Source organism: Velocimicrobium porci (assembly GCF_009696045.1).
GTDB classification, from domain to species: domain Bacteria; phylum Bacillota; class Clostridia; order Lachnospirales; family Lachnospiraceae; genus Velocimicrobium; species Velocimicrobium porci.
In genome coordinates, this window is record NZ_VUMT01000001.1 from 288,357 (window position 1) to 369,932 (window position 81,576).

65 protein-coding genes and 1 riboswitch (1 of these 66 cut by a window edge) are annotated in these 81,576 nt (G+C 34.8%); of the genes, 12 read left to right on the forward strand and 53 right to left on the reverse strand.

Annotated features, from left to right (window positions below; translation table 11 throughout):
- From FYJ58_RS01270 to pckA, 6 genes are all read right to left on the reverse strand, one after another.
- Positions 1–1,306: the start of a DUF5704 domain-containing protein gene (locus FYJ58_RS01270; protein WP_154516062.1), read on the reverse strand. 1,871 nt of this gene lie to the left of the window's left edge; only the first 1,306 of its 3,177 coding nucleotides appear in the window; its start codon is at positions 1,304–1,306; its stop codon lies beyond the left edge, outside the window.
- Positions 1,307–1,322: 16 nt separating this feature from the next.
- Positions 1,323–2,531: a hypothetical protein gene (locus tag FYJ58_RS01275; RefSeq protein ID WP_154516065.1), complete on the reverse strand. Its 1,209-nt coding sequence runs from the start codon at positions 2,529–2,531 to the stop codon at positions 1,323–1,325.
- A gap of 567 nt (positions 2,532–3,098) precedes the next feature.
- Positions 3,099–4,079, reverse strand: a complete 981-nt coding sequence (locus tag FYJ58_RS01280; RefSeq protein WP_205839123.1) for an acyltransferase family protein — start codon at positions 4,077–4,079, stop codon at positions 3,099–3,101.
- Between the two features lie 258 nt (positions 4,080–4,337).
- Entirely contained in the window at positions 4,338–4,727 is a 390-nt protein-coding gene (locus tag FYJ58_RS01285) for a PPC domain-containing DNA-binding protein (RefSeq protein ID WP_154516071.1), read from the reverse strand.
- Positions 4,728–4,744: 17 nt separating this feature from the next.
- The gene (locus tag FYJ58_RS01290) at positions 4,745–5,563 is read right to left on the reverse strand and encodes an undecaprenyl-diphosphate phosphatase (RefSeq protein ID WP_154516074.1); all 819 of its coding nucleotides are present in this window, start codon (positions 5,561–5,563) and stop codon (positions 4,745–4,747) included.
- A 540-nt stretch (positions 5,564–6,103) separates the two neighbouring features.
- A complete protein-coding gene (gene pckA, locus FYJ58_RS01295; protein WP_154516077.1) occupies positions 6,104–7,690 on the reverse strand; it encodes a phosphoenolpyruvate carboxykinase (ATP) in 1,587 nt (528 codons plus the stop codon).
- Between the two features lie 185 nt (positions 7,691–7,875).
- Here pckA and FYJ58_RS01300 point away from each other — a divergent pair, with 185 nt between their 5' ends.
- Positions 7,876–8,757, forward strand: a complete 882-nt coding sequence (locus FYJ58_RS01300) for a LysR family transcriptional regulator (protein WP_154516080.1) — start codon at positions 7,876–7,878, stop codon at positions 8,755–8,757.
- Between the two features lie 98 nt (positions 8,758–8,855).
- Here the strand turns inward: FYJ58_RS01300 and FYJ58_RS01305 are convergent, their stop codons facing one another.
- Complete coding sequence (locus FYJ58_RS01305) at positions 8,856–10,208, reverse strand: sodium-dependent transporter (RefSeq protein WP_154516083.1); 1,353 nt, start codon at positions 10,206–10,208, stop codon at positions 8,856–8,858.
- Positions 10,209–10,565: 357 nt separating this feature from the next.
- Here FYJ58_RS01305 and FYJ58_RS01310 point away from each other — a divergent pair, with 357 nt between their 5' ends.
- On the forward strand, positions 10,566–11,357 hold the full coding sequence (locus FYJ58_RS01310; protein ID WP_154516086.1) for a 7beta-hydroxysteroid dehydrogenase: 792 nt from the start codon (positions 10,566–10,568) through the stop codon (positions 11,355–11,357).
- Between the two features lie 164 nt (positions 11,358–11,521).
- On the opposite strand, the gene ppdK is transcribed toward FYJ58_RS01310, so the two are convergent.
- The 7 genes from ppdK to FYJ58_RS01345 form a co-directional block, all read right to left on the reverse strand.
- Positions 11,522–14,146 (reverse strand): pyruvate, phosphate dikinase, encoded by a 2,625-nt coding sequence (gene ppdK / locus FYJ58_RS01315; RefSeq protein ID WP_154516089.1) that lies wholly within the window; start codon positions 14,144–14,146, stop codon positions 11,522–11,524.
- A 389-nt stretch (positions 14,147–14,535) separates the two neighbouring features.
- Positions 14,536–15,924, reverse strand: a complete 1,389-nt coding sequence (locus tag FYJ58_RS01320) for a glycine--tRNA ligase (RefSeq protein ID WP_154516092.1) — start codon at positions 15,922–15,924, stop codon at positions 14,536–14,538.
- A 49-nt stretch (positions 15,925–15,973) separates the two neighbouring features.
- Positions 15,974–16,567 carry a hypothetical protein gene (locus FYJ58_RS01325; RefSeq protein ID WP_154516095.1) on the reverse strand — a complete coding sequence of 198 codons (594 nt, stop codon included), beginning with the start codon at positions 16,565–16,567 and terminating at the stop codon, positions 15,974–15,976.
- A gap of 104 nt (positions 16,568–16,671) precedes the next feature.
- Positions 16,672–17,412: a DNA repair protein RecO gene (gene recO / locus FYJ58_RS01330; protein ID WP_154516098.1), complete on the reverse strand. Its 741-nt coding sequence runs from the start codon at positions 17,410–17,412 to the stop codon at positions 16,672–16,674.
- Positions 17,351–17,533 carry a hypothetical protein gene (locus FYJ58_RS01335; RefSeq protein WP_154516101.1) on the reverse strand — a complete coding sequence of 61 codons (183 nt, stop codon included), beginning with the start codon at positions 17,531–17,533 and terminating at the stop codon, positions 17,351–17,353. Before FYJ58_RS01335 ends, recO begins: the two co-directional genes overlap by 62 nt.
- Positions 17,534–17,617: 84 nt before the next feature.
- Positions 17,618–18,523 (reverse strand): GTPase Era, encoded by a 906-nt coding sequence (era, locus tag FYJ58_RS01340; protein ID WP_154516104.1) that lies wholly within the window; start codon positions 18,521–18,523, stop codon positions 17,618–17,620.
- 19 nt (positions 18,524–18,542) lie between these two features.
- Positions 18,543–21,467, reverse strand: coding sequence for an insulinase family protein (locus tag FYJ58_RS01345; RefSeq protein ID WP_154516107.1), 2,925 nt, complete (start codon positions 21,465–21,467; stop codon positions 18,543–18,545).
- Positions 21,468–21,720: 253 nt separating this feature from the next.
- Between FYJ58_RS01345 and FYJ58_RS01350 the strand changes: the two genes are divergently transcribed.
- Together FYJ58_RS01350 and FYJ58_RS01355 are read left to right on the forward strand one after the other, a co-directional pair.
- Positions 21,721–21,921, forward strand: a complete 201-nt coding sequence (locus FYJ58_RS01350; protein ID WP_154516110.1) for a cold shock domain-containing protein — start codon at positions 21,721–21,723, stop codon at positions 21,919–21,921.
- 306 nt (positions 21,922–22,227) lie between these two features.
- Positions 22,228–23,058, forward strand: a complete 831-nt coding sequence (locus FYJ58_RS01355) for a Cof-type HAD-IIB family hydrolase (protein WP_154516113.1) — start codon at positions 22,228–22,230, stop codon at positions 23,056–23,058.
- 29 nt (positions 23,059–23,087) lie between these two features.
- Here FYJ58_RS01355 and FYJ58_RS01360 read toward each other — a convergent pair whose 3' ends face one another.
- From FYJ58_RS01360 to FYJ58_RS01380, 5 genes are all read right to left on the reverse strand, one after another.
- A complete protein-coding gene (locus FYJ58_RS01360; RefSeq protein ID WP_235912521.1) occupies positions 23,088–23,903 on the reverse strand; it encodes a M15 family metallopeptidase in 816 nt (271 codons plus the stop codon).
- A 218-nt stretch (positions 23,904–24,121) separates the two neighbouring features.
- Complete coding sequence (gene purH, locus FYJ58_RS01365) at positions 24,122–25,675, reverse strand: bifunctional phosphoribosylaminoimidazolecarboxamide formyltransferase/IMP cyclohydrolase (RefSeq protein WP_154516116.1); 1,554 nt, start codon at positions 25,673–25,675, stop codon at positions 24,122–24,124.
- 85 nt (positions 25,676–25,760) lie between these two features.
- A riboswitch (ZMP/ZTP riboswitch) is annotated at positions 25,761–25,846 on the reverse strand.
- A 46-nt stretch (positions 25,847–25,892) separates the two neighbouring features.
- Complete coding sequence (locus FYJ58_RS01370) at positions 25,893–27,620, reverse strand: ATP-binding protein (protein WP_205839124.1); 1,728 nt, start codon at positions 27,618–27,620, stop codon at positions 25,893–25,895.
- A 42-nt stretch (positions 27,621–27,662) separates the two neighbouring features.
- On the reverse strand, positions 27,663–28,364 hold the full coding sequence (locus FYJ58_RS01375; protein WP_154516121.1) for a response regulator transcription factor: 702 nt from the start codon (positions 28,362–28,364) through the stop codon (positions 27,663–27,665).
- 29 nt (positions 28,365–28,393) lie between these two features.
- Positions 28,394–30,055, reverse strand: a complete 1,662-nt coding sequence (locus FYJ58_RS01380; protein ID WP_154516124.1) for a Na/Pi cotransporter family protein — start codon at positions 30,053–30,055, stop codon at positions 28,394–28,396.
- A 308-nt stretch (positions 30,056–30,363) separates the two neighbouring features.
- Between FYJ58_RS01380 and FYJ58_RS01385 the strand changes: the two genes are divergently transcribed.
- Positions 30,364–30,843, forward strand: a complete 480-nt coding sequence (locus FYJ58_RS01385) for a deoxycytidylate deaminase (protein ID WP_154516127.1) — start codon at positions 30,364–30,366, stop codon at positions 30,841–30,843.
- Between the two features lie 115 nt (positions 30,844–30,958).
- Here FYJ58_RS01385 and FYJ58_RS01390 read toward each other — a convergent pair whose 3' ends face one another.
- The 8 genes from FYJ58_RS01390 to FYJ58_RS01425 form a co-directional block, all read right to left on the reverse strand.
- Positions 30,959–31,639 (reverse strand): peptidoglycan recognition protein family protein, encoded by a 681-nt coding sequence (locus tag FYJ58_RS01390; RefSeq protein WP_154516129.1) that lies wholly within the window; start codon positions 31,637–31,639, stop codon positions 30,959–30,961.
- 119 nt (positions 31,640–31,758) lie between these two features.
- Positions 31,759–33,213, reverse strand: coding sequence for an IMP dehydrogenase (guaB, locus tag FYJ58_RS01395; RefSeq protein ID WP_154516132.1), 1,455 nt, complete (start codon positions 33,211–33,213; stop codon positions 31,759–31,761).
- Positions 33,214–33,320: 107 nt separating this feature from the next.
- Positions 33,321–33,815 carry a DUF6106 family protein gene (locus FYJ58_RS01400; protein ID WP_154516135.1) on the reverse strand — a complete coding sequence of 165 codons (495 nt, stop codon included), beginning with the start codon at positions 33,813–33,815 and terminating at the stop codon, positions 33,321–33,323.
- Positions 33,816–34,258: 443 nt separating this feature from the next.
- A complete protein-coding gene (gene groL / locus FYJ58_RS01405) occupies positions 34,259–35,881 on the reverse strand; it encodes a chaperonin GroEL (protein ID WP_154516138.1) in 1,623 nt (540 codons plus the stop codon).
- A gap of 69 nt (positions 35,882–35,950) precedes the next feature.
- Positions 35,951–36,238, reverse strand: a complete 288-nt coding sequence (locus tag FYJ58_RS01410) for a co-chaperone GroES (protein ID WP_154516141.1) — start codon at positions 36,236–36,238, stop codon at positions 35,951–35,953.
- Positions 36,239–36,545: 307 nt separating this feature from the next.
- A complete protein-coding gene (locus FYJ58_RS01415; protein ID WP_154516144.1) occupies positions 36,546–37,430 on the reverse strand; it encodes a DUF2225 domain-containing protein in 885 nt (294 codons plus the stop codon).
- A 12-nt stretch (positions 37,431–37,442) separates the two neighbouring features.
- The gene (locus FYJ58_RS01420; protein WP_154516147.1) at positions 37,443–39,125 is read right to left on the reverse strand and encodes a glutamine--tRNA ligase/YqeY domain fusion protein; all 1,683 of its coding nucleotides are present in this window, start codon (positions 39,123–39,125) and stop codon (positions 37,443–37,445) included.
- Between the two features lie 153 nt (positions 39,126–39,278).
- Positions 39,279–40,007, reverse strand: coding sequence for a cell wall hydrolase (locus FYJ58_RS01425; RefSeq protein ID WP_205839125.1), 729 nt, complete (start codon positions 40,005–40,007; stop codon positions 39,279–39,281).
- 492 nt (positions 40,008–40,499) lie between these two features.
- On the opposite strand from FYJ58_RS01425, the gene FYJ58_RS01430 reads away from it, so the two are divergent.
- Complete coding sequence (locus FYJ58_RS01430) at positions 40,500–41,228, forward strand: radical SAM protein (RefSeq protein WP_154516153.1); 729 nt, start codon at positions 40,500–40,502, stop codon at positions 41,226–41,228.
- Complete coding sequence (locus tag FYJ58_RS01435) at positions 41,221–41,946, forward strand: queuosine precursor transporter (protein WP_154516156.1); 726 nt, start codon at positions 41,221–41,223, stop codon at positions 41,944–41,946. Before FYJ58_RS01430 ends, FYJ58_RS01435 begins: the two co-directional genes overlap by 8 nt.
- 120 nt (positions 41,947–42,066) lie before the next feature.
- On the opposite strand, the gene yfcE is transcribed toward FYJ58_RS01435, so the two are convergent.
- Genes yfcE through truA form a run of 5 tightly spaced genes read right to left on the reverse strand, consistent with a single transcriptional unit; the run spans position 42,067 to position 45,651 of the window.
- On the reverse strand, positions 42,067–42,609 hold the full coding sequence (gene yfcE / locus FYJ58_RS01440; protein WP_328597769.1) for a phosphodiesterase: 543 nt from the start codon (positions 42,607–42,609) through the stop codon (positions 42,067–42,069).
- Positions 42,606–43,433 (reverse strand): pyrroline-5-carboxylate reductase, encoded by an 828-nt coding sequence (gene proC, locus FYJ58_RS01445; RefSeq protein WP_154516159.1) that lies wholly within the window; start codon positions 43,431–43,433, stop codon positions 42,606–42,608. The genes yfcE and proC overlap by 4 nt, the downstream gene beginning before the upstream one ends.
- Before the next feature lie 28 nt (positions 43,434–43,461).
- The gene (locus FYJ58_RS01450) at positions 43,462–44,709 is read right to left on the reverse strand and encodes a glutamate-5-semialdehyde dehydrogenase (protein ID WP_154516280.1); all 1,248 of its coding nucleotides are present in this window, start codon (positions 44,707–44,709) and stop codon (positions 43,462–43,464) included.
- A 58-nt stretch (positions 44,710–44,767) separates the two neighbouring features.
- Positions 44,768–44,899 carry a hypothetical protein gene (locus FYJ58_RS15005; RefSeq protein ID WP_268892653.1) on the reverse strand — a complete coding sequence of 44 codons (132 nt, stop codon included), beginning with the start codon at positions 44,897–44,899 and terminating at the stop codon, positions 44,768–44,770.
- Positions 44,896–45,651 carry a tRNA pseudouridine(38-40) synthase TruA gene (gene truA, locus FYJ58_RS01455; protein WP_154516162.1) on the reverse strand — a complete coding sequence of 252 codons (756 nt, stop codon included), beginning with the start codon at positions 45,649–45,651 and terminating at the stop codon, positions 44,896–44,898. Before truA ends, FYJ58_RS15005 begins: the two co-directional genes overlap by 4 nt.
- A 162-nt stretch (positions 45,652–45,813) precedes the next feature.
- Here truA and FYJ58_RS01460 point away from each other — a divergent pair, with 162 nt between their 5' ends.
- From FYJ58_RS01460 to FYJ58_RS01470, 3 genes are all read left to right on the forward strand, one after another.
- Positions 45,814–46,824, forward strand: coding sequence for a nucleoid-associated protein (locus FYJ58_RS01460; RefSeq protein WP_154516165.1), 1,011 nt, complete (start codon positions 45,814–45,816; stop codon positions 46,822–46,824).
- Positions 46,825–46,895: 71 nt separating this feature from the next.
- Entirely contained in the window at positions 46,896–49,301 is a 2,406-nt protein-coding gene (locus FYJ58_RS01465) for a bifunctional diguanylate cyclase/phosphodiesterase (RefSeq protein WP_154516168.1), read from the forward strand.
- 39 nt (positions 49,302–49,340) lie between these two features.
- On the forward strand, positions 49,341–49,898 hold the full coding sequence (locus FYJ58_RS01470) for a hypothetical protein (RefSeq protein ID WP_154516171.1): 558 nt from the start codon (positions 49,341–49,343) through the stop codon (positions 49,896–49,898).
- Between the two features lie 2 nt (positions 49,899–49,900).
- On the opposite strand, the gene FYJ58_RS01475 is transcribed toward FYJ58_RS01470, so the two are convergent.
- The 7 genes from FYJ58_RS01475 to FYJ58_RS01505 form a co-directional block, all read right to left on the reverse strand.
- Complete coding sequence (locus FYJ58_RS01475; protein WP_154516174.1) at positions 49,901–50,251, reverse strand: hypothetical protein; 351 nt, start codon at positions 50,249–50,251, stop codon at positions 49,901–49,903.
- Between the two features lie 14 nt (positions 50,252–50,265).
- Positions 50,266–51,654, reverse strand: a complete 1,389-nt coding sequence (gene radA, locus FYJ58_RS01480; protein WP_154516177.1) for a DNA repair protein RadA — start codon at positions 51,652–51,654, stop codon at positions 50,266–50,268.
- A 4-nt stretch (positions 51,655–51,658) separates the two neighbouring features.
- A complete protein-coding gene (locus tag FYJ58_RS01485; RefSeq protein WP_154516180.1) occupies positions 51,659–52,075 on the reverse strand; it encodes an endosialidase in 417 nt (138 codons plus the stop codon).
- Positions 52,076–52,146: 71 nt separating this feature from the next.
- On the reverse strand, positions 52,147–54,594 hold the full coding sequence (locus FYJ58_RS01490; RefSeq protein ID WP_154516183.1) for an ATP-dependent Clp protease ATP-binding subunit: 2,448 nt from the start codon (positions 54,592–54,594) through the stop codon (positions 52,147–52,149).
- A 19-nt stretch (positions 54,595–54,613) separates the two neighbouring features.
- Positions 54,614–55,645, reverse strand: coding sequence for a protein arginine kinase (locus FYJ58_RS01495; protein WP_154516186.1), 1,032 nt, complete (start codon positions 55,643–55,645; stop codon positions 54,614–54,616).
- 1 nt (position 55,646) lies between these two features.
- Positions 55,647–56,207 carry a UvrB/UvrC motif-containing protein gene (locus FYJ58_RS01500; RefSeq protein ID WP_154516189.1) on the reverse strand — a complete coding sequence of 187 codons (561 nt, stop codon included), beginning with the start codon at positions 56,205–56,207 and terminating at the stop codon, positions 55,647–55,649.
- Between the two features lie 2 nt (positions 56,208–56,209).
- Positions 56,210–56,587 carry a GntR family transcriptional regulator gene (locus FYJ58_RS01505; protein WP_154516192.1) on the reverse strand — a complete coding sequence of 126 codons (378 nt, stop codon included), beginning with the start codon at positions 56,585–56,587 and terminating at the stop codon, positions 56,210–56,212.
- Positions 56,588–56,786: 199 nt separating this feature from the next.
- On the opposite strand from FYJ58_RS01505, the gene FYJ58_RS01510 reads away from it, so the two are divergent.
- Positions 56,787–57,323: a histidine phosphatase family protein gene (locus FYJ58_RS01510; protein WP_154516195.1), complete on the forward strand. Its 537-nt coding sequence runs from the start codon at positions 56,787–56,789 to the stop codon at positions 57,321–57,323.
- Between the two features lie 68 nt (positions 57,324–57,391).
- Here FYJ58_RS01510 and FYJ58_RS01515 read toward each other — a convergent pair whose 3' ends face one another.
- From FYJ58_RS01515 to addB, 9 genes are all read right to left on the reverse strand, one after another.
- Positions 57,392–58,660, reverse strand: a complete 1,269-nt coding sequence (locus FYJ58_RS01515) for a cadherin-like beta sandwich domain-containing protein (protein WP_154516198.1) — start codon at positions 58,658–58,660, stop codon at positions 57,392–57,394.
- A gap of 63 nt (positions 58,661–58,723) precedes the next feature.
- Complete coding sequence (locus tag FYJ58_RS15125) at positions 58,724–61,270, reverse strand: cadherin-like beta sandwich domain-containing protein (protein ID WP_154516201.1); 2,547 nt, start codon at positions 61,268–61,270, stop codon at positions 58,724–58,726.
- A gap of 109 nt (positions 61,271–61,379) precedes the next feature.
- Positions 61,380–62,258: an Hsp33 family molecular chaperone HslO gene (gene hslO / locus FYJ58_RS01525; RefSeq protein WP_154516204.1), complete on the reverse strand. Its 879-nt coding sequence runs from the start codon at positions 62,256–62,258 to the stop codon at positions 61,380–61,382.
- Positions 62,259–62,355: 97 nt separating this feature from the next.
- The gene (locus FYJ58_RS01530) at positions 62,356–63,150 is read right to left on the reverse strand and encodes a class I SAM-dependent DNA methyltransferase (protein ID WP_154516207.1); all 795 of its coding nucleotides are present in this window, start codon (positions 63,148–63,150) and stop codon (positions 62,356–62,358) included.
- Between the two features lie 98 nt (positions 63,151–63,248).
- Positions 63,249–63,860, reverse strand: a complete 612-nt coding sequence (gene udk, locus FYJ58_RS01535) for a uridine kinase (protein WP_154516210.1) — start codon at positions 63,858–63,860, stop codon at positions 63,249–63,251.
- A gap of 81 nt (positions 63,861–63,941) precedes the next feature.
- Positions 63,942–64,850: a quinolinate synthase NadA gene (gene nadA / locus FYJ58_RS01540; protein WP_154516283.1), complete on the reverse strand. Its 909-nt coding sequence runs from the start codon at positions 64,848–64,850 to the stop codon at positions 63,942–63,944.
- 209 nt (positions 64,851–65,059) lie between these two features.
- Complete coding sequence (locus tag FYJ58_RS01545) at positions 65,060–66,772, reverse strand: methyl-accepting chemotaxis protein (protein WP_154516213.1); 1,713 nt, start codon at positions 66,770–66,772, stop codon at positions 65,060–65,062.
- A 121-nt stretch (positions 66,773–66,893) separates the two neighbouring features.
- Positions 66,894–70,481, reverse strand: a complete 3,588-nt coding sequence (gene addA, locus FYJ58_RS01550; RefSeq protein WP_154516216.1) for a helicase-exonuclease AddAB subunit AddA — start codon at positions 70,479–70,481, stop codon at positions 66,894–66,896.
- Positions 70,438–73,908 (reverse strand): helicase-exonuclease AddAB subunit AddB, encoded by a 3,471-nt coding sequence (gene addB / locus FYJ58_RS01555; RefSeq protein ID WP_154516219.1) that lies wholly within the window; start codon positions 73,906–73,908, stop codon positions 70,438–70,440. The genes addA and addB overlap by 44 nt, the downstream gene beginning before the upstream one ends.
- A 193-nt stretch (positions 73,909–74,101) precedes the next feature.
- Between addB and FYJ58_RS01560 the strand changes: the two genes are divergently transcribed.
- On the forward strand, positions 74,102–74,545 hold the full coding sequence (locus FYJ58_RS01560; RefSeq protein WP_154516222.1) for a hypothetical protein: 444 nt from the start codon (positions 74,102–74,104) through the stop codon (positions 74,543–74,545).
- Between the two features lie 12 nt (positions 74,546–74,557).
- Here FYJ58_RS01560 and FYJ58_RS01565 read toward each other — a convergent pair whose 3' ends face one another.
- From FYJ58_RS01565 to FYJ58_RS01585, 5 genes are all read right to left on the reverse strand, one after another.
- Entirely contained in the window at positions 74,558–76,513 is a 1,956-nt protein-coding gene (locus tag FYJ58_RS01565) for an NAD(+) synthase (RefSeq protein ID WP_154516225.1), read from the reverse strand.
- A 105-nt stretch (positions 76,514–76,618) separates the two neighbouring features.
- Entirely contained in the window at positions 76,619–78,544 is a 1,926-nt protein-coding gene (locus FYJ58_RS01570) for a methyl-accepting chemotaxis protein (protein WP_154516228.1), read from the reverse strand.
- Between the two features lie 293 nt (positions 78,545–78,837).
- The gene (locus FYJ58_RS01575; protein ID WP_154516231.1) at positions 78,838–80,532 is read right to left on the reverse strand and encodes an AAA family ATPase; all 1,695 of its coding nucleotides are present in this window, start codon (positions 80,530–80,532) and stop codon (positions 78,838–78,840) included.
- A 163-nt stretch (positions 80,533–80,695) separates the two neighbouring features.
- Entirely contained in the window at positions 80,696–80,872 is a 177-nt protein-coding gene (locus FYJ58_RS01580) for an Ig-like domain-containing protein (protein WP_154516234.1), read from the reverse strand.
- 154 nt (positions 80,873–81,026) lie between these two features.
- On the reverse strand, positions 81,027–81,576 hold a 550-nt coding region (locus FYJ58_RS01585), incomplete at its 5' end, for a group II intron maturase-specific domain-containing protein (RefSeq protein WP_328597770.1).

Here is an 81,576-nt window from a genome sequence, read left to right on the forward strand (position 1 = left end):
CCAATTTATATACATTTAACTCAATAATTTTCCAATAAGAGTATGACCGCAAAACCTCTACATAACGATCTGGATTAAGCGTTCCGTCTTTGTTTTTCTTCTTTTTGGTAGGAATTCTTTTGCGATATGTTTTTGTTCCATAATACCTTCGAAATTTATATTGTGTTAAATACTCACTTGTCGTTACATTAACATATTGCATTTCTGAACTTGGAATTCCTTCTTTCGAATCAAACTTCTCTCTTCCCCTCTCATCAGCTTGAATGATCCCATCAACAAATGGTTCTATTATATCCTCCTCTATTTCTTCCTGGCAGTATTTAGAACTAGCTTTTTTGTATTTTTTATATACACATACTATCTCAATTCCCTGGTCTGTAACGTCATAAAAACGATTTCTTAGTTGTCTTAATTCAACCTTATAATTTTCAAAATCCAATTTAGGATTATAGTTTGTTTTCAAGTCCCCATTTGCTCTTCGATAAGTTCCATTCTTATGCTCTTTCTCTTTTTCTCCCATATCTGCCCAATAAGTACGATATAAATAGTAATCTTCTCCCGATTTAAGGTCCAGTTTTGCAGGAATCTGATTGGTTTTCGTCTCAAAATTGGTATGCGGCTTAACACTTGTAATCTTTTTACGCTGTATTATTGTATATTTCTTCGTATCATATCGCATTGTAGTCAAATAAACCGGTACAGGTTTTGGATCATATGGAACTGGTACATCAAATCTATCTCTGAAATCCTGTGGTCTTGTCCAAAACACTCCATCTGGATACATAATTTCTCTTAATTTACAAATTCCCTCTTTCGTTTTTAAAATTTTTTCACTCTTTCCATTGCGATAATTGATTTTAAAAATTCCATTTAAGTAAATATTTCCACCTGATAATTTCAGAGTCATGCTGTTTATCTTTGCCTTTTTGACGGCTTTTGTTACTTCTTCTTGGGGGATGGTAAATGTTGTTTTCACTTGTGTTCCATTATGGATACTTTCACTTTTTTTCCATTCCTCTTTTATCATCAAAGTTGCATATTTCTTATCTTTTCTTGGGTTTCCGTCATTCCCGTTCGGTACTCCACTATTCGATGTTTTACATTTATCAGCTCTTAGCGTAAATCCAATCGTTTCCCAACTGGTTGCCTTGGGACTTGCTTTTTTATCTGTAGTTGTCCACGTAATATTTCCATCCTTTTCATAGTGTGGTTTTGCCTGTTCATCAAATTCACTAGCGGCTTGACTTTGTATTGGGAACAAAAGGAATAGCACAACAAAAAATAATATTTTTTTTATTTTTCTCAATTTTATGCCCCCTGTTTTATAAACTATCATCTAAAGAATCATCAGAAATTCCAAAGGCAGCACCATTATATTCCATGTTATTTCCTGTCAATTGCAAATCAAAATCTGCTTCATACCATTTATTTGGTCTTAAATATTGCAAGTAAATATCATTTCCATAAATCATATAATTTTGTTTACAAGATTTAGCAGAATAAAACTCCTTTACAGAACATAATTTAAATTTTACATGAGCTCGTACCCAAAAGCCAGAGTCTTCATACATCGTAGATGGTTCTACAACTACTTGTTGCACTTGCAATTTTACTTTGTTTTTCTTGGCAATACTGGCATATTTGCGAATATATTTTGGTTTATCTTTATCCATTTCTTTGTCATCATAAATGATATACGTTTTTCGCAATTCGTTAATCCATCGATTGCTCACTGTTTGGTAGTCAAAACTTAATCGAAGCCATAAATTATCTTCTACTTTTTTACACCAAATATCTTGGTACTTATCGAGTTCTTCACTCATTTTATATTTGATTCCCCAGTACGAAGTAAAGGTTCTTTTTCTTAAATTCTTTGGTCGAGTATAATCTTTAAATTCCTTTGGTTTCTTCCCCCATTTGCTTCGTTCGTAGGTAGTTTTTTTCTCATAAAAACTATTTGGAAAACTTGCCAAAATATAAGAAAAATTTTTATAATTTTTAGGCAAGTTTGTAGTTCTTATAACTTGTCCATCCGGACTTAATTTCACTCGCTTTTTTTTATCGACCAATCGTTCTAAAATCCCATTTACTTCTATTCTTTCCAACGATTTATTTGCATTAAAATTTCTACTCTGTGTATATGCCCCATTTGATTTTCCAGGCATAATTCCTTTTACAAAGCATTTGTATATTGCATCTTTTTTCTTCGCTCCTATTCCCTTTAATCCTGTGATTCTTTTCTTTTTTATCACTTGCTCATATACTTTCTTTTTATAATGGTTTCCATTTATACTCTCATCTGCACGATCTATTAGTAGTGCTGCCTCACCATTTGTAATATCTTTTTCTCGATTTTGAAATTCATTATCCCTATATAAACTATTTTCGTCTATCCCTGTCACTTTCTCCAATTTTTTTGTAAAATCAGCAATACTAATTGTTTTCGTCTTCTCTATTGCCATAACTTTCATTCCAGATATCCCTATTAAAATTATTGCAAAGAACATAATTACACTTACTTGTTTTCTCATTTTTTCCTCCCAATTTACTTAAAAATATTCATTTCTTTTTCAAAAAATGGTTCACTAATACTACGCAAATGTACTTATCTACAATTGCGTATAAGCAACAACACTAACTATCTAAAATCATATATTTTTTTAGAGCTTTCTCCTTTCCTTTTTACTTTCGCTTACAAGGATAAAATGATAGAATTATCAAAGAATTAACTTTTATAGTTTATAAATTTATATCTGTTTTTTTCATCTCCCATATGAATATAAAACAAATATTAAGAATATAATTTTTAGATTATTACTCCTATCACTTACGCTTTGTATATTCATCATAACACATTCTACTACCATTCGCAATCTATATTTTTCCTAATTTTTCCTGTCTCTTATATGCACTTTAACTATACCGAATGTTGAATAGGCGGTATAGTTATTACAAAAATGACCTCTTAAAAAGAGTAATTCATGAAGAATGATGGAAATAAAAACCACCAGTCCAGTGTAATATTATTAACTTAAGAAAAAATAGTTAAGTTTATAATATTACATCGAACCGGTGGTTCATAAAAAATACATGACTATTTAAACCGTACATCTTCTTTTTACAATCCGCTCAATTGGAATACAAGACAACTTACCAACCATCTGGTTTATTTTATTACTAGACAATACAAGGCATAATAATAAGGAGAAGCCAATTAGTAATACAACACCTGCCGAACTATCAAAAAAATCATAGATCGATGTGCAGTACTGTAATGTTTTTACAATTGCACCATGAGTCAAATAAATTCCCATTGTCCTTGAACCAATATAAGAAAACCAATATTGTTTCCTTGGTATAAGAACTGCAATCAAATAAATTACACCCGTTGCTATTACGTACAAAATACCTCTCTGAAGCCATCCATTTGATAACTCCATCTTTTCATAACTGTAACATGACTCAAAAAGATGAATGTCAATTGACTCACTAAATAAACAAAGCCACCCAAAAATACCTGCCAGTAAAATTCCTGCTGATATCTTTACAGATTTTTTATTTGCAAATTCCATAAACTTAGCCTTATCAAATTGATAGCCTAATAAAAAATATGGAAAGAATGTAATCATTCTTGATAACGATAAATACCTTCCAATACTATCATCAAACCCAGCTAAAATACCAATAAAAAATGCAATTGGCACAATTCCTTTTATCATAGACACCCTATCAATCACACATCGCCAAACAAATAAGGAAAGCAAAAACCATAATGTATAGTTTGGAGTAAACAGTGTAAAATCTGTTTCAACTTCCCATAAATAATTGGCCAAAAAGTAAAATCCTATTTGTGCAATTGTATACGGAACAATTAAACGTTTTACTAATTTTTCAAAGGAATTATGCTTGGAAAAATACCCCGAAACAAATGCAAAGGCCGGCATATGAAATAGATAAACTACCTTGCGGATAAAAAGGGCAAGAGACATATCGTTTCCCAATGGTTCTAAATAATGAGCCATTACAACTAAAAAAATAAGAAATGCCTTATAATTATCAAAATAACTGTCCCGCTTCATAATAATCTCCATTCCGCAGACGCATTGCGTCGGAGGAATCGCGAGCTGAATTTCAGATTCAGCTCTGCGATAAAAGCTATTTTGTGGCGCCTGCGGCACAAATAGCCGTGCGAAAAATAAGCTATCGGGCTTATTTTTCACACTATCTTACCTCACTTACAACGAACACATAATTTTTCAACAAAGCAAAACAATATTATTCTCTTTTTTTCCCCTTGTCAACAAAAAACACATAAAATTCAAATTATTATTCTATTTTCAGTTGATTTTCAATTCATTGTATCCTGTTTCCGGATCAAATTCTTCTTCAAATTTTATTTCCATAAGACCAAGTAGCACAACTTCGGCTGTTGTATTTACAATAGTTCCTTCCTTTAAATGACCTCCAATTGTAGTAAGGTCATTTTTACTTAATGAAATATGAAGATGTGTGCGTTTTTCTGAAACAGTCCCCGTTATCGAAACAATCTCCATATCTTCTTTTATTTCCCGAATTCTGACTCCACTGGCATCCCGTATTCTGGCATTTGAAACACAGCCAACTGCTGATAAAATAACTGCCGCTTCAATGTGATTTTTCTTAGCATAGTTTTTGATTTCACCTAAAAGATCATCGCCTCTGTGTAAACGAAACGCATACTCTTTCATCTATTTTCCATCCCATCTTAAATAATACTAAAATATAGTAATACAATACATCCTAAAACAATTCGATACCATCCGAACACTTTAAAATCATGCTTTTTAATATAATCCATTAAAAACCGTATAACTAGCACAGAAACAATAAATGCCACTAACATCCCTGTTATTAATATTGCCATTTCCATTCCGGTAAAGGAGGTACCAAATTTTAACACTTTAATCAAACTGGCTCCAAACATAACTGGAACTGCAAGAAAAAAGGTAAACTCTGCTGCCACCTTTCTTGAAACTCCAATTAAAATCGCTCCAAGTATTGTCGCTCCAGAACGGCTTGTACCCGGGAAAATAGCTGCAATCAATTGAAACATTCCTATAATAAACGCTGCCTGATATGTAATTTCTCCAATTGAATTAATTTTAGGCTTTAACGTTTCATTCCTATTCTCAATTACTAGAAATGCAACACCAAATATAATTAATGCCAGTGCTATCACCCAATAATTATAAAATAGTTCTTCAATTTCATCTCCCCATGCCAACTGAACAACTGCTGCCGGAATACAAGCTACTACAATTTTAAACCACATAATAAACGTATCTTGCTTTATAAAATTTTTTTCTTTCTTTGAAAATGGCCACAACTCATTCCAAAATAAAAGAACAACCGCCAAAATTGCTCCCAGCTGAATTACAACTTCAAACATACTCCAAAATGCTTCACTTACGTCCATGTGAATAAACTGCTGAAGTAAAATTAAATGTCCTGTACTACTGACCGGAAGCCACTCTGTAATACCTTCTACAATTCCAAAAATAACTGCATACAAAATATCTAACATTTTTCTTTACCTTTCTTTTTTTTACCTTGCTTAGTATACCATTGTTTTCCACAAAGTACAATAATAGGTTTATTAAAAATTCTTACAATATAATTACAATTATTGTATGTCCAAAACTAAAATCATATTCCACCTCTATTTCATATAAAAAAGACGAACTATTGTTTTTTCAACAAATAATCCGTCTTTCTCTTTTTTGTTGTATTCCATTCACAAGCTTCAATCAACTTTTATCTATTGTATGATTGAAGCCATTTGTAATAAACACAGCCCATTGTTTATTACAAAAGAATTCAACATAACAGCGAATTTTGGAGGTAATTAAATCCACTTTTATATTAACAATATATTATGATGTTGGGGTCAAAAGATATTTTGCCCCCTGATACTTACGGATGACTACGCACTTTGTGCTCCCGTCATCCTAAAAACATTCGAAATCCGCCCTGTACGGGCTACTTTCTCATGTTTTTACGGTTCTCAAAGTCATGCTTTTTCATGCCAGCATGAAAAGCATGACCTTTTGACCCTGGTATCATATTATGCCTTAGGACCTGCTTTCGCAATATGTTCCGGCATATTTGGGTATTTCTTAGCAAAATTTTCTTCAAACATTTTAGCAAGCTTTCTCGCAGCTTTGTCATATTCTTCTCTACTATCCCATGTATCACTAGGATTCATAATTTCAGAAGGTACTTCACTGCAAGACTGTGGAATATCCACATTAAAAATCTCATCATGCTTATATTCTGCCTGTTCTATTGTTCCATTTAAAGCAGCTGTAACCATTGCTCTTGTATATTTTAATTTCATACGGCTTCCAACACCATAAGGACCACCTGTCCATCCAGTATTGACTAAATATACCTTCGTATTATATTTTTCAATTCTCTCTCCAAGCATTTCCGCATATTTTGCCGGATTAAGTGGCATAAATGGTTCACCAAAACAAGTTGAAAACGTTGGTTGCGGCTCTGTTACACCACGTTCTGTTCCTGCAAGTTTCGATGTAAAACCAGTTACAAAATGATACATCGCTGCATTTTCATCTAAACGACTGATTGGAGGCAGTACACCAAAAGCATCTGCCGTAAGGAATATAATAACCTTCGGAATTCCTCCGACACCTGGAATTGCTGCATTTGAAATATATTCTATCGGATAACCTACTCTTGTATTATCCGTTAAACTGTTGTCATTATAATCGGGTTTTCTTGTTGCAGAATCCAAAATCACATTTTCTACTAAGCTTCCAAATCGAATTGCATTATAAATCTCCGGCTCTCCCTCCGGATCAAGATTAATACATTTTGCATAACAACCGCCCTCAAAATTGAAAATACCATGATTAGACCAGCCATGTTCATCATCACCAATTAGTTTTCTTTTTGGATCTGCCGATAACGTTGTTTTACCTGTACCAGAAAGTCCAAAAAAGATTGCGGTATCGCCTGTTTCTGGATCCATATTCGCTGAACAGTGCATTGGCAATACATCTTTTTCTATTGGCATCAAGTAATTCATAACAGAGAATACGCTTTTTTTAATCTCTCCTGAATATCTGGAACCTGCAATTAATACTAGTTTTTCCTCATAATTGACAATAATTGCTGCTTCACTATGAACACCATCCAATTCTGGAATACACTGAAAACCTGGTGCAACCATAATTGTAAAATCGGGTTCCCCGTAATTTTCCAACTGTTCTTCTGTTGGTCTAATTAATAATTGATGGATAAAAAGATTCTGACTTGCAAGTTCGTTTACAATACGGAATTTCTTTGTGCATACAGGATCTGCTCCTGCCATTCCATCAAATATAAAAATTTCTCTGTTTTGTAAGTATGCAGCCATTTTTTCCCTGATACGGTCAAATTTTTCTTTTGAGATTGGTCTGTTTACCTTGCCCCAAGCAATCGTATCATGCACTGCCTCTGTATCTACAATAAATTTATCCTCTGGAGATCGTCCTGTATATGCTCCTGTTGTAACAACCAAAGCTCCTGTATCACTTAATACACCTTCATTTCTTCTCAATGCAGCCTCTACCAGTTTAGCTGGAGTCAAATTTCTATATACTGCAGTTGGATGAATTATACCAAGTTTTTTAAGACCATATGTTTCCATTTCGATACCTCCTAATTATAATAAGAAAAGGCCCCTTATAATTAGCTATTTCCCCTTATTTAAAATAACCAATCTTTTTTCCTTTTCTTTTCTCGTTTATTATACTAAAATAATATCATTCAGAAAAATAATATTATCACATATCTATTATAACAAAATAACATGATAGATAAGAAAGGAGCAATATGCCTGCAAATTTTGAGTACTACAAAATCTTTTATTACGTTGCCAAATATAAAAATATTACTCAGGCAGCTAATGTTCTTATGTCCAGCCAGCCTTCCGTTACCCGCTCAATTCAAAACCTGGAACATGAACTAAATTGTCGTCTTTTTATACGTTCACGAAGAGGTGTGTCATTGACACCGGAAGGAGAATTATTATTTCAACACATTGCACCTGCCTGTGAACATATTTTAAAAGGAGAAGAGGAACTAGAAAGCGCATTAGATTTGCATGGAGGAACTGTATATATTGGAGCAACCGAAACAGGACTACACTGTTTTTTACTGGAACGGCTAAAACTATTTCATCAAAAATATCCGGGAGTGCACATCAAAATTTTAAATAATTCAACCCCCCAGGCGGTAGCTGACCTTCTAGCCGGTAAAACAGAACTGGCTGTTACTACAACACCTGCAGATATAGGAAAACATTTAAAATCAACCCGTGTGCAATCCTTTCATGATGTATTAGTTGCCGGAAAAGCTTTTTCTGATTTAAAGGACAAATCTTTTCACTTAAAAGATTTAAAACACCTGCCAATCATCGGACTTTCAAAAGGAACGATGACATATGCCTTTTATGAACAGCTCTTTTTATCTCATGGTTTAGAATTGAAAACAGACATTGAACTGGCTACATCAGATTTAATGCTTCCTGTCATTAAACATGACCTAGGAATTGGTTTTGTCCCAGAGGCTTTAGCAAAACCAGCTTTAGAAAGTGGAGAAATAATTGAAATCAAGTTGGAAGATTCTATTCCAGAACGACATATTTGTATCTTAAGAGATTTACAGCGTCCTTTAAGCGTCGCTGCAAGACAGTTATTAAAAATGTTGAAATAAGAATGCTTTTAAGTAACACCCTATAACAAAAAATTCGTTATACTAATTATTTTACCATTAGTATAACGAATTTTTATTTTAAATAAGAATTTAATAAATTAAAGTGTAATAATTCCAAATGTATTTAAAATCGAACTAATTAAAATTAATATAATTAAAATTGGTGCAACATATTTAATTATAACCGTATATATTTTCTTGCTTTTAAAAACAGATGATTCCTCTACTTCATCAATAATTGCCTTTGGTTTCACGATATAACCAACAAAAATACAAGTTAAGAATGCAACAATTGGCATTAAAATAGCATTACTGATAAAATCGAAGAAATCCAAAATTGACAAGTTCAAAATCTGAACCTCTGACCAAACTCCAAATCCTAGAGAAGATGGAATTCCGACTAAAAATGCCAAACCTGCTACAATCAGACAGGCGTTTATACGTTTTACCTTAAACTTATCCTGTATCACAGATACAATTGTTTCCATCAGGGAAATTGCTGAAGTTAGAGCTGCAAATAAAACTAATAAAAAGAACAATGTTCCAACAATATTTCCATATTTTAAATTACCAAAAACATCCGGCAATGTAATAAACATAAGACCGGCTCCAGCCGATAATTTGCTTTCATCCCCTCCAGAAAATGCAAAAACTGCTGGAATAATAATTAAGCCGGAAATAAACGCAATTGCGGTATCAAAAAATTCAATATTGCGGACAGATGCTTCCAAATTTTCCTTCTTTGAAACATAAAAACCATAAGTAACCATAATTCCCATTGCTAATGACATGGAATAAAAGAGTTGCCCCATTGCTGCCAATACTGCATTAAAAGAAAACCGACTCATATCAGGAATCAAATAATAGGCAACACCATCCATCGCGCCGTCCAATGTAAGTGTATATACTGCTAATCCAACTGACAACAATGCTAAAAATGGCATTAAAAATTTACTTGCTTTTTCAATTCCTTTTTCAACTCCAAGCATTACTATCAGCGCAGTAGCTAAAATAAATAAAGTAAACCAAAAAATAGGTTGAACAGTAGAAGAAATAAAACCTTGGAAATAGTCTCCATTCACAGTTCCTTTTGCCGGATTACAAACATAAGTTGAAAAATATTTTGCTACCCAGCCTCCAATAACACAATAATATGGAAAAATGATAATCGGCACGATGCTGGCCAAAATTCCTAAGAAATTAAACTTCTTATTCATCGATGAAAAAGCATATAATACACTTTTACCAGTTTTTCTGCCGATGGCAATTTCTGTTATCATCAATGTAAAACCAAATGTAACAGCCAAAATTAAATAAATCAATAAAAATGTTCCCCCACCATACTTTGCAGCTAAATAAGGAAATCTCCAAATGTTTCCAAGTCCCACCGCAGAACCAGCCGCCGCAAAAATAAAACCAATTCTGCTGGAAAAATTACTCTTTTTGTTCATAGCTCTTCTCCTCCGTATCATTAATCTAACTAAATACCTTTATTTCTCTCATCAATATTTAGATTATTTTATTATACAAAAAAAATAGCCTCATTTCCATTTTCAAAAAATAACAAAATATTCATGCTTTTTTCATTTTTTTTATCTTTTTTTAACAATTTTTAATCCTACAATTTTATTTTTTATATTTTTTCTCTTTTTCTCAAGTTTTATCAATATAAATCTGTTCTATGAAAAAATTTCACAACAAATCTGTAAGTCTATAAATTTTTTGTTATTTTTTTAACATCATTATAGGTTTTTTAACAAAGTCGTGCTATAATTAGCTTATGTTAAATATTAAAGGAGGTAGTTTTAATGAATTCATTAAAAGAAAAATATGGGGAATGGGGTATTATTCTTGGTGCAACTGAGGGAGTTGGAAAAGCAATTGCGGAAAAAATAGCAAAAGGCGGAATGAATGTTATTTTGGTAGGACGAAGAGAAGAAAAATTAAAAGAATTAGGCGCTGAAATCGAAAAAACTTATCAAGTTAAAAGTAAAGTAATTCGTGCCGATTTTTCTCTTTCGAACTGTACAGACGCTATCTTTGAAGCAACAAAAGATTTAGATATGGGCTTTATGTCTTATGTTGCCTGTCTGCATAGTTTCGGAAAACTACAAGATACCGATTGGGAAAAACATGAACAAATGATCAATGTTAATATTATAACATTTTTAAAATGTTTTTACCATTATATGGGTATTTTCGCAAAGCAAGACCGTGGTCTTATTTTAAATATTTCTTCTTTAACCGGTGTAACTTCTTCTCCATATAATGCACAATATGGTGCCGGAAAAGCGTACATAAAGAAATTAACAGAAGCTGTCGGCTATGAGGCAGAAAAAACCAATGTTGATGTCATGGTTGCAACTTTAGGCTCTACAATTACTCCATCCTGGCTACAAAACCAACCGGGCGGAGAAGCCGGTGAAGCTGCAATTAAAGCTGCCATGACAACCGAAGACACAATTGATGAAATTTTTGATAACATTGGTAAAGTACACAGTCTTGTTGTTGGAGAGCGCAATCGTAACTCTGTAAAACATTGGCAAACAGATATGACTGCCGATGAAGCTGCTGCTTATATGGGTAGATTCTACGAATAAAGCAACACTTTACCATTGCTCCTTTTCCTTATCTTTACTTTTTATCTCTTTTTGTAAATTCATATATTTATAAAAGCTACCACATTAACTAACTATAAAAGTCAATATGGTAGCTTTCGTTCATTTATTTAAATAAATAATTTACTTATATCGTAATTTTTTAATTATTTATTATTTAATGCTGCCTGTGCTGCTGCAAGACGTGCAATTGGTACACGGAATGGAGAACAAGATACATAGTTAAGTCCTACCTTATGGCAGAATTCTACGGAACTTGGATCACCACCATGTTCACCACAGATTCCTAACTTGATATTAGGTCTTGTCTTACGTCCTTTTTCTGCTGCCATCTGAACAAGTTGTCCAACACCTGTCTGGTCAAGTCTTGCAAATGGATCAGATTCATAAATTTTTGCTTTGTAATAAGAATCTAAGAATTTACCAGCATCATCACGGGAGAATCCAAATGTCATCTGTGTTAAATCATTTGTACCAAATGAGAAGAATTCAGCTTCCTCAGCAATCTGATCTGCTGTTAATGCAGCACGAGGAATTTCAATCATTGTACCGATATGATATTCAATGTCGGAATTCTTTTCTTTCTTAACTTGTTCTGCTGTTTCAACAACAACATCTTTTACATATTTTAATTCTTTCTTTTCGCCAACTAATGGAATCATGATTTCTGGCACGATATCGTATCCTTTTTCTTCTTTTACTTCAATCGCAGCTTCCATTACAGCTCTTGTCTGCATTTTAGCGATTTCTGGGTATGTAACAGCAAGACGGCATCCTCTGTGTCCCATCATTGGGTTGAATTCATGTAATTCATCACATTTAGCCTGTACTTGTTCCGGTGTTAATCCCATATCTTTTGCTAATTCAGCAATATCTTCTGGGTCTGTTGGTACAAACTCATGAAGAGGTGGATCTAAATAACGTACTGTCATTGGTTTTCCTTCCAAAACTTCATACATTGCCTTGAAGTCTGCTTTCTGGAAAGGAATTAATTCGTTCAATGCAGCCTCTCTTGCTTCTACTGTATCAGAAAGAATCATTTTACGAATCTTAGGAATTCTGTCTGCATCGAAGAACATATGCTCTGTACGGCAAAGACCAATACCTTCTGCTCCTAATTTAACAGCATTTTCTGTATCTGCCGGAGTATCTGCATTTGTTCTAACGGATAATGTTCTGAATTCATCAGCCCAAGCCATGATTCTTCCAAAGTTACCGCTTACGGAAGCTTCTACAGTCTTAATATCACCTAAGTAAATCTTTCCTGTAGAACCATCTAATGAAATGTAATCTCCTTCATGGATTGTTTCTCCACCAAGTTCGAATACTTTTGCTTCTTCATTAATCTTAATTTCTCCACAACCGGATACACATGCAGTACCCATACCACGAGCTACTACAGCAGCGTGAGATGTCATACCACCACGAACGGTTAAGATACCTTCTGATGCATGCATACCTTCGATATCTTCTGGAGATGTTTCAAGACGAACTAAGATAACTCTTTCGCCTTTTTCATGAGCAGCTTTTGCTTCATCAGCTGTAAAATATACTTTACCTGCTGCAGCACCTGGAGATGCTGGAAGAGCGGAACCGATAACCTGTCCTGCTTTTAATGCAGCTGCATCAAATGTTGGGTGAAGTAGCTGATCTAAAGATTTTGCTTCAATTCTTAAAACAGCCTCTTCTGGTGTAATCTTTCCTTCATCTACTAAATCACAAGCAATCTGGATAGCAGCTGGAGCTGTTCTCTTACCATTACGAGTCTGTAAGAAATATAGTTTACCTTCCTGAATTGTAAATTCCATATCCTGCATATCACGGTAATGATTTTCAAGCTTTGTAGCAATTTCCATAAATTCCTTGTAGCATTCTGGTAAATCTTCTGCTAATTTAGTAATAGGCTGTGGTGTACGAACACCGGCAACAACGTCCTCGCCTTGTGCATTAATTAAGTATTCACCATAAATACCTTTTTCACCAGTAGATGGATTACGAGTAAATGCAACACCTGTTCCTGATGTATCACCCATATTACCAAATACCATTGCCTGTACGTTTACAGCTGTTCCCCAATCGCCTGGGATATCATTCATACGTCTGTAAACGATAGCACGAGGGTTGTCCCATGAACGGAATACTGCTTTTACAGCTTCCATTAACTGAACCTTTGGTTCTTGTGGGAAATCTTCCCCATTCATAGCATCTTTATATACTTTTTTAAAGCGAACGATTAATTCTTTTAAATCGTCTGCTGTTAATTCTGTATCAAATTTAACACCTTTTTCTTCTTTTAATTCATCAATGATTTTTTCAAAGTAAGATTTTGGTACTTCCATAACTACATCTGAGAACATCTGAATAAATCTTCTATAGGAATCATATGCGAATCTTGGATTACCAGTTTTCTTAGCAAAGCCTTCTACAGCTACATCGTTAAGACCCAAGTTAAGAATTGTATCCATCATACCAGGCATAGAAGCCCTAGCTCCAGAACGAACAGAAACTAATAACGGATCCTCTGTATCTCCAAAAGTTTTTCCTTGAATTTTTTCTAATTCAGCAAGTGCATCAAAGATTTGCCCTTTGATTTCGTCTGTAATTTGTTTACCACTATTGTAATAATCTGTACATGCCTCTGTTGTTACTGTGAAACCCTGAGGAATTGGAAGTCCTAAGTTAGTCATTTCTGCTAAGTTAGCACCTTTTCCACCAAGGAGGTTTCTCATGTCAGCATTACCCTCTTTAAACAAATAAACCCATTTTGCCATCTTACATATCCTCCTAAAATATTAATACATAGATTCGATTGACGATGTATAAAATTTCATCCCAACCGCTCTTTGCCATTATAACACAAACTGCCTAATTAAGAAAAGGTTTTTTTTAAATTTTTTGACATTTTATCTTGAATTAACTTTCTTTTCAAATTCTTCTGCTCCCGTAGACCTAGAAAAACAAAAACGTTGAGTCATATTATACCTAAATTTTCTCAGATTTTCCATTGATTGGATTCGCTTACATTCTCACAGATTGTTTTAAGATGTACGATTTTTGCAAATTTACTCATTCTTTCTGATTACCAAAAAAAGAACCAGACTTCTTACAAATATTAAAATAACTTTTTGTAAAAAGTCTGGTTCTACGTTATTACCAGTATTTAGAAATTAAATTTTTCTTCAAAATATGCCTTTAACTCTGAAATTTTAATTCTTTCCTGCTCCATAGTATCACGGTCACGGACAGTAACTGCTCCATCTTCTTCTGACTCGAAATCGTAAGTAATACAGAATGGCGTACCAATTTCATCCTGTCTTCTATATCTTTTTCCAATATTTCCTCTTTCGTCAAATTCGCAGTTATAGTATTTGCTTAATTCAGCATACACCTTTTCTGCTCCTTCTGATAATTTTTTAGATAAAGGCAATACACCAATCTTAACAGGTGCAAGTGCAGGATGGAAATGAAGTACTGTACGAGTATCTCCACCTTCTAACTCCTCTTCATCATAAGCACCACAAAGGAACGCAAGAGTTACACGGTCTGCACCCAACGATGGCTCGATTACATATGGCACATATTTTATCTTCTTTTCATCATCAAAATAATCCATTGGTTCACCGGATACATTTTGATGCTGTGTTAAGTCATAGTCGGTACGATCTGCAATTCCCCATAATTCGCCCCACCCAAATGGGAATAAGAATTCAATGTCACTTGTTGCTTTACTATAAAAAGAAAGCTCTGCCTGTTCATGGTCACGAACACGCATTTCTTCTTCTTTCATACCGAGGTCTTTTAACCAATTAATGCAATAATTTTTCCAGTATTCAAACCATTCTAAATCCGTATCCGGCTCACAGAAAAACTCTAATTCCATCTGTTCAAATTCTCTTGTACGGAATGTAAAGTTACCCGGTGTAATTTCGTTTCGGAAAGATTTACCAATCTGACCAATTCCAAACGGAATCTTCTTTCTGGATGTTCTTTGTACATTTTTAAAGTTAACAAATATTCCTTGTGCCGTTTCCGGTCTTAAATATACTGTATTTTTTGCATCCTCTGTAACGCCCTGGAATGTTTTAAACATAAGATTAAATTGGCGAATTTCCGTAAAGTTGTGTTTTCCACAACTTGGGCATACAATATTATGTTCTTCAATATAAGATGCCATTTCCTCATTTGACCAGGCATCTACACTTCCTTCTATTTCAATTCCATTCTCATTCATGTAATCTTCAATTATTTTATCCGCACGGAATCGTTCATGACATTCTTTACAATCCATAAGCGGATCAGAAAAACTTCCCAAATGTCCGGAAGCAATCCATGTCTGTGGATTCATAAGAATTGCACAGTCAACTCCGACATTATATGGATTCTCCTGAATAAATTTTTTCCACCATGCTTTTTTAACATTATTTTTAAGTTCAACGCCAAGATTTCCATAATCCCATGTATTCGCAAGACCACCATAAATTTCAGAACCAGGATATACAAATCCTCTTGCCTTTGCTAATGCAACAATTTTTTCCATTGACTTTTCCATTTCGCTATCTACCTCTCTGTTTCTTTTCTAATTGTTTTCGTTTCATTCACTACTTATATACTATAATTGAAGTTTCTTCTGCCGATGTATGTACCGATTTATTATTATAAACTGTACAATTTACATAATAGTAAATCTTCCCACTCACTCTTACATCATACTCTTCATTTAAGACTAATACGTGATAATCTGAATTTTCCTCTACTGTTTTTTTTGAAACAAATTCACCATCTTTTACCTGCTTTAATTTTCCCGGAAAAGCTCCCTGCTTTGCCGCTTCCTCCACAGTAAAGTACTCCGCCTCTACCTTGTTCAATGCCTTATAATCATCCATACCTTTATACTTGAATACTACCTTGGCAATCTTATCTTCTACCAAAAATGAATCTACCAAAAATGAATCTTTACCATTTTCACTATTATAACTATCCGCTGCATCTTGCAAATATTGCTCTAGTTCTGTTTTGTCATAATAACTTTTGTCAAATGCTTCTACAATCCCTGAACAAATCTCTCCAGACCGGTTTATTGAAAATGTATTTTTCTCCAGTTCTTCCGCCTTCAAATTAAGACTTGCATCAGAACAGCCGGTAAAAAATAAGGCACACAAAGTAAGACAGGCATAAAGCTTCCATTTCCTCATACGTTCCCTCCAAGGTGCTTTATCAGCCTAAGTTTACTCATAATCTTTTATATTGTAACCTTTTATACATATTTTTTCAACATATTTGTAAAAGTTATCTTATTTTAAAATACCTGCAACATTTCTAACGCCTTAAAATTATGATTTATGTAAATTTTCAAATAGTCTTCTGCAATTTTTTGTAATTCCTTTAACACACTTTGTTTTACCGTAAAAGTATAAAGCTTCTCTACCGGAGTTGCTACAATAAACTGTAGTGCATAAAGTGCGGCGGGAGATAGTTTTACATTCGAATACAAAAACTTTTTCTGACATTCCCTACATAATAATCCACCAGCAAAAGAACTAAATACCATTTTTTCTTCATCAATACCACACTTTACACATTCAAATACTTGAGGTGCCTCACCGTTCAAACAGAGAATCTTGATTTCAAAAATAGCACGAATAAGAGGATTTGGTATCGCTTCTGTTGTAATCGCACGTAAAGTCTGATACAACAGTTTTAAAATTTCTATCTCATCTTGATTTTCATGCGTCATATATTCTACAAATTCACAAAAATAAAATCCATAGCAGGCACCTTCTAAGTCATCTCTCAGCTGTTCAAAATAATTTCTTATTTCCGCTGATACGATTGTATAGGAATTGCGCCCCTGATAGATTTGAAACTCTCCAAATGCAAATGGCTGACTGCCTGCAAGCAAGGTGCAATTAGGCTTTCTTGCACCTTTTGCAAATGCAGCAATCTTACCGTACTCTTTTGTTAATAAAACTAGACGCTTATCGTAATCGCCAACAGGCATGGCTGACAAGACCATTCCCAGTACAGTTTCCTGATTCATCTAAAGATTCACTCTCTTCTTTCTCTTGTGCCTGCCACTCTTCACTGGCACACGCATAATTCAAATAATCATTGATACTTCCTGTCCGTTCAAACTGTTTCCAATAATCGGAAAGATTCATTTTGTGAGCCCCCTATCTTGTTTCATCCATTCCTGTAATGTTTCAATAATAGGTTCTCCACTTTTTCTTTCTCTATACAAAAGACTAAATTTCTTTTTTATTGTATCCATAATTTTTCATCAAAAAGTCACTATCTCTCCAATCCTTTTTGACTTTAACCCATATTTTCAGATTAACTTTAATATCAAGAAGATTTTCAATTTCAATGCGGGCATCTGTTCCGATTGCTTTTAACATAGAGCCTTGCTTTCCAATTATAATTCCTTTATGGGAATCCCGTTCGCACACAATTGTCGCATCAATATCAACAATCCTTCCATGCTGTCTTGTTTTCATCGAATCGATTGCAACTGCAATTCCATGTGGTATTTCATCATCCAGACGACGCAATGCCTTTTCACGAATCAGCTCTGCCACAATCTGACGTTCCGGTTGATCTGTTATCGTATCCTCATCATAGTACATTGGTCCTTCTGGCAAATGCTTAAAAATCGTGTCTAACAACTCGTCTGTGTTCTCTCCGTTTATCGCAGACACTGGAACAATATCTTCAAATTTGCAAATATCCTTATAAGCATCAATAAACGTAAGAATCTCTTCTTTTTTTACCGTGTCAATCTTATTAATTACAAGAACAACCGGTGTATTGGTTTTTGAAAGCTGCTCTGCAATATGACGCTCTCCTGCTCCAATAAATGTTGTCGGCTCTACAAGCCATAAAATTACATCAACCTCGTTCAGAGTTCTCTCTGCAACCGTCACCATATATTCACCAAGCTTGTTTTTTGCTTTGTGAATTCCTGGTGTATCAAGAAAAATAATTTGTCCTTTTTCTCCTGTATAAACCGTCTGAATCCGATTTCTTGTTGTCTGTGGCTTACTGGATGTAATCGCAATCTTCATTCCAATAAGCTGATTCATCAAGGTTGATTTTCCTACATTTGGTCTTCCGATTAGTGTAACAAATCCTGATTTAAAGCTTTCTTTCATTTCATTCTCCTTTGTTCTCTTATCGAAGTAAATTGGTCACTTCTTTGAATAATTCTCTGTTATCCTCAATCTGATTTTCACTTCCAATAACACAAATATTACCGGCATCATAAATTGCCTTTACAACGTCAGCAGTCGCTCTGATTTTCTCTTTTGTTGTTGCTAATACTTCATCTCTCTCTTTTTGTAAAAATGCTTCATCTACATCGCACATATAAGCCCCAAAGGAACGACTTCCCTTCATTGCAGGAGTAAGCGGTGTATCCAACCCACTAATTGTTCCAATAATATATTTTGTCATATCTCTGTCATCTATTTCAAAATTCTTTACAAAGTCATAAACACCTGCATAAACTTCGTCTGTTTCTTTTAACTTAGGATCTCTATAAGAAGTAAAATATCCCTTTCCGTCATATGAAAATCCACACATACATCCATATGCACCACCTTTTACACGAATCATATTCCACAGATAGTCATAGCTTAAAATTGTTTTTAATACCTTTAAGGAACCTGTATATGCAGCTCCATTCTCCATATAATTTCCACACCGTGCAACATATTGTACCTGCCCTGGTGTTTTAAAGCCTTCATTTTTGCAAACCAATTCTTCTTTTTCTAACACTTTCGCATTTTTCGTACCCGTAAGGCTGGCAATAAATTTACTAAGCTCTGGTTCAATAAACGAATATCCTTTTTCATCGGCTGTAAAACTTACAATTAAATTATCTGTGCGGAAAATGCAAGAAAGCCAATAAGACAATTCCTTAATAATCGTATCTTTTTTCTCTTCAAAATTTTGTGTCCAGTCCGAAATTGTCTGATAGTATCCAATTCCACTGGAATTATCATCAAACAAATCACTTTCAGAGAAATAAGACATTGCACGATTTACCGCTGTCGAATGTCCTCTGGAATTCAATTTCATTTCCATTCTTGATTTTGTTTCCTCAAGAATTTCTTTTAATCGCTTCTCATCATCCAATTTTGTATTTTCCAGTATCTCATGAATTAGTTCAAACATTTTTGGTATTTTATCAAATAAAGCTTTTGCTTTCAATTCAAAACGTGCAGAATAGACGCCTTTTTCGCCTCTCTGGTTATAAATATTAATAACCGCCCCAATTCCACCTGTGTGAACATTAATTTCATTTGCCAGTTCAAGGAAACTATAATGTTCTGTATCTACATAACCAAGTACTGTTGATAATAGTCCCAAATAAGGTGCTGCTTTACCTAAATCAGAAATATCAAAACTTAATTTCAAGTATCCAATTCCATTCGTATATACATTATGATGGAGCACCTTTACTCCATTTACTTCTTTTTCCTTGTTATACAAAGGATGTATCCCTTTTCCAATATCATCAATTGAAAGAAGCGGTATCTTTTCCAATTCTTCCTTTGTAGATGGAGTTTCTTCATATTCATGAAGCTTTTTCGTATCCTCTATTAATTGTGCAATTTCTTCTTTTGATAAAGAAGCTTTATATTCCGCTAATTTTTGCTTCAATTCATATTCTTTTTGCATTGTAAGTCCAATCTTTGGTTTTACAATAACAAGAGAACTGTGTGTATTTTCAATTAAATATGTTTTTATCAAATTTTCATAATAACCGGTTCCTACCAATTGTTTTAAAAATTCAAATGTCTTATTGGCACAAATATGGATAAATGGTTTTGTATCATCATAAAGCCAGCTGTCTAAAATTTGAATTCCATACATTAACCCTTTTGGGAACTGACCAAAATCAGCTTCACGATATTTAAATTCATAATAATTAATACCTGCTCTTAATGATTTTTCATCTAATCCATTTTCCACGATTTCTTCTAAGGCATTTTTGATTACTTTTACAAATTCCTCTTTTTGTTCCAAGTCTGCATTTTTTGTAATAATGGAAAAGATTGGCTGGTAAATTCCATTATCATAAGAACTAAATACGTCTTTTCCAATTCCTTTATCTAAAAGTGCCTGTTTTAATGGTGCTCCCGGTGCAGATAATAATACATAATCAAGCACTTGGAATGCAAGATATAATTCCTTATCAAGACTTGTTCCGATTACCATATTATAACTTAAGTAAGTCTTTCCCTTTTCATCCTCACCTTCTGCAATTGAGTATTCTTCCACAACCTCTCTTGTATGTTCAAATGGTTCCTGTCTTGTAATTTCTGAATCTACGGTTACATTTTCGAATTTACTTAAATAGTGTTCGTCTAAAAAGTTAAGTCTTTCCTCTACATCCATATCACCATATAAATAGATGTAGCTATTGGAAGCATGATAATATTTACGATGGAAATCCAAAAACTGCTCATAAGTAAGTTCCGGTATCACATCCGGATCACCGCCTGACTCACAGGCATAAGTAGTATCCGGCAATAATGACTGCTGAATCAAACGATATAGTTGTTGTTCTGGTGAGGAAAATGCCCCCTTCATTTCATTATAAACAACACCATTATATTGTAATTCTCCGTCTTCACTATCTAATTCATAATGCCAGCCCTCCTGCTTAAAAATCTCTTCTTTCTGATAAATATTAGGATAGAACACAGCATCTAAATATACATGCATTAAATTATTAAAGTCCTTCTGATTACAACTTGCCAATGGATATATCGTTTTATCCGGATAAGTCATTGCATTTAAAAATGTATTTAAAGATCCTTTTGTCAATTCAATAAACGGATCTTTCGCAGGAAATTCTTTCGAACCACAAAGTACTGTATGTTCAATAATATGAGGAACTCCCGTGGAATCTGCAGGTGTCGTGCGGAATCCAATCGAAAATACTTTATTTTCATCTTCATTTGACAGAACAATAACCCTTGCCCCACTTTTTTTATGCCTTAAAATAAGTCCAAGACTCTGAAGTTCTTCTAATTGTTCTTCTTTTATAAGCTCATAATTCTCTAAATCTTTTATCTGGTCTGACATAATAATCTCCTTATATTTTCTTTCTATATTCTTCTCATTCCATGTGCCGTTTAAACATGAGGTTTTGATTTATAGTATAACACATGTTTTTCATTTATACAAAAGCTGTTTTATAGAATATGTTAAACTACAGTTATTGTATGAAATTTTATTCATACAATATCCATAAAAAATTGACTTTTTTATGGCAATATGTTACATTTAAATGGCAGCAAAATTGCTGTAGAAATTATAGTTCTAGGAGGCTTTCACAATGAAAGGTACAGTAAAATGGTTTAATGCTAAAAAAGGATTTGGATTCATCTCTGATGAAGAAGGAAAAGACGTATTCGTTCATTTTTCCGCATTACAGATGGACGGCTTCAAAGTTTTAAACGAAAATGAAGAAGTTGAATTCGACATCATTGATGGAGAAAAGGGTCCTCAAGCAGCAAACGTTGTAAAATTAGCATAATTTATAATTTTACAATTATGATTTTGTCCTATAGAGGGGATAGTCACAAAGTTATAATCGAGCATAAATCATATAACTGTTCTTATATAGATTCAATTTCTAATATTATGAAAAGTTATTTTGGAAGGTATTATGTTCTTGGGTTGTAACAATGAAGTGCAGTAATGCAGTAAATAATGAAGGGACTGTCGTGCTAATTAGTGCGATGGTCTTTTTATTTTTTTGTAGATATTTTTTGCTAAAACGGATATTATAAAAAGGAAGTTATTTTTTTAATGAATACAAACGAAAAATACGGAGGATATTATGGCATATGAAATAATAGTATTGGACTTGGACGGAACTCTTACTAATTCGCATAAAAAAATTACCCCTAAAACAAAAGAGCTTCTATTTCAAATTCAGGAAGATGGTATCAAAGTTGTTCTTGCCTCTGGCAGACCTACTACCGGAATTGTTAATCTGGCAGATGAACTTTGCCTGGACAAATATGGTGGTTATATTCTTTCTTTTAATGGTGCAAAAATTATAAATTATGAAACAAAGGATGTAATCTATAATTCAACGCTTCCAAGTGAATTACTGCCAGCCATTTATGAAACAGCACGAAATGAAGGGGTTGGAATTTTAACTTATAAGGATGACATTATTTTACTTGGGAATGGAATGGATGAATATAATCAATTAGAATCAAAAATTAATGGAATTCCTCTGAAAGAAGCAGATGACTTTTTAATAGAGATTTCAACGACTAAATTAAATAAGTGTCTTTTAACAGGGAAACCAGAGCATATGGCTATTGTTGAAGAGCATTACAAAGAACAGTTTGGTAACCTGTTAAATATTTACCGGTCCGAGCCTTTTTTCTTAGAAATTATGCCCCCAAACATTGATAAAGCCTACTCCCTCTCAAAGCTTTTGAAACATCTTGGTTTATCAAGAAAACAAATGATTTGCTGTGGTGATGGATTTAATGATTTATCAATGATTCAATATGCCGGTCTTGGCGTTGCCATGGAAAATGCACAGCCAGCCGTAAAAAAGGCTGCAGATTTTATTACCCTCTCAAATGATGAAGATGGAATTGCACATGTCATTCAACAGTTTATTTTATCTATGATTGATAATCTTTCTTAATATGATCCAAAAACGGCGTACCAATTATGTTACGCCGTTTTCTCAAAATGCTGGTAATCTTTTAAACTATTCCATTCTCCACCCCATGTAAATCCATATTTTTTAAATGTCTTATAACAAAAATCATTTTTATCTATTTTATAAGAAAATTGTTTTTTTCGATTTGCATAAACAGTTCCAGCACTTGGCTCAACTACTGTTACTCCATTTCTTGTACGCACGCATGGATTATACAATGGGTTTATATCAATTGCCAACCCTTTACTATGGTTAGACAATGTTTTCTTTCCTTTAATTGTTCTGTAATTAAAACAGCTTGTATTATTAGCTGTCATTGACGCCTCATCTTCTGCATTATAGTTATCAATCAGCTCCACTCTCTCAATTGGATATTTCTTATTATATAACTCTTTAAAAACAGCAATCGTATCTTTTTCTATTTTCTTATTTACAATCAATTCCCCAACATGCGATTTTTTATCAAAACCATAGTATAAAATTTGTATATACCTTAAATCATTTTTGGGTATTACACAATCTTTTTTATAAGATTTTTTATAAATTCTCTTCCATACAGAATCTGTTATCTTTGAAGAATAAAACAGTTTTTCTTTCCCTATTACTTTAATTTCCTGCGTTGTCAAAACAGTTCCGGCAGGTTTTGATTTAATCTGTTTTTTTGTTACACTCGCTGGCTTATTTTGAATTGATTTAGCATCTGCTTTATCTGTGACCCTCTCCACTATGTTAAGATTAGCTTCAGTCTTCCCCTGATAACCGTAAATTCCAAAACATAAAATACACAAACCACTTAATAAAGCAATCTTTCCTTTCATTATATCCATCCTCATTATTTCCTAAATAGCTTTTTTACTAGTCTACCCCTCTTTCTTACAAAACACAAGTAAAAAATAAAAGAGCCCACTCTATAACTGTTCAATCGTTATAAAGTGGTACTCCCTATACATTACTTTAAAATATTACACTATTTATATCTGTTTCATAACAACTTCCATGATACAATTAATAGCCAAGATAATAATGAAGTTATCATATAATCTATTTAATGTCTAAAATGACGCATTCCTGTGAATACCATTGCAATTCCATATTCGTTACATTTTTTAATTGAATCTTCATCACGTACAGATCCACCTGGCTGAATGATAGCTGTAATACCCGCTTCATGAGCTGCTTCTACACAATCATCAAACGGGAAGAAAGCATCGGAAGCTAATACACATCCTTTTGCTGCACCTTCGCCAATCAACTCCTCAGCATGCTCAAAGCTTTGTTTTGCTGCCCAAATTCGGTTCACCTGACCCGGTCCGATTCCAACAGACTGTTTATTTTTAGCAATTGCAATTCCGTTTGATTTCACATATTTTACAACTCTCCATGCAAATTTTAAATCTTCCATCTCTTTTTCACTTGGAGCCCGATCAGTCACCACTTTTAAATTTTCATCTACGAAAAGTTCACTGTCTATTGTTTGTACAATTAAGCCACCATTTACTTTCTTTAAATCATAGGCATGTTTTTCCTGAGGTACTTGAATATCCGGTAATAAAAGTACTCTTAAATTTTTCTTTTCTTTCAAAATTTCAAGTGCTTCTTTTTCATATCCAGGTGCAACAATGACTTCTAAGAAAATCTTTGCCATCTTCTCTGCCAGTGATTTTGTAACTTCACGATTGATAACAACAATTCCTCCAAAAATAGATACATTATCAGCATCATAAGCTTTATCCCATGCTTCTTCAATTGTTTCTGCACTTCCAACACCACAAGGATTACCATGTTTACATGCAACCACGGTTGGCTCTGTAAATTCCTTTAATAATTCTAACGCTCCATTTGTATCATTGATATTATTAAATGATAATTCTTTTCCATTCAACTGCTCTGCTTCTACAAGAGAACCACATTTTTTCCCAATTTCACGATAAAATGCTGCTTTTTGATGAGGATTTTCGCCATATCTCATGTCCTGAACTTTTTCAAATGTCATTGTCAAAGTTTCCGGTAGCTCATAATCTTCTCTTTGCTTTTTCAAATAATCAGCAATCATCGTATCATAATTTGAAGTATGCATAAATACCTTCTGCATTAAATAAAACTTTGTATCCAAAGAAACTTCTTTGTTCTCTTTCAATTCAAAAAGTACCTTTTCATAATCTCCAGGATCCACTACAACTGTAACGTCCTGATAGTTTTTCGCAGCAGAACGAAGCATAGTAGGTCCGCCAATATCTATATTTTCAACAGCTTCAGCTCTGGTTACTCCCTCTTTTAAAATCGTTTGTTTAAAAGGATATAAGTTAACAATAACCATATCAATTGTTTCGATATTCAGTTCTTCTAATTGCTTCATATGTTCCGGTTTGCTTCTCATCGCCAAAAGCCCTGCATGTACAATAGGGTGAAGTGTTTTTACTCTTCCGTCTAAACATTCCGGGAATCCTGTCAATTCAGAAATCTCAATTGCCTGAATTTTCGCTTCTTTTAGCTTTGCATATGTACCTCCCGTTGAAATAATCTCAATCCCTAGCTCTGTTAATTCCCTTGCAAATTCGACAATGCCAGTTTTGTCAGATACACTTATTAATGCTCTCATACGATTCTCCTTTAAATAAAAACAATTTTTATGCATCAGAAAAACCGCCCGGGTAACCTTTTGCTATTACATACAGTAATACCCAAACGGCTGCCCAGGCGGTCGACATTCTCATTTACTCTGTACTCCCTGTAGGTATTCTCCTACTTTCCGCCAGTTATACAGAGCCTTCACAAATTTATATTACAACATCTAAAGACGGATTGCAACTATTTTTTCAATTGTTATATGGTAAACGGATTTCAAACATTGTTCCTTCTGAAACCTTACTCTCCACTTTGATTCTTCCATTATAAAGCTCTACGATATGCTTTACAATTGACAGCCCAAGACCTGTTCCACCCTGTTTCCTGGAACGACCTTTATCAACCCGATAAAAACGCTCAAAAATACGGGACAGATATTTTTGCTCAATTCCAATTCCTGTATCTGACACTTGTATCAGCAAATCATCTCCGTCCTCTTTGCATATAAGTGTAACACTTCCCTCTTCTGTATACTTAATTGCATTATCTAAAAGATTAATTAAAAGTTCTTTTATTCTGCTTGCATTACAATAATATGGACGTATATACGGTTCCGGAACATAATTTAGCTTTAAGTTTTCTTTAAATTTAGGCTCAAGTAAATCAACCACCTCTTTTACAACCTTCGTTATATTACAAGGCTGTATCTCAAAATCTTGCTTTGATTCAATTTCTGACAAAAGAAGAATATCCTGAATAAGAGAATACAGGCGCTCCGTTTCAATATCAATGATATCCAGAAACTTTCTTGATACCTTTGGGTCATCAATCGCACCATTTTTTAATGTATCAACAAAACCACGAATAGAAGTCAGTGGTGTCTTTAATTCATGCGTTACATTTGATACAAAATCGCTTCGCATATGTTCTAATTTTTTCAACTTTGTTATATCTTCTACAAGAATTAAAATTCCAAGAATCTCATCTTCCCCTACTAACGGGGCTGCCGTTGCCCGAATTCTTTTTCCATTCCATTTTCCCTCTTTTACTTCATCAATTTGATTTTCTTTTGCTACTTTTACTGCCTCATAGATTGCTTCACTATACACCTCATTATAAAAAGAGCGACCGGTCAATTCCTGCTCATCTTTGTTCGCAAGCTTAGAAAACGCCTGATTATAAAACATAATATTATTCTGGCTGTCGATAGCTACAACTCCGCCATTCATACTCCGAAATACTGCCTCTAGTTCTATATTTTTTCCAATCAGGTTGTCCATTGTTGACTTTAAATTTTTTGTCATTAGATTAAACGAACTGGCAAGTCTTCCAAGTTCTCCCTTTTCTTTTGTTTTGATAACCGTATCATAATTTCCCTCTGAAATTCGTTCTGCTGCCTGCGTAATCTCCTCAACCGGTTCTGTAAGAAACTTAGTAAAAAACAATGCAATCACTAATGCAATCAAAAAGCAAAAGATAACCGAAAGAATAATTGCATGAACTAAATTTTGATTTAACGCTTTTATCTCTGCCATTGGAACTGATATTCTAAGAACGCCGTGAAAAGAATTAAACTCAACCGGTATTGCACTATAACAATACGTTTGGTGCATTGTATTAGAATAACGGCTTAGTGATACATGCTCACCATTTAACGCCCTCTTTACCTCTTCTCGTTTTAAATGATTCTCCAATGTTTTTGTATTACCACTGTCTGATAATACATCTCCATTTTTATCAATTAACGTAATTCTGACACCATATTTTCCACTGTAATAATCTACAAATTTATCATACTCTTCTTGCTTATCTGGTCTTTTACTTTCCAATAATTCTCCCAGCAATTCTGTTTCTCTTAAATATTTCGTTTCACTCTCCCCGGAGAAAAACTCATATCCTCGATTCCAAAAAGAAAAAGTTGCAATCATTACTGCTATCACAATAATAACCAAATATGACACAAATATTTTTTTTCTCATTTTCATACCCCTACTGCAGTCTGGGTTAGAACTAATTATTCTCTATGGTATTTTATATCCAACTCCTCGAACTGTCTTTATTATTTTCGGATTTTGGTCATCCTTCTCTAGTTTTTTTCGCAAATTACTAACGTGAACATCCACTGTCCTTGTTTCACCTTCATAATCATATCCCCATACCTTTTCCAAAAGCATATCTCTTGAATATACAAATCCTCTATTTTTAGCAAGCAGATATAATAAATCAAACTCTTTTAACGAAAGCTCCACAAGTTCTCCATCGACCTCCACTGTTCTTCTGGCTTTATTGATTTTAATATAATCAATTACCAGGATTTCTTCTTTTGATTCCGGCTTATCAAAGGAATCCTCACTTCTTCTTAAAACAGCTTTAATTCTCGCTAACAGTTCATAAATGCCAAATGGCTTCGTTAAAAAATCATCTGCTCCAATTTCTAGTCCAACTACTTTATTTATTTCTTCATTTTTCGCAGTTAATAAAATAACCGGGAGTTTTTTTAGCTTGGAATTTTCACGAATTTTTTTAATTACCTCAATTCCATCAATTCCCGGAAGCATCCAGTCCAGTAATACCAGATCACACTTCTTCCTTAACAACACTTCTAATGCTTCTTCGCCAGATTCTGCTGTTACTACTTTATAACCTGAGCTTTCAAGATTATATCGTATCAGCTCTAAAATATGTTCTTCGTCATCTACAGCAAGTATTGTTTTTGTACTCATAAAAAACCCCCTTTTTATTTCTATATTATCTATTGTATCTCTTCAAGCACATAATTTGCAATATTATCTGCATGATCAGAAATACGTTCCAGGTTACTAATTACATCTAGATAATAAGTTCCCGTCGTTGCACTGCATTTATTTTCTGCAAGACGTTTAAAGTGGTTGTCTCTTAATTTTTTCTCTAAATTATCTACTTTTACTTCGCATTTCTTCTGTGTTTCAATATATTGCTGTTCGCCTGTCAATCTGGCATTTACAGCGGCTTCAAAGGACATAAGGGCCCGGTCAAACATCGTTTCTAAATCCTTTGTTCCTTCCTCTGAAAAATTAATCTTCCGGGCAATTTTTTGTTGTGCCAGCTCTGCTATATTCTCACAATGATCTCCAACCCGTTCTATATCACTAATTGTATATAAAAGATTTTTCACAACAAGATGCTGTTCATCGTTTAATGATAAATTATTAATCTTTACAATATATTCCGTCAATTGGCTTTCATAACCATTAATCACCTGCTCTCCAGCCAATACTTTTTCAACTGATTTTTCATCATTTTCTAAAAATGCTTTTTTTACACGTTTAAAACTATCTAGTGTTACCAATCCCATATTAACAACTTCTTTTACAACAGTTTCTACTGCAAAAGAAGGAGTTTCTAAAATTCTTTCGTCCAAACGATGTTCCAATTCTTCCTCTGCATTTTCTGTATATTCCTCTTCTTTGTCCCCATGTACAAGAAGTCCTGATAATTTTACCAGCTGATTTGCAAATGGGAATAAGATTAATGTATTACATATATTAAAGATTGTATGGAATATCGAAATCTGTACACTGTTAATTGGTGCAGACGCTAAATTCCTATCGAACAGGAAAATAACATATGTTATTACGCCAAAAAGAACCGCACCAATTGTATTAAATAAAAAGTGAATTGCAGCTGCCCTTTTTGCTGTTTTATTCGCACCCGCACTGGATAAAATCGCAGTAATGCAAGTACCTATATTTTGTCCTAATGTAATAAAAATTGCTGAACCCCAATTTACCATTCCATTCATCGCTAAAGTCTGCAAAATACCAACCGAAGCAGAAGAACTTTGAATTAATGCTGTAATAATCGCACCTGCTAAAATCCCAAGAATAGGATTAGAACCAAATAGAGCAAATGCCTGTCCAAATATTGGCGCATCTTTATATGGTGTAATAGACCCCGACATAAAGCTTAGACCGATAAATAATACGCCAAATCCTACTAATATTTCTCCAATTTCCTTCTTTTTATTCTCTTTTGTGAATAAAATCATAAAAGCACCAATACAAATGACCAAAGGTGCAAAAAATTCAGGCTTCAGCATTGCCCCCCATTCATTCATAGATACAAGCCAGCTTGTAATGGTTGTACCAACATTGGCTCCCATTATAACTCCGACTGCCTGTGTCAGCTGTAATAACCCTGCATTTACAAAACCTACTACCATAACTGTTGTGGCTGAACTACTCTGTATAATTGCCGTAACTAATGCTCCTACAACAACCGCTAAGAAACGATTTGATGTCAACGCAGACAATAACGATTTCATTTTATTCCCTGCCGATTTTTGAAGACCATCTGCCATAATGTTCATTCCATATAAGAACATTCCAAGTCCACCTGCAAATTTAAATAACATTTCTAAATCTTGAATCGCCATCTTTTCCTCCTTATGGTCGAACACTTTATATTTTTTTAATCTTAGACCATACTGTTTTATAATTATATAAAATTATTGTAAACTTCTACCCATTCAATTGTAAAGTTTATGTAAAGATATATTTTTTATACTTTTCTTTACAGGTAATGTATTTAATGTTAAAATCGATACAGAGTATGTCGAAACTTGTAATTTTGATATATAATGGGTTGAGAAATTTATTAAGAAAGGAAGAATCACTGCCCTGACGTCAACCTGTTTTTAAAATGGGCAGGCTCGCAAATGATTTGTGGGATTTAGGTAGCATAATGAAAAGACAAGATTATCTAAATTGGGACAGTTATTTTATGGGAATCGCTTTACTTTCTTCCATGAGAAGCAAAGACCCCAGTACCAGCGTTGGTGCTTGTATCGTAAGTGACGATAACAAAATTTTATCACTCGGTTATAATGGAATGCCAATCGGCTGTTCAGATGACGAATATCCTTGGGAACGAGAAGGTAATCCGTTAGATACAAAATATTTATATGTTTGTCATGCAGAGTTAAATGCATTGTTAAATTATAGCGGTACTAATATGAAAGGTGCAAAAATATATACTACCTTATTTCCTTGTAACGAATGTACAAAAGCTTTGATTCAGTCAGGAATCAAAGAAGTCATCTACATGAGTGATAAATATGCCGACACGGATTCTGTCATTGCCTCAAAAAGAATGATGGACAGTGCAAAAATCACCTATCGCAGTTATCAAATGTGCAACAAGGAATTTACATTACATTTATAAATAATAAGGTTACTGTACTTTCTATTTTAAAAAAATACAGTAACCTTATCTTTTTCATTTTTTTACTTTCTATTTTCTTCATTAATATAATGTTTTTCCCACCTTCTTTTGATTATCAATTCATTTTGTTTTCTTCAATGTATGTCAGCACATCCTCTTTAAAATTCTCCCATTTCTCCGGATATTTTACATAATCAAGCGGACACTGTTTTCCTGTAATATCATAATGTCTTAAAAGATCGTCGCTCTTTAAATTATAAGTACCACATAACCACGCAGTTAATGCTACAAGAGATTGATACGTTTCGTCCGTAAATTTTCCACTTTTATCCGGATGACAACATTCTATTGAGATTGTATCACTATTTCTATTGTTCGATGCGTAAGCAACTTCGTCTAATGGGACACATTGAATAATTTTCCCATCTAATCCGATTACAAAATGGCTGCTTACTTTAGTTGCTTTTGTATCTTTTAAATTGTTAAAATAATTCCGGTTGCTCTTGGCATCTGTTCCCGGATTTGCAGTGTAATGTACTACAACTCCATTTACTTTTTCCAATGGTAATTGAGGTCTCGAATACTCATTGGGTTCTAAAAACATTTCTGTTATGTTTGGTTTCTCAACTAGCGGCGTCTTTAACCGGTCCGCCATTGTTTGTTTATCTTTTCTCAATATGGAACCAAACATAATACAAATAACAATTAATATACCAATTCCGACTCCTGTTATAATCCCTAATTGCTTATAATCACTGAGATAACAGGAAGATTTCTTTCGCTTTTTATATCTCATTTTATCACTATCCTATTGACCAATCGAAAGATGGAGCCTCTAATCAGAAGCTCCATCTTTATTTTTCACACTATTTTCTTTTTAAAGCAAGCCCCCAAAGAAACTCCCAATATAGTTTTCTATTCGTCTACGCTGTAGTTAGGAGCTTCTTTTGTTATATGAATGTCATGTGGATGACTTTCTTTTAAAGAAGCTGCAGAAATTTTTACAAATCTGCCGTTCTGTTTTAATGTCTCAATGTCTGGAGTTCCACAATAACCCATACCGGAGCGAAGACCACCCATTAACTGGAATACTGTATCTTCTACTGTTCCTTTGTATGCGACACGTCCTTCTACACCTTCTGGAACTAGTTTTTTTGCATTAGATTGGAAGTATCTGTCTTTGCTTCCATTTTCCATTGCAGCGATAGATCCCATTCCACGATATACTTTATATTTTCTTCCCTGGAATAATTCAAATGTTCCAGGACTTTCATCACAACCTGCAAAAATACTACCCATCATGCAGACATTTGCACCTGCAGCAATCGCTTTTGTCATATCACCGGAATATTTAATACCACCATCTGCTATAATTGGAACGTTATATTCTTTTGCTACTTCATAGCAGTTCATAACAGCAGTTACCTGTGGTACACCAATACCTGCTACAACACGGGTTGTACAAATAGAACCAGGTCCAATACCTACTTTAATCGCATCTGCTCCGGCTTCGATTAAAGCTCTCGTTGCTTCACCTGTTGCAACATTACCGGCAATAACAGGTAAATTAGGATATTTTTCTTTAATCATTTTTACACAGTTAATTACATTTACAGAATGACCATGAGCAGAATCCAATACAACAACATCAACTTTTGCTTTTACTAAAGCATCTACACGGTCTAATACATTGGCTGTAATACCTACACCAGCTCCACATAACAATCTTCCCTGTGAATCTTTTGCAGATAATGGATATTTAATCTGTTTCTCAATGTCTTTGATTGTAATTAATCCTGTAAGATTGCCCTCATCATCTACCAAAGGTAATTTTTCTTTTCTGGCAGAAGCAAGAATTTTCTTTGCTTCCTCCAAAGTAATTCCAGCTTTCGCTGTAATTAATCCCTCGCTTGTCATACATTCTTTAATTTTTTTTGAAAAATCAGTTTCAAATTTCAAATCACGATTTGTAATAATACCAACTAACTTTCTTCCCTCTGTAATTGGTACACCGGAAATTCTAAATTTCGCCATTAAATTGTTAGCATCTTCTAATGTATGTTCTGGAGAAAGATAAAATGGGTCCGTTATAACTCCATTCTCTGAACGTTTTACTTTGTCGACCTCATCTGCCTGTTCTTCAATAGACATGTTCTTGTGAATAATTCCAATACCACCTTGACGTGCCATAGCAATCGCCATTCTATGTTCTGTAACTGTATCCATACCAGCACTCATCATTGGAATGTTTAACTTAATATCCTTTGTTAAGTAGGTGGACAAATCAACTTGATTTGGAATTACCTCCGAATAAGAAGGTACTAACAATACGTCATCAAATGTAATTCCCTCACCGATAATTGTTCCCATTTTTTCTATCCGTCCTTTCATTATTATAATTATATAAAATTTTTGTAAAATAATATATTTAATAATGAAGTATAACCAAAATGTCGAGTAATGTCAACATACATTTTTTATTTTTGCACTTTTCTTGGAGACTTTGCCCACATTGCCTCTATCATTTTCGCTGTAGGCTCAAATAATATCTTTGTATTTTCTTCTCCTACTTTTCCAATAATTGCATATACTTTTTGGGAAGAATCCTTAGAAGAAAAATCTTTGACTTTTATATTTTTATAATTTTGAATCACATCGGCTTCTATCGGTGCCACAACTTCTACTGTGTCAAAATCAATCTTTAACATTGTCTTTCTCTTTGCTCCACCCATAATTTTATCAAAATCAACTTGTCCATCACAGAATATATATTCATATTCTATGTTTAACATAGGAAATAAATAAATGAATCCTACGATACCAAGAATTGCAAGAACACGAACAAGCATATTAGGGATAAAAAGCACTAAAAAAGCAAGTATCACAATACCCAAAATTGCTCCTATCTTTTTTACAAGATATTTTCCTGTTAGTCTGGGTTTACACCCTGCTTCTGCATATAATTCTTCCATTTTATACCCATGCATATCGCAAGTTTACTTACGATACCGCCCCAATAAATAAGGTCGAAAGAAAGGGCAGTCGCATTCTTTCCTTTCCTTTTATAATTTCTTTCAACCCTTTTCATCCTTTGCCTATTAAATATACATAACAATTAATTATTATACTATATTTTTAATCGTTCTACAAGCTATGCCACGATATTTATCAAAGCATTTTATTATCTGTTTTTATCAGTCCTGCTTATTAATATTAAAACTTTTTCTATTTGATTGATGAAAAAATCTTTTAATTTACTTTTAATTCCTTCTGACACATTTAATATAGTCAATTCATTTCTTATTTTTACTTCATTTTCTAGTGAAATATAGCCCTGCTCATCAAATTTTAAATTAAATGAGTAGGGCTAATTTAAGCAAAAAGTTGCTTATCCTGTATTATCTGTTACTTTTTATTACATCATACCCATTCCTGGTGCACCAGCTGGCATTGCAGGAGCATCTTCTTTAATAGAAGCTACAACAGATTCTGTTGTAAGTAATGTAGATGCTACACTTGTTGCATTTTGAAGTGCACTTCTTGTAACCTTAGCTGGATCAAGAATACCGCTTGCAACCATATCTACATATTGTTCATTTAATGCGTCAAATCCTGTACCTGGTTCAGATTCTCTAACTTTACTTACGATAACAGAACCTTCTAATCCGGCATTTTGAGAAATTGTAAATAATGGATATTCTAATGCTTTTAAGATGATAGAAGCACCTGTCTTCTCATCTCCTTCTAATGTACTTACTAATTTTGCAACTTCTTTGGAGGCATGGATATATGCAGAACCACCACCTGCAATAATACCTTCTTCTACTGCTGCTCTTGTAGCAGCTAAAGCGTCTTCCATACGAAGCTTGCTTTCCTGCATTTCTGTTTCTGTAGCAGCACCAACACGGATTACAGCAACACCACCTGCTAATTTAGCAAGTCTTTCTTGTAATTTTTCTTTGTCAAATTCAGATGTTGTTTCTTCAATCTGAGCTTTAATCTGAGCAACTCTCTTTTCAATTGCTTCTTTATCGCCTTCACCATCTACGATGATTGTGTTTTCTTTCTGAACTTTTACAGATTTTGCACGACCACATTGTTCTAATGTTGTTTCTTTTAAGTCTAATCCCAATTCATCAGAAATTACCTGACCACCTGTTAAGATAGCGATATCTTCTAACATAGCTTTTCTTCTGTCACCATAACCTGGAGCTTTTACAGCTACTACATTGAATGTTCCACGTAATTTATTTAATACTAATGTAGTTAATGCTTCACCTTCTACATCTTCAGCAATAATTAAAAGTTTTGCACTGGACTGTACTACTTGTTCTAATAGTGGAAGAATTTCCTGGATATTGGAAATCTTCTTATCTGTAATTAAAATATATGGATTTTCTAAGTTAGCTTCCATCTTATCCATATCTGTTGCCATGTATGCGGAAACATATCCACGGTCAAACTGCATACCTTCTACAAGATCTAATTCTGTCTTCATTGTTTTAGATTCTTCAATTGTAATAACACCATCATTAGATACTTTTTCCATTGCATCTGCAACCATGTTTCCTACAAATTCATCTCCGGCAGAGATAGCAGCAACTTTTGCAATCTGGTCTTTTCCTGTTACTTTAGAGCTCATATCCTGGATAGCTTCTACTGCACATTCTGTTGCTTTCTTCATACCTTTTCTTAAAATAATTGGGTTAGCTCCTGCTGCAAGGTTTTTCATTCCTTCATGAATCATTGCCTGTGCTAATACAGTAGCTGTTGTTGTACCATCACCTGCTACATCGTTTGTTTTTGTAGCAACTTCTTTTACTAACTGGGCTCCCATATTTTCAAAAGAATCTTCCAATTCAATTTCTTTTGCAATTGTAACACCATCATTTGTGATTAATGGAGCTCCAAAAGATTTATCTAATACTACGTTTCTTCCTTTTGGTCCAAGTGTTACCTTTACTGTATCTGCTAATTTATTAACACCAGCTTCTAAAGCTGTTCTTGCTTCTGCACCATATTTAATTTCTTTTGCCATGTTCAATTCCTCCTAAATGATAATTATAATTTCTATATTTTTACTTATTTGCAATATTTATTATCACGACTATTCTTCTACAATTGCAACAATATCATTTTGTTTTACAATAATATATGTTTCTTCTTCTAATTTTACATCTGTTCCTGCATATTTAGAATAGATTACTTTATCCCCAACTTTTACTTGCATCTGTACTTCTTTTCCATCTACAATTCCACCAGGACCTACAGCAATTACTTCTGCCTGCTGTGGTTTTTCCTGTGCCTGACCTGGTAATACGATACCTGATTTTGTTGTTTCCTCTGCTTCTAATTGTTTTAAAACGACTTTGTCTCCTAATGGTACTAATTTCATTCCATATTCCTCCTTATATATTAATCTCTCTACAAATTTCGTGGTTATTAGCACTCTTTCTTGTTGAGTGCTAACCGATAAGCATATATTAGTTAATTTGAGTTATAAAATCAAATTCTTTGGCGTTCTTATTTTCTGCCATTTCAACGATTTACTCTCTTATACTCTTTTTTTCTCATTTTTTCTCATTTTTTCTCATTTTATTTTAATTTCTGCAACTTTTCTATTACATAGAATTTCCTATGAATTAAAAAAATTAAGAGTTGCCCCATTATTCTGACAACTCTTAATACTATTTATAAATCACTTATTTTGTTTCATCTTCTTTTGCTTCTGCTCTTTCAAAACATTCCATATCTTCTTTAATCAATTCTTTTATTTCTCTTGCCTTATTTTTAATTCTCTCATTTGCTGCTCTGGAAGTGATAACCTGAGATACCCATCGGTTTGCTGCTTCAAATTCCTTACTTCTTCTTGCCAAATCAGCAATCAGGTAAGTGAGCGTCAATTCATCCATGCCGCAGATAGGAAAAGATTCTTTCATAAATGCACTGCTAAATCCTTCATACGCATTTTTAATTAATTCATCTTCTTCTTCCTTTAGTTCTTTGATGATTGCATCATAATTTTCTGTATCCTTTGGAAGATTCTCTGCCTTTCCACGAATGACCCATGCAAGCTTTAAGCATGTATACGCCCTCTCACTTGTCTTTCCTTTCTTTACAACCGTATTTAATAAAGCAAGTTTATATCTTGCAATCGCATCGTCATAGGTATAAATATCACCCTTATATTCCAAACCTTTAAAATTAGAAGAAATTTGTTCTCGAATAAATTTTGCCTGAACAGAAACAATGTGCTCAAAGAAGCGGTTTAACGCAGCATACCCACAATGAGGACATACAATTGCTTCGTATTTTAACGAATCCACATTTTGGTATTTCGGCCGCAGATCCGTATCAGCTGATAATAATTTAACTTTTCCAGTCCTCATTACCTTTGTCTTAAATTCTTTATAACATACAGGACAGCTATATGTCTTTTCAAATAGTAATTCTGCTTCTGTAACCTCATGTTTTACTGCTGCTTTTTTCTCTTTTCCTTCCTGTTCCTTTCCTTTTTCTTCTTCATATAACTTCGTATTTTTTAATTTTCCTAATCCAAAATTCTCTAATCCTGAGAAAATTCCCATAGCAATACCTCCTTAGGCGGGTTTATAAGAACTTTTTTGAGATACAATACGGTTAAATACTAAATGTTCTTTTGTAGAATCTTTTGAATCTACGCAGAAATAACCATGGCGCAAAAACTGGAAGCTGTCTGATTTCTGGGCATCTTTCAATGCCGGTTCAACATAACATTTATTTAAGACAGTCAATGAATTTGGATTCAAATTCAAGCTTCCATCTTCATTATACACTCCTTTTTCTTCATCCACAATATTCTCATATAAACGAACCTCAGCCTCTACTGCTGTCGGAGCTGATACCCAATGAATCGTTCCTTTTACTTTTCTTCCTGTAAATCCGCTTCCACTTCTAGTTTCCGGATCATAGGTACAATGAACCTCTATTACATTTCCCTCATCATCTGTAATATAATCCTCACATTTCACAAAGTACGCATGCATCAGGCGGACTTCATTTCCAGGGAATAAACGGAAGTATTTTCTTGGTGGTTCTATTTTAAAATCTTCTCTATCAATATATAATTCTCTCGTAAATGGAACTTTTCTTGTACCCAATGCCTCATTTTCCTGATTATTTGGCACTTCCATATATTCTACCTGACCTTCAGGATAATTGGTAATGACAAGCTTAATTGGATCCAAAACTGCCATCATACGATTTTTCTTAAGTTTTAAATCTTCCCGGATACAATACTCAAGCATCGCATAATCTACAGAACTATTACTTTTAGATACTCCTACCAGTTCCATAAAATTACGAATTGCCTCCGGAGTAAATCCTCTTCTTCTCAATGCTGCAATAGAAACAAGACGAGGGTCATCCCATCCATCTACGATTCCATCTTCTACTAACTTTTTAATATATCTTTTTCCGGTAATTACATTCGTCAAATATAATTTTGCAAATTCAATCTGTTTTGGTGGATTTTCATATTCTAACTCTCTTACAACCCAATCATATAAAGGTCTATGGTCTTCAAATTCCAAAGTACAAATTGAATGTGTAACACCCTCAATCGCATCTTCAATTGGATGTGCAAAATCATACATTGGATAAATACACCATTTGTCACCTGTATTATGATGTGTCATTCTGGATACACGATAGATAACCGGGTCGCGCATATTAATATTCGAAGATGACATATCAATTTTTGCACGCAATACTTTTGAACCATCTTCAAATTCACCATTTTTCATGCGTTCAAATAAGTCCAGATTTTCTTCCATTGTACGTTCTCTATATGGACTATTCTTTCCTGGTTCTGTTAAAGTTCCACGATACTCACGAATCTCTTCTGCAGATAAATCACATACGTAAGCTTTTCCTTTTTTGATTAGCTTTACTGCTGCCTCATACATCTGTTCAAAATAATCGGAAGCGAAAAAGACTCTGTCCTCAAAATGACCACCAATCCACTCCACATCTTTTTTAATTGATTCTACAAACTCTACCTTTTCTTTCGTCGGATTTGTATCATCAAATCTTAGATTAAACTGTCCATGGTATTTATCAGCCAAACCTGAATTTAATAAAATTGATTTTGCATGACCAATATGAAGATATCCATTTGGTTCGGGAGGAAAACGAGTGACTATTTTTTTACAATGTCCTTCTTCCAAATCTTTTTCAATAATTTGCTCTATAAAATTTTTCGAGACAACTTCTCTTTCTTCCAACTCTTGTCCCTTTTCCATATTGTTACGTCCTCCTTCGATTTCATAAAAATGCCAATATATTTTCTATAATACCACATTTGTCCCAATTATAAAAGAGGGGATTTCAAAAAAACAAAACCCTCCTGCCAGATACTCAAATACTGCATTCTAGCAAAAGGGTACTATTATTTACTATTTAAACTGGTGACCTCCAATCGTAAGCTTTGCATTGGACACTCTGCCACTGAAATATAAATATTTATTTAAATTTAACTTTCTTCCTTTATATGTTATCTTCTTCTCTCCACTTAATGCAGTCTTTGCTGCACGAATACTTGATTTTTGATAAGAAGAAGTGAATTTTCCACTTTCGTATTTTGCTAATGCCTTTTTTAAAGCCCCATTCCGAACAGGACCAAACTGGTATTTTTGATAAATTACACCTTTAAGTGTACTTGGAAAAGATTTCGATTCCATGCGATTTTTCACTACAATCCCTACTGCAACCTTACCTGCATATGGCTCTGCTCCAGCTTCACAAAAAATAATAGAAGACATCAATTTTAAATCTGAACTTGTATATTTTCTTGCAGGACTTTTTTTAGTTGATTTTTTAATTGTCTTCTTTGTTGTAGATTTTGTTGATTTTTTTACTGTTTCTTTTTTTGTTGTCTTTGTTGTTTTGGCTGTAGTAGTTTCTTTCTTTGTCGTAGTCACTACTTTTGTTTCTGTACTTTTGGTTACTTCTTTTACTTCCTTTTTTTCAGTAATTGATACTTTTTTATCTTCACTTGTCGATTCCTCTTCTGTTGCAATTGCTGCAGTAGTATTATCTTTTTCTGCTGCATATGTGGTCACACCTGTTGTACCAAAAAGAACAGCCGCTGTAAGTACACATACTAGTAACTTTCTGAGTTTCATAACAATCTCCTTATAATTCATTTCCATTTTTCGTAACTATTTCATTCATTACATTTAGTATACATAACTGTTAAAATCCATAATATGTTGTTAACAATTATGTAACATATTATACCACGGGTTTTTAAAAAATCAAGCTTTTTGCTTCCATTTTTTTCAACAATGTTGGCTCTTTTCTTAAAACCGCTATTTTGTTTTGTTTATATTGTATGCTTTTGATATTTTTTTGTTATATTTTTATTTATTTTGCACATTTTTAATTTATTACAACTTTATTTCATTACGAATTCTCCTAAATCTCCTTAAGATTTTTGTAATATTTGATAATTTTTCATAAGATTTTCTTTGTTTTCACTTAAATCATTGATTTTCAAGGCTTTTCTGCACTCTTTTTTCATGTTTAACGTAGTGCTCTTTTCAATTCCTTGCGATTTTTTAATAAGTATGTTATACTCACTTTTGCTTTAAAAAAAAGAAAAGGAGGGCTTATTTATGGGAGATTCTTTTGACCCGATTCGCTATTCTGTTATAGAAAAAAAGAATCCACGAGAAATTGTTATGCTCCGCGGAAGTGGATGCAAATGGCGAAAATGCCGTTTTTGTGATTATCATTTAGATTTTAGTAAGGATGAAAAATCCAATTACGATTTAAATAAAGAAGTATTATCACATGTAACCGGTCTATATCATCGCCTCGAAGTAATTAATTCAGGTAGTTTTATAGATTTAGACAAAGAAACAATTCACCTTATCAAAGAAATCTGTCTGACAAAACAAATACATATTCTTCATTTCGAATGTCACTGGATTCACCGGAATGAAATCAAAGCAATTCGCGAGGAATTCAAAAAAGCCAACATCCAGACAATCGTAAAATCAGGCATTGAAACTTTTGATTATAATTTTCGAGAAAACATATTTCGAAAAGGTATTGATGAAAAATCCCCGGAAGTTATCGCAAACTATTTTGATGAGGTATGCCTGCTTCAAGGCGTAGAAGGACAGACACTCGAATCAATGAAAAAGGATATTAAAATCGGATTGTCTTATTTTAACCGGGTATGCGTAAACATTATGGTTGAAAACGGTATGCCTGTTAAACCAGACAAACAGTTAATAGAAGATTTTGTAAAAGAAATTTACCCTATTTACAAAAATGATGATAGAGTAGATATTCTGCTAGAAAATACAGACTTTGGCGTAGGAGGAAGCAATGAGTAACGAATTATTATTAATTATCAGTATTATAGGAATCTACTCGGGAGTATTAATTTGGTACTATTTATTTGGAAATACTGGTCTTATGTGTTTTAGTGTACTTGCAACAATCGCTGCAAACATCGAAGTATTAATCGTAATTAATGCTTTTGGTATGGAACAGACTCTCGGAAATATTTTATTTGGTTCTACTTTTTTAATCACTGATATTTTAAGTGAAACTTCAGGAAAAAAAGCAGCCAACAAAACCGTAAAAATAGGTATTGTAGCCTCAATTACTTTTATCATTATTTCTCAATCCTGGCTTTTATACACTCCTGCTGCGAGTGACTGGGCAAGTCCAAGTATTCATGCAGTTTTTTCAAATACACCAAGACTTATGATTGCAAGCTTCGTTGTATATGCTGTTACCCAAAAATTTGACGTATGGGCATATCATAAATGGTGGGCTCTTACAAAACACTTATGTGGCGACGAGCACAGATTTCTTTGGCTTAGAAATAACGGTTCTACGTTGATCTCCCAGTTTTTTAATACCTTTTTATTCACTTTTGGTGCATTCTACGGTGTATATTCTATTAAAACTCTGATGCATATCGTACTATCCAGTTATGTTATTTTTATTGTAACCAGCTTAGCTGATACACCTGCTATTTATCTCGCACGTTATATTTACGAAAACAAATACAAATTACCCGAAAAAAATGAAAAAGCAATCTAAATAAAAAGGCTCTAAACATGATAATTATCTATTGTTTTATCTTTTGTCATGTTTAGAACCTTTTTTATACAACGTCCATTTCAATCCCAGATACTTTCTCCGCCACATCGAATGCATGAATTAAATTTTCTTTTCTTTAATGACTTCTCCATCAAGTGACTTAATTGTGTAAGTACCATTTTCATAAATCATATAGCTGTTTTTATTATTTTCCTTTGGAATTGATACAGACCCCGGATTCAAATAGTAATAATCATTCCATTCCTCCAGAGCCTGCACATGTGTATGTCCATGTAAAAGAATATCTCCTTTTTTTAAGGCTGGAAGATGTTCCTTATTATGAATGTGACCATGAGTTGCAAATACCATATGCCCGTCTAAATAAAAAATTGCATATTCAGCCATAACCGGAAATTCTAATACCATCTGGTCAACCTCGGCCTCACAATTCCCCCTCACACAAAGAATTTCTTCTCTTTTTTGATTTAACATTTTAATGACTTCTTTTGGAGCATATTCCTTTGGCAAATCATTTCTTGGACCATGATAAAGTAAGTCTCCTAATAAAAGAAGCTTGTCTGCCTGTTCTTTTTCATACGCTTCCAACATTTTTTTACAATAATAGGACGAACCATGAATATCCGATGCTATCATTAATTTCACTTTCCATCACCTTTTCCTTTTTTAGTCATTTCTTTTGACTTATCCATACATGCTTTCGAAGCCTCTATTATAGCACTTCTAAATCCCTGTCGTTCCAATTCCCGAACCGCCTCAATCGTAGTTCCAGCCGGTGAACATACATTATCCTTTAAAATACCAGGGTGAATTCCCGTTTCTAAAACCATTTTAGCTGAGCCATAAACTGCCTGAGCTGCAAACTGATAAGCCTGTTCCCGTTTCATACCTCCCATTACCGCTGCATCCGCCAATGCCTCGATAAACATATAAACATAAGCAGGTGAAGATCCACTCACACCAATAACTGCATCAATTAAAGATTCACTTACTACCTCGCAGCGTCCAAAACTATTGAAGATCAGCTTCACCTCTTCGATTTCTTTCTCTGTTACAAGACTGTTTGGACAAAGTGCCGACATTGCTTCCCCTACAAATGCAGGCGTATTTGGCATCGTGCGAATCAAATGTATCGGCTTGTCAAACATCTCCTCAATTGCCTCAATTGATATACCTGCTGCAATACTTACAATAACACAGTTCTCTTTGCAGTCATTTTTTATCTCTTCAATTACTTCTTTATAGCCATTTGGCTTTACTGCCAAAATTAATATATCGACACAACCTGCTAAACTTTTATTATCCTTAACGGCATTTATTTTATATTCCTCTTTTAAATGTGCTAAAGTATTCTTATTTCTGCTTGCAACAAAAACATTTTCGGGTTTTGTTAAATCAGCTTTTACAATTCCCCCAACCATAGCACTTCCCATATTTCCACTACCTATAAATCCAATTATCTTATCCATTTTTCTGCCTTTCTAATTCCATTTCTTTTTACTCACGAATCTGCCCATTTCCATAAATAATATACTTTGTAGTAGTAAGGGCACGTAATCCCATTGGTCCTCTGGCATGTAATTTTTGTGTACTAATTCCAATCTCTGCACCAAAGCCAAATTCAAACCCATCGGTAAATCTAGTAGAGGCATTTACATAAACAGCGGCTGCATCAATTTCATTCAAAAATTTCTGTGCATTTTTATAATTACTTGTAATAATAGATTCCGAATGACCTGTATTATACTTATTAATATGTGAAATTGCCTCTTCAATACAAGAAACTGTTTTTACAGAAATAATTGCGTCTAAATATTCCGTTCCCCAGTCTGTTTCTTTTGCAGCCTCTATGCCTTTGCATACCTCTGTTGCTTTTGCATCACCTCTGACTTCAACCCCTTTTTTATTCAATGCTTCAAAGATTACAGGCAAAGCTTTATCTAATATATTTTCATGAATAACTAACGATTCACAAGCATTACATACTCCTAACCTTTGAGTTTTTGCATTTACAATAATTGACGTTGCCATATCAATATCTGCATATTCATCCACATAAATATGACAATTTCCCGTTCCTGTTTCAATAACCGGTACCGTACTGTTCTCTACTACTGTTTGAATCAATCCTGCACCACCTCTTGGGATCAACACATCAATATATTGATTTAAACGCATCATTTCTCTTGCTGTTTCGCGATTTGTAACCTCAACTAATAAAATACTGTCCTGTGGAAGCTTTTCTGCTTCCAACGCCTTACGAATTACCTCTACAATTGCCTTATTAGAATAAATTGAATCGCTTCCACCCCGAAGAATAACTGCATTTCCCGTCTTAAAACATAAGCCAAACGCATCTAAAGTTACATTTGGTCTGGATTCATAAATAATTCCAACAACTCCGATTGGGACTCTTTTTTCACCAATCTGTAATCCATTTGGACGTAATTTCATGGATGTAACTTCCCCAACCGGGTCATCTAATGTTATAATCTGCTCCAATCCATCAGCCATGCTCTTGATTCTTTCTTCGGTCAATTGCAACCGGTCAATTAAAGACGCCTTAATTCCTTTTTCTTTGGCGTTCCATACATCTTTCTTATTTGCCTCTAACAATTCCTCCGAATGCTGAATCAAGGCTTCTGCAACTGCTTTTAATCCCCTGTTCTTATCCTTTACTGATAACTGTCCCATATAAATAGAAGCTTCCCTCGCTCTTTTTCCTAATTCTTCCATGTATTCCATCTGATTATTACACAGTATATTTTTAATACACTGCCTCTCCTTTCTTATTTCTTGCAATTTACATTCTCACAATTTTATTTTTTATTGCCTCTCCTAATACTCTATTTCCACCTTTACTCTCTCGTATATCTACTCCCTTCCGGAATATACCCCATGTATTAGAATCACCAAAACGCAATCTTTCTTTCATAGTCTTTCTCCTTCATACCACACTTTTTCTAAACATAGTCCTTTTGCCGGTGCTAAAGCCCCTGCTGCTTCCCGTTCTCTTCTTTCTAAAATACGCACAATCTGCTCAGGTGTTATTTCTCCCAATCCAACCTCAATTAAAGTTCCCGCCATAATTCTTACCATATTATACAAAAATCCGTTTCCCTCAAATGATAAAACAATTTTACTTCCCGCCGAATATATATTTATCGCATAAATCGTTCGAATAGTAGATTTTTTCATGCGCTTATTTGCACAAAAACTTTTAAAATCATGTTCACCAATCAAATAATCTGCCGCCTGTTTCATTTTTTCTAAATCCAATGGTTCCTCGACTGTATACATATAATTTCGTTCGAATACATTTGGAACATTATCATTCCAAATTGTATAGTTGTATCTTTTTTTTACTGCATTCAGTCTTGCATGGAACCGTTCCTTTACTTCCATTACCTCTAATACCGCAATGTCATTTGGAAGATACTGATTTAAATAATTTTTTATCTGTTCAATCGGTAACTTACTATCCGTAATAAAATTGGCAACCTGTCCTTTTGCATGTACTCCCGCATCTGTTCTTCCGGAACCATGTATTTCTATTTCTTCTCCTGTCATTTTCGATAAAACCTGCTCTATTTTCTCCTGAATCGTCTTACTTGTGTTTCCCTGCCTTTGCCAGCCATTATATCTTGAACCATCATAAGATATTACAAGCTTTATATTTCTCTTCATATAATATTAACCTTTTTCCTTTTCCCGTAATTCACACTTAACTAAAATTATAATAATCCTGCTAAATTTTTTCAACTATAGAAATACATAAAAAATTATTTCTATCACTTATTGCTTTATGGTATACTAGATTCTAATATAGGAAAGGAAATAAAAAAAGCCATGGAAAAAGATGAAATTATTATTCGTAATGCAATCATACATATATTAGATACTTCAGTCGGAATGCCTGTATTATCCGACACCGTATTAAATCTTTCACCGGATTTAAATGACTTTATTCGTGAACATATTTACCGACTTGCATCTGGAGATGACTTAAAAAAGTGTCAATTCCATGAGGAAGATTCATATGTCTATTCACTTTTAAAAGATTTTTCAGAAGAAAATCTAATTCCATTCAGCCAGCAGATTAGCAATCACTTATATCAAATCATGAGTCAAAATGTAGATATACCATCTGCCGATTTTTTAGTAACAACATTTCAATATCAAAGCGAACTTTATCTTGCATTTTTAAAATTAAATTATAAAGAGTCTTTTATTCACCTGACAGGAGAATCGGATGGCTATAACTGTAATGATATTATAAAATATAAAGCTACTCTTCCATCCGGAAGTTCCAAGCTTTCTGAAGCCGTATTAATTCAAATGAGTACTCTGACTCCACAGGTAATTGAAAAAAAATATGAGATCAATGGCGTAAAAACAAATTATCTCTCCGAACTTTTTCTCCAATGTAAGACAAAGCTTTCTTCCAAAGCAAAGCTTAATATCGTGACGAAAGCGGTTGAACAAATTAATCAAAAATACTATGAAGAAAATTTTGATAAACATATGGAAGCAAAAAGTATTATTCAAAACGAATTAGCAGAAGAAGGTACCTTAAATATTGAAACCATCAGTGAAAAAATATATGGAGATCAGCCGGAAATCAAAGAGGCATTTACAGAAAAACTTGAAAAATATAATATTCATAAAGAAGAAGTCACTCCTCAAAGCAAGCAGACAATCCGAAAATTAGAAAAACAATTCTTAACTACGGATTCCGGTATTGAAATTAACATTCCAATGGAAGAATACAAAAATCCAAACCATGTGGAATTTATTACAAACGAGGATGGAACAATTTCCGTCTTAATCAAAAATATTAGTCACATTACTACAAAATAACAGAATTTTGTTTACCAACGACATAAATAGTGATAAAATAGTACTATATTGAATGTTGAGAGGATATATAAATGCAAAATCAAAAGTTGCTTAAGAATATTCATAAGCTTAGTTTTAAGTTGTTTATTTCAACAATATTTCCTATTACTATTGTTTTAACAATTGCCGCTATTTTATGTATTAATACTGTTTTTTCTTCTACGAACAATTTGATAAAACAACAGCTAAAGGTCGAGAGCGATTCCAGTTGTACCCAGATTCTCGCACTTTTAGACCAGTATTTATCACTGCTTTCAAGAGAAAGTAATAATAATTGTTTGCAGAATTATTTGAGGGCACTTACTTCTGATAAGACTCCAAAAACTACAGCTTATTATACGGATGTGGAAAAGATATTGAATAACATATCTCTTGCAAAACCAGACGTCATTTTATTTTCTTGGATTGCCGATTTTGACAGCCAGTATGGTTTTAGTAATTCGGATGCGAATTGGTCGGTTGATTCAAAAAAATGGGATATCCAAAAACAACCGTGGTATAAAAACACAACAGCTAATGATTTACCTTATATAACCGATATATATAATGCTCCCATTCAGAACCTTCCGGTTGTTTCAATTATAGTTCCAATTTTAGATGAAAATACTGGAACTTGTTTAGGTGTCCTAGGCGTTAATATTAAACTCAATTACATAAAAAAATTTATTTCAAAAAATCAACAGCTTAGTGAAATGCAAAATATTATCATTGATGGAAATAATAAAATTCTTTCCCATCCGAATGATGAGTATTTGGATACAAATATTTCGGACTATTTATATTCCGATGTGAAAACAATTAATAATACAGAAAAAAATCAGGAGCTTTTTTCATATTCCATAGAGAATCAAAAATTTTTAGCTATAATTACAGACCTGCCCGGCTACTCATGGAAAGTAATAACAACTGTACCTAAAAATTACAGTCACTCGCAAATTGCACCTTTAGCCCATAATATTTTAATTATTTTAATTGGCTGCATATTGGTTCTATTCCTTGTAATGATGACCATTTCAAAAAGAATTGCTTCACCTTTAGAGAAAATTACTGCTGCAGCAAAGGAAATTGCAAAGGGAAACTATTCCTTTCGAATTTCTTCATCTGCCAAAGATGAAATTGGTGAATTAGCAAGAGCCGTTGATACTTCGATTCATGCACTACGTCATCGTGCATTATTTGATGATTTAACACAGATTTATAATGAATATGCACTTACTACGCAAATCCAGACATTGTTTAAGGAAAATCCTACTTCCTTCTTTGCAATTATCCGATTTGACATTGCAAGATTCAAACTAATCAATGATATGTTTGGCGAAACTAAAGGCGACGCTCTGCTCCAATATATTGCCAATATCCTAATTGATCAGGTTTCACCAGAGTCTGCATTTGGAAGACTAAATAATGATGTGTTTTGTATTTGTCGTAAGTATACAACAAAAGATGAGCTAGTTGACTTCATTGATAAGCTTTCTTTGCATATTGAGGCTTTTCCTATTAATTTTAATTTAATTCCTTATTTCGGAATTTGTATTTCCGTACCATCAACTGTTCCATCCATCAGTATTCTGTTTGATTGGTCTAAGCTTGCCTTGAATACAATAAAGGGTAGTACTTTAACAAATTATGCTTTTTATGATTCAACTATGCGTAATCAGTTGTTAACCGAAGGCAAAATTGAACGGGAAATGGTAAAAGCTCTTAAAACAAAACAATTTCAAGTATATTTACAGCCTAAATGTAACATTAAGTCGTCTGAAGTTGTAGGGGCAGAAGCACTGGTTCGTTGGATTCATCCTATGGATGGATTTATAAATCCTGCTTCTTTCATTCCTTTATTTGAAAAAAACGGTTTTATTGTCCGTCTGGATGAATATGTTTGGGAAGAAACCTGCCGTATTCTCAGAGAATGGTTAGATAAATCCTATCGGGCAATACCAATATCCATCAACATTTCAAGGGTACACATGTTTGACCCGGAATTTATAAAAAAACTTCTTCATCTAATAAAGACTTATCAGATACCAACTCATTTACTTGAGCTTGAATTTACGGAAAGTGTATTTGTAGAAGATATAAGTCAGCTTTATTCTATTATGAATCAGCTAAGAGAAAATGGCTTTATTTTAGCAATGGATGATTTTGGTTCTGGTTATTCTTCTCTTAATATGTTAAAAGAAGGACCAGTTGATGTTATAAAAATAGACAGAGAATTTTTAAATGATACCGTAACCACTGATAATGGTAAAATCGTAATTAGAAATACAATTTCAATGATAAACCAACTACATAAAGGTATTGTTGCTGAAGGTGTTGAAACAAAGGAACAGGCAAACTTTTTATTGAGTGTAGGCTGTAATATTGCTCAAGGCTTTTATTACTCCAAACCAATTTCTCAACTAGAATTTGAAAAATTTGCGTTCCATATAAATACTTAAAGCATTTACAATAAATATAAGCAAATGGAGGTACTAAATATGAATGAATCCAGTTTTTCTTTATTAAGTCAAGATGAGATAGATACTCTCGTAAGATTCCTTTCTGAAAAGCGAGTATCTAGCGATGTATTATCACAAGACAGTATTGACAAATTAATCCGTCTTATTAAACACAACGATATAAATAGAGTTGCTTTAGATTCTATTGGTTTGCCAATAGAGCCGGCATTTGATATTTTAAAAGAATTGCATATCCGTGAGGATAGCTCTGAAGTATGCGAATTATTATTCGAAGTAAATGAAAATACACAATATGTTACACTAATTGCAAAAAATACACAGACCGGTACACAGTACGAAATCGAACCTTCTACTTTAGATCGTTTGGAACTATTAGACGGAACCTCTGCTTGGGGATATTCGATTCCACCGATTTTATTTGATAAAATTGCAAGAATTTTTTCATTAAAATATTCCCGTAAAACTTACGATGCAATCTGTTCTTTATATGCAGTAAAAAACTTTGGCACAAAAGAACACAAACTACCATCAATTTACTATCCAACAAGTAATCAGATATTAGATAATTTATTATAATTTCACAATGTATTATCGAGGAAGCAATGGATAAAATCACACATCTGTTTTGCTTCCTCAATACATTCTTTTTGAATTGAAAAATATTCTTCATTTTGATGAACGAAATAAGACATTTGCTCAGAGGCTCCCATAACCTTATTCAAATATAATGCTATATTTCTAGCTGCCTGTTCTTTCTCTTCCATTGACTTTACAGCCAATAATTGTTCAATCTCTCTTTTTATTTCCTTTGCATCATTTCGAATAATATCTGAAAGATTCAGCATTTCATATGCAACCTCTTCTAATTTATCCTGAGATTCTCCAAGTGTTTCTATTGTTTCCTGAACTTTATGTCTCATCTCTTTCATTCAATTACCCCTTCCTACATATAGTTTAAGATTTCCCGAATATTTCTTAAACCGATTAACTCCATTCCATTGACTTTGTCCTGTTCCATGGAATCCAAATTAACTTGTGGTAAGATACACCGTTTATATCCCATTTTTGCCGATTCCATAACTCGTTGTTCAATCAAAGTAACCGCTCTTACTTCTCCTGCCAATCCCACTTCTCCAAAAATAATCGTATCACTATCCAATGCAAGATTCCGATAACTTGACAAGATTGCAGCAATCAATGCCAAATCCAAAGCCGGTTCGTTAACCCTCATACCTCCGGCAATATTAACATAAGCATCACAATCAGCTAAAGAAACGCCAAGTCTTTTCTCAATTACAGCCATCAATAAATTAACTCTGTTATAGTCCATTCCTGCAGCAGTTCTTCTTGGCATATTAAAATTTGTTCTGCTAATCAATGCCTGTATCTCTACAAGAATCGGTCTTGTTCCTTCCATTAAACAAGTTACTACAGAACCCGACTCTCCTTCTGGTTTTCCTTTTAACATGTATTCAGATGGATTGACAACTTCAGCTAATCCATTGCCTCTCATCTCAAATACCCCGATTTCATTTGTTGAACCAAAACGATTTTTAACTGCCCTTAAAATTCGAAACGATGCTGTTCCGTCACCTTCAAAATATAAAACCGTATCAACCATATGCTCTAATACTCTTGGTCCTGCAACAACACCTTCCTTTGTCACATGCCCAACAATAAAAATAGAAATTGCCAAATCCTTTGCCAAGTGCATAAGGGTTCCTGTTGTTTCCCGAATCTGACTTACACTTCCAGGTGCAGAAGAAACTTCTTCTTTAAACATCGTCTGTATCGAATCAATAATCACAACTTCCGGCTTAATTCTTGTAATCGTATCTTCTATTACATCAAGATTGGTTTCACTCAGAAGCAGCAATTCGCCATCAAATTTTCCAAGACGTTCCGCTCTCATTTTAATCTGCTTCAATGACTCCTCACCGGACACATATAATACTTTGTGCTGACTATACGATAATTCTTTACACATCTGAAGCAACAGCGTTGATTTTCCAATTCCGGGGTCACCACCAACTAAAACAAGACCGCCAACTACAATACCGCCTCCAAGTACACGATCAAGCTCTTTCATTCCAGTTAAAATCCTAGTATCTTCAACAATCGAAACGTTAGAGAGCAATTCCGGTTCTCTCTTTTCAAAACGACTGCTTTTTCCTATGCTTCCATAAGACCTGCTTTTATAGGCATTTGTTTTTGGGCTTACAGGTTCTTCTACGAAAGTGTCCCACTCTTTACAAGCGGGACACTGACCTAACCATTTACTTGATTCATAACCACATTCCTTACAGAAAAAAACGATCTTATTTTTTGCCATATTCTTATCCTAAATGAACAATCTTCACAGATTTTTCTGTTCCTTCGTCCAAAGATAAACTGATAGAAAGTTTTCCTCCAAGGTTTGTCTTTACTGTGCCGATACTAATTCCATCGATATATGCTTCGTATTCTGTTTCTGGTTCTAATTCTAAAGTAAATTGAGCATCTTCAAAGCTTTCTACCAAAAATTCTACTTCTTTTTCATCTACTTTAAAATTTTTAACAACTGTTCCAGGAACTGATTCGTATACAAACAAACCGTTTTTTTCTAATTTTGTAATTTCTTTAAATGTTTTTACTTTATAAAGATCTCCAAGGAATTCAAAATCAGAAACTTTTGACTTAGTATCTAATGTATAGTCTCCAAAACTCAATGTGTTGTTTGTTTCTTTGCGTATAAGCCCTTCAATAACTGACATGGTCAAATCCTCCTAAAGTTATTATCTAAGTGTCTTCATTATATAATATATCGACAAATTTTTCTACTATTTTATTTTTTTACCACAAATGCAATTTCTTTTCCTTTTAATCGTATTGATACCTCATCGCCTTCTTTCACGGTTCCATCCAAAATAGCTTCCGCAAGCTTATCCTCTATACTTGTCTGAATTGCACGTCGAAGTGGTCTTGCTCCGTATTTCGAATCAAATCCCGTGCTGACAATCTGTTCAATAACTCCTTTTGTTGGATTTATCGCAATATTCATCTGGGCTTTCGTACGTTTTCCAATTCCTTTCAGCATAATTGAAACAATCTCTCTGATGTTGTCTTTTGTCAAAGAATGGAACACGATAATTTCATCAATACGGTTAATGAATTCTGGCTTAAACAGACGTTTTACCTCTTCCATAACACCATCTTTCATTTTCTTATAATCTGCTTTTTCATCTACATTCGATGAAAATCCTAATGTCTTTGGAGATACAATCCGCTCAGCCCCTGCGTTAGAAGTCATAATTATAATTGTATTTTTAAAGCTTACTTTTCTTCCCTGGGAATCTGTAATATGTCCATCATCCAAAACCTGTAATAAAATATTAAATACATCCGGATGTGCTTTTTCGATTTCATCAAACAAAATAACTGAATATGGGTTCTGTCTTACCTTTTCACTTAATTGTCCGCCATCTTCATGTCCAACATATCCCGGAGGAGAACCAATTAGTTTTGACACACTATGCTTCTCCATATACTCGGACATGTCAACACGAATCATTGCATTCTCACTGCCAAACATTGCTTCTGCCAATGCTTTTGACAACTCCGTTTTTCCTACACCAGTCGGTCCTAAAAACAGGAAAGAACCAATTGGCCGGTTTGGGTCTTTTAAACCGACTCTTCCCCTGCGTATCGCCTTTGAGACCGCACTGACCGCTTCTTCCTGTCCGACAACACGTTCGTGTAGAATCTTTTCCAGCTTTCGAAGGCGTTCCGTTTCTTCCTCCGCAATTTTACTTACCGGAATTTTTGTCCAGCTTGAAATAATATCAGCAATTTCATTTTCTGTTACATAATAAATTTTTTCTTCTTTTTCTTTTTGCTCCTTTTTCTTGATTGCCTTAATCTTATCAAGATTGAGCATCTGCTGTTCCTTTATTTCTCCGGCACGCTCATAGGCTTCTTTTTTAATTGCTTCTTCTTTTTCCTGCTCCAGCTCCTTATTTTTTTCTTCAAGCTCTCTGATTTTTGGAGATGCGGCATAAGAGCTTAAACGAACTTTCGAAGCCGCTTCATCAATTAAATCGATTGCCTTATCCGGAAGATAACGATCATTAATATAACGAGAAGACATTTTTACCGCCGCTTCAATTGCATCATCTGTAATCGTTACTTTATGATGTTCTTCATAACTTTTTCTTAATCCCTTTAATATTAAAATCGCTTCTTCTTCCGATGGTTCTTCTACATTAACCGGTTGAAAACGTCTCTCTAACGCAGCATCCTTTTCAATATACTTTCGATATTCCTCTCTTGTTGTGGCACCGATTAACTGTATCTCACCTCTTGCTAAAGATGGTTTTAAAATATTAGAAGCATCAATTGCTCCTTCAGCACCGCCAGCACCAATAATCGTATGCAGTTCATCAATAAACAGCAATACATTTCCGTCATTCATTACTTCTTGTATTACCTTTTTAATTCTCTCTTCAAATTCTCCGCGATATTTTGAACCTGCTACCATACCAGAAAGATCTAATGTAAGAAGTCTTTTATCTTTCATCGTGTCCGGAACATTTCCTTCCACAATTTTTTCTGCAAGACCTTCCGCAATTGCTGTTTTTCCAACACCCGGCTCTCCAACAAGACAAGGGTTATTTTTCGTTCTCCGGCTTAGTATCTGGATTACTCTCTGAATCTCGGTTTCCCTTCCTATTACAGGATCTAAATGTCCTTCTTTTGCGTAAGCAGTTAAATCTCTGCTATATTGGTCAAGAGTCGGCGTTGCAGATCTTCCTCTTCCTTTTCCTTTGTTTGCCATATATTCATTTTTGGCACTTCCAACATCTTGTCCTACTGCGGTCATAAGATCAACATATAATTTTTGAACATTAATTCCAAGTGTATTAAGAAGACGAACTGCAATACAATCTGACTCTTTAATCAGCGCAATTAAAATATGCTCTGTTCCAACTAAATCACTTTTTAATCTAGAAGCTTCCCTGTAACTTTGTGCTAGTATTTTTTGTGAACGAGGTGTAAAATTTTCTTTGTCAGCCATCTCTAATTCAGTGGCAGGCGCAATCAGCTGTTCAATTAAGTCAACCAGCCGTTCCTTATCTACACCATTCTCTTCAAGTACTTTGCTTGCAACCCCGGGTGTTGACAATAGACCAATTAATAAATGCTCTGTTCCTATATAATTATGTGCTAATTCGTAAGCTGTTTCTGTTGCACTGGCTACAGCTCTTTTCGCATTATCAGTAAACTTTTCAAACAAAACTTAGTCCTCCTTATTTTTATAAGATTGGTAACATTGTACGGATATATTCGGCACGAATTTTATCCCTCTGAATATTTCCCAGCATTTTTCCTTCTCTTTGCAAAAGATTATATGGCTGAATCTCCATCATAAGTCGGAAAATATTATCTTCTTTATTTTGACTCTTCAATATTCCTGTGTCAAATCCAAATTTAATTTGCGACAACAATGTCATCGCATCTTTTGTATTTATCTGTCTTGCATACTTTAATACACCATAAGAGCGGTAAATCTGATCTTCTATAATGTCATAATTGTTCATAAGTACATACTCTCTTCGTTTTCGCTCCTGTCTGATTACCTGCAATACAATATTATTTAAATTGTCTATAATCTCTTGTTCTTTATTACCAAGCGTCTTTTGATTTGAAATCTGGTAAATATTCACTGTCCCTTCTGACCCTTCGCCGTACATGCCTCTTAACGTTATTCCGTATTTGTTTAACTCTTCTGACAAAAGCTTTAACTTTCCTGCAGCAGAAAGAGCCGGCAAAAATACCATATAAGAGGCTCTAAGACCTGTTCCGACATTTGTCGGACAAGTTGTCAGATAACCATATTTTTCATCAAATGCAAATTCCATTTTAGATGACGCAATATCATCAATCTCATTTGCCAATTGGAAAGCTTTTTCAATGTGCATTCCCCCGGCCATTCCCTGAATTCGTAAATGATCCTCCTCATTTACCATAATACTCAAAGACTCATTTTTTGAAACAATAAGACCTGTTTCTTGTTTTTTATTAACAATCTGTGGGCTCAGTACATGCCGTTCCATCATGGCAATCCTCTCTGCTTTCGAAAGCTTAGAAAGATTACAAAAATAGAACACTCCATCCGAATCGGTAAGACCTGAAAGTTGACCCATTACTTCATTTACCAGACTTGCAGCACCTTCTGCAGACATTCTTGTAGAAAACGGATATTCTCTTAAATTTCTAGCTAAACGTACACGGCTTGAAATAACTACATCACTAAAATTTCCTTTTTCCTCAAACCACTTTTCCATTTTATACCTCCCTCGCCGATTCCGCCTTCTTTTCTAACTCTTCCTGTTTTCTCAATTCTTTTATCTGATCGCGCAGCTTAGCAGCTTTTTCATATTCTTCTCTCTGCACCGCTGCCTGAAGCTCTATCGTAAGCTTATCGATTTCTGTCAGCTTTATTTCTTCCTCTTCTTGCTTTACATAACCTGCCGGTCTTTTTCCTGTGTGGACATCCGCTCCTTGTATTTGGCGAATTCCCTTATCCATTACCTGCTTAAATACATGATAGCAATCTGCGCAGCCAAACTTGCCTTCGTTCATTAACTGCTCATAAGTCATTTTACAAGTCGGACATTGTAATTTTAACAGTTCCTCTTCCTCTTTTGAAATGGAATCCGCATAGTAATTGCTAATAATACTAGAAAGCAAACCACCGATTGTCATTTCTCCTGCCTCAGACTGATTCTGAAAAGAAGTATATTCTCCTGCACATTCCTCACAAAGAAATTGCTCTTTTTTCTCACCATTACTGATTTCTGTGTAATATATCTTCGCCTCTCTCTTGTGACATCTACTACATAGCATGATTAGCCCTCCTTATTAAATTCACTGAATATCTGATCAATAATCTGATGGGCTTCTTTACAGGATACTCCTTTGCAAATTCCTCTGGCAAGGATTACCCGCATTGCTTCCTCCATCTCCAGCTTCGCCTGATATTTGTCAATATCCAGTGCGACAACTGCACCCTTTCGTCTATCCAGCTTCAGATATCCTTCCTGCTTTAATATAGTATATGCTTTATTTACTGTATGCATATTAATTCCTATATTATCTGCCAGTTCCCGAACAGAAGGAAGACTTTCCCCTTCTCTCAACTGTTCATTGGCTATCCCAATAATAATTTGATTCCGTAATTGGATATAAAGTGCCTCATCACTATTAAAATCAATTGTAACGACCATATTATCACCAACCTTTACATCCTTAGTTATATTATCTTTAGTTATATTTGTTATACATAAAGTATAACATAACCAAAATAAAAGTGCAAGATAAACCCTTGAATGATGAGGAAATACTTATCATTTCCATTGATAAATTTTAACTTTCAGTATAAAATAACTTATAAAAATATAATTTTATTCGATAGGGAAAAGCAATATGAAAATAGGTTTAGTTCGACATTTTAAAGTACACTGTCCTCATAAAAGAATGATGACTTCAAAAGAATTTCGTGAATGGTCCGAAAAATACGAACATTCTAAAGTAATAAAAAAACCCGTTGAAATGTATGGAATTGAATGGGACATCTGCTATTGCAGTGACCTTCCAAGGGCTGTTACAACAGCAAAAGAAGTATATAGTGGAAATATTTATTTTGACAAACTGCTTCGTGAAGTAGATAATGCACCATTTATTCATACGGAACGATTAAAACTTCCATTTGAAATATGGCATATATGCGGACGCCTTGCCTGGTTTTTTCGCTCCAAAAGTCAGCCGGAATCCATCCAAGGTACCCGTAAACGGATTAATCAGTTTCTTGATAAAATTGATTGGGAAAAAGAAAATATTCTAATTGTATTTCATGGCTTTATGCTTTTTAATTTTCAACGGGAACTTCGAAAACGCGGATTTCACGGAACAAATGTACGACATGTAAAAAATGGTTTTTTGTACGAATATACAAAAGAATAAGAAAAAGAGGCTGATATAACAAAAAAGATATTACTTGTTATATCAGCTTCCTTTTCTTTTTAACTCTCTTAATATTTAAAATCTTTAAAAATGTCATCGTCTTCGTCATCAACTGCTTTCTTCTTCACGAACTGAAGTGCTAAAATGACAGACAAAATAGTGCAGACAATTCCCAAAATAACAATCACAACAATCAACTGCATGTTATCATTCGAAGAATCGGTCTGTTCTGTTTTATCTTCCGACGTTCCGTCTAATTGATAAGGCTGTATTGTCTTTGTTGCACTGTTATACTGAAAAAATCCTGTATTTCCTTCCTCATCTGTACCATATAATAAAAAGAGTTTGCTCTTCCAGTCATTGCTTTTCATATAAGCAGGAACTGTAATCCCATCCATTCGAAGACTCGTTTTCTCATACCCTTTCAATAATTCATCTTCATTTGCCTCTTCAATCGTAAGAGCCATAAACTGCGTCAGTTTAATCTTGCCATCTTCTTTATTGCAATGAATCCCTGACAGTTTCTCTTTCTCAACGGATTCATCACTTTCTTTCGAAGCATTTTTTGTCACTTCGATTGTATATTTTTTTGTACGACCAAGAGAAGAAGTAAGACTGATTACAATTTCATTCTTTCCTTCCTGCAATGCTTCATTCCCAGATATAACTACCTTATCACCTTTATTTTTCGGGATTGCAGATACCCCTATTTTATCCACCGTACTGTCTACAACCACTTTATATTCATAAACTTCAGGCTCAAATAGCGGAGCAAGAATTCCATCTGATATTGTCAATGTTTCCAAAGCCGGATAAACGCCTTTGTCCTTTGTCTGTTCCTTAACTTCTGGATTATTTACCGTTTCTTGTTCTGCGGTTTTCTTGGTTTCTCCAATCTCCATACTCAAATTGACTGAAGATACCGACATTGATACTTCCGAACTATCATAAATAGAGGCATCGTTTTCCACCTCAAATTTACAAGTTCCATTTTTCTTTGCTTCAAACGTTAACGGATATTTTTTGCGTTTACTCTCCCCGCTTGAATTCCAATCTGAAATCATAACCAATCCATCTCCACCAGTTGCATACAAGCCTCCTGATTTAAAAGAAACCATTTTCGTATCAAAAGAAACAAATGCTTCTACATTTCCTATTTCCTCAGAAGACTCTATAAGAACGACAACTGTAAAAGTGTCACCACTTTTCACTACTTTCCCCGGCTCAGTTAATGATATTGTCGCACTGGCAGCCAGCGAAACTGTTCCAGACAATAAAAAGCCTGAAACGCTAAGTATACACACAATTAGCCAAATATGAATCTTCTTTTCTTTCATACTTTTACCTCCATTTTGCTTCCTTGCCTTTCAGACTTTTTATTCTTTTCTACTTTCGCTTAATTATTTTGTTATTGTAACTTTATAAGTTTTAGTGTCTTTATTTTCAGCAGTAACCTGTACAGTTAGTACATTGCTTCCGGAAGCAACTGTAATCTTATCCTGATTATGAATCTCTGTTGTTTTTCCATTTGACTTATATGTAATCTTCATCAATGCCTTAGAACTTACCGTTTCCGCCGTAACTTTTAAGGAATCACTATCCGTATCCTTTAATTTCATCGTATATGAAGTAACGTTTCCAGAAAATTCTGGCGTAAAAGAACTATTTCCGAGCTTCAACGTCTTAAGCCAGTTATTTGGATTTTTAACAGTACCCGGCGTGCCACATTTCGAAGAAGGCATATTTTCATAAACCGGAATCAAAAATACCAGTGCAGAATCTAAAACACTTGTATACCCATTGTATAGCTTGATTGCTTCTGAATTAGGTGCTTCTACATTAGCCATATATTGATGGGAATAAGTAGATGTGCCGGTCACATTAAATTTTTGCAGATATATCGTATTCTGTCCACGATTAATATATTGCTTTCCAATGTATTTTGCCCCACCGACAATCGCTTTATACTGATTATCCCATGGAAGTAAATATGTCTTTTGATCTGTCGCTGTTGATTTTAACCCTTGTGCAAATCTTAAACCATTCACAATCGCACCGCCTGCTGCTGTGCTATGTGTTGCTCCAATATTATAAAAATTATAATATCCTTCATAACCGGAATACTTTCCACTGGCAGATCCACTTAACGTCGTACTATTAGAAACAACTTCCTGCTTTACCCTCGTTGCCAAATGAAACGGACTTACTCCCGATTCTTTTGCCGCGTCAATAAACGTGTTACTATACAAAATAGATTTACTTTTGCTATCTTCTTTATAAGAATATTTTGTATTATAAAGCGGTGTATTTGCAAGAATCTTTTCTACACCATCCTTCGTTTCATAGGAAGGTTGATATTCCAATGTTGCAAATTGGAATATTCCACGTTCAAGTAAGAAATTCCTTGGATCCATATAATATTCAATTGCCTCTTTTGAAGCAGTTACCCATGTACTTCCATCATATGGAATAAATTTATCAGTCGCCCAATTATATGCTCCCTCTTCAAATGATTTCCAACCATCTGTTTTATTCACACTGATTAAATTTAGTCCTACCTTTGATTCTTTTTCAATTACCGTATTCCAATTTAATCCTGTCTTATATGCCTTAAAAATCCAATTTGGATGAACTTTATGTAACTCTTTTAATGCACTTCGATAGCTTTCCGGAAATCCCTGTTCTTTTAGGTAAGAGTCAATATCCGTAACCGGTTCTGGCGTATTGGTTGGAGCCGGTGTTTTTGTCGGTGTCGGACTCTTAGTTGGAGTTGGAGTCTTTGTCGGTGTCGGACTTTCAGTTGGAGTTGGCGTTTTTGTTGGTGTCGGACTCTTAGTTGGAATTACATCATCAGAAGAATTACTAAATGAAATGTAATCACCTGACACATATCCCGTCAATGTCTTTTTCTCATAAGAAAACGATATCTTATACCATGTCACTTTTCCAACCTTTTTTTCTCCTTGAACCGTAACTGTCTGTCCTTTCTTAAGAACTACGTTCACCCCATTATAAGAAAGCTGTTGTTTATCTGTCCCTGCACCTGTTCGGACTCTTAAACCGTCTGCTGTTACAGTACCGATCTTTTTTTTCGTTGCAGAACTAATAATTTGTTTCTTTAGACTTACCTTGTTGGCCGCAATATATCCTGTTCGTTCTTTGCCACCATAGGGAAACTGAACTTTATACCATTTTATCCCCTTAGAATCTGTTACTTCTTTTGTAATTGTCAATGCCTTACTATCTTTTAGCGTTACTTTCTTCTTATTGACCATCAGGTAATCTTTTTTCTCCCCTGCGCCAGTTCTGATTGCCACACTGCTATTACTTTTAACAACCGCACTCACCTTTTTCGATAAAGTAAGCTTTGCATAATTGCTTAAAATATATCCCTTTTGTGTTTTATTTTTAAACTTAAAAGAAACATAATACCATTTTTCAGAACCTCTTGTTATTTCCTGACGAATTGTCAATGCTGTTCCCTTTTCCAACGCAACCTTTTGTTTGCTTACCATAAGCTGTTCTGACGAGGTTGATGGTTTCTTTCGTACATTTAGACTGGTTGCTGTTACCTTAGCCGGAATACTGATTGTTGTAGACGCAGTTTCCTTGTTACTAATACTTGTCTTAATATACTCACTTGATACATAACCGTTTAAAGTCTTTCCCTGATATGCAAATGATACCTTATACCACGTAACTTCTTTTACTTTCGTCTGTGCTTTAATCGTTACAGAAGTACCTTTTGCCAATAAAACATTCTTGTTTTGATAGGTTAGTATCGGTTTGTCTGTTCCGGCATTTGTGCGGACTCTAAGACCATCAGTTATAACAGTGCCTTTGGCAAATGCTTTTACAGTTTCTACGTCACTTCTACCTGACCATATATTGATTCCAATTATAAAACATACCGTCAAAAGTAAACTAAAAATAATTCTTTTTTTCACGCTACTGCCTCCTTTTCTCTTCTGCAGCTTATTCTCATCCCTACCATTAAATGAGATTATAAAATTCACCTATGGCATATTTATGGCATGAAAGCGTGCCTTATTTCTCTTAACGGCTCTTTTTAAGAAGTTGTTTTAATTCATCTACTTCAAATACATAATTTGTATTGCAAAAATGACAATTTACCTCAATTGGTTTATTATCGTCAATCATTTCTTTTATATCTTTTTTTCCAATACTGATAATTGCTTTTTCTACCCTTTCCTTCGAACAGTTACAGCTATATTTTGTATCAATCCGTTCCATAATTTCTACACCAAACTCGCCAAGAACCTGTTCTAAAATCATTTCCGGTGTCATATCAGCATCTAACATACTTGTAATCGAAGTAATCTCTTTAATCTTTTCTTCCAGACGACTAATAACTGCCTCATCAGCAAATGGCATTAATTGAATAATAAATCCACCGGCCTGTTTCACTGTATTATCCTTATTCATAAGAACACCTAATGCAACCGCTGATGGCACCTGCTCTGATGTTGCAAAATAATAGGTTAAATCTTCTGCAATTTCACCTGATACAAGATGAGTCTGTCCAACATATGGCTCTTTTAATCCCATATCTTTTATGACGCTTAATACACCAAGATCTAATGCTTTTCCGACATCTAATTTTCCCTGACTGTTTGGTGGCAACATAACATTTGGATTATTTACATAGCCTTTTACGTTTGCTTTCGAATCTGCAGTAACTGTCAATCCCTCAATTGGACCATTGCACTGAATCTGAAGAGTCAGCATGTCACTTTCTCCCTTCATCATGCTTCCCATCATACTTCCGGCCGTCAACAATCTTCCAAGTGCAGCAGTCGCTACCGGACTGGTATTGTGAATACTTCTCGCATGTTCTACTAATTCTTTTGTTGTAGCCGCAAATGCACGAATCTGATTATCTGCAGCTGTTGCTCTTACGATATAATCTGCCATATTTTCCTCCTAAATTGAAACAAATGCTGTTGGGGTCAAAATATCTTTTGACCCCTGATACCTACGGATGCCTATGCACTTTGTGGTATCAACAAATCTAAATATAATATTTTCCTTTTTGCCTTCCTTCCTTTGCAATCACATAAATACGCTCACTATTTTCTTTGGGCGGCTCTTTTGTAAATGCATCATAAGCTGTTACAAATTCCATTCCTGCTTTTTTTAACAACTCTTTTATTTCCTCTAAAGAATAAGCTTTTTGATAATGAGTTTCCTGAAAACGATAAAAAATTTCTCCGTCTTCTTCCTCAGATTCTTCTATATCTGCTTTTACAAATACCGCTAAGTCATACTGGTTAATTTGTGTATCACTATCATAGTAATTATCCCAGATAAAACCAGAGTCTTCCCTGTTTTCCGCAAATGTATTATCGGCTAAAACTGTCTGATATTTATATTCTGTATTTAAATCAAATATAAAAAGTCCTTCCCTGTCTAAATAATTATTGACAAGTTTAAATACTTTTAACAAATCTTTGGAATCTAAAATGTAATTTATACTGTCACAGATACTGACAAATGCAGACACTGTTCCATAAAGCTCAAATTCTCTCATATCTTGCAAAAGATATAAAATCGACTGCTCATGATCCATTGCTTTTTCTCTTGCAATCATAAGCATTTCCTCTGAATTATCAATTCCTATCATATCATATCCTGCATGTGCCAAATGTTCGGTCACATTTCCGGTGCCACAGCCTAAATCCGCAACAATACCGTCTTTTATATGATATTCATTCAATAACGAAATAACGTAATTACTCCATTCGTCATAAGGAATATTATCCATAAATTCGTCATAAACCTGAGCAAATCCCGTATATGCCTCCATACTACATATTCCTTTCTTCTTAAACGAAAAAACAAAAAGCAAACACTTATAACCAAAACGCCTATGCGTCTGCTTTTTGTCTTTTATCTCTTATTTTCTTATAAAAAAGCTTTAATTCTCTCAATTAGCATCTTAACTGCTACCTCATTCATTCCACCCCGCGGAATAATCACATCAGCATACTTCTTTGTTGGTTCTACAAACTGCTCATGCATTGGCTTTACTGTCTCTGTATATTGATTGATGACAGAATCTAAGCTTCTTCCCCGTTCTTTTACATCTCTTAAAATTCTTCGTATAATACGCTCGTCTGCATCTGTATCTACAAAAATTTTAATATCCATAAGATCCCTTAACTCTATATTTTCATAGATTAAAAATCCTTCTACAATAATAACTCTGGCAGGCTCTACCTTTACTGTTTCCTTTGCCCTGTTATGAATTGCATAATCATATACTGGCCTTTCGATTGAATTTCCATTCTTCAATTGCAGAATATCCTGAATCAAACGTTCTGTATCAAATGCAGTTGGATGGTCATAGTTTAACTTACATCTCTCTTCAAATGGCATCTCATCATGTGCTTTATAGTAACAATCGTGATTTAATAATGCCACACTTTCAGCAAATTCTTCTTTCAAACGGTTGGCAACCGTTGTTTTTCCTGATGCTGACCCACCTGCGACACCAATGATTACAACTTCCTCCATTCAATTACTCCTATCTTGTTTTTTAACTCATTTTAGCACATTTTGTAGAAAAGGAAAAGAGGAGATATAAAACAAGAAAAATTATTTCTCGGATAATTCTAACATTTTTTCCAATGGTTTTTTTGCCAATCTTATTGTATCTTCTGACAATTCTACAATTTGTTCCGGTTTTTCCTGCTCTAATGTCTGTCTGATTTTTTCTAATGTAACCAGTTTCATTCCCTGACAAACTTGCTTTTCGCCTGCAAGGTAGAAATCTTTATTCGGACAATTTTTTCTCAATTCATATAAAATTCCTTTTTCTGTACATACAATAAATTCTTCTGCTTCTTCCTTTTTAGCTGCCTGAATTAAAAACGAAGTACTTCCCACATAATCTCCTAACAAAATCACATCACTTTGACATTCAGGATGTACTAATACTTTAGCATTCGGATACTGTTTTATTTTTCTTTTCACACTGTCAGCAGTAATATCCTGATGGACAGGGCAATATCCAGAATTAAATATGAATTTCTTTTCTGGTATTTGTTCCGCTATGTAATGCCCTAAATTATAATCCGGAATAAAATAAATATATTCATTTGGTAAATTCTTTACAATTTTTAACGCATTGGAAGATGTAACACATACATCAACATACTGTTTTAATTCTGCCGTTGAATTAATATAACACACAACTGCTACATCTTTATATTGCTTTTTTATTTCCTCGATTTTCGAAATTTCCGCCATGTGTGCCATTGGACAATCAGCTGTCGCATCTGGTAATAACACTTTTTTATTTGGATTTAATAATTTAGCACTCTCTCCCATAAAAGTTACACCGCAAAACAAAATTGTTTTCTGAGGAACTGTAGTTGCAATTTTACTAAGATAATAAGAATCCCCTACATAATCGGCAACCTTTTGTACCTCATCGTCCACATAATAATGTGCCAATATAACAACATCCTTTTCTTTTTTTAACTGTTCAATTGATTTTATCATAGCTGTAAGTCCTTTCTTCCAAACTAAATCTACTATGACACACGAATTTCTTTTTGTCAATACATATGTCTTGTCAGATAATTCATCTCCAACGCAGTGCGTTCCCGCCCGGAGGGCTTTTATATTCATAGGACGGAATTTCCTATGAATAAAGTAAAAAAAAGACTAGCAAGTCCTACATCCCGGACTATACTAGTCTTCTTTCACCACTATTCTAATCTAAAAATTTCAACATTCTCCTTCAGGCTTTCAGATATTTTATCTAAATCCCTTGCGGATTGTGCTAACTCATTAATTGTAGCATCCAGTTCTTGTACAGAAGCTGTTGTTTCCTCTGTAGATGCTGCATTTTCTTCGGATATTGCTGACAAATTTTCTACTAAAGAAACAACTCTTTCTCTTGAAGATGCAATTTCTCCTGTATGCTCTTCAATTTCTGTGATTCCTTTTAGCGAAGTCTTAATTCCTTCCGATACTTCTGTAAACTTATCTTTTGTTTCTCCTAATTTCTGTTCCTGCTCTGCAACAATCTCTTTTACATCCTGCATGATTTCAACTGTCTTATCAGATTCTAAAAGTAATCGATCAATAATAGAACCAATTACCTTTGCTGACTGGCTTGACTGCTCGGCTAACTGTTGTATCTCTCCTGCAACAACAGCAAATCCTCTTCCTGCTTCACCTGCTCTTGCCGCTTCAATACTTGCATTTAAAGAAAGTAAATTGGTTTTTCCTGCAATTGCAGTTATCATATCAACTGCTTTTCGAATCTCCTGTGCCGACTGATTCGTAACATCTGTCTGTTCTGCAATCCGTTCAATCGCATGAATTGTTCTGTTATTCGTTTCTCCAAGCTCTTCAATGATAACATTTGCCTCATTTTCAGCCTTTCCCATAACAGAGGCCTGACTATTCAGATCATTAATCGACTGAATAATTGTTTCAATTAATTCACCCATATAAGCAATCTGACTTGATGTATCCTGTGTATCCTCTGCCTGCGACATTGCTCCTGCTGCAATGTCTTCAACTGCATGACTGACTTCATCCGTATTGCGACTTGTATTACCTGCCATTTTATCCAGCTGTTTGGAAGCCTCAGAAAGTTTTTCAACATGTCTTAGCATATCGCCAATAATATACTGCAAGGAATCCCTTAACTCAACCGTACATTCCGCAATCTCTCCTATTTCGTCACGTCTTTTACATAACTTCTGATTAATTTCAACTGTCAGATTACCTTTCGCCAATTCTTCTACCGAATCACATACCGAATGAATTGCACGAACTACTAAATAGGCTAAAATTGAACCTGCCACAGCAACAATTAATATTATTACAATTGCAAATGCAACGATTTCACCAACTGCACATTTAATTGAACGGACTGCCTCATTTCTTAATTTTCCTGTAAATGCAGCTCCGGCTACACTCCCATCGCTATTTACAATTGGTATGAAGTAGCCATAATATTCCGTTCCATTTAACACTATTTTTTTGTCAAAATAGTTTTTTCCTTTGTTAATAACCTGATCCACAACTTTACGATCCAGAGTAGAGCCTATCAGTCTTTTATCATCTTTATCTTTGATTGATGTTACAATACAGCTATCACCAAAGTAAATTGCTGCATCATTTCCAGTGCTTTCTTTTACATAATCCACCAAATCATATCGATCGGAAATAATGCTTCCACCTTTCAAAATAAAGCCATCTGCATTTTTTTCCATGTCGCCTTTATACATCTGCTCATAGGTTCCTTTTAAAGTACTGGCTGTCCCTCTAAGACCATCCTCAATACCTACAATCATGTTATTCTCTAATGTTGACACAGAAACAAAAATTACTCCTACCGTTAGCAAAACCAATGGCAGTAAAATGATAAATAGCATTTCATGAATTAACCCACGTTTTTTTTTCATTTGTGTTCTCCTCACTTATTCCCAAACTCATTTTATAATTTATGCTCTATTTTAGCACATTTTACCAAACTTATTCAACGGACACATGTCCTTTTTTTTAAATTCTTCACAAATTCTGAAATTATTGCAGAATAATTTCCTGTTCCAGATAAAAAGAATAGATAATCTTTTCCTTTACTTTTTTTCCCGTAATTTGCTCTAATGCCCTTTGGTAATAATCTAATTGCACCTGATATTTTTCTATCAGCTCTTCTTTTGTTTTCACTCTGTCGGTTTTATAATCCATTAATATGAGAAAACCGTCTTCCTCAAAATAACTGTCAACCATTCCCTGTACTAAAACAATTTCATCACTGTCGATGTTCTTATCAATCTCACATGCCGGAACCCCAAACACAAAAGGCTGTTCATTAAAAACCCTGTTCTCTTTTTTCGCCTGTGCCATCCTCTTTCCAAGTGGGGAACAAATAAAATGATATATTTTTTTTCTGCTTATCCATTTTATATCCTCAAAAGAAAGAATCTCGTTCTCGCAAAGTTTTTCCAGCTCCTGCTCTACATTTTCGTAAGATGTAATTTGTTCAAACGGCAGTTTTTCCATAACTTTATGATAAAGTGTTCCTTTTCTTGTAGATGTTACTTCCTCCTCTTCTTTCGCAAATGCCGGGACATACGCCTCCCTCTCAGCCGGAATAATGTTCTTTGCCTCTCCATTCAAATCTTCTTTTAATTCAGATACTGTCACCTTAGAATGAATCTTCTTTTCGTTCTGATATGGATATTCAAAATAAATCTGCCGATTAAATTCCTTTCTAATACTCTCATCAATTACTTCATCCGAATCCCAATGAAAAAGTTCTTCTTTTCTTTCCGATTCTTCCACTTCTTTCCATACTTCTTTTTGCACCAACTCCTGCAACGAAATAATTTTCAAAGAAAAACAACTTTCTTTTTCCTTGCTGTTACTATAAATTCTTGGACCAATCCAGTCCATATAACAACGGGCTAACGCCAACTGCTGATATAAAAGCTTTTCATTATTCTGCCATTGGATATATTCTTTTTGTGCATCCTTTACGGTTGCTGTTAAAATCAATTTTTCCTTTGCACGAGTGAGTGCAACATATAAAACCCTTAATTCTTCCCCCAGATTTTCCAGTTCTAGTTGACGTTTCATTACTTTTTTTATAAGAGTTGGTGATTTCGTCCGGTTTTCATAATCAATATAGTCAGGACCGATTCCTAAATCGGGATGTAAGACAAGACGGCTTCTTGCATCCTGCTGATTAAATAATTTTGCCATTCCTGCTACAAATACAACAGGAAACTCCAATCCTTTACTTTTGTGAATACTCATAATTCTTACGACATCATCTTCTCCCCCCTGCCCGGCTGCTTCTCCAAAATCAATATCGTATTCATGAAGCCGTTCTATATAACGGTTAAAATGAAATAATCCTCCATAACTGGTTGATTCATAATCGACCGCTTTCCACAACAGCATATCCAAATTGCCTTTTCTGATATTTCCCCCCGGTAATACCGATACATAATGATAAAAACCTGTTTTATCATAAATGTCTTCTAGCAAATGATATACCGTTGTATAGGCAACTTTATCTCTAAAATAAGAAAGCATCCCTAAAAATTGATTGATTTTTTCACAAAGTTCTTTTTCCTGCGCCTGTTCCTGATTTGCCTGAATATATAAATTTAAACTTTCATACATCGTCTGACTCGTATTATTAATTCTGATTTTTCCTAATTCTTCCTCTGTAAAATGACCAAGAAAAGAAGTTAATACGGCAGTAAATGGAATATCCTGTCTTGGGTTATCAATAATCAGCAGATAATTTAATATTGTTTTTACTTCCATAGAAGAAAAATAACCGGTCTGAATCTCCGCTACAACAGGAATTCCTTCCTCTTTAAAAGCTTCAATCATTCCATCTGTCCACGATTTCGGCGAGCGAAGTAGAATCACAATGTCTTTATACCGCAAAGGACGAAGTGTATCTTTTTCCTTTACCAAAAATTTCTCTTTTCCCATAAACTCTCTAATTCTTTTTGCAATTGCCCTTGCTTCCAGCTCCTTTGCCGTAACCATTTTAACTTCTTCATCTTGCTCAATTAAAAGACATTCTGTCTGATAAGTATTCTTATCCTGCTCCTCTGCATTTGGATAATCCGCTCCGGGATACAGTCTGGCAGCGTCATCATATTCTACATTTCCAAGGCTTCTGTGCATAATTCCCTGAAAAATATAATTAATTCCCTCTAATACTTCTGCCCTGCTTCGAAAATTCTTATGAAGGTCTATTTTCTGATACAGACTGTCCTCTTTTGTATAAGTATCGTATTTCTGGATAAATAACTCCGGTCTTGCAAGCCTGAATTTATAAATACTTTGTTTTACATCCCCAACCATAAAAATATTCGGTTCGCCTTTATCGACTTTAGAAATACTTGTCAATATTGCTTCTTGAACATAATTACTATCTTGATATTCGTCAATTAAAATTTCCTTAAAATATTCCTTATATTCTTCCGCAACCGGAGTTGGTACTACTTCTTTTTCCTCCCTGTTTACAAGAATTTGTAATGCAAAATGCTCTAAATCGCTAAAATCAAGTAAATTTTTTTCTTCTTTTTTCTCCTGGTATGCTCTCGTAAAATCAACCGTAAGCTCAATTAAGCCTTCCATTGCAGGACGTACATTTATAATATCCTCAAGCATTTCGTCTGCTGTCTGAAAAAAATAAAGCTCCTTTAACTTTTCAACCTCTTTTTTTATCCGGTCACGTCTTACTTTCACAGCTTCCCTTTTTTCCGGATGAATTGTTTCATCCTTTTTCGATGATAAACGATTCCACGACAGTATCTGAAATTGCTGGTATAACTCTTCATAAGTTTCACTGGAATAAATGCGTTTCAAGGCTGCACGATCCGACTCCAGTGTTTCTGCATATAGATAAGGTCCATCCGGCTCTTCTGTAATCAAAAGCAGAGCTTCATTTTCCGCCAAAAACCCTTCCAATTGCTTTTTGACATCGAACCGAAGTAATCCCATCCAAACCGTCTGGTTCATCTCTTCTAAGCTTTCTATAAAAAACCCTTTTTCACATTCCCTCATCCAATCTAATGGCCATGGATAACTCATCGCAAAACTATGGAGCTTTAAAACCATATCTTCAATTCCTGAATCTGATTTCCCAGTCGCATAACTTTCAATAAAGGCAAAGAAATTCTCATTTTCACCTTGATAGCGTTCCTCTAGTAATTCACTTAAAACATCTGATTTTAAAAGCATAAGCTCCGTTTCATCTCCGATTCGAAACGCCGGATCTAAATCAATTGTATTGAAATGGTTTCTTATCACATTTAAACAAAAACTATGAATTGTTGTTATTTGTGCATTATGAAGCAATGTATTCTGTTTTTGCAAATAAATATTTTCTGGCTGTTCTTTTAACTTTTCCTCAATTGCATTTCCGATACGCTCTCTCATTTCTCCTGCAGCAGCTTCCGTAAATGTAACAATCAAAAGCCGGTCAATATCAATTTTATTCGTTTCGTCCAAAATCATAGAAATAATTCGTTCTACTAAAACAGCTGTTTTCCCGGAACCCGCCGCTGCTGAAACTAAAACATTCCGGTTTCTAGTATCAATTACCTTTTTTTGTTCCTTCGTCCATTCCATCTTCGCCATTTAACTGCCTCCAGATTTCTTCCTTTTCTTTTTCTTCTAATTCTCTATATTGAAATCCCTGACTTCTTGCATCAAATCCACAGATTCCCTGATAATTGCAATAATCACATGCAGTTTTATCACCAAGTTTATATGGATTAATCTCTGTCTTTCCCGCAATAATCTCATCACCGAACTGCTTCATCAGTTGTTTTGTGTATGCCACCAATTGATGAAAATCTTTTCTTGATGCAACACTGGAATTCTTGGAAAACAAACCACTTTTTAACGTTTCCACCGGAATAACATCGGACTTAACCGATGGTGCAAGCTTCCCATCTACATTAAAATCAGAATCCATATGGCATACTACTTCTTCCTCTTCATTGACAAGACCATTCACCCGAAGCTCTTTTAATAAAGAAGAACTTATCTGCTGACTTGTACCTTTCCCGACAATTGGGTCATCAATCCCATAATAAAAAATTCCTGCCGGTATCACTTCTTTTTCCGGGTCATTTTTTTGAACCTGCTCCATCGCAGCATCTAAATAAACAACTAGCTGCATTTCCAAACCATAATACAAATCAACAATATTAAATACTTTTTTCCCCGATTTGTAATCGATTACTTTTACATAAACCGAATTTCCATCTTCATATGTGTCAAGCCGGTCAATTCTTCCAATCAACCCCATTGTTTCACCATTACTTAAAGGAACATGAGTTGCCTCAATATCTTCCATGTAAGAAAACTTCATCTCATAACCAAGTGGTACAAAATCGCCCTTTGATACCTGCTCTGTCAAAGCCCACAAGGTTCTTTTTGCAATTCGTTCAATCCGCCGGATTACATACTCATTTCTTCCACTGCTTTTCAAAATTGTATTTCCATATTCTTCTGTCACTTCCGTCACACATTTTTCTACCAACTGTTCCCGCTCTTCCTTGGAAACATCATTCCAATTTTTATTTTGCTTCTTTAGTTCTTTTGCATATAACTCTAATACTGCATGGAAAATTGTACCTAAGTCAGGAAGTGTAAGCTTAAATTCTTCCCGTTCCTTTAGTCGCAGCCCATAAGATAAAAAGTGAGCATATGCACAGGCAGCATATTGTTCCAGCCTTGTTACGCTTCCAACCATCGGACTCCCATACAAAGCCTTTGCAACTGCCCTGCTAATTTCACTCTTTCTTGGTTTATAATAGGAGGCTTCAACGTAGGAGACTAATTCCTGATTTAATTCTTTCTTTTCCCAATACCAGGAATAAAGCTGTTTCCAGATTTCCTTTTCCCCTGTTAAAAACTCATCCTTTCCATACTTCCGGATTCCGTCTAATAAAAAAGTTTGACCTTTATCTGTTCCAAGCACCGCCTCAATTGTTACCTCCGGCTCCCTTTCATCTATCACTTCCAGGTTAGGGAATAAATTCAATATTCTTCCAATCAAATAAGACTGTTTTTTCTTTTTTCCATCATTTCCAATACTGGAAAATGTTAAATACAGCCGTTTTTGTGGTTTTGTAAGATTCAAATACAAATAAAATTGTTCCGTATATATATTTTCTCTCTTAGTCGGAGCAATTTCTACTTTTGTTTCTTTTAACAAATCACGTTCTACATCCGAAAGAATACCACCCGAATCTCCGCTTTTTGGTATAATACCATCATTTACTCCAAGTAAAAACAGCACTTTGATATCTTTCAAACGTGTTCTTTCAATATCACCGACTACAATTTGGTCGACTCCTGCCGGAATCAGTCCCACCTCTACTTCACGAAAACCAGTTAATAGAAGCTCTCTATATTCTTTTAATGAAACAATTTCTTCTCCCATCAAACTAGTCAAACGCTCAAACAATTCCATTACCGAAGTATAAATCTGTCCATATTCCTTTGCAGACAGCAAATCACCAGCTGTTTCAAACTGTTGCTCGAATTGTTCTAATTTTTCAAATACTTTTAAATCTATTGAAAATTCATACAACGCCTTTGAATATGCTAAGATTGTCTTTTTTTCTCCTTTTAAAACAGAAACTGCTGTCTTAATAGTGGAAAAAAACTGTTCTCTTATCCGGTTTATTTCTTCTAATTCCTCTTGCTCCATATCTCTTAAACATTTTTCAAACGGATTAGAATACTTACGATATCCTCTGATACCCGCTGCAAGAACATAATTCTCCAATTGGTCAATTTTTTCCCGATTAATATCAAGCATACCACTTCTCATATAATGAAATACACTCTCATAATCAAAATTGCGGATAACCATCTCAAGAAGACTGTCCAGGCATTTGATATAAGGATTTCCCATAATTGCACGTTTACTGTCAATAAAGCATGGTATTCCGACCTTCTTGAACTCACCATCAATCAGTCTTCCATATCCTTCCACATCACCAGATACAGCTGCAATATCTCGATATCGATATCCATCTTCACGAACCAAATGAAGAATTTTCCTTACAAGAAATTCCACTTCACTTTTCTGATCTCTCAACGCATGAATCGTGATATCTTTTTGTTCTTTTTTGTAACTGTAAAACGGATACCGAAACAAATTTTGCTCCAATGCTCCAAGTGCAGGGCTTTTTACAAAACGATACAAAGTACCATTCACTTTTTCTGGATAAATCGGTTCTTTTATCCAAACATTCTTTTTATCCGCCAGCTCATACAATTTGTGAATTGTTTTCTTGCTAAGATGAAACAATTTAAAAGGTTCTCCAACACGGCTGATATCCTCTCTCTCATCAATCGTTACCGTAATATAAACATCCCGTGCATACTCCATTAACCGCTCTAATACCTGATATTGAGAAGGCGTAAAACCAGTGAACCCGTCAAAACAAATCACGCTATTCCGAATCTTTTCGGACTGCTCTAGTGCCTCATACAACACATCCATAAGTTCTTCTGTCGTTATATACTTTTCCTTCAGGTAAGATTGGAATCCATCATAAATTGTCTGTATATCTTTTAATTTTTTATAAAGCATAGAGCCAGGGTTTACCTGTTCTATCATTTGCTCCAAATCTTCTTCCTTTACACTATACTGATAAAGCTCCGACAAAAAAGACTTAACTTCATCAACAAAGCCAGGTCTTTTAATATTTCCTTTAAAATAAATCAGTTCCTCTTTTTTCTGTTCTAATATATTCCGAAGTATTAACGTCTTTCCGGTATCCTCAAGAACCGGTCTTTCTTCTCCTCCAACCTCTTCCAAAATTCGATAAGAAAGACGCATGAAACTTAAAATATCTATATTCATAATTCCATGGTTTGGATGCATCATAACAAAATCTTTTTGTGTTGACATCGTAAACTGTTCCGGCACAATGACATAATGAATACAGTCTTTTTGTTCCATGGAAGAGCGAATCATCGTTTCATATAAATAATGCGACTTGCCGGCTCCGGAACCACCTAAAATTAATTGTAATGCCATATAAAATTCACACCTTCTTTGCTCAGTTTTTACAGCGACAGCCTAAAATAATCTGTTTTTAATTGTAACACATGTAAAAGAAAATAGGGAATGTTTTATAGAAAATATATTAGAAAATATATTAGAAAATATTTCATATTTTTTTTTGAAATGAATAGAATGTAATATCTACATAGATTTGGGAGGTTCCAACATGTCAAATACCAAAATTGTCATCCTTCGGATGAAAGAGATTATATATACTGCCATTTTTGTAGGACTTGGTATTTTATTAATACTACTTCTGCTTATTATGTTTCATCCCGGAAAATCTGACACTACAAAAGAAACTCCTGAAGAGGCAAATAAATATACCCCGGGAGTCTATACAACTGAAGTCGCTTTGGGAAACACAACTGCCAATCTGGAAATTGTTTTGGATTCCGATCATGTAAATCATATCAAATTGGTGTCATTAGATGATACAGTAGAAACTATGTATCCTCTCCTTTCCCCAACCGTTGAAGACATTTCAAAACAATTAAGCAATGGCGTTGACGTTGAACATGTCGTACTTTCCCAAGAAAGCCAATATACACAAACTCTGCTCCTTGAAGCAATTAACCAAACACTTCAAAAAGCAGAGCTTCCTAACTAGTCTATTACATATTTAATCTATATGATACGCCTTTTTTACACTTTCTAACTCCCTTAGCCATATGGACACACAAGCATCACTTGGCATTCTCCAATCTCCTCTTGGAGATAGAGAAACACTGCCTACTTTTGGTCCATCCGGAAGGCAGGAGCGTTTGAACTGCTGAGAGAAAAACCTCTTGTAAAATGTATACAGCCAGTGATAAATTGTTTTCTTATTATATTCTTCCTCAAATGTCATAACCGCAAGTCGGAATACTTTGGCTGGTGAAAATCCATACCGGATTATATAGTATAAAAAGAAATCATGCAGTTCATATGGACCTACAATATCTTCTGTCTTCTGGGCAATGACTCCTTCTTCTAATGGTAACAGTTCCGGGCTGACCGGCGTATCAATTACATCAATAAGTACCTTTTTCAGCACCTTATTTTTTGATATTTCCGCATAATATTTTACCAAATGACGAACCATAGTCTTTGGTATGGAAGCATTTACTCCATACATTGACATATGATCTCCATTGTAAGTTGCCCATCCTAATGCAAGCTCTGACATATCTCCTGTTCCAATTACCATTGCGTCATACTTATTTGCAAGATCCATAAGCACTTGAGTCCGTTCTCTCGCTTGTGCATTTTCATAAGTTATATCATGTAATCCCGCTTCATGTCCAATTTGCTCCAAGTGTAATTTAACAGCTTCACCAATATTAATTTCTTTTAACGTCACTCCTAATTCTCCGACTAAAGTTAACGCATTCTGATAAGTACGATCACTTGTTCCAAAACAAGGCATCGTAACCGCAATAATATCCTCTCTCGACAGCTTCAACATGTCAAATGCTTTAACCGTTACCAAAAGAGCAAGCGTAGAATCTAATCCTCCCGAAATTCCAATTACTGCATTTGCACAATTCGTATGTGACAGACGTTTCTTTAACGCCATCGCCTGAATTTCTAATATCTCTTCAAAACAACGTTTTCTGTCCTCTTCTTTTTCAGGAATAAATGGAAGCTTAGCAAATTTTCTTGTAAGATTTGTCTTATCAATCTCATCATAATGAAACGCTATTACATCATATCCCTCTTCCATCGGATCTTTGCAAAGAAACGTATTCATCTTTCTTCTTTCTGATAAGATTCTCTCAATATCCAGCTCGGATATAATCAACTCATTTTTAAAACGCTTTGATTCCTTTAACACAATACCATTTTCTACAATTAAGTTATGTCCTGCAAATACAAGATCAGTAGAAGATTCTCCTTCGCCTGCATCTGCATAAATATATCCGCAAACTGCCCGTGCCGACTGACCACAAATCAAATCTCTTCGATAAACATCTTTTCCTGTAATTTCGTCACTGGCAGATAAATTAGCAATTACAGTAGCCCCTACTAAAGCATGATAACTGGAAGGTGGAATTGTTACCCATACATCTTCACAAATATCAACTCCAAGTACTAACTCAGGCATATTTTCACATTGAAATAATATCTTTGTTCCAACAGGAACATCTTCAAACACCTCATCACCAAGATAAAATGTAGCATAAGTTGTTTCATCACTTCCAATTGCAAAGTATCTTGCTTCATAAAATTCTACATAATTTGGAATATGTTTTTTCGTAACAATACCTAATAATTCCCCTTTTTGAACAACTGCTGCCGCATTATAAAGTTTTCCATTAACCATAACAGGAATCCCTATTAATGCAAGCAACTCCATCTGTTCTGTAGCTTTTATAATTTTTCCAAGTGCAGACTTAGCACTTTCCAATAAAGTTGATTGTAAAAATAAATCTCCACATGTATATCCTGTAACACATAGCTCCGGAAATACAACAATTTTCACTTTTTTTCTCTCACATACTCTCAATACCCTTATAATCTCTTTTGCATTGTACTCACAGTCTGCTACCCTTACATTAGGCGTTACAGAGCCAACTTTTACAAAACCCTGATTCATAATAACCTCTCTTTTCTGTTCTGCTTTTTCTCTCAATTTCCTATTCTAAATCATACTTTACGGAAAATCAAGAAACAAGATATTTTATTCATCTTCTAATCCCCTTTATACACGGAATCTGGAAATTAATTTACTGAGATTCTTAGCCTGCTCCGATAATTCCTGTGTTGCAGCTGCAGTTTCCTCTGCGGTAGCAGAATTTATCTGAACAACATCTGAAATATTGGAAATCTCAAACTTGATGCGTGATGATTTATCTGCTTGTTCCTTTGTATCTATGGAAATATTTTTAAATGCTTTTGAAATCTTCTCGGAGTTTTCAACAATATCCTTCAGACATTTAGACGTAGAATCCGCACAAGCCATAACACTTTCAATTTTCTTTAAGCAATTGGTAATCAGTTCTGCTGTCTCATTAGAAGACTCTGCTGTCTTCGTTGCCAAACTGCCAATCTCATCTGCAACTACCGCAAATCCCCGTCCACGTTCGCCGACACGGGCTGCTTCTACTGATGCATTTAATGCTAATATGTTAATTTGAAATGCAATGGTTTCAATGGTACCGATAATGTTCTGAATATCGGATGACATATTTTCTACCTGACCAACGACATCACAAAGCTGTTTCATTTCGTTATTCCCATTTATAATCAAAGTGTCTAATTGCTGCAAACGCTCCTGCACCTGCTCTTCATTATCCGAATTACGTGCAATACATTCTACCATATCTTCAACATTTACTACTAACTGGTTAATAGATGCAGCCTGAGTAACCGTACCTGTTGCTAACGACTCTGCCGCATCTGCCAACTCATCGGAGCCCGTTCCAACAGAATAAGCTGATTCTTGTACCTCCCTAATTAGTCTCTGCAGAATTACTCTGATTTGATTTACAGAATCGGATAACTGATTAAAATCTCCAGGATAAGAGTTCATAGCCGCCTGAGTCAAATCATAATTGGCCATTCCTCCCAAAATCATATTCGTTTCGTAAATTATCTTCTTAAATGTCTGCTGTAACTCTCTGGCAGAATTTTGAAGCTGTCCTATCTCATCCCCTCGTTTGCTTGGTTCAATCTGATGGTTCAAATCACCTTTGGAAAGGGACACCAATGTCTGACTAACCTGATGAACAGCTTCACCTATGCTTCCTGCGAATAATCCTGCCAAAATAAGTGCAAAAACAAGTGCAAAAAACTCTACTACTACGATAGTTTTCATAGTATCATAGGTTGACTCCATAAAGTCTTCCTTTGGTGCTGTTACAACAATTGTCCACCCATTGGTTCCCTGAACCGGACTATAACCACATAAATATTCCTTAGTTTCGTCACTATACTCTCCTGCACCACTTACCTGTGCTAATATCCTATCGGCAATACTTCCCACTCCATTTTTACTATCCGCAATATTATAGCTTCCTATCATTGATTCATCCGGATGGACAATTACCATTCCGTTCCCGTCGACTAAATATGTATAGCTCCCTTCACTAATTACAATCTGATCAAGGATTTTACTCATAAAATTAACATCCATACGATAATAAACAACACCGTTTATTTCCTGATTCTTGGTATAGACAGGGGATGCCACGCTGAAACCATAATTTCCGGTGTACTTACTCAAAGTCAAATCGGAAATGTTAACCTTCCCCGCCAAGGCTTCCTTCACATAATCACGTTCGCTAAAATCTGTACCATCCTTACGGCTGACCCCTTTACGGTCAAGTATATTGCCACTAGTAAATCCATAGTTCTCTGCCAACTTATCAATATGCTCTGAAACCACCTGATTTTGTGACGACGAAGCAAATACAGAATCAACTCCGGATACCTTGACCATCTTCGTAAAATCATCTAACTTTTCTTCAATCTCTTTCGCTGCCAATTCTGCAGAAATCTGCATTGTCTTTTTGGCATCTACAGTGCCCATTTCCATATTTTTATTGTATGTTACAATCCCAATTATTGAAACAATTCCAAAAACAGTTACACCAAATATAATTGAAAGCCTTGTTTTGATTTTCATTAGCTCCTCCTTATTTATAATTTTTTAACTATTCTATTAATATAGTACTATTTTTCAAACTTTTACACAAGTAGTTGTTTAAATTACTTACATTTCCTCTCAAGTTTGAATGTATATTTCTGAAATTGGTATTATTAGGTATCGAATATAAAAAGCAGAAAAAAAGACTCTGTAAGCCGTGTCGTTTTTCCCTGCTTTTCTATATTGGACATATTCTGTTGTAAAAAAGTCAGTATTATCTGCGTTGTTCTGCGATAAGTTCCCAAAACTTCCCCATAAGCGAAAATATTCCCCTAACCAATCAATACCTTCTTCCCCTCAAAGGCAAACCCATATTTACGGATATGCCCCGCCGGAATTCCCTTGGCCACAAGGGCAGCTTCGTACTGCTTCCCCTCTATCTGGGCATGGGCAGCTTTTACGGTGTCCTCAAGGCTCTCTTCCTCGTCCGGGTCATGTACCTTGAATTCCAGTAGGAAAGCCGCATCATTTTCCTTATCTTTTGGCTCTATCATGACATCATACTTTCCCAGACCGCTTTCCCTATTGGATGTGACCACATACCCGTCCTGCAAATCCACGATGAGACCAAGGACGAAGCCATGGTAGAAGCGCTCCGGCTCCTCCCGGGATACCCTCTTCCCTGTGTCAAAATAGCTGAAGGTATTCAGTGCCACCTCGTTCATGTACACGTTCATTGCCTTCCTGTCTCCCTTGAGCAGTGCCTCTACAAAATCATTGTATGCACCGTCCGACTCGTCAAACCAACCGCGCACAATATCATAAAACATATCCTTTACTTCTCCATTAGTGAGACAAAGCTCATACTTTGTTTTTTCCCCTGCTTGTTTCTTTTCTTCGTCATTCAATACTTTTAGGTATCCGCTGGCAAGCAGAAGGCTCCAAATCGCCCCCTCGCTGCGGTCAAGCTGGTTATAGACAATCTGCTCATCAATGGGACACTTTATGCTCTCCCCCTTGAGAAGCTTCTCAAAATTTGTCTTTATCCTTCTGCTCCCCTGCCGGATCAACTTCCCTGCCAGCTGGTTGCTGCTGGTGTTCGCCCAGTATGGGGCAATTTTCCCTTTTCCCAGAAAATTTAACACCGACCACGGATTATAGATGTCCCTATGTTCCCCAAAGGTAAAGCCATCATACCACTGTTTAACTTCTTCCTTCCTGTCACTGTAACCATACTCATCCAACGACGCAAAAACTTCCTCCTCCGTAAACCCAAAGGCAGTGGCATACTTATCTGATGTGACTGTGACCACCTCCAGATTATTGAGGTCGGAAAAAATAGACTCCTTGCTGACTCTGGTAATTCCTGTCATCACCGCCCGTTCCATATATGGATTCGTCTTGAATGCCGAATTAAACAGGCTCCTTGTAAAGGAAACCAGCTCATCCCAATATCCGTATACATATGCCTCCTGCATCGGTGTGTCGTATTCATCCAGAAGGATAATAACCTTTTTCCCATAATAGCGGCACAAGAACTCCGACATCTTATGGATTGCCATGGTCGCCACATATTCCGGCATCCTGCTGCCTACAGAGCGGAAAAATTCCTTATCATTGTCTGACAGGAAATCCCCCTCCAAAAGATACCGGTGTCCATTATATAAATCCGTAAGAATCTGGTAAATCTGCATTTTTGTGTACTCAAAATTAGTTTCTTTGACGAGGGCAAAGGACAGGCTGATGACCGGGTAGGTTCCCTGCAGTTTGCGGTATTTTTCCTCCTCCCAGATGGAAAGCCCCGCAAACAAATCCCCCCTGCCTGCATGGTCTGCCGAGAAAAAATAATCCAGCATACTCATGTTCAATGTCTTGCCAAAACGCCTTGGGCGGGTAACCAGTGTGACACTATCTCCACTTTCCCACCATTCTTTGATGAAGGAAGTCTTATCTATATAGAAATAGCCGCCTTTCCTGAGTTCTTCAAAATCCTGTATCCCTATTGCTACCGTTTTCGCTTTTTCCATTCTTCCCCTCCTCAACTGGAAATTTGACAAATTTTAAAATCCGTTATACTAACAGTTCTCACCTTAGTATAACGGATTTTGGGTTAAATTACAAATTTTATTGCCGTCCTGTTTCTATTTTATTTCTCCTGTTTCTTTCGCTTCTGTCCACACTTTATCCCAATTATTGCACAGTAACCTTAACTTTTTCATACACACCATTCTGGGCATATACATAGATGTAACAGGTTCCACTTTTCTTAGCTTTGATAACTCCCTTGCTGCTTACTGTGGCAATCTTGCTGTTACCGGATTCGTATTTGATTGCCGTATGCTTCTTGATAGCCTTATCTGCTTTCATCTGGAAAGCCTTAATGGTAAAAGTATTTCCTACCTTTAGAGGGCTTTTAATTCATAGGACGTAATTTCCTATGAAATCGGGTAGGAGGTAAATAATTATTTTATTTACCGTCCTCCCACACCACCGTGCGTACGGTTCCGTACACGGCGGTTCTTTAGTTTTCACATATTTTCAAATAGAACTCTGTGAATGTTGGATATCCAAGTTCACGGAGTTTCTTATTGTTAAATGCAGTTTGAAAGACAAAATATCCACTGCAATACCAGTTTCCATTTCGCATGTTGGCGCAAATCCACGCCTTTTCTTTATCCACACCTAACTTTTTGAGTTCTTTAAATTTTGTCTTAACCTTTTTCCATTGTTTCCAATAGATTGCCCTTATCTTATGTCGTAACCATTCATCTGTTTTTGTAAGAAGTGCCTTCATATCTGCCATTCCAAAGTAGTTTACCCATCCTCTTATAAACTGTGTCAGTTTTAATGCACGATATTCATTTCCCCATCCATTACTTCTGTTTGTCAGTTCTCTGATTTTATTCTTCATCCTCGTAACTGACTTTGGATGTACTCTGAATCTGCACTTACCTCGATAGTTATAAAAACTGTATCCAAGATACTTGACTTTGCTGATATGCGACACACACGTCTTTTCTCGATTCACTTTTAAGAAAAGTTTTCCTTCGATATATGGTGTGATGTTTTCC

Excerpts from the sequence above, each read along its gene's own strand:
- FYJ58_RS01400 (WP_154516135.1), bottom strand. The coding sequence starts at position 33,815 with ATGGAAGAATTATATGCAGAAGCAGGGTGTAAACCCAGACTAACAGGA.
- nadA (WP_154516283.1), bottom strand. The coding sequence starts at position 64,850 with ATGATAAAATCAATTGAACAGTTAAAAAAAGAAAAGGATGTTGTTATA.
- FYJ58_RS01410 (WP_154516141.1), bottom strand. The coding sequence starts at position 36,238 with ATGAAATTAGTACCATTAGGAGACAAAGTCGTTTTAAAACAATTAGAA.
- era (WP_154516104.1), bottom strand. The coding sequence starts at position 18,523 with ATGAAAGAAAGCTTTAAATCAGGATTTGTTACACTAATCGGAAGACCA.
- udk (WP_154516210.1), bottom strand. The coding sequence starts at position 63,860 with ATGGAGGAAGTTGTAATCATTGGTGTCGCAGGTGGGTCAGCATCAGGA.
- hslO (WP_154516204.1), bottom strand. The coding sequence starts at position 62,258 with ATGGCAGATTATATCGTAAGAGCAACAGCTGCAGATAATCAGATTCGT.
- FYJ58_RS01485 (WP_154516180.1), bottom strand. The coding sequence starts at position 52,075 with ATGTCAGTTATTGAAGGGCTTATACGCAAAGAAACAAACAACACATTG.
- FYJ58_RS01280 (WP_205839123.1), bottom strand. The coding sequence starts at position 4,079 with ATGAAGCGGGACAGTTATTTTGATAATTATAAGGCATTTCTTATTTTT.
- FYJ58_RS01310 (WP_154516086.1), top strand. The coding sequence starts at position 10,566 with ATGAATTCATTAAAAGAAAAATATGGGGAATGGGGTATTATTCTTGGT.
- FYJ58_RS01475 (WP_154516174.1), bottom strand. The coding sequence starts at position 50,251 with ATGAAAGAGATGAGACATAAAGTTCAGGAAACAATAGAAACACTTGGA.
- FYJ58_RS01575 (WP_154516231.1), bottom strand. The coding sequence starts at position 80,532 with ATGGAAAAAGCGAAAACGGTAGCAATAGGGATACAGGATTTTGAAGAA.
- FYJ58_RS01465 (WP_154516168.1), top strand. The coding sequence starts at position 46,896 with ATGCAAAATCAAAAGTTGCTTAAGAATATTCATAAGCTTAGTTTTAAG.
- FYJ58_RS01415 (WP_154516144.1), bottom strand. The coding sequence starts at position 37,430 with ATGGGAATTTTCTCAGGATTAGAGAATTTTGGATTAGGAAAATTAAAA.
- FYJ58_RS01275 (WP_154516065.1), bottom strand. The coding sequence starts at position 2,531 with ATGAGAAAACAAGTAAGTGTAATTATGTTCTTTGCAATAATTTTAATA.
- FYJ58_RS01430 (WP_154516153.1), top strand. The coding sequence starts at position 40,500 with ATGGGAGATTCTTTTGACCCGATTCGCTATTCTGTTATAGAAAAAAAG.
- FYJ58_RS01360 (WP_235912521.1), bottom strand. The coding sequence starts at position 23,903 with ATGGATATAATGAAAGGAAAGATTGCTTTATTAAGTGGTTTGTGTATT.
- FYJ58_RS01460 (WP_154516165.1), top strand. The coding sequence starts at position 45,814 with ATGGAAAAAGATGAAATTATTATTCGTAATGCAATCATACATATATTA.
- FYJ58_RS01355 (WP_154516113.1), top strand. The coding sequence starts at position 22,228 with ATGGCATATGAAATAATAGTATTGGACTTGGACGGAACTCTTACTAAT.
- proC (WP_154516159.1), bottom strand. The coding sequence starts at position 43,433 with ATGGATAAGATAATTGGATTTATAGGTAGTGGAAATATGGGAAGTGCT.
- FYJ58_RS01435 (WP_154516156.1), top strand. The coding sequence starts at position 41,221 with ATGAGTAACGAATTATTATTAATTATCAGTATTATAGGAATCTACTCG.
- recO (WP_154516098.1), bottom strand. The coding sequence starts at position 17,412 with ATGAATCAGGAAACTGTACTGGGAATGGTCTTGTCAGCCATGCCTGTT.
- truA (WP_154516162.1), bottom strand. The coding sequence starts at position 45,651 with ATGAAGAGAAATATAAAGCTTGTAATATCTTATGATGGTTCAAGATAT.
- FYJ58_RS01420 (WP_154516147.1), bottom strand. The coding sequence starts at position 39,125 with ATGGAAAAGGGACAAGAGTTGGAAGAAAGAGAAGTTGTCTCGAAAAAT.
- purH (WP_154516116.1), bottom strand. The coding sequence starts at position 25,675 with ATGAGAGCATTAATAAGTGTATCTGACAAAACTGGCATTGTCGAATTT.
- FYJ58_RS01375 (WP_154516121.1), bottom strand. The coding sequence starts at position 28,364 with ATGAGTACAAAAACAATACTTGCTGTAGATGACGAAGAACATATTTTA.
- radA (WP_154516177.1), bottom strand. The coding sequence starts at position 51,654 with ATGGCAAAAAATAAGATCGTTTTTTTCTGTAAGGAATGTGGTTATGAA.
- FYJ58_RS01570 (WP_154516228.1), bottom strand. The coding sequence starts at position 78,544 with ATGAAAATCAAAACAAGGCTTTCAATTATATTTGGTGTAACTGTTTTT.
- addB (WP_154516219.1), bottom strand. The coding sequence starts at position 73,908 with ATGGCATTACAATTAATTTTAGGTGGTTCCGGAGCCGGCAAGTCGCAT.
- FYJ58_RS01515 (WP_154516198.1), bottom strand. The coding sequence starts at position 58,660 with ATGAAAGAAAAGAAGATTCATATTTGGCTAATTGTGTGTATACTTAGC.
- FYJ58_RS01285 (WP_154516071.1), bottom strand. The coding sequence starts at position 4,727 with ATGAAAGAGTATGCGTTTCGTTTACACAGAGGCGATGATCTTTTAGGT.
- FYJ58_RS01505 (WP_154516192.1), bottom strand. The coding sequence starts at position 56,587 with ATGGTCGTTACAATTGATTTTAATAGTGATGAGGCACTTTATATCCAA.
- FYJ58_RS01580 (WP_154516234.1), bottom strand. The coding sequence starts at position 80,872 with ATGAAAGCAGATAAGGCTATCAAGAAGCATACGGCAATCAAATACGAA.
- ppdK (WP_154516089.1), bottom strand. The coding sequence starts at position 14,146 with ATGGCAAAATGGGTTTATTTGTTTAAAGAGGGTAATGCTGACATGAGA.
- FYJ58_RS01350 (WP_154516110.1), top strand. The coding sequence starts at position 21,721 with ATGAAAGGTACAGTAAAATGGTTTAATGCTAAAAAAGGATTTGGATTC.
- FYJ58_RS01370 (WP_205839124.1), bottom strand. The coding sequence starts at position 27,620 with ATGAGAAAAAAAATATTTGTGTCATATTTGGTTATTATTGTGATAGCA.
- FYJ58_RS01335 (WP_154516101.1), bottom strand. The coding sequence starts at position 17,533 with ATGAATCTTTCCGATTATTGGAAACAGTTTGAACGGACAGGAAGTATC.
- FYJ58_RS01510 (WP_154516195.1), top strand. The coding sequence starts at position 56,787 with ATGAAAATAGGTTTAGTTCGACATTTTAAAGTACACTGTCCTCATAAA.
- FYJ58_RS01495 (WP_154516186.1), bottom strand. The coding sequence starts at position 55,645 with ATGGAAAAGTGGTTTGAGGAAAAAGGAAATTTTAGTGATGTAGTTATT.
- FYJ58_RS01390 (WP_154516129.1), bottom strand. The coding sequence starts at position 31,639 with ATGAGATATAAAAAGCGAAAGAAATCTTCCTGTTATCTCAGTGATTAT.
- pckA (WP_154516077.1), bottom strand. The coding sequence starts at position 7,690 with ATGGAAACATATGGTCTTAAAAAACTTGGTATAATTCATCCAACTGCA.
- FYJ58_RS01345 (WP_154516107.1), bottom strand. The coding sequence starts at position 21,467 with ATGTCAGACCAGATAAAAGATTTAGAGAATTATGAGCTTATAAAAGAA.
- FYJ58_RS01500 (WP_154516189.1), bottom strand. The coding sequence starts at position 56,207 with ATGCTATGTAGTAGATGTCACAAGAGAGAGGCGAAGATATATTACACA.
- FYJ58_RS01290 (WP_154516074.1), bottom strand. The coding sequence starts at position 5,563 with ATGTTAGATATTTTGTATGCAGTTATTTTTGGAATTGTAGAAGGTATT.
- FYJ58_RS01380 (WP_154516124.1), bottom strand. The coding sequence starts at position 30,055 with ATGGCGATTCAAGATTTAGAAATGTTATTTAAATTTGCAGGTGGACTT.
- FYJ58_RS01425 (WP_205839125.1), bottom strand. The coding sequence starts at position 40,007 with ATGAAACTCAGAAAGTTACTAGTATGTGTACTTACAGCGGCTGTTCTT.
- FYJ58_RS01300 (WP_154516080.1), top strand. The coding sequence starts at position 7,876 with ATGCCTGCAAATTTTGAGTACTACAAAATCTTTTATTACGTTGCCAAA.
- FYJ58_RS01560 (WP_154516222.1), top strand. The coding sequence starts at position 74,102 with ATGTCAAATACCAAAATTGTCATCCTTCGGATGAAAGAGATTATATAT.
- FYJ58_RS01470 (WP_154516171.1), top strand. The coding sequence starts at position 49,341 with ATGAATGAATCCAGTTTTTCTTTATTAAGTCAAGATGAGATAGATACT.
- FYJ58_RS15005 (WP_268892653.1), bottom strand. The coding sequence starts at position 44,899 with ATGAAAGAAAGATTGCGTTTTGGTGATTCTAATACATGGGGTATATTC.
- FYJ58_RS01325 (WP_154516095.1), bottom strand. The coding sequence starts at position 16,567 with ATGAGGAAATGGAAGCTTTATGCCTGTCTTACTTTGTGTGCCTTATTT.
- FYJ58_RS01305 (WP_154516083.1), bottom strand. The coding sequence starts at position 10,208 with ATGAACAAAAAGAGTAATTTTTCCAGCAGAATTGGTTTTATTTTTGCG.
- FYJ58_RS01545 (WP_154516213.1), bottom strand. The coding sequence starts at position 66,772 with ATGAAAAAAAAACGTGGGTTAATTCATGAAATGCTATTTATCATTTTA.
- FYJ58_RS01385 (WP_154516127.1), top strand. The coding sequence starts at position 30,364 with ATGAAAAGACAAGATTATCTAAATTGGGACAGTTATTTTATGGGAATC.
- addA (WP_154516216.1), bottom strand. The coding sequence starts at position 70,481 with ATGGCGAAGATGGAATGGACGAAGGAACAAAAAAAGGTAATTGATACT.
- guaB (WP_154516132.1), bottom strand. The coding sequence starts at position 33,213 with ATGGGAACAATTATCGGTGAGGGAATTACATTTGATGACGTATTGTTA.
- FYJ58_RS01530 (WP_154516207.1), bottom strand. The coding sequence starts at position 63,150 with ATGGAGGCATATACGGGATTTGCTCAGGTTTATGACGAATTTATGGAT.
- groL (WP_154516138.1), bottom strand. The coding sequence starts at position 35,881 with ATGGCAAAAGAAATTAAATATGGTGCAGAAGCAAGAACAGCTTTAGAA.
- FYJ58_RS01450 (WP_154516280.1), bottom strand. The coding sequence starts at position 44,709 with ATGGAATACATGGAAGAATTAGGAAAAAGAGCGAGGGAAGCTTCTATT.
- FYJ58_RS01565 (WP_154516225.1), bottom strand. The coding sequence starts at position 76,513 with ATGAATCAGGGTTTTGTAAAAGTTGGCTCTGTAACGCCTAATGTAAGG.
- FYJ58_RS01320 (WP_154516092.1), bottom strand. The coding sequence starts at position 15,924 with ATGGAAAAGTCAATGGAAAAAATTGTTGCATTAGCAAAGGCAAGAGGA.